Origin of the sequence: Maridesulfovibrio sp. (assembly GCF_963676065.1) — a bacterium.
Classification (GTDB): Bacteria; Desulfobacterota; Desulfovibrionia; order Desulfovibrionales; family Desulfovibrionaceae; genus Maridesulfovibrio.
In genome coordinates, this window is sequence record NZ_OY780933.1 from 1,347,672 (window position 1) to 1,463,014 (window position 115,343).

Consider the following 115,343-nt stretch of genomic DNA (forward strand, 5'->3'; position numbering starts at 1 on the left):
CGAGTACCTTCTGGCCCCGTTCATAAGGGTTGTTCGCCTCGTACCAACTGCGGGTCGCGCCACGGGCCGCGCCGATCACAAACGAGGACATGCGCTGAACCATCTTCTTTTGTAGCCCAATATCAGCGGTAACGGTCCGCCAATTGACGATGAGGTTGGCGATTTCGGCCTGAATGATCCGGGCGGAAATAGGTTCAGCCTGATCAGCACGTTTCACGGCAACAGAATGACCGAGTTTATCCACTTCAACCACGTAGGGAACGACCTTATTCTGGGTAGCCTGAATGGTATTTATCGTTAGCGAAAGAAGGCAGGTAGCAAGCAGGCCAAGGGCAAAATTACGCCACTGGTTACGACTGGTTATGTAACTGCCGTAGCGCTCAAACCATTCTTCTTTGGCGTTGAGGTATGGGGATTCAGTTGTTTTAGACATTGATTATTACTCCATTGGTTAAGGATGCCACCAGTCGTTTGATGGTCCAGAATCTGCTTGTTCCATTTTGAAAGCTTCGTGCTGAGCTTTCACGCTGCTGCGAACTCCGGCCGATCTGCCTTGCGAAAGGTTATCGCGTAAGGCTCTCATTCCTGTGCCGGCTACATGGCCAATTTTGCCCATGCCACTTTTCCCGGCTGAGTCCGCGAAGGAACAAGCTTCCTTAAGAGAATCCATGCTTCGTTTAGCTCCAACAGCACCACCCAACCCGCCACTAAAACCACGCCCAGCAGCCAGAGTGGCCGTACTGACAGCTGTAACTGCGGAAGCCATGGCATTTCCTGTTGAAACATGAGAACCGTTGACTATTCCTGAAACAATGTCTGGGATGGACATGGTGAGAGCGAGTATGATTACTGATGCGCCTAGAACTACAAAGATTTCCTGAACATTTTTTGCGTTAAGTGCTACGAATTCGTTGATGAAAGTAATACTTAAAGAAACAAGGAGTTGCATGACAAAGAGCTTTAAAGCGACTGAAAGTGCATAGCGCAGGAAATTGATGGCATATTCTCTGGTTATCTGCGCACCACCCAAGCCGAGAAGTATGGCCCCGGCATTGAGGACAATGAAGGATTCGCATTTTACCAGCATCATCTGGGCTGCAATAAGAGAAAATGTAATGATTAATGCTATTGCGCATAGAGCATATACGGTACCGGTAATAGGACTCCACACTGATGCTTCAGCCCAAATTTTTCCTAGTATTTTCATGCCAGCTTTGAAAATAGCTGTTGGTGTGGCTTCTGGAGCCCCGGCGTCCTGAGCTATATGGCTAAAAAGAGCCATGATTGAATTGGACCATTCTTTATAGTGGAAAATAGTCACCAACATTATGGTGGAGAACAATACGAACAGAAGCAGTTCTGATATGATTTCTTCTACTGGTGCTCTTTTAATGCCGAGCCTTATTCCTTTCCATACAATATCTATAATGAGCAGATATTTAAAAAGGGCGAGGGAATATCCTTGTATAAGAGGCTCCCATTTATCTGACTCTGTTTGAAATCGATTCAGAAGTATAGAGAGAAGGTGTGTGTCTTGAGTTGGTTCGATTGTTTCTTGAGCGAAGGCACTGGTCGCAAGTAGTAATAAAATTGTACTCAACCCAACAATATAGAAGAACTTTTTGTTGCTTATAAATAAGTGTAAGGGTATATTTTTACAAATTTTAAAGGAGATATTCATTATGCGAACCTTTCTGCTTTTTGTTATGTTTTTTGCCTTTTTTTCTGGTTGTACTCAGAACGAACAGCAGGCTGAAGTTAAGGGAATTAAACCTCACACTCTTGCAGAGGATGCAGCTAAGAGCGGTATCAAATGGGATGAAGAATCGACTAAGGCTTTTATGAATCGGTTTGTTGAGTTAGATTCCTCTGCAAATTCCACTCAACCAAAGGCCAAGGCCAAGAATTAAAAGTGATTGCTGACCGGTTCCGGATCTTCCCTGTCGAGTTGTTTCTTGTAGATGTTTTTGAAGAATGTTTCTTCATGCAGCCTACGGGTTTGATCTTCCTTTTCTTGTTTTTGTTGGAGCATTATTTGATTCTGGATATGTATTGCCATGAGTGCACGTAACTTTCTTGCCTCTGTTATCTGGACTAAAGAGAGACGGTTGGCCGCATCCAGAGCCTGCATACGGCCTTCTGGCGAACTTAAAAGTTGGTCGATGTAGGCATCAAATTCTTCTGATTCGCTGATTTCTTTCAGCATTTGTCCAGAGGCTTTGAATGTTGCCTTTGCTGCTTCATCCACTCTTTCAGACCAATCGGCATAGTGTTTGTAAAATTGGGGATTGACTTCTCCAGAAGGGAGACCGACGAGCTGTTTTGCTGAATTGAAGTTCGGGTAATGAGCGTCATAAACACCATCCAGCACTTCTATGTTTGCAACGGTTTCTTTTAGTCCCATTGTCAGAGAAGCAAGTTGTTTGAAATCACGGATAACGCTGTTCTTGATGGCAAACGGCAGACGGATGGTATTTTTGACCATGTTCACGTACTGCTCGATGTTTTGCTTCACCATCATGATCTGCTGCTGGGTCTGCATCATTTCTTCTGCATAGGTCTTCCACAGGGATTCAAGCTGTTCTATGTTGGTGGCCCGTTCCAGTGCTTGCAGGAATTTGTCACTGCAGTTGGTGCAGGTGACAACCATGGCTGAAGCTGGAGTCGAAACAGTTAAAAAAGCTCCAATGAAAATGGAGGTAATTATTAATTTCATTTTAGTGATTTTCATTTGAAATCTCCTTGTCTTTCTTCAAGCCACTTTTGTGGCCAGTTCTGTCCATGGAGCTTGTCCAACTCTTTGATCCGCGCAATGCTTCCTTTGTCGGAGGAACCAACAAAGGAAAGAGCTATCGGACCTAGGGCCAAGTCAATAAGCCTGCGTCCTTCAGGGGAAACAACGTAGTAATCGCGTTTGGGGGCGGATGATGCGATGATTTCTATCTGCCGGGAATTGAGTCCCAGATTTTGGTAAAGCTGGTACTGAGCTTCCTGAATCGCGGTTGCGTTCGGAAGGAAAATTTTTGTAGGGCAGGACTCCACAAGGACATCAAGGATTCCAGATCGAGCGGAATCAGACAAAGATTGGGTTGCAAGGATTACGGCGCATCCAGCCTTACGCAGAACCTTGAGCCATTCGCGAATCTTTTCCTTGAACACTTTATGACCAAGCATGATCCAAGCCTCATCCAGAATCAAAATGGCCGGCTGTCCGGTCAGTGCTTTTTCAATTCGGTGAAAAAGATAGAGCAGAACGGGAATTAGGTTTTTATCACCAAGGTTCATAAGCTCTTCAATTTCAAAGACCATGAAATCGGAAATTCCAAGATCGTCAACGGGGGCATCCAGTAATGTCCCCATGGCTCCTTGCCCGGTATAGTGTTTGATTGCTTCACGCAGCTCGGTGTCCTGAATACTGTGATAAAAATCTGTAAGGGATCGCAGGTTCGGCGGGTTGTTCCTGATCATATTCATGGCGGAGTGTATTGCATTCCTATGCGCCGGCAAAACGGTCAGTCCCTGCAAGGTGGCACAAGTTTCAATCCATCCCTCAGCCCAACTCTGTTCTGAATCTGATTCTACATGTTGAAGAGGAGCAAATGACAGGCTGGAATCATCGCCGGCTATTTCATAATGAGATCCACCGACAGCCTTACAAAGGGGAAACATAGACATACCCTTGTCAAAGGCGAAAATAGTTGCTTTAGGATAGCGTCTGAATTGAGCTGCAATAATTCCCAAGAGAGTAGACTTACCTGCGCCGGTGGGACCGAATATCAGTGTGTGTCCGATATCGCTTACATGAAGGTTTAATCTGTATGGCGTGGAACCATCTGTAGCGCAATGCATTAGTGGTGGAGAATTGGGAGGAAACATGGGTGAAGGATTGTATTCACGTCCGGACCAGATCGTCGCCAGCGGCAGCAGGTCCGCAAGGTTCATTGTATTAATAATCGGCCTGCGGATGTTAGCGAATGAGTTCCCTGGATGTGTACCAAGCCATGCTTCTAAAGCATTGATAGTTTCTACCATGCAGTGAAAACCCCTTACCTGGATCTGTCTACGCAGTTCCCTAATCGCGTAGTCCAGTTCTTCGGGATCTGAACTCATTAAAACAATGCTTGATGTATAGAAGCCTGCTCCGACAAGTCCGGATTGAATTTCCTGAATGGCATCTTCGGCATCTTCGGTCATGCTCTTTGCATCATTATCTGTTCTGGCATTGGCACTGTTAAATACGCCATCAATTAATTTGACCATTTTCTGGCGCCATGATTTTCTGTATTTTTCAAGCTCCTTGAGGGCTTCAAGCTGGTCCATAAATATGAATCTGTTGGAAAAACGGTATTCGACCGGTAATCCTTCAAAGCAACATAGGATGGAGGGATAGCTTTCAGGTGGAAGCCCGGAAAGAGAAAGCATACTGATATATTTATCGCCGATCTTTGGTTGAATTCCGCCATAAAGATCCTCGTTGCCGATAATTGCATCAAGGTACATGGGGGTATGCGGAAGAACTATGGGGTGGTTGTCGCCTGTGATGCACCTAGTGAGCAGAGTCAGTAAAGGTGAGTATGTTTGAATATGATCAAATTCGTCTTTGACTGCTTCGTCCCTGAGACGAGCCATCTGCATGGCTGAAGATAAAGCGTCTTCAAGCTCATCAAGGGCTGATTTAAATTTGGAAAGATTTTTTTCAAGAGTGTTTGTCTGGACGGCATTTTCATAGGCCATGCTACCCAGCTTTTCGGAAAAGAATTGCGGCTTATAGCTTACTACCAGAAAAGTTTCAGTGGAGTAGAACATTCCCGCAGCCTGAAACATGCGGCGGCGTTCTTCTTCTATTAATTTAGTTACGCGATCAGGGAAAAAACTGGCACCGGCATGTGGATATGCCGTTGATGGTGAGCGAATAGCTTCAACATGGCACATCCAGCCGCTATCCAGAATCTTGAGAGCGTTGTTCACGGTATTGCTGACCGTGCTTAATTCGGCAGCAGTGCTCGAAGCCGTGTCTTTTGCCCTGAATTGCCAGCCGGCCATGAGTGAGCCGTCTTTGCAAAGGATTATTCCATTTTCAACCATGGCAGCATATGGCAGGAGGTCCGGAAGACCTTTGGCTTGGTCACGGTAGTCGTTTAATTTGATCATGAAATATCTCTTTATTTACTAAATGGAGTTGATCGCGCAGGGTAATAAGCCTGCTGTTTTCTGTGTCGGAGCCAGACCTGAAACATTTGAGGATCTTTTTTTGCCATATTTTGGAAAATGAAAAGCGAAGCGACCCAGAACACAACTCCGGTAATCCCTGAAATAATCGTTGTTCCCCCAACTCCCAGAACAATGGCGATGAGAGCGGACACCATAACCAGTTCTCTATCTCCGCCCATGACGAGAATTTTTCTGTTTAGGGATTCATGAATTACGACTGTTCTCACAGAACTGCTCCAGTAAATGTCCAGGTGTTTTCAACTAGAGTAGAACCGAAAACTACGATGCAGATGGCAAGCACCACACCAAGCAGCAATTTTATCGGGCCGGTCATATCATCGTGGCGAAAGATCAAAGTCAGGCCGACACCTACGATTCCTCCTATCGACATGTATTTACCGACGGGGCCGGTAAAGATGCCTACAAAGGTTTCAAACGGTGTGTTGAAGTCCGTGATGGATGTTGAAGCCTGCGCATAGTCAGGAATGAGCATCATGCCGGCTAAAGCCAACATCAGAAGTTTGTTAGTTCTTTTCATTGTAGATGTACTCCAGAATATATGTTTGGTTCAGAGCGTCGTATCCGCAAACAGAGGCTACTTCCGAAACGGTTCGCCCTGTCTTGGTGCGGCGAATAAAAATTACAAAGTCCACAGCCGATCCGATTAGATGTGGCATAGGTGACGTGGAAGCTTCCGAGATAAGCTGTTCAATGCGCAGGAGTCCTTCTGCCGCAGAGTTGGCGTGAACGGTAGCCACGCCCCCCGGGTGTCCTGTGTTCCAGCTTTTTAGTAGATCAAGTGCTTCTCCTCCTCGAACCTCACCGACTAGTATCCGGTCCGGGCGAAGCCTCATTGTCGCCCGGACCAATGTCTGGATGGTGGTGCTGTGAGTGGATCGCAAGAGAAGAGTGTTGCGTGATTGGCTTTGGAGTTCAGCCGTATCTTCGATGATGATCAGCCTATCTACCGGGGCAAGTTCTGAAATGGATTTGATAATTCCGTTGACCAGTGTGGTCTTGCCTGAGCCGGTGCCGCCGACCACCACAATGTTTTTTTTCTGAGCTATGGCAGCCTTTATTGCGAACATTACCTCAGGAGTCATGATATTTGCTTCAATATATTGTTCCAAGGTAAAGATATGGCTAGCTTTCTTCCTGATAGTGAAAGAGGCCGCTTGCACAACAGGAGGGAACAGCCCTTCAAAACGGCCTCCATTAAGCGGAGCCGCTTTGGGAAGTTCTCCTTCGACAATAGGTGATTCCTTGTTGACGATTATATCGAGGGCACTTGCGACTAGTGAGACGATCATAGCCGTCTGAACGGAGGGGATCTGCCCCATTTCCTTCATCTCTTCGCCAATCTTTTCAATCCAGAGTTTCCCGTCGGGGTTAACCATGATTTCCACAACCCGCTCATCTTCCAGAGCTGAAACAATATTACTCCCCATGTTATGGAGCATATTGTTTACAAGACGGTCTTCCATCGTAAGTTCTTCCATTATGCCCCCCACACAATTACTGAGATTGAAACTGCTATGGAAAGGCCAAATAAGACGCCGGCAAGGACAGCCAATCCTCTCATCGAGCCAAGGAAGTTATTCATCTGTCCCTGATGTTCATTGATGACGCTCAGGCAGTTTTCAATGTTTGCTTTGACGGCCTTACTCAAGAGGCTGTTGGTTGATTTGCGCACCTCCAGAGCAAAAGAGGAACCATGCTCTTCCATGTCTTTAGAGAGCTGCTGCTTGTGATTTTGCAGCAGCCGGTCATACTCATCCAAGGCGGCGCGATGCATGGTCACTGCAACGAGGATAGGGTCATCCTCATCGAGCAGCAGATTGTGCTCTTTTGCAATGAGATCGCGCACGCCCTGAATGGTGAGGGGGGCATTATTGGGAACTTGCTCAGACATAGCTGGTCCTTACATTCCGCAGGTCACGAGTTCTGTTTTCATTTCATTCCAGAACATTTTCAGACGCTGCCTGGTCATTATCGGCAGATCGCTATCCTGGGCTTCCTGAAAGGTTATTTTTGAGGTGAGCAGGTTTTCGAGATCCTTGCCGAACGTCTCTTTCTTTTTCTGGGGAATGCGGACCAGTGCTGCCAGACGGTCGACATTGTTTTGGTAGACTTTGAATTCTTCAAAACTTTTACCTTTCATGACGATTTGTCCGAAAAAACGGTTCAACCAGACGTAAATGGGTACTTCAAATGTATTGATAATGGAGCGTAGCCCGTTCAAGGTGTCGGGAAGGGCTTGTCCCCCTGTAATTACGGAATGAATATTGACTTGGTGGCCGCTTTCATAAAGAAGCCCCAGAACATCATTGTCAGCCAGATAGCTTGCCAGCGGAACGAAAGTGGCGGCTCCGTTGTCGATTACCATTTCAGAGTCATCGGGCAGGGCCATCATAAGTTCAACGAGCTGATCAAAGCGTCTGGAGTCAATGTCGTTGTCATTCATAATATCCAGAGCGGTGACGTTGAATTTTTTGTAGCCGGCAAAAGTCGCATTTACGGGGTCTGTGTCTACGCAGCAGACGTCCTTTCCGGATTCCAGAAAATGCTGGGTAAGAATGCTGGCGACCAAGCTTTTACCTACGCCGCCTTTTCCTTGAAGAATCATGTTGATTGTAGCCATAGTTTCACTCCTTGTATTTGTTCTCAGACCAGATCTGTTTCAAGATCTTCCTGAGTCACTTTTTTCTTGAAAGAAAATTTTGAATCATTATCAGACTGCCCTGCATGAGGACCGTCTCCACGGAGGGGTACAGGGAGTGCGGAGACGGTCCTTACAGCAGGAGTGCCTGTTATGGCCGGGGATGAGTTGCGAGATCTTAAGCTTTGCCCTGTATATGGATCGAAACGGCAGAAGTGGATGTATGTCATGGAAACTTTGCCTTCTCCATGAAGCTGCTCGTAAATGGCTTTTTTCGTGTAGCCTTGCTTAGTGAGTTCGCGAATTGTTTTTAGATTTGCTAAGAACTCTACGCGTGCGAAACCTTTATTCTTCTGGCTCATTTGGCTGCTCTTCTTTATCAAAAATATCGGGGCGTAATTCGTGCAAAGGGATGCCCAGTACCTTATTGTATTTGTATGCGGCTTCAGCGGATATTTTCCTGTCGCCACTGCAGTGACGAGAGACCATATCGCGGCCATAACCGATCTTCCTTCCTACTTCAGCGTACGACATTTGTTTTTCATGAATGGTTTGCTTAAGCTTGTTCATGGGACTTTGTTGTCATGTGCCAACAAAATAGTCAACATAAAATAGGGGTGTGACAACAAAAAAATATATAGCTTATATTTTATGAATAAAAAGTATGACCCCGAAGCTGCTAGAATATGGGGTGTTATCTTAAAGAGTATTAGAGAGTTGAGAAGCACTGGTGCTACCCTTGACGAAATAGGCAAGACGCTAGGAGTTGGTAGGGATACTGTGTCTCGCTGGCTGCGTGAGGAGCGTGGTGGAGAAAGGACTCCTGTTGCTGATGTTCTTAGGTATATGGGTGCATTGTCTATCCATCCGAAAGAGATTTTCGGTGAAGCTGCATATCCTCCTCCGTCTGCAATGGATTTGCATGTTGCCAAGATATTGAAAGGTACCGCTGAAGCTCAAGCCTGGTCTTACTCTGAGCTGGCTGAATCTTCCGATTTGGACTCGGATGAGTTGGTGAATGCACTTGAGGGAAATAGCTCCTTTTCTGCTGAATTGCTTTACAAACTTTGTAAAACTCTTTCTCAGGATTTGTCTGCTATCATTGAGCGTGCCGCTAAGTTGTCTGAGAACTCAACCGAAGTTGTGGCGCGTAAAAGAATCGCTAGTTAGGCGAGGCCTTTTCAGGGTAAAAGATAATATTCTTTGGGTAAGTTTTTAAAATTTTGCTCAAAATGTTGACATATGACAACACGAAGTAGTATTGGTAGGCCTAGACAAATTACATCTATATTAATCTAGGTATTCACTATGGCAACAATTAATTGGGAACGACCATTAACGGAACATGAGACCGCATTTAAAGATATGCTGATTGCTGGGCTTCCCCCTGTGATCGCACGGCATGATGTGGATAAATATACCGGAGGCTGGCTGTCTCCAAAGACCTTGCGAAATGATGATAGCAGGATGGTTGGCCCACGAAGCCATTTCAAGAGCGGTAAGAAAATTCTCTATCGAAGCACAGATCTTGTGGAATACGGGATTCGGCGGTTTGGAGTTATTGAGAAGGAAATTTTGTTATAGCACTCCTCAGTAACCTGGTTGCGGTTAAAAGTTGTTGCTTATTGTCTGGCTCGGCTCAAAACCCATTTTCTCGGATTCGTCGTGCTTGTTTTTTATTTTTCCAGCCTCAATAAGGTTAATCGTTTTTTCAAGCCATTGCTTGTGTCTTAGAAGATAATCTTGTGCTCTCACAAGTTCTGCCTTTTTGTTATGTAGCATCCGTGTGGCATCTTTATAAAAAAATCCTCCTGAAAAACGTTTATTCCAGGCTTTGACGACAATGTTGTAACAATCAGTAGTGATGATTTGGTCAATTGTGGTGGTTATTTTTACTCCCTGTGGGGGGTACTGAAAATAAGCTATGCGTCCAATTTTAAATATTTTTTTTAAATTAGATCCTGAATTAATTGGTTTGGCTAATTTTAGCTCATTAAAATATTCTCTAACTCTTTTTTCTTTGGTGTCATTAACAGTGGTTTTGAATCTAAGATAGTGAATGGATTTATCGCCATTGTTTGAAAGAGTAATATGAACATTAATAGATCTTGCGTAATTACCTACTTTGTCCTTTATGGGGGTTTCTGAGGTTTTTAACTTGATTTTTTTTGCATAGTTCTTTGAAACAGTAATAATTGCCTGTGCATCTTCGATTTTATTTTCTTGTTTTTTTATGTCGCTGATGCTGGATTTTGTTTTAACGAGTTTTTGCTGGAGCTGGGTGATTTTTTTGCTTCGCCATTCAGTTTCTTCTTTTGCCTTATTGGTTTGGTATGTTTTTTTTAATACTGTTGCACGTTTTCGCAAGTCATCAAAAGTGTAACCATCTAATGAGTTAAGGTTGTTTAAATATGTTTTGTTACCCCATTGAGCGTTCTGTTCACAAAGTGTGTAAACATCTTGCAATGAACAACCTAATCTCATTGAAGATTGGGCAGTTAGAGTGATGTCTGTTTCGCTTTTTCCGTTGGTTAGAATTAAGCTGAAGTACTTAGCCAACTCCTTTCTGTTGTCAGGATTAAGGCTGTCGAGCATTTTAATTATTGAGTCTCGGAAGTTTTTGTCCGAATCAGTTTCAATCTTTGGAGAACCGAAAAAGGCACAGCATAGGAATACAATAAATATAATGGGGAGAAATCTTTTCATGTCAGCTCCTTGGATGGTGAGATTGAAGCTGTCTAGTTATATTTTTTATATTCGTTGATCAAGTACGCATGAGGCGAGAACAGAATGAAATGCTTTATACATATAAAATCAAAGCTGCCACTTTGGTATCTTCTGGGAAATATTGCTTGGTGGCTAATCCTTTTTCCTGTCTGTATATACTATGCTATTGATTTTAATGGGTTTGACTCTTGGTTGGTCGCTGTACTTCTGGCCGCGTTGATTCCTATCGTTTCGTTGATAGGTTTTGTCAATTGGATTGATGAAGGTTTAGATAGAGGGTTTGGGACTGGCGACACCATATATGAATATAAAATTCAAAATTTAAAATTTCATTTGCGTTGGCGTAGACGCAAATAAGACTCCAAATTATAAAAATGGAACCTGTTTTTAGCATAATCTTACGCCAGCACAGATTCACGGCTCTAAAAATATCTGTGTTTTCAGCTTTTCTTTTTGATGAGCTGGCCAGTGATGATCTTTACCGAGTTCTAGTCGGGCGGTCATGGGTCGGCGGTAAAAGACAGCAAGCTTCCTTTTATACTTACCCAGAAGTGATGGCTATGGTTGAAAGGTTGAGTGCTGAAGCTTTGGATCTTCCTTTAATTCAAGAAGTTTCTCCCGCAACTTTTCCCCAAAGAACAAGAGTAAGAGTTCATTTTGAAGATGACTTGAAGTCCTCTGAATTGTCTTTTACCTGCTCAACTCCTTTTCAGGATGAGAACAAGAATTGGTGTTCGTATGTAAGAGGTGTCCGGGAACCTGTGAAGCTTTGTAATTTGGAGCTGGTAGGTAATGAGGCAGATCCGGGGCCAAAGAGGAAAGATAGATGTCAGGAGGTATAAATATGATCAAAGTGTTTTGTGGACAGATGCGCAATCCCCTTCAACATGCACAGGGCCGGATGGTTCAGGCTTTTGAGGCACTGGATAAAATCGAGACTGAAGGCACTTCCTTTGAAGAGCGCATGCAGCTGATAGAACAGCTTAAGAACGATTTGGAGACAATCCAGATGGACATGGAGCGGGCTAAACTGCTGTTTTAAGGAGACACGCCGTGTCGAGTAACGAGGAGCTGCCCCGGTAACACGGTCCTTTGTGAGTCTCTTCGGCTATTAAGTAAACCTTCGGTTCTAAGGGGCTGAAATCTATGTGGACCTTAAAGACAAAACATTATCAACCCTACTACCCCCGCTGAACCGGGGGGAATTATACGAATTGAGCACGTTTAAACCGCAACTGGTGCTGTTCGTGCCATAAACTAAATTTCCATAAAGGAGGCGAAGAGTGGTGAAGATTATGAATGACGAGTTGCGAAGTCTATGTGACAATCTTACCTGTGCTTATTGGGGTAATTTACCATAGAATATGATTTGTATTAGTTCCTTGAACCAAATTTTTGCGTATTTCAAAGCCTTGCCAAAGTGAATGTGTTTTTACCATTTTCCTTTGACTTGTACATAGAAATATCCGCTAAATGGATGAGTTCTTCTAAATTTCGCGACATGTCGGGAAATACGGCAATGCCTATGCTGGCGCCTATATTCACGCTCCCACCTTCAATTTCGATAGGAAGGGCGAGGCTGTCTGTAATCTTTTTCGCAACAAAAATGGCATCTGCAGCAGACTCTATTTCAGTTAAAACAATTGCGAACTCATCACCTCCGAGCCTAGCTACCGTATCTGTCTTTCTAACCAAAGATTTTAGTAATTTGCTGAATTTAATCAACAAAGAATCTCCTGAAACGTGCCCCAAATCGTCATTAATTTTTTTAAACCCATCAAGATCAATATACAGAAGGCCCAAACGACGGCCGTATCTTTCCGCTAAATCAAGTCCCGTTTCCAAGCGGTCATAAAATAACTTTCTATTTGCCAGCCCTGTCAAACCGTCATGCAAGGCCAGAGAGATAAGTCTACTTTGATAAATTTTTCGCTTCGTGATAGCTAACGCCAAAAACCAAGCAACTGTAGTAGTAAATAAAAAAAGACCAGTTCCAAGAAATAAAAGCTTCATTCGCAAGACAGAGGATATGCCCGATATTACCGAATGGGGGATAAAGGTCAATAACACCCAATAGTTGTTAACTTCGGCAGAATTCGGGCTTAAAGATCTCTTAAAAGGGTAAGTTTTAACGAATGTAAACATTCCATTATCTGTGTGCAGCTGCCCAATTTCTCTATTTACCATCTGCTGCCACTCGAGTGGATATTTATTGGGAAAAGTATGATTTTCGCGCCCTGGAACAACAAAACCCCAATCTTTCTCACTATCCCCGCTTACCAACCAATAACCGTCATTATTAACAAGCATTGGAATCGCCATATCTGACCTAAAAGCATTGACTATCTCAGTAATCATTTCTCGAGCATCATAATTTATTATGATATACCCTTGCTTCAAATTGTTCGAGTCAAAAATTGGCGTCGAAAATCGAATCATCGGTTTAAAAGGGCGTTCAATTTTTCCATTCTCAATGTTTAAGTCCATAGGAGAAACATATACTTCATGAATTTTTAATCTTTCCGATGCCTTTAAGTAATATCGGCTTGATTTATCCTGTAAGTTCATACTAGGACTTATAAAATGTTTCCCTTGATTATTATCAATTCGTATCTTTTCTACACCATTAACATCAATAAATCTGATTTGGGCATAATTATCTTTATGAGAGGCCATTTCTAAATATTCACTTGCAACCTTTCTAAGAAAATGAGGTTTCTTAACATTAAAGTACTCTTTAATTTCGTTTTGATTAGCTAAAAAGAGCAAATCACTGGTAACATCATCAAATTCATGCGCTATTACCTTCTCTTTAGTTGTGACAGAGGCCGCTTGATCATCTTTAATTACAGATATTTCTGTAGTTAGTTGAGACTGATAATAGATTGCGACTAGACCTCCAGCAGTACAACCAAAAAATAAAAATAAAAATAAAAAAAGTATGATTGATTTCTTTACTGCTTCTTTTTCATCTATCGTAATTATTATTGAGTTCATTATCATTACATTTCTTAACAGGCTAAAGCACAGACAATTGATCCCATAAAAAATTAGAATCTTAAAAACAACTATTTTCAACAAAACTTAAAAATTTATATATATTATAATCTTTTAATTTAGAAAATTCAAGCTCCTATAGACAGGAGCATACTTACATACTTTAGACCACTCTTTGCAATTTTTAAGACGACGTTCCTGTTTCCAGCTTTTCTCTGTAATAACTGTCTCAGCTATTTTAAAAAGTTGGATCATTTTCCGTACGTACACCGCGACAGACTTAGACGGAGCAACGACTAAATTCGCGCAGGTCACTGAATATTGAACTCATCGTATCTGTTAGCTTCTTCTTAGCAAAATACTGTCTGCGTCTATCCCAAGAGGAAGTTACCCGGGAATCCCCCATTTGTAGATGACTTGAAAAAGTGATTACGGTGTAACTAATGGCGTTTCAATTTTCATCGCTTTATTTTGCATCATTTAATTCGCTTTTTCTGTATAAATACAGCCTTTATTGTGCACGTTCAGTCTCACCTATTTGAATTATTGACTCCAAACTCATCATACTTTATAATAAATAAAAAAACTAGAGCTCAAAATGATAATCACTCTTTTTAAAAAAATAGACAAAACATTTTTCATCTTTTTGCTTCTAAAGCTTATCGTAATGCCTGCTCATGCTCAGTTTGAACAAGGATTATGTAATAATGGTACTGTGTACGTCCCTGCATATTCTCATGTTTATTATGGTAATAGACAATCTGAATTCATGCTTACAGTCACTTTGAGTGTAAGAAATACTGACCTTCAAAATAAAATATCTATCACCTCTGTAGACTACTATGACAACAACGGAAAACTCATTAAAAAATACTTGAAATCTTCTCGTTCGCTGGATCCATTAGAATCCTTCCATATTACCATTCCAGAGAAAGATGTGACAGGAGGATTTGGAGCAAATTTTCTTGTGAAATGGGAGTCTAGACAACAGATAAATAGTCCTTTGATGGAGTCAGTTATGATAGGGACAGCTTCAAGTCAGGGTGTTTCTTTTGTGTCCAGAGGGCGAGAAATAAATCCATAGATCATACCTTGTATGAAATATTCATATGTAGTGGTTCGTACTTAACGTGCCAGTCCGGCCTTTTTACTGGGAGATCGGACACTAAACGATTTTGCCCTCGCCCATAAACCACCCTCAGAAGGCCAGATTTCTCTATATTTGACCGGTACAGAATAATGGAAGACCTCAACTGTTTCAAACAGTAAATTTTAGATCAAGTCGGAAATCTTACAATTCATGAGGCTAATTGATATAAATTCTAAATTAACTTCACTAAACAATATATATCAACTGTCAAAACCTTTTTTCTTTTTTATCCCAATGTTTTTTTATATCTAAAATTGAATTTTTGATAGAGAGAAAAAGTTTAACAAAGTTTGGATCAAAATGTCCTCTGCTATCAGCAATATATTCAAAAGCTCTCTCAGGACGCCATGCTTTTTTGTAAGGCCGAGCCATAGTCAGAGCATCAAAAACATCAGCCAGTGCCACTATTCTCGCTGAAGCAGGAATCTCTTCTTCACTAAGTCTTTTGGGATATCCATTCCCATCCCACCGCTCATGATGAAATAAAGCTATCTCAGATGCTAAAACAAAAACAGGCGCATTGCTTAAAGAAAGAATTTTATGCCCAATAGTTGTATGTTTGCGCATAATTAACCATTCTTTATCCGTTAATTTACCAGGTTTCTTCAAAATCTCATCTGGAACACCTATCTTTCCTGTATCGTGCATTGGGGCTGCTAGTAATAAATCGTCTTGTTCATCAACACTCCAATTCAATGTTTGGGCAATAGCTTTCGCATATGAAGCCATACGCCAAATATGAACCCCTGTATCATCATCATTATAGTGGCCAGCATGCCCTAACATATAAATTGCATCTTTTTGACCTTTACTAATTAATGCTACTTGCTGTTCTACTTTTTTTTCACATGCAAATTGTTGGTCTGCTAGCTCAAGGTGAGTGCTTAGTCGAGCTAAAACAATCGAGGGTGACACAGGTTTTGTAATATAATCAACTCCACCGACTTCAAACCCTTTAGTCTCATCCTCAACTCCAATCATTGCAGTTACGAAAATCACAGGTATCTTGCTTGTAGAGGGATCAGCTTTTAAAATACGACAAACTTTATAGCCATCCATACCTGGCATCATTATATCCAAAAGAATGATGTCCGGAACTGGAGCAGTCTTTGCTACAGCTATAGCTTTTTCTCCGTTTGTAGCAGCCTTTATTGTGTATTCATTACCAAGTATTCCGTGCAGTACACCAATATTTTCAGGTTTGTCATCAACAACGAGAACTACTTTCTTTGGCTTCATTTATGATCCCTCGCATCAAGATACTCAACATAACTAATACACCGTTAAATTTGATGAATATCCACTTCATCTTCATTAATCAAAAGTATCGAACAAGTTAATATATTAACACATCAGGATCAATGTATTTGATTTCATGATTTTAAATAATTCTACTCATTTTTGTCCAAAAATACCACGTAAATCTAATTATCCTGAATATCCATCAATAAATTAACTGTTAATAATCATTTTCCACAATGAAAACGCCAAAGTGGGACAATCTCTCACATCTACCCAAATAATATTTTCATTTTTATCATCTCCCAAAAATTCTTGCAAAAGATTAATACAATAGGTCAGGCCAAATTTTTTTACAAATTTCTTTAACCATATAAGTTATCTCTTTTATTACCAGATACTTATTTTTAAAAACACTAAAATTACGATAGATTAATTTAGGCCAATTTTTTATTTATCCTGCCATCCACATTACTGGCTCTAGGTAACTCACTATAGCTCTTAATTGATTTATAAAATCATTTTAAATAATCTAAACTTATAGTGTTAGAGAGATGTCCATCATATCAGCAATAAGACTTTCGCCTTAAAAAATATTCAAATTTAACCATCTTTAATATATTTTGTTTTCCTAAAATCACTAATTTTTTCTATGTCGCCTGTGTGTATCCAATTAATGATCTCTTTAACTGTCGCTTTGATTTTGTCTCGAATAGCCCTTGTTTTTTCAATTTTTTCTTTCTCAGTCCCTTCTAACTTTGCAGGGTCATCAAAGGGGATATGCAAACGACGCGACATTCCGGGAAATACCGGACACATATCGTCCATAGATTCATCACAAACTGTAATTATATAGGTAAAAGTTCTTCCTTTCTTAAATAAGTCAAAAGATGATTGGGTAACTTTATTCGATAAATCAACCCCTTCTTCCCTCATGACTTTAACGACTAAAGGATTGATAACAGTAGGTTTAAACCCCGCACTTTCAACTTGAAATTCACCTTTCCCGAATTGCTTAAGGTAAGCTTCAGCAATTTGACTGCGTGCACTATTATTAGCACACATAAAAAGAATTTTTTCCATTCTAGGGCTCCTTTTAAATAAAAAATAAAAACACCAGGTCGCTTGCGACATAAAAATTACCTTATAAATAAAGGAATCATTAGAATTTTCTTTACAATTGAATTACGGTTATGTGTTTATGTGAAATGAAGAAAAGATTTTGGGCGCTATCCCTATAGCTTACTGAGAGTTTGCCTGCTCTCAACTATAGGGATAGCTATGTGGGAGTGATATCTATATTAGTTAAACTTAACACTTAACATGACATACACCGGCAACAGTTTTAATGGCTTTCGGGAAGTATTTGCGTTTTAAATACAGTGCCACGTGTACTAAAGCGATGAGTACAGGAACTTCAACGAGTGGGCCAATTACTGCTGCAAAAGCTTCTCCAGAATTAATACCAAATACGGCGATTGCGACAGCTATAGCGAGTTCAAAATTGTTAGACGCGGCTGTGAAACTGAGTGTTGTGGCCTGTTCATACGTCGCATCAGCTTTATAAGACAAGTAAAAGGACACAAGGAACATTAGTAAGAAATAAATACTTAAAGGAATCGCAATACGTATGACATCGAACGGGAGTTGGATTACCTTCTCCCCCTTTAGAGAAAACATGACCAGAATTGTGAAAAGTAGAAATACGAGTGTTAAAGGACTAATACGTGGAATGAATTTTTTTTCATACCACTCTTGGCCTTTGAGCTTAAGGCCTATATAGCGTGTTAGCAACCCTGCAATGAATGGAATCCCCAAGTAGATAAAAACACTCTCAGAGATTTGCCCGATTGCTATCTCCACAGTGACCCCCTGAAGTCCGAACCACCCTGGAAGAACTGTAATAAATATATAAGCGTACGCAGAGAAAAATATAACTTGGAAAATTGAATTGAATGCAACCAATCCGGCACAATATTCTGTATCTCCCTTGGCCAAGTCATTCCAGACAATAACCATGGCGATACAGCGAGCGAGCCCAATAAGTATCAGCCCTACCATGTACTCATGTTGTCCAGACAGAAAGGTTATGGCGAGCCCGAACATAAGGATAGGACCAATGATCCAGTTCTGTATCAAAGATAACGCCAGAACCTTAAAATTTCTGAAGACCTGCCCTAGTTGCTCGTACTTAACTTTGGCTAGCGGTGGGTACATCATCAGGATTAAGCCGATTGCAATAGGAACATTAGTAGTGCCTACTTGGAAGGAATTAATAACATTTTTTATATTAGGATAATAATACCCACTGCCAACACCCGCGAACATCGCCAAAAAAATCCAAAGTGTTAGATACCGATCTAGAAACGATAATTTTTTTACAAGAGATTCAGACATAATTACTCCTCAGTGATAGTTAATCGCACTCCTCAGTGTGTTTAGTCTTGAGAAAATTCAGAAGATTCTGATAATCCTTTATTGGTTGCTTAATTTGAGACAAATCATTTCGCAGCATGGTCAAAATACGAGCCTGAATCGGATTAATAGGTTTTCCCAGCTGATAATATATCCATTTACCTTTCCGTTTACTTACTACCCATCCTGTTTTTTTTAAGATCGACATGTGCCTCGAAACTTTTGACTGCGGCAAATGTAATGCTTCCATGAGATCGCATACACAGAGTTCCCCATGTCCAAGAAGGCTAATTAATCGTAGTCTAGTTGAATCGGAAAGGGCTTTCAAACGTTCTGCTAAATAATCCATGATCTAGCTATGTATCTGCTTATGCGGATATGTCAATGTGAGATTCATATAAAATTCATCTAAGCATAATGTCCATGTTTTTGGCACATAGAGGTCTTTCCCTATGTGTAACTAAACAAAAACATAGAAATTTGAATTTCTGAGGGGCTCTACAGGTAAGTAGCAAAATTATTTAACGACTGAGAGCACAGACGAATGTCATTGCACTCCTTGCGTCATGTTTCAATTTTTTTTGAGCATCTAATACATACAAGCGTATATTAAATGGGGTCCCTATTCTTTGGGGTCCTGAAGAATAGCGGCTATGCAGACATTCTCAATTTCTGTACCGGAATAATGCCGCCAATGCTGATATTGGGACATTTATTGTTATATGGCCAGAACAGTTTGGCCGCGTACCTGCACTCATTTTGCCATCCAAACCTGCAGTACAAATGCATCGCCAAACGTTGAAAACTACGCTGTTTATAATCTCTTCTCACAATCAAGATACATGTTTTGTATGGAAAAAATGACACACACCTGTTTTCTTGCTCTCGGTCGTGATGCTTCGCGCCATCCCGTACGTCAGCTCAGGCAGCGTGATCTCCGAGTCTTTGCTAGGTGATAGTTTTATGTAAGCTTATGGTCGCTATATCTTTGAGCTGTCATTTCGGCAGCCCCTGCTTTTTCCTCAGTTTCTCGAAAAAAATTTGAGCAATTCCCCTGGAGAAACTTTTTCTAAATTGTCTGAGACACAATCAGGACTCGGACAATAGCCGCTACTTTTCAGGCCCCCTAAGAATGGGGGGACTACCATTGCAGAGAAGCGACAATCCTTTGAACAATAAACAGATTTATTGCTGTACTTAACCCTATGTGCCTGATGCTCAGAACCTTTAAAGACAGATATGTTTGTTGCTATGATTTAAAGGTTTTGTTTTACATCCAATGCATTTAGGATAGAGTTTGTTGTAGCCATAGCTGTGTCGAAGTCATATACTCTAAGGGCGTTTATTGTGTCATGTAGTTGGGATGCAAATATTGAACTAGGATTCGCTGCTTGTATTTTTTCTGCTAAATCGACAGATTCTGCATTGTTGCCTTCGATTAGAGCAGAAAGTTCTATTAATTTTTCATAGATTGATTTCGCGTTAAGATTGATACTATCTGACGCTTTACCGTGCGAGTTCTCATTTAAAAAATCTCTGATGGTATCAAAAGTGGAGTCTAGAGTAGCTTTACTTTTCTTTATGAAAAAATCGATTTCTTTGTCTGAATTTTTTATCAAAGCTTTTTCGAGCTCGACAAGAATTGAATAGAGAGCTGTAGCCCCTATATTGCCAGATACACCCTTAAGAGAGTGTACAGCATGAAGTGCCACATCATTACTTTTACTAGCAATAGCTTCGTCTACGTTACTCAATGTGTCACTATAATTGTCTCGAAATTGTTTAAGCAATCTTAGGTAAGTGTCTCTTTTGCCAGCAACTCTTTTCAGTCCTTGTCGCGTATTTAGTAGCTTGATCTTGTTAGTTTCAACTTCTACTGATCCTAAGGCGTGAGCTGTGTCTTGCACGAGATGGTGGGCACTAGGGATAATCCATCGTATCAAAGTTCCATAGAGGACATCAGGGTCAATAGGTTTCGTTATGTGGTCGGTCATACCACTTTCAATACTTTTTTCTTTATCTCCAATCATAGCATGAGCTGTCATTGCAATGATTGGTAGATTTCTAAATCGCTTGTCCTTTCGAATAATTTTTGTAGCTTCCAACCCACCCATTATTGGCATTTGCAAGTCCATAAGTATTGCGTCATATTCAAACTCTTCTAGTAAGTCTAAAGCTTCTGCCCCATTGCTTGCTAGATAAACAGAGATCTGAACTGCTTCGAGTAACTCTTTCGCTACTTCTTGATTTAAAACGTTGTCTTCAACAACAAGTATTTTAGCACCTGCAAGTAATTCTTTTTCTATAATTTGATCTTTTTCTAAGGTGGAGACTGATGCATGGTAAAGATTGGGCTTACCTAGTTTTTGCAGCGTTGCATCATATAAGGACGATTGTGATATCGGCTTAGTGAGATCAAAGCTAGTACTTTCATCAAGCATGTATTTACTTGGGAAAGCAGTGATTGTAATAACCGTTAAATTTTGAGTTCTATGGTCTGAGGAGACTATGTGTAATGTCTCTGGTCCGTCATTGTCTGGTAAGTCCAGGCTAAGCAAAAGTATATCGAAATGTTTGCCACTGGTTGAATCGAAAAGCATTTCCATTCCTTCATTCCGAGATGAGGAGAATTCTGGCGAGAAGCCACACTGAAGAAATGTTTGTTCGTATATAGGCCAGTACAATTCATTGTTGTCGATTATTAATATCTTACTACCATCTAGTCCTTCTAATCTTTTAACCGGTTCATAAGAGAAAAAATCGTCGCTTGCTAGCTCTAATTCTATAGAGAAGAAAAATTGACTTCCTTCTCCAGGGGTGCTTTTCAATTGAAGTTTACCACCCATCAGCTGAATCAAATTTTTGCAAATAGCTAATCCTAGTCCAGTCCCTCCATATTTGCGCGTAGTGGAAGCATCAACCTGGCTAAAGGGTTTAAATAGCTCTTGCTGAGCTTCATATGGAATTCCAATGCCTGTATCAGCAATTGAGAATGTATATTTTTTATTTTTTTTATCTACGGGAACAGTTTCAATTTTAATGAGAATATGGCCTTCTTTTGTGAACTTGATTGCATTGGAGATTAGGTTGGTAAAAACTTGCGATAATCGGAGGGGGTCACCAATAACACACCGAGGTATGTTAAGATCAATATCAAATATGATCTCAAGTCCTTTCTCTTCAGCTTTATCCCGAAGTACTGCAATGGTGTTGGTCAGTAACGTATCAAGATCAAAGGCTTTCATCTCTATTTGAATTTTCTCTGCCTCAATTTTTGAAAAGTCTAATATGTCGTTAATAATTTCAAGAAGGGATGTTGCCGCAGATTGTATTTTGAGGACTTGCGATTTTTGTTTGGAAGTGAGTTCAGAATTGACTAAAATATGGCTCATCCCTATGACAGCATTCATTGGTGTTCGGATTTCATGGCTCATGTTAGCCAAAAAACGACTCTTAGCCACAGTGGCTGCTTCTGCGATGTCTTTTGCTTCTTTCAACTCAAATGTGATTCTTTTTTGTTCTGCTATGTCTCTTACCACAGCTACAAAACGAGGAGGCAGGTTGTTCTCATGAACGTACTGCAGCAAGATATGTACAGGCTTAAATAGTCCAGTTTTGGTCTCGTGCATTGTTTCAAAAGATAAATTATTTTCATCTCCTGTAACAAGTGGGTCGACCATGTTTTTAAAGCGATCTATAGAAAGTTCAGGATTAATGTCAGTAATTCTTAGTGAAAGCATTTCTTCTCTTGTATACTCAAGTTGTGCTGTTGCTCCTTGGTTAACATAGGTGAATAGAAGTGAACTAGGGTCGAAAATGAATACAGCATCATTAATTTGATCTAATGTCGTTTTGAATTCGATAAGAGCTTGGCTTACTCTCTTCCGTTCAGTAATATCACTCTCGACAGCTATAAACTTGTTTACAATGCCGTCTTGATCCTTAATCGGTTGTATGTCCATGTCAACCCAATAGGGACGGCATGTTTTACTGTAGTTAAGAATCTCAACAGTTATGCCTTCTCCTTTACGTAGAGCTTCATTGACAATGTCTACAGTCTGTGAGTCAGTATTATCCCCTTGAAGTAAATCTCCCGGTTTTTTACCTACCAGTTCTTCGATTGAATACCCTGAGATGTCACTAAATGCTTGGTTTATCCATTCAACATATCCTTCTCTGTCCGTGATTACGATCCCATTTGTTGTTTTCTGAGCAACTTTAGCTAGTAGGTCAGCTTCAGATTCCAGTTGTTTAAAGGACGTGACATCACGTCCTTCTGCTATGAGGTAAATAATATTGTCTTGTTCATCGTAGCTTGGAGTGATGGAAAAATCGATAGTATGCTTAGCGTTTTTTGTGTCATTATAAGTGATCTCCATTCGGACAAATTCTCCAGATGAGGCTTTTTCCACAGCTTTGCGGATATCTACAGTTTTATTTGGCTCCTGCCACCAGTCCCCGTCCCAAAAAAAATCACCAATAAGTTGATTGGACACTAATTGTATGAGCTTGAGGGATGCTTTATTTGCTTCTAATATGCGACCATCTGGTGAAAGAACCCACATTAACTGAAAGCTTTGATCAAATAGGCTTCGAAATTTTTGCTCACTATTTTTTAAGGTATCCTCTATGCGTTTTCGTTCCATGACATGCCCAAGATGGTGACCGACATATTTAGCCATATCCAAAAGAGAATGATCTGGTTTTAGTATATTTTCAGAATAGAATTCAAGGACAGCCATAACAGCATTATCCTTGAAAAGAGGGAAAGCAAAAGCAGCTCGAACATTTACCTCCTCAAGAGCTTTGGAACGAGAGAAGTCTTTGTCTCGAGTTACGTTTTCAATCCAAAGAGGCTGGCGTCTCTTGTATACTCTACCTGGAAGACCTTGTCCTGAAACAAAAGAGCTTTGTCGAGTTAATGATATAAATCGTTCAAAACGATTTGGGTTGGAGATACTCCATATATTGGTTGGAAGTAATCTGTCTTCAAGAGTGCTGTAAGTAAACACATGGCCTACAGGCCAGCCTGTAAATTGACAAACAAGTCTCAATGTCTCTTCAAATGCGTCATCAACCGACTGAGAAGTATTGGCAATGCTAGCGATATCTACCAGAAGGTTGGAAAGCTTTTCCCGTCTGTCAAGGTTGATCAGAGAGGTTTCTAACTCCTCTGTTCTGGTTTTAACTCGTTGCTCTAAATCTTCATTTAGAGCGATAATATCTTGTTGTGCAGATTTCCAGTCAGTAATGTCCCGAACCACTCCAACGGCCCACCAGTGTGAATCAATTTGAACGGCATTAATGTGTAATTCTGCAGGGAAGTTACTGCCGTCTTTGCGTTTTGCTACAACTTCTCTTTTTACCCCGATGATTGGACCTTTGCCCGTTTTCGCGAATTGAGCCAGTCCATGCCCCGATGCTATTAAATCTTCTTCTCCGGCAATGAAGTTATGAATATTTTTCCCAAGTACTTCATGGGCGTAAAACCCAAAAATTCTTTCGGCAGCCTTGTTCCAAAAAAGAGCTCGCCCAGACGAGTCTGTCATGATGATAGCATCAAGGACGGTTTCAGTAATTGCTGTTAATTGTCTTTCCTTTCTTTCCACTTCATTTCTAAATTTAAGGCGTTTGATTCTATAGTCTGCCAAAATAAAAGATAAGACCGTACTGAGTAATAAAATGAGCAGCAATAAAAGCGGAAAGACTCCCCACCAACCTGCATGCAATTCTTTTTCTGGTACGATAGAAATGATGATCCAATTTTCATCATTAAATACTTTGTCATGTGGAAAACGGTGATTTTTCTGAATATCAGTTATAGCTACTGTCGCATATGAGAATAAGCCGTAGTCTGTATGAATTTGTCCATCATTATTCTCAGTTATTCTATTCCAAACTAATGGAAAATCTAAGGGCATAGAGGTCGTAATGGAAGTTTCCAACATGAATAGCCATTCATTCTTCGGGTTTGGGTTTTTTAGCCACTGCCCATCTTCGTTTATTAAATAAATATCACCATTCGAATTGAAGTTGATTTTCTCTAGTTGTTCAAGAAGTTGTCCCCCCTTAACATTCATGACAACTACACCGATAGTAGTGCCATCCGATTTTTTTATTGGGCTTGATAATCGTATGACAGGGTTATATGGTTGCTCGATTTCTCCATTTTCGATGTTTAAATCAAAACGTGATATATAAATCCCTTTTGCGGTTTCTAAAGCCCTATGGAAATAGGGACGTTTGCTTTTGTTTTGCAGCTCTTCTTTAGATACTGTGACGACTCTGCCATCGCGGGTTCTATTTATCCTCACTCGTTCCATCCCTGAAGCGTCCAAGAAGCGTATTTGATCATATAATGGATTATTCTTAGCTATCAAAAGGAAAACGGTTTCAATACTGGCTACAAAACTATCAAAACTTACAGCATTTTGAATTCTTATGTCCAATACGTCAGAAGTAGTTGCTATGTCCGTTAAGTATGTTGCCAAAGTTGCTTCGAAAAGGCGTTTTTCACTCATTACGATATTTTTTTCTTCTAATTTGACTGCTTTGGTATATGCAATATCTTGCTGTACTCCAAGTATTGCAGCGATTCCCACAAGAAAAAAAGAAGTAGGAACCAGAAAGAAAAGGAACGTCTTGTTTCTAGAGATTTCTTTAATTTGAATCATTTTGTACTCGTTGGTTTTAAGCAGACAAAGGTAATATGGTGAAGATCTATGCTGAAAAATCTGTTTAGCTTAGATACCCAAAAGTGTGTAGACTCTTTTTTACCTGATAAAAGTAGTTATCAAATAATAAAATGTTCTACAAGGTAGGAGGAGATATATGGAAGGTCTTACTTGGCACAATATTGGTTTTTAATTGTCTAAGGGAGAACTGATAGGAATGGAGAAAACATGAAAGGTACTACGTTTAATCTAATATTTTTTTATGCTTTAGGTTTAGGCGCCTACAAATGATGTAAGCCGGAGTTAAGGTTGTTAGCTTGGAATGTGTGTGCCAATTTTGTCCAGCTGGGAGTTAATATTACAAAACGGAACATGATAAATATGGTCAATTCTGCATGGATGTTGATAGTATGCGCACTCTTGAGGTTTGCTCGGTTCAAAATATTAGAAGGTTTTTGTTACATAAATAAATTTCACTATGCGTAAAGAAACTTAATTTTTTGCTTAACATTAATATTTGGTAGTTGCAAAATTAACCCATTTCATTTTCTAAGATTATTAAGTATGCATTTTCGTTCCCTTGTTCCATAATATTTTCTTGTACGGCCGGAATGGGATCTTCAAGAATTTGTTCTCCTGCTAGGGCTTCACTTTGATTTTCAATATGATTGTTGATGAGAGTGTCTACGCTGGTTCCATTAGGAACTCCACTAAGGGTCTGTTCTAGCTCCTGAGCATCAGGCTGTGCATTTTCTTCTGGCTTAAATGTACTTTGCAAACCAAGTTGATCAGCATAATATTGAGCCTGGTGACTAATGTTGTTTGGGTTTTTATTGCCGTCGTCATTAATTTCTATCTCGTCCATATATGCGTGAGAGCCTGTACTCATGGGGATAAATGGTTCCGGTGAGGCCTCTACGGAAACAGATATGGAATGGAATGTTTCAAAGGTGTTACCTTCATCTTTCACAGTTGTAGTCACGTTTAAGCTGAAGTCCCCGGAGAAGTCTTCTGGGGTGTTAAGCTGTAATCCTTCTATCTCTTCCGGTTCAAGACTCCATGATCCGTCTTCGTTTTTAAGCCCAGCTGAAAGAACAGAGCCTTCTGGCAGATCCAAAATAGTCAGGCTTAATGTTTTGTTCTCAGCTACGGCTTCGGCCTGCATATTCAAATATATAGGTTCACCTTGGGTTCCGGAAACGTCTTCGGTACTGAGTAAAGGACCATCTGGATCACCTTCGACAGAAATGGTAACAGCAATATCCTGAGTAGTTACCAGAGTGTCGCCATCGGCTTCAACGTTGACGAACCCCAGACTTAAATTAACTTCACCAGAGAAGTTCTCCGGTGGGGTAAACGTCATCACTTCTAAGTCGCTGGGATCAACGGTCCACGTTCCGTCCAAATTTTGAGTGCCGACAGAAAGAGTTCCACCTTCGGGCACACCGGATACAGTTATTACCGTAACATTTTCCGAGCCGTCCATGTCTTGATATGAGAAGTTCGCATCAATGGCGATGGCGGCGTCTTCGTTGCCGATAGAGTCGGTCGCGTTGACGATTACCTCATCAGCCTCACCAGCAACGCTAATAGCAATATCCTGAGTAGTTATCAGAGTGTCGCCATCGGCTTCCGCATTGACGAACCCCAGACTTAAATTAACTTCACCAGAGAAGTTCTCCGGTGGGGTAAATGCCATCACTTCTAAGTCGCTGGAATCAACGGTCCACGTTCCGTCTAAATTTTGAGTGCCGACAGAAAGAGTTCCGCCTTCGGGCACACCGGATACGGTTATTACCGTGACAATTTCCGAGCCGTCCATGTCTTGATATGAGAAGTCCGCATCAATGGCGATGGCTGTGTCTTCGCTGCCGATAGAGTCGGTCGCGTTGACGATTACCTCATCAGCCTCACCAGCAACGCTAACAGTAATATCCTGAGTAGTTACCAGAGTGTCGCCATCGGCTTCCTCGTTAACGAACCCGAGGCTTAAATTAACTTCACCAGAGAAGTTTTCCGATGGGGTAAATGTCATCCCTTCTAGGTCACTAGGATCAACTGTCCACGTTCCGTCCATATTCTGGGTGCCCACGGAAAGGGTTGCGCCTTCGGGCACACCGGATACAATTATTGCTGTGACAATTTCCGAGCCGTCCATGTCTTGATATGAGAAGTCCACATCAATGGCGATGGCTGTGTCTTCGCTGCCGATAGAGTCGGTCGCGTTGACGATTACCTCATCAGCCTCACCAGCAACGTTAACAGTAATATCCTGGGTAGTTACCAGAGTGTCGCCATCGGCTTCCTCGTTAACGAATCCGAGGCTCAAATTAACTTCACCAGAGAAGTTTTCCGATGGGGTAAATGTCATCCCTTCTAGGTCACTAGGATCAACTGTCCACGTTCCGTCCATATTCTGGGTGCCCACGGAAAGGGTTGCGCCTTCGGGGACACCGGAGACAGTTATTGCTGTGACAGTTTCCGAGCCGTCTACGTCCTGATATGAGAAGTCTGCATTAATGGTTATGGCAGTGTCTTCCTTGCCAGCTGCATCTGTTGCATTGACGGTTACTGCGTCAGCTACCCCAACAATGTCTAGAGTCATAGTTGACGATGATGTGGCAGTTTCCCCGGTTTCAGGCTCGGTGCTGGTAGCTGTTACCGTGAGGATAAATTCTCCGCTCTGGTTTTGTGCCGGGGTCATCGTCAATCCATCTAGATCATCCGCAGCTAACGTCCATGATCCGTCTGCATTCTGCGTTCCGGCGTCCAGAGTTGCACCAACTGGAACCCCTGTCACTGTGACTTCCAAAATTTCACTGCCGTCAGTTAGTGAGACTCCAAGATCGAGAGGAATATCAGTGTCTTCTATACCTACTGCCTCTTGCGGTTCTACAACTGCCGCATCCGCTATGGGAGCTACGCTAACAGTCAAATCTGTAGCAGAAGAAGCTGAGTCGCTACCGTCTGTGGTGATGATTTTTGCATGAAAATTGATGTCTCCAGAGAAGTGTTCGGGTGGAGTTACTGTCAGGTTCGTGAGTTCAGCACCAGTAACTTCCCATGAACCGTCTTCTTGCAGGGATCCGTGGGAAAAGGTTGTACCTTCGGGCATTCCGGTCAGTACTGCGACCACAGACTCACTGCCGTCAATATCGAATTCAGTGTACTCGATAGTGACGGGAATGGCAGTGTCTTCGTCGCCGTGGGAATTTTGGGAATCCACGATAACCGCGTCTGCAGTGCCTTCAACATCAACGCTGAAATTAGAGGAAGTGGTAGTGACTTCTCCTGTGGAGGTTTCCATAGTGTAGGCGTTTAGAGTCATATCGAAAGTTCCGCTGGCATCCGGCGGGGGAGTGAAAGTAAGATTCTCAAGTTGGGCTGCGGTAAAAGTCCATGATCCGTCACCGTTGTTGCTTCCTGTTGAGAACATGGCATCATCAGGTACACCGGAGATGGTCACACTCATGACTTCTGATCCATCCTCATCCATGAAGTCGGCATCGATATTAAGAGGAACGGCAGTGTCTTCTGTTCCAGTTGTATCATTTACGGTTAGATCGGCGGAATCCGTTTCTGCTGTGATCTTCACACCTAAAGTGTTGGAGAAGCTTGTTTGTGAGCCGTTAGATTCTTCTATGACGGTTTCGACTGTGAGTTTATAGTTGCCGTGCTCGTTTTCAGGAGGAACAAAGCTGAGCTGATCCAATGCAGTGGGATCAACGCTGAAACGACCATCTCCGAGATCAATAGCTCCGTTGATGCTTGCGCCCTCAGGTACATCACTGATGATGACTAAGACTAAGGATTCCGAACCATCGGAATCTCCGGTAGTCACCCTCAGGTCGAGATTTAGCGGAGTATCTTCTGTTCCACTGGAGTTGCCTAGTCGCACGCCGGGATGATCAACAACTGGATCAATGTCGGCGGTGACGTTTTCAACATCTTGTTGAGTTTCTCCGTCATTTCCGGTCTTTACCGCGGTCATGGTGAATTCGAACGAGCCTGCGAAGTCTGCTGGCGGGTTGATTGCGAGGTTGGCAATATTGGGATCGTCTCCGGGAATGATCCAATTACCATCAATAGGATTGTAAAATCCCATATTGGGAGTGGCTCCATCTGGAAGGTCTCTGATTACTATGGATTCCTGACTACCTCTTTCACCGAAATCAGGTATGGCTGTTATTGCAAAAGCCTGATCCTCAGTCCCTTCCGGTGGAGTAACGCTAAGTTCCGGTGCTTCGCTGGGATCGGCATTGTCATCGTCATTACTTCCTATTCCTAACTGATCTCTGATCCAGTCCACTAAATTATCCCACCAACTGCCGCCTCCACCATCTTCATTTATAGCCAGATCAAAAGAAATAGTGCTGGTTGCGGTATCGCCTTCTGATTCAGTGGCAATGGCATGTACGGTAACCGGTACAATCATGCTAGTGTCATCTCCTTTATGAACAAAGGAGAGATTGGCAAGTTGTTCATCAGAAACAAGGAATGACCCGCCACCGATGTTTAGCCCGTCAGTGGGGACTATCTGGGTTCCTTCCAGACCTGAAATGATGAAATTAAGTGATTCCGAACCATCGACATCGGTGAGTGCGCTACTGATCTCTGCGCTGATTTCGTCCCCGGAATCGCCGGAGATTGAATCAGCAGAGAGAGTAGGTGTGTCCGCATCTGCGATAACCCGAACGTTCAGCAGCCCTTCGCTGGTAGCGTTGACTCCCTCTCCATCGGTGATCATAGCCTTGATCGAAAGTTGGAAGTCATCACCGGAATCATCCGGCGGGGTGACGGTTACGTTGTTCAGGTCATCTGGCATAATTCGGAATACACTCGGTTCCTGTTCATCTGCTGCGGTCAGGGCAATTCCGTTTACCGAGAGTATAGCACCATCCGGTATGTCAGAGACTTCAACCCATTCCACTGATTCAGAATCGTCAGAATCTCTTAAGCCCGGATCAAGATTTAATGAAATTGCGGTGTCCTCTGTTCCGGTTGCAGAGCCGTATGAGCGAGGTGCATCAAGGCCCCCGCGAGCGGGTTGATCCACAACTGCGTCAACGTTTACGGTGGTGGTGTAATCATGAGATGCCTGCCGCCCGTCATTTTCCTGCACCACAACCTTGATATTGAGATTAAATTCTCCGGCAAAGTCTTTGGGTGGATTGACGGTCAGGTTTTGCATATCTTCCTGACTTACCGACCAGCGGCCGTTGCCGATGAATACCCCGGTGCTTAACGATGCCCCCTGCGGGAGATCGGATATAACGTAGCTGATGGTTTCCGAACTATCATCATCTGTGGAAGTAGCGTTAAAGTTAAGAGAAATGGGAGTGTCTTCGTTACCCTGCGCAACACCTATTTCCATTTCCGGTACATCGGGTACACCGCGAACCGTTACGTCCAGATTCTGCGGCTCAGAGTATGTCCGACTGCCGTCTTCTTCCACTGCCAGGGAACGTACGGTGAGGGTGAAACTCTCATTGGAATCCATGGGCGGAGTTATCTCAAGAGTGTCCAGCGCACTGGATGGAACCACCCAGTTTCCGTTAGCAAGCGGGGTACCGGCACTGAAACTGGAACCATTCGGAACATCTGAGAATTCTACATATAAAGATTCCGAACCGTCGGTGTCGGCAAGTCCTGCGCGGATGGTCAGTCCTATGCCGGAATCTTCATTACCTAGAGCATCAACTACGGTCAGAGAAGGAACATCGGCTACCCCTATCACGTCGACAGAGAAGTCAACGGAAGAAATAGCGGTGTCGTTGTTGGAACTTTCAGTGCTTGTTGCCAGCATGGACAGGTTGATGGGCCCGGAGAAGTTCTCCGGGGGAGTAAGTTCCAGACTATCAAAGTCTCCGGGATCGACAGTCCAAATGCCATCACCATTATTGGTTCCAGAGGACAGAGTTGCTCCGTCCGGTACACCTGAAATAGTTATGCCTAATGATTCTGAACCGTCGATGTCAGTGAGTTGGGCTCCCAGTGCCAGCTGCACAGGTGTATCTTCGTTGGTGGCTACATCCTGTGCTGTTACGGCTGGTGCGTCTGCATCTGCATTGAAAGTGGCTCTGAATCCATTGGTGCGAGTTGCGGTGTCGCCGTTCTCCGGTTCAACAGTGGTGACCTTGAATCCCAGCCGGACTGTTCCGCTGTAATCTTCAGGTGCGCTAAGCGAAATTGATCCGAGATCATCAGCTGGAACTGACCATTCGCCGTTACCAAGGTCTGCACCGCCGTTAACGGTAAAGCCTTCCGGTACTCCGGTTATGACGGTGGATTGGATTTCTTCAGAAGAATCCACCACCCGTGTATTCAGATTGAGATTGAGAGGCTCGTCTTCCATACCGCTCACACTTCTAACCCTTACCCATGCCCGGTCTGCATCTGCTTCAACGGAAACGGTGATGGGGGAGGATGTGCGTGCGGTATCACCGTCATTTTCTGTGGCAACACTGGTAACGTTAATATCAAATTTGCCACTGAAGTTTCTGGGTGCCTTGATAGCAAGACTGTCAATGTCATCCGCTTCAACTTTCCAAGTGCCGTCAGACTGTCTTATCCCATGGTTGAGGGTTGCGCCATTAGGAAGATCGGATATTTGAAAATGTATGGATTCGGAACCGTCGAGATCAGTAACTCCGCCTTCGATATCAAGTGAAATGAATCTATCTTCTGTTCCGTTGGCATCTTCTGTGGATATGGTTGGGGTATCTGCCACCCCGCTGCTTGATACAGGCAGGGTAGTCGTGTTGCTAGCCGTTGACCCATTTGGTTCAACAGCTGTAGTCGTCACGGTGAGAGTGAAGTCTTCGTTGGAATCAGCAGGAGGGTTAAGGGTCAATCCTTGGAGTTGTCCCGGTTCCAATGTCCATGAACCATCCCCGTTCAGTGTACCTGCGGAAAGGCTCGCGTCTTCGGGAACACCGCTGATCACTAACTGCGTAATGGATTCTGTCCCTGTGATATCTGTAGTTGCAGAGCTGATATCTAGGGCAACTGCAGTATCTTCAGCTGTGCTGGCTGCTGTTACCTGTAAATCAGGGGTATCGGCTACAGCATCTACAGTAACCGGGATTACTGATTTAACGGAAGCTGTTTGTCCGTCAGATTCAGTAGACGTTGCGGTAACAGTAATATTGAATTCGCCCTTGTAATCCTGAGGCGTGTTCATGGTCAGGCCGTTAATATCATCCGGTTCCAAGTTCCATGTGCCGTCTGCATTCTTTGTTCCGGAGGAAAGGTTGAAGCCGTCGGGAACGCCTTCGATTTTAAGGGATAGAGTTTCTGAACCGTCAGTGTCGACCAATAAAGCATCGACGTCGATTGCAATAGAGGTGTCCTCGTTACCACGTGATGTTTCGGTTCCCAGAGTTGGGGAATCAATCACCGGGGCCACAGCCACACTGAATGGTGCGGTGGTTACATCTGTGACGCCTCCAGTATCTGTGGCTGTAGATTCAAGGGCTAGATTCATGGTTCCTGAGAAATGTTCAGGTGGAGTTACGGTCAAGTTGCCGAGATCAGCAGGCTCAACGAACCAACGTCCGTTTCCTAAGTCGTTTCCGCTGGACAGGCTTGCTCCAGCAGGAACTCCGGTAATGACTGTGGAGAGGGTTTCGGAGCCGTCTACATCAACAACTGCTGCTGTGAGGTTTAGCGTAATGGGATTGTCTTCATTGCCGGATACATTGTCGGCAGCGGCTATAGGGGCATCGGCAACTGCGGCGAATATACCATCAACATTCACGGTGGTGTTTGAAGTGTCGCCATTTTCATCGGTTGAGGTTGCTGTAACGGTTAGACTGACATTGCCGGAAAAGTCCTGAGGCGGAATTAGTTCAAGATTATTGAGCTGATCCGGACTGAGCGACCATGATCCGTCGTTGTTGAGGATGCCGTCTGACAGGCTGAATCCGTCGGGAACATCTGAGATGGTATAGGATATATTTTCTGATCCGTCGGCATCGGTGAGGGTCCCTGCAACGTTGATAGCCATGCCGTTATCTTCTTCGGCACCACTGAGGGATGCAGTCAGCTCCGGTGCATCGGCAACAGCGTCAACTGTTACAGTGAATGGAGCACTGCTTACGGCACTTGACCCGTCCGGTTCCGTGGATGTGGCGGTTATTTCAAGGCTCATCTCACCGGAGAAGTCTCGGGGTGGGGTTATGGTCAGGTCCGCAAGGTCGGCAACGGGCACGGCCCATTCTCCGTTACCCAGCGCGTTACCGCTGGAAAGAGTTGATCCTTCGGGAAGTCCGCTGATGACCACACCGAGAGTTTCGGAGCCGTCAGTATCCACAAGTGATGAGCCTAAGGTTAGCGCAATAGGGCTATCTTCACTCCCGGAAACATCGGCCGCACCAACGGTGGGGGCATCAGCAACAGCTGAGAAGGTGGCACTGAAATTGGTGGAAGTTGTAGCAGTGTCTCCCCCGGTATCTTCTGCGGTGGCGGTCAGGCCCAGCGATACTGTCCCGGAATAGTGTTCTGGTGCGGTAAGCGAAACATCTGCGAGTTGATTAACAGGAATGGACCATTCTCCGTTACCGAGATCAATACCGGCAGATATAGTAAATTCTTCAGGAACTCCGGTAATCACAGTAGAGGTTATGGTTTCTGATCCGTCAATGTCCATTGTGACGGCGGAAAGGTCGAGTGCTATGGAGCTGTCTTCGGTTCCTGACACATCAACTGCTTTTACTTCAGGAGAATCAGCTATTCCGGTAATGGAAACAGGCAGGGTGGTACTGGTGGTGTGCGTGTCGCCGTCAGCTTCAGTGGAAGTGGCGGAAACGGAAAGATTGAATTCTCCACTATAATCTTTGGGGGCGGTGATTGTCAGCCCTGCAAGGTTAGAGGGCGCAAGTGTCCAACTTCCGTCGCCATTGTTAGTTCCGGCATTTAGGGTAAAACCTTCGGGCATGTTGGAAACAGTTATAGATAGGGTTTCCGAAGAGTCTAAATCTGTGAGGGCCGAACTGATATCAAGCGGGATCGAAGTGTTATCTTCTGCGCCAGTGGCATTTTGTACATCCAGTTCAGGAGCATCTGCCACACCACTTACAGATACGGTGAAAGTGTCGGAGGTCGAAGCGGTGCTGCCGTCCGATTCTGTGGCGGTACTGGTGATCTCAAAATCAAAGCTGCCGGAGAAATCAGCCGGAGGAGTTACGGTCAGGTTGCCGAGGTCCGCCGGGTCAACAGACCAGACTCCGTTACCGAGATCTATTCCATGACTCAATGATGCTCCGTTAGGAACGTTACTGATCTGCACGGACAGGCTTTCCGATGAATCGGTTAACTCACTGGACACCTCAATAGAGGTGGGAGTGTCTTCCTGTCCAGAAATATTGTTTGCAGATTGATCCGGAGTATCTGCTACTGGAGTGACATTGGCTTCTAGGACTGTTTCGGTACGGGCGGCGCTGCCGTCATTATCAGTGGCAATGGCTGCTACGTCAAAAGTAATTTCCCCGGAGTAGTTAGAAGGGGGATTGAATTGCAAACCGTCGAGGTCCTCCGGGAGCAGCGTCCATGTACCGTCTGCGTTTCTAGCCCCTGCGGTAAGGCTGGAACCTTCGGGAAGATTAGAAATTTCATAGGTCAGCGCTTCTGAACCATCTGTGTCGATGAGAGCTCCAGTAATGGTAAGATCTGCCGATCTATCCTCATGAGTATCACCAAGGGTCGCTTTCAGTTCCGGGGCATCGGCAACAGCTGTAGCGGAAACAGGCATACTTGAAGTCGTTGTGGCTGTGTTTCCGTTTGCCTCGGTGGCTGTGGCGGTGATGGTCAGATTGAAATTACCGCTGTAATTTTCGGGAGTTGAGAGGGTTAAGCCGTTTAAATCGGCCAGATAAAGTTGCCAATTACCATTGCCGAGGTCCGTACCTGCTGAAAGTGTGACTCCTTCAGGTACGCCGGAAATGGTGATTGAAAGTGATTCTTTTCCGCCATCTGAATCAAGGGATGCAACATTGATATTTAATGCAATGTCTGTGTCTTCGTCGCCTGTTGCTGCTGTGGCGATAATGCTTGGAGTTTGTGCGACCGGGGGAGGCGGAGTTTCATCTTCTGCTGTATCTTCACCAGCTAAGACAGCATCTGTTTCGTCCGGCAGCACTGCTTCTGCGCTGGTGACTTGAGCGGTCGAAGTCTGTACAGGAATTTCGGGATTTTGAGGATTTTCAAGGGCATCAGCAGTCAAGTCTGCGGCACGCACGTCGCCACGTTCGGGACTTGTGTCAGTTGAATCTGCTGCCATTCCGTCCAGTCCGCTCTCGGGTGTAGATGCCACTCCTTGCAATGGTTCATTTTCGACTGTCTGCGACTGGGGATCGCTTTCAATCTCCGATGCCGCCACAGCGTTTTCAACATCACCAGTTAACTGCCCGAGGTTGAGCTCGGCGTTTTCTTCTGCCTGATCTGCAGCAGCTCCAGTACGCCCGGCAACAAGCGCATTGTCATCTTTGCGCCCTCCAAAAGGCTGTTCTGCTTGTCCTTCTTGTGGAGCAGACTGGGAATATTCCTGCGCGTCAAGCTGTCTGGCGTCTCTGGCTGTCTGTTCCGCCTGCTCAGCTGCATTGGTTTCGTGATACTGCTTTAAATAATCAAGCTCTTCCTGTCCGGTTTCGTTTGCTTCGGGATTGTCAGCCATGATATGTCTCCTGCAATCAACGCTCGGTGAAGCTGTCGTGAGCCAATGTGAACACTGGTTTTAGCAAATACTCGAATACGGTTTTTTCCCCGGTGATAATATCTACTTCAGCGGTCATGCCGGGGATCAGAACGTTCTTTGTCGGGTCGCTGCCGAGATATTTTTTCTGCGGAGCCACCTCACCATGATAGTATAATTCGCCTTTTGGTCCGGTGAAAGTCGTCGGACTGATCTTTTCCATAACTCCGTCAATGGTTCCATAACGGGCGTAATCAAATGTATCGATACGGATAGTTACGGGCTGTTCCTGATGAATAAATCCGATCTCACGGGGCGAAATCTGAACTTCAACCATCAGGTCAACATCCACCGGAACAATTTCAGCTAGAATTTCACTGGGATTGACCACTGCTCCTAATGTGGTGAAGGGCAGTGATTTAATAATCCCTGCAGCCGGGGAGTTGATTAGCAGTCTATCCAGACTGGTTTGTCTTTCCGCAAGACGTTGTTTGACTTCTGCCAGTTCGGAAAGGACCTTGGAGCGTGCTTCCTGAGCATCTGCAAACATGTTTCGGCGAACCTTTTTTTGTTTTTCTTCAATTTCCAAAATTTCTTTTTCAGTGACCCGGTGCATACCGTCCAGTTCTTCAAGTTCTTTTTTGAATTCAGATTCGCGTTGCCGGGCATTTTGGTGTTCCAACCATGATGCAACTTTTTTTCTTTGCAGGTTTTTATAAATATTGGATATTTCCTTTGCAGATTTAAGCTGGTCCACTAGAACCGAGCGTGTTTTCTTCACAGCCTCCAAATATTGTTGTTTTTGTTGTAGCTGTTCATTCAAAGCCTGAACTTCTGCATCAAGCTCAGCGCGTTGAGCTAATAATAGCTGTTCTTGCTGTTCCGTGAAAAGTCCATCTTTTTTTTCATATTTATTGAATTGAGGAGCCTTGCCGGAAACAAAAGCTTTCAGTCGTTCTGCTTCCAATTCTAAGAAAATTCTTCTGGAAGCCAACTGCTTAACATCTGTTTCCGTTTTTAGGGGTTCAAAGCGGATAAGTGGTTGCCCCTTAGCAACCATTTGTCCTTCCTTGACTAAAAAATCTACGATCTGTCCCCCCTCAAGGCTTTGTACCAGTATCATGTCACCACGAGGTGCCACCTGGCCTCTTGTACGGGAAACTTCTGGTATTTTGGCTACAAAGGACCAGCCGACAAGGGCAAAAATAAATATTGCCGCTAGCCATGAAACTAGCCGTACTGGTTGTGATTCACGTGTTGGAGTAATGTTTCTTTCCCTGAATAAATCAATTGTAATTTTAGCTTTTTTAGTCATGTTCATCTCCGTCAGTGATTATTGGCCAGAAGTGCTGTTTGTTTTTTCGGGCTTTGGGATAGATCCAAAACTTACAGCCAACCCATGATCAAGCAGAAGTACACGGTCGCATTGTTCCAGTAGAGCTTTATTGTGTGAAGCTATGAGCACTGTGCGTTTTCCGCGATAGTCGTTAAGTGTGTGAATGAAGTTGGATTCTTGTTTTTCTGAATGGAAAATGGGGTCGTCGAAAATAAGGATAGAGGAATCCTTGAGCAGAATTTTTGCGATTGTGATAGCTTGTTGCGTATCATGACCTACCCGTAAGCCCCGTTTAGTGAATATGGGGGTATTCAGCCCTTCAGGAAGTTCGTTTATTAGGTTGGGGACCCCTGCCTTTTTCAAGGCAATTTGCATATCCAAATCCGTTGCGTCAGGCTTGCCTGCAAGTAGATTACTGCGTAGAGTTCCACGAAATGGGCGTTCATCAGAGGACATATAACCAAGCCAAGAGCGCAGGTCTTCCGGCTGAAATTGGCGAATATCACGACCTCCGATCATTATGCTTCCGCCCTGTGGTTGGAGCAGTCCGGTTATAGTTAGTAAGAGTGTTGATTTACCTGATCCGTTTGGTCCAGTTATGCCTATAATCTGGCCTTCCTCCGCATTGAAAGACAACCCAGCTAATGCCGGCTCCCGGTTAGGGCTATGACGGTAAACAACTCTGTTTACGGAAATGGTTTTAGGTAGACCCTTTAGCGGCGAAACAAGTGAGTGTTCAAGATTTTCACCGGAAAGGTCCATAAGTCGGTCAATCTGATTTGCAGAGTGGCGAAGTTGATAATAACGACTAAAAGTGGTGGCAAAGGTCTGGGCTGGGGCGGTTATCCGCCAGATGATCATCATTGCTGCTATTAGAGCACCAGCTGTTATACTGTTGTCGAAAACAAGCTTCACGCCGAAGGCTAATGTTGCCAGCGCAGTTATAGCAGAAATGGATCTGGAGATAATGCGCAGCAATGTAGAAACTATGGTGTATTCCCGGTTGGCTCGTGCTGATTTAGTCATTAATTGTGAGTAGCGTTGTAACCACTGATACTCCATTCCTACACCGATGATGTCTCGGATGTTGGTGACTACATCATGCTGCATGGCAGTGCGGTCAGCATTGAGTTTGGCGGAAATACGCATGGCTCTGTCCTCGGCCATGCTGAGGACGGGAATGAGGAGACCGTAGAAAATGAGTGCACATAACGGTACCACAACGAGGTTACCGCCCAAATAACCGATGGCGATCAAAAATATTACAATGAAGGGTGCGTCAAGTAATGTGGAGGCAAAACTGCCGGTTACGAATTCCCGCAGTCGTTCAAGGTCTCTGAAGCGAAGAATATGCGAATCCGCGCTGGACCGTTGTAGAACCGACAAGGGCAGGCTTAACAGTTTGCTTATGGACTCTGTGCCGGCCAAATAGGCTATACGGCTTCCCGCGTAGGTAAGCATTCGTGAACGGACGTTACGGAAGATGGTATTGAAAAAGACGACCAGCAGAACTCCGCTCCCAAGATAGATAAGCGCGTTTTCTGAATGAGCAGGAATTGCTCGGTCATATACATAACGGATATAGAAAGGCAGGGCCAATGCACACAGATTAGTAAAGAGACTGGAGATTACAGCTGTCAGAATCTGCGGCCAAAGTCCAGAAATAGTCCAATGCAGCCACGATGTTTGCGGTGGGCGTTCGGCTGTATTTGATTCCAGCTCATAGAACATAATTTGTCCGTGTCTGGGGATTTGGTCCTCTGGATTAATTATTGTGGCTTCGCCGTTATTTGCGATATGCAGTGCCGAAGCAGTCAGGACTTTGACGCATCCGGCCGGAAAAACTTCTGTAGTGTAGCCCAGCCGGGATAATACGTTGCGCATTCCTGGTAGGTCTAACTCTCCTTCTCCCTTTGACGGTAAAGACGAAACTAGATCTTTGATTGTGCCTTTCCAGCGTAGATCTGTCAGTACTCCGATTAAAGCAAATAAATATTGGTTTTGTTCAATTTTTGAATTCTGGAGTGCAAAAAATAATTCTCCGGTGATTCCCTCGTCTCCAAGAGCACAGGTTATTTGGCCTCTGGAGGCCATATTCTGGCTTTTTTCCATCGCTGTCATTATTTGCCTCCTGTGTTGCTTGAAATTGTGCATACACTTTCAAGCTCCAAAGTGTCCTTGAATGTATCATGCATTGATACGTCCAAGGGCATCATGATGATAGTCGGTCCATCCATTTCTTTCAGTAACTGGACAATACGCTTTTTGCCTGCAAGGTCGATTCCTTCGTCTGCTTCGTTGAAGATCAGGATTTTCGGTTCATTGACCAACGCCCTGACAATTGCAATACGCTGAATCATTCCCTGTTCAAGAGGGCCACCTATCATGTCTCCTATCTGAGTTCGAAATCCGTTCGGCAGAGCATGGATAAAGGTTGCTAACCCGATGCGTTCAGCGAGTTCGATGGCCAATGCTTCTTTTTTGGTCTGGAAAAGTGAGATGTTTTCAAGGATTGATCCCCGGAAGAGTTGGCTGTGCCTTGATATGAAAGCAACCTTGCTGCGGTATGCGGGACGGGAATAATTATTCAGTAGATGTCCTCCTACTAATAGATTTCCTCTTTCAGGTGCTGTCGTTCCTATCAGCAACCCCCAAAACAAAGGTAAGATATCGTCTCCGGCTTTGCGCAGCATTACTTTCTTGCCACTCTCCATATACATGGTAAATGAGTATTTTTTGTCGCCTCGTGAAACAATGACTTTATCCATAATTATAGAGCCATCTTCAAGAGGGGCTTCGCTGTCGGGAGTAAATATATTGTCGTCTTTAAGATCCCAAATATCTTTGATGCGTTTCTGGATAACTATGATTTTTTGGACCTGTGTCCAATGAACCATAAGTGATATTATGGGGCCGAGGCTGCGTCCAGCAAGGATAGTACATGCAGCCAATCCTCCGGTCGTAAGATAGCCTTTGATTACAAAGACTGCGCCGACGGCAACAGTGGCGATAGTAGTTGTTTTTCCTGTAAGAGCAATGAAATCAGCTAACGCATTACTGGTTCGGTCTAGTTTCAGCCTATGTTTTAATACCTCTTGAGTCTTACCCCTGAATGTCCTGAGTACCATCCGTTCGTCACCGATAGATTTTGCGGAGACGAGCGAATTGAATATATTGGTGGCAAAGTTAATACGGTCATCTTCAAGGTCGTTTGCCTTGAGGGAAGCTGAGCGCAGCATTCGCCCGGAAAGCAGTATGGTAAGGGCAGCAATTAAGAAAAGTGTAAGAGGAACAAAAACTAGGCCCCTGCCGATATACCAAATTGCACCCAAAAAAAGCATAGAGAACGGAAGATCACATATGACTAGAAAAGTTTGACCTGAATAGTGATCGCGTAAGCTGGTTATGTCATTCAGACGCTGCTTAATGATCCCAGTTCCAAGGCTCATAACCGATGACAAGTCACTTTTAAATATTTTAATCAAAGCCTGCATGGAAAAATCATATTCGTATTTTTCTGCGAAAACTGACAGGGTGAAAATTCGTAAATGACGTAGAGCAGCTTCAATAAATATGGCCAGCAGGGCTCCACCGAAAAGGACCATTGCCGTACTTGAGGATTTGTTGGGTAGTATCCGGTCATAGATCTGTAAAAGAACTATAGGAATTGCAAGATTGAGGATATTGATAACTGAGCTGAGCAGTAGAATATCCAGCCGTCTACCTGCTTTCAACGGAGTAACTGAGTGTGTTTTCTGCCTGGCGGTTGTGGCCATAGCTCTCTCCAAAGGTTAAAATAAATGCGATATCTTTAAACATGCATACTGCCCATTTCGTAGAATATAGTAAGTGATATTTTTTTTCCAGCGATTATATTTGGCTACAGAGTAATTGTTTTGGGTGCTGTGGCAAACCTTATTCATTGTGGGGAGAAAATAGGTAAAGATATTTCGGGGAGTTGTTCACAGCAAATCTGAGCAATTATGAGGCCAGGGTTTGAAATATAATCGAATAAAGTTTAATCATGGTTGGGAATCTGGTGTGTGGATACCATATGGAAATTTTGCTTTGGCCGTCTTTTTTTGAGGTGAGAGTATCTTTTTTCTTTACAGTAACAATTAATGAAAATATAAAATTTTTAAGCTGCTATGATTTGAGGATATCTGACATATAAAAATGAGCAGTATCCTGTTGTGAATTATTGCGATAACTGCTTTGAATATCTTGGGGAAGTGGAGTATTTCGGTATTGTGAATGAAGTTCCTTATGAAGATTTCTATGGAGCAGGATGTCGCTTGTGCGGGAAACCGGCCAAAGATGAGCGGTTTTAGCAGAAAGGCTAACAGGTAGTTCATGAGAGAGGCTCTGTAGTGAGTAACTCCACTGCTCCCTGGGAAAGGTCCGGACTAAGATGGGCATACCGCATAGTCATGTTGATAGTCTTATGTCGCATAAGCGTTTTGATCCGGTAAATATCGACGCCGGCAATTGCCAGCCAGGATGCAAAGGTATGTCTTAAGCTATGAAAGACAATTCGTTGGCTTTTGGCTGTGGCATATTTATTCAGTTCTAATTCGTCCACCACAGCCTTGAACTGATGTGAAAGGTTCTCGCGCTTTTTGCCTCCGGCAAGAGGGGGAAAGATCAAGGCTCCGTCAGACTGTTCTTTGCGGTGCATTAGCATATCAAGGGCTGCAGAATTAAGAGGAATACTTCCGCCCGGCTTCTGGGTGCTGCTGAGCATACGCACAGTAAGCAGCTTTCCATAAAAATTAATATCATGCCACTCTACACGCTGGATTTCGCCAAGCCTCATGCCAGTGTTTAATGATAGCTGAATTGCATCGTGTAGATCTTGCCAGCATTTCCTGTGATGTGCAGCTTTGGCTTGCTCTGCTTTTTCAATCGTTGCTGTTAGTAGTAATTTAGCTTCTTCTTTGCTAAGGAATCGCTCTCTTTGGTTCTGGTTGCCGATCTGGGGTAAATCTACGTGCTCAATAGGGGATTGGTCAGGGAATACGACCACATCTTCAACCACAGTCGTGGCTGCCCGGTTGAAAACAGATCTGATAATAGCCATATGATGGAGTACAGTCGCATCGGCCAGCTTGTCATCGTAAAGGGTGTCCATGAATTCCTGAAGGAGATCTGGAGTAATAGCCGAAAGAGGGAATTCTCCAAGAAATGGGTGAATACGCTTGTTTGCCCGCTTAACATCATCCGTCCAGGTTTTGCGTTTTTTGCGGTCGCGTTTCCATGGGATGTAGTACAATTCGAAAAAATCTCTGAAAGTGATTTCTTTGATTTGTTCTTTGGTTTCGTTTGCCTGAGCCTCGGCTTTCTTTTTGGCGTGTTGCTCTTTGAGTTCAGCAAATGTTGTTGGGCCAGATCCTTTTTTGTAGTTCTGTTGCAATGTGTGGCGAAGGGTAACTATTTCTGATACTTTCCACCCTTCAGAGGACCAGCCGATTCCTTCTTCAATCTTTTTCCCATTACGTGACCATCGGCAACTATAGTAGCGGTCAAGTTTGCCTTTATGTTTTCGGTCTGGGAATTCGTAGTAGCGGAGACCTATGGCTCCTTTAACCTTTGACCATTTTGCTTTGCTTGATTTCATTATCCCACTTTACTCCCACTTTTCGCAACTTTCAAGGGACGCTCTGGGACATTTTTATAAAAGAAAGTCTTTAAATACAGCATATAGGGACGCTCAGGGACACATGCTGTAGCCTTGGTATTGGACTCAAAATCCGCCGGGTTCACGCCCTTGAGAGTTCGAGTCTCTCTCCCGGTACCAGATAATACAAGGACTTACAGCTTTATGGTTGTAAGTCCTTTTTTTGTGTCTGGTGTTTTGTACAATTTTTTTGAGGGTGATGGGCTATAAACATTATTATTTAGCTTATGGGAAATAGAGACAGCCTGACTTGACAAGCTGGTTTGATTGGGCGTTACATATTTATGTGCTGAATAAATGTGCCGCTCAATGAGCTGGTGAAGGAATTTCATATGGTCCGTGATGAATCTTAACGGTTTATGTAAACGCTTATTCATAACTCCGTTTCTGCTGATTGAAGTGCCAGTCGCGCTGGTTGGCGAGTTTCTGCGAATGCGGCGAGGATGATTCCAATAAATAGAAAAGGGATGTGCTATGCAGTACTGGGGAAAAACATTTGAAGACGGCCAGTGGCATCATTTGCGGCGGCATTGTATTGAAGTTGCGGCTGTGATGAAGGTTCTGCTGCAGTCTGATGCCGCCCTGCGCAGCAGAATTTCTGCGTTGTCCCCCCTTGATGCGGATGCAACTGAAAACCTGCTTATCTACCTCGCATGTATTCATGATCTTGGTAAATTCTCCCTTTGTTTTCAACATCAGAAGGCTGATCTGGCAATTTTGAACGGAATTCCTGATCCTAAAGGCTCAGAACACCATACTATGCTGGGTGTGAAGTTATGGAGTGCGTACAGGCTCCACAAGAAGATAGGATGCACGGATTCAAGACTTTTCAGTCCCCTGGCAGTTGCAGCCCTTGCGCATCATGGGAATCCGGTCTCTTATGAAAAGATAAAGCCGGATAGACTGAAAAGATTTTTTGGCCTCTGCGTCGATGATGCATTGCAATTTAATGATGAAGCGGTCTCTTTTTTTATAAATCATGAATTCCAGGACGGTTTGCACGATGAATCCTTGCAGGGGCTTTCATGGGCTGCTGCCGGTCTGTTTATCCTGTCGGACTGGATAGGTTCAAATGAAATCTGGTTTGGCCCGGATTCAAGCCCTATTTCCATCTCAGCTGGATGGAAGGAAGCCTCGGAAAAGGCTAAGTTGGCTGTTTCGCAAGCGAAAATACTACCCGCCGCTTCGGCTGAGTCCACTAGCTTTGCCCACCTTTTCAAATATCTCCCCGATGATGCGGTCCCCAGTGTCCTGCAACAAGCTGTTCTCGACCTGCCGGAGCAGCGAGAGCCGGAATTGCTGATCCTCGAAGATCTGACCGGTGGCGGGAAGACGGAAGCAGCTGTGCTGGCCGCGCATAGGGCTATGCGTAGCGGTGCATCTCAGGGGCTTTTCATAGGTCTGCCGACTATGGCTACTGCCAATGCTATGTACAGCCGTCTTGCCGGTACGTACCGCAGACTTTTTAAGGATGAGGACGCTTCATTGATTCTCGCCCACGGGGGCCGGGCTCTGCATGATGGATATCTGGGGAGCATAGTACCTATGGAAAACGGAGCTGACGGGGTAGAAGATGATGGCAGGGCAGTCTGTTATTCATGGTTTGCCGATAACCGTAAGAAAGCTCTGCTCGCTCCTTGTGGTGTGGGGACAATTGATCAGGCCCTGCTTGGTATACTCAGCTCTAAACATCAGGCCCTGCGGCTTTTAGGACTCAGCCGTTCATTTCTTATTGTAGATGAAGTGCATGCCTATGATGCTTATACAGGGCGGCTTCTGGCAAATCTGCTTACTTTTCATGCCGCGCAGGGCGGCAGCGCAATCCTGCTTTCCGCCACATTGCCGGATCATATTCGCAGGGAACTCATGGAGGCATGGGCAAAAGGGCGAGATTTTTGCGGGGCTGATCCCTTGACCATATCGCCGAAAGAGGATGGTTTTCCTTTGCTGACCCGGATGCAGGATCGGTCTGTGCAGGAGATAGCCCTTGAAAGTAACAGAAAAATCGATATGTCCGTTGAATGTGTTTATGATGAAGGCGTGATGTTTCGCAGTCTTGTCGAGGTCCGTAAATCGGGCGGCTGCGGCTGCTGGATAAGAAATACTGTTGCTGATGCTGTCGCCGCGCGGGATTGCTTGATTGAAGAGTTTCAGCTGCCGGAAAAGGATGTGATCCTTTTTCATGCCCGGTTTACCGGTTTGGATCGCATGAAAATAGAACAGCAGGTGTTGGATCTTTTCGGTAAAGAAAGCGAACCGGAGCAGCGGTCCGGTAAGATCCTTATTGCCACACAGGTGGTCGAGCAGTCACTGGATTTGGACTTCGATCAATTGTTGTCTGATCTCGCTCCGATGGAACTGATGATTCAGCGGGCCGGGAGATGCCATCGGCATTTTAGGGATTTTCGGCCACAGGGATACGAATCTCCTTTGATGAAAGTGCTTATGCCTGATCCAGTAGATGACCCGAATGAGGATTGGTATGCGAATTTATTTGAAATAGGGCAATATGTTTACACGCATCCTGCTCTGCTCTGGCGTACAGCTCGATTGCTGAAGGAAAAAGGAGCTATCCGGTTGCCTGAAGAGGCCCGGGAATTAGTGGAAGGAGCGTATGGAGCCGGTTTGGAGGCTCCGGCCGTTTTTGAAGGACAGGAGTTGAAAGCCGAAGGAGATGAATCAGCCGGAAAATCGCTCGCCGGTTTTCTTTCGTTAAATTTCAGTGCCGGGTATAATTCCAATGAGGGACAGTGGGATAATGACACAATGACCCCGACAAGGCTGGGGGAAGAATCTCGTCAACTGCGGCTTTTAAAGGTTGAAGGCGGCCGGCTGTCGCTTTGGGCTGCGTCTGACGATAAATTTATTACCATTAAGGACTGCATGCGTTCCGAAGTTCGGGTAAGTGCCAAGAAGGTGCGCCAAGCGGTTAATAAAGGTTATGAAGCCGAAGTAGAAGCGCTGATGTCGTGCATGCCTGATAAAGGGCGCTGGTGCGAGTGTCTTGTTCTGAACAAGTCGGAAGGTGATGTCTGGGCCGGGCAGGCGCTCAATGTTCAAGGTGAGGATGTTGAAGTTCTGTACAGTTCACAAAGTGGTCTCGAAGTTGTTTGTTAAGGGTGAGTGGTTGATTTTTTAATGGATACTTGAGTATTGTTTTATAGAAAATTTATTTTGCAATAAGTAGACCTGAATTGGCATAAAAAGTTGGCAATTTTTATATTGCTGAAAAAGGTTAAAAAATACTGAAGTTTGCAGGAAGAGTGTTCCCCGCACACGCGGGGATGATCCGTGATCTATCGAAAGTATGTTCGAAAGATTCATGTGTTCCCCGCACACGCGGGGATGATCCGGCGATATCGGGCAGGTTCACATGAACCCCACCGTGTTCCCCGCACACGCGGGGATGATCCGCAATGATTCGTTAATCATGTCGGCAGTGCGGCGGTGTTCCCCGCACACGCGGGGATGATCCGGTACTCTCCTACTGCGCCTGCGCCGACTTTAAGTGTTCCCCGCACACGCGGGGATGATCCGGCGCGTTTCTTCTTCTGGGTTGCCTACCATATGTGTTCCCCGCACACGCGGGGATGATCCGTGCGGGCAAAGGTTCGTGAGAGCGGTGTAGATGTGTTCCCCGCACACGCGGGGATGATCCGAGTGCATGTATTTTGATAGAATGATGTTTTATGTGTTCCCCGCACACGCGGGGATGATCCGCTCTCTACCATCACATACAATTCATCCAATAGGTGTTCCCCGCACACGCGGGGATGATCCGCAGTAGATCAGTGGTTCGAATCCACTCGGACGGTGTTCCCCGCACACGCGGGGATGATCCGATTAGCAATCTTTTGGGGAGGACTTGGATTAAGTGTTCCCCGCACACGCGGGGATGATCCGCTATTGAGTATAACCGCCGGTCTGAGAACATTGTGTTCCCCGCACCCGCGGGGATGATCCGAGTGTTGTCCAAAGCCCATATTCGGTATTTTAGTGTTCCCCGCACCCGCGGGGATGATCCGGTCTATGATGGTTTTCCACGCTGATCCGTCACGTGTTCCCCGCACCCGCGGGGATGATCCGCCTTGGCACGGGTCTAAAATGTCTAGAGGTGCGTGTTCCCCGCACCCGCGGGGATGATCCGACTTGGTTTCAGAGTTCCGTGAATACGTGCGCGTGTTCCCCGCACCCGCGGGGATGATCCGTCTCATTCCCTGTTCAAACAGATCGACCCCTTGTGTTCCCCGCACACGCGGGGATGATCTAAGCGGGGGGGAATAGCTGAATTTTCTCCCCTCGCTTTTTGTCTTAAGTTATTTTTACTATCTCATGCATGGGTTGATATTTCCCATATTGATGGAGGCAACGGTATGAGATATTTTTTTGCGTTTGTATTTCTAGTCCTTACATATCCGTTCTGGGTGCCTTTCCCTTACTTATTATACAAGATATTTACTGCCCCTTCATGGGGGAATTTTTTCTGTTTGGTTTTTTCTTTTGCTATCTTCAAATGTCTTATGGAAGAATTGGTGAATTTTTTGCCGGATAAATCTAAATGAAATTATAGATCCATATCTTTTATCAAAAATTCTGTATCTGCTTTCTTTTTATTAATAAAACAATTATGTTGCCCCTGTATCTGTATTTTATAAAATGTGGAGGTGATTAATGCATTACAACCTTTTGCAGGAAAAATGGCTACCGGTCATCCGAGCGGATGGCAGCCATGACCGCATTGCTCCTTATGAGATCGTTGGTGGAGATTCTCCTCCGGTTGATCTTATTCCGCCGAGGCCCGATTTTCGGGCTGCCCTTATGGAATTTTTGATCGGGCTTGTTCAGACTGTTTATCCTCCTGATCAGGAAAAAGATTGGAAAGGCGGTTTTGCAAATTCACCGTCTCAGGATGAGTTGCGGTCCGCAATGATGGTTCATGAATCATATTTTAATCTGTTCGGGGCACGCCCGCGTTTCATGCAGGATTTTACTATGTCCGAGGAGGATAAGCCTGCTCGGAATCATGTTTCTGCTCTTCTTATTGACGCTCCGGGCGGCAATACCCTTAAGCATAATACCGACTTTTTTAACAAGCGTGGGGCGGTTGAATGCATGTGTCCGGCTTGTGCTGCCATGAGCCTCTTCACCTTACAGGCATTTGCCCCTGCTGGTGGTAGTGGGCACCGGACTTCTCTACGCGGGGGCGGTCCTTTGTCCACTTTGGTCAAGGGCGGTGAGCTTGATGATTTGAAAGTCGGGGCCTCTCTTTGGGAGAAGGTCTGGCTAAATGTGCTTCCGCTATCTAATAAAGAAGCACATAAGCTTCCTCCGGCTCCTGAAATTCCCGGAAATGTATTTCCGTGGGCTGCTCCCACCCGGACCAGCGAAAAATCTGAAATTACCACGCCCGAAGATGTCCATCCTCTGCATATTTATTGGTCCATGCCGCGCAGGATAGTGCTGGAGGAGGCGCCCAAGCATTGCCTTTGTTCCATCTGCGGTGCTGAGTCTGATGTCTCTGTTCCTTCATACCTTACCCGGCCTTCCGGTTACAACTACTCCGATACATGGGCCCATCCTCTTACTCCATACCGAATACAGACCGGAAAGCCGTTGTTATCAGTGAAAGGGCAGGCCAATATTTCTGCTTACAGCAATTGGCTGGGACTTATCTACGGGCAGCTTGATGCCGGAGGTAAAAAGAGCCGTATGGTTCCGTCCGCTTGTGTGCGCCATGCCGGCAGTGAACTCTATGATGCTGAAATAAACGTTGCCGGCTTCGATATGGATAATATGAAGGCCGTGCAATGGTGCGAGCATGAATTTCCTTTTCTCCGTACTGTGAATAATGATCTATTTCGGGAACATACTGAGCGGATGATTGTTGCTGCGGATAAGGTGCGCAGCAATCTTGTCGGCGCGGTGAAAGATGCATTGATCAATGATGCCGGAAAGAATCAGGCCAAGGTGGATAAAAGTTACTTTGCCAATGTGGGCACATCCTTCTGGGCTGCTACTTCCACCCGGTTTTATGAGCTTGCCGCGGATCTGGCCCGTACCGAGGAGGATGACCGGATAGAGAATCTGTTGGATTTGTGGGGGCGATACATTCATTCCCGAACCGGAAAGTTGTTTCAAGAGTACGTCATGTCTACCCATATTCCGCCGGAACGGTATGGCCGCTATGTGGAAGCAGGGCAGAAAATGGGTGCTTTCAACTATAGCTATCTGACCAAAAACGGGCTGATTAAAAAAGGAGAGACAAAGTGAAGTTGTCGGAAGTTTTGCAGCATAGCGAAGAATCAGAACGGTTACGCAAGGTCCTGATTAACTGGCACAAAGATTTGCAGGAAAACCGAGGAGAGCGGGCCAGATTGCGCAGGGAAAAGAGTCCTCTTGATGTTTATATTTCGGAAGATTTTCGGCGCGGGATAGTCAACATACTTTATCAGGAAAATTTTGAGTTCAATGAATCCGATCTGGGGCGTCTTGCTCTTCCTTTGGGTCTGATTTCGCATATTAAAATTTTGGATGACAGTGCTCATTTTGCCATGCTCTTCGCCAAATCAGATAAAGGCAGTGCGTATATGAAGGATGTACGCTTCCGTAAAATGCTTTCCATAGCTGAGGGCGATCAGGAAGCACTGTATGTCATGATGCTCAGAATGATTAAGCTGATGGGTTGCAAGGCCGGACTTAAAGGTTTGCTGGAGGGCGGCTGTTATTGGAATGATTATTCCCGCCGTCGTTGGGCCGAACAGTATTACTCAGTTAAAAAATAAATTTTATAAGGAGATATAAAAATGTCACGTTTCATTCAGCTTCATATTTTGACCAGTTATCCCGCATCCAACCTTAACCGTGACGACCTTGGCCGCCCCAAGACCGTGATTATGGGCGATGCTCAGCGGCTGCGCGTTTCGTCCCAGAGTCTTAAACGGGCATGGCGCACTTCCGAGGCTTTTCAGCAGGCTCTTGCCGGGAATATGGGCATCCGCACCAAGGAAATAGGCAAATATGTTTATCTGGCTTTGTTGAACGGGGTCGCTCTTGGTGATGTGATTAAGGATTTTGAGGCCGGAGGTTCGCTTAAAAAATTGAAAGAAAAAGATGCCATCGCAATCGGGCGCGCAATCGGTGGTGTTTTTGGTAAGCTCAAGCCTGAACCCAAGAAGAAGGATGATGATTCTGCTAAAATGGAGTCTCTTGAAACCGAGCAGCTCGCTCATTTGAGCCCTGAAGAGCTGAGTAATATTGCCGCAGTGGTGGAGGAGTGCCGCGAGAGCTTAAAGGAGCCTTCCAAGGAACAGTTGGAACTGCTTTGCCGTGATTGTTCCGCTGCCGATGTAGCCCTCTTCGGGCGCATGCTGGCTTCCAGCAACAGGCACAATATCGAAGCGGCAGCGCAGGTAGCTCACGCTATGACCGTGCATAAGGCGACAGTTGAAGATGATTTTTTTACCGCTGTGGATGATCTTAACCGCGATGATTCCGGGGCCGGGCACCTTGGTGTCACTGAATTCGGTGCGGGGCTTTTCTATCTTTACCTTTGCGTGGATCGCGAACTGCTCAAGGAGAATCTCGGCGGTGATGCGGATCTTGCCAACCGTGCGGTCGCATCGCTTGCCAACGCGGCCTGTACTGTAAGCCCCGGCGGCAAGCAGAACAGCTTCGGTTCGCGGGCATGGGCCTCCTACTGCCTTGCCGAAAAGGGCGATATCCAGCCCTGCAACCTTTCTGTCGCTTATCTCAAGCCGCTTGGAGCAAGCGAACCTTATGGTGAAAAAGACGGCAATATAACTGTGGAAGGTGCAGTGGAAAGATTGGAAGCGCAGCGTGAATCGTTCGGTAGAATTTATGGAGTTGAGACTGAAAGCATTTCATTTGGTCCCGCCGGTGGAACTTTGGCTGATGTGCTTGATTTTATTAAGGAGTAGCCATGCGGTATTATTTGGTTTTTACCATTTACGGTCTTATGCAGGGCTGGGGAAGTGTTGCGGTGGGGGAAGTCCGTCCTGCTGCTCCGCGCCCGACCCGTTCCGGTCTGCTGGGGCTTCTGGCTGCGGCCCTCGGTGTTCGGCGGGGTGATCCGCTTTTGACGGAATTGAGTGATGCTGCACGGGTGGCAGTGCGGGAGGATCGCCCGGGGTCGGTTATGCTTGATTATCATACCACGCAGGTGCCCTCGGAAAAAAAGAATAGAATTTACCGCACCCGCAGGCAGGAGCTTGGGACTATGCTGGATAAGGATGACAAATTGAATACCATCCTCTCAAGGCGCGAGTATCTCATGAATGCAGCATTCTCCGCCTGTATCTGGTTTGAGGAAGAACCGCCATTTGCAATGGAAGATATGGTGGAGGCTTTGAAGCAGCCCCGGTTAAATGTCTATTTCGGTCGTAAATCCTGCCCTCCGGGATTTCCATTTATGCCGGAGATTGTTGCGGCGGAGGATGAATTGCAGGCCCTTGTCGGCTATACACCGGAGTTGCGCAATCTTTACGGCGCACGTTCGCTGGATAAATGCCCGGTCTGGACTGAGGCTGATCATGGAAAATTCAGCAGATATTCTGTGCGGGACCGGGTGACCGATCATAACAGACGCCAATACGGACTCAGGTTTGAATATCACGTACCGTCATTAAAAACAGGGGAGGAATAAGTTATGTACATGACTAAAATTGTTCTCGACCCGGTTATGATGAAACGAGCCGGGGTGTATGAAGAGCATAGAGCTTTGTGGAAGATTTTTTCCGACAGCTCGGACCGGGAGCGCGATTTTATCTATCGCAGAATGGACCCGAGCAGCTTTCTCGCTGTTTCAAGCCGGGAACCTGCGGAAACGCGCTTTCTGCGGACACTTCAGGTCAAAGAGTATAATCCGCAGCTTGAGGTCGGGGAACGGCTGCACTTTTCCTTACGGTTTAATCCCATAGTAAAACGCAGAGATGAAAACGGACGGCAGCAGCGCATCGATATTGTGCAGGATAGGCGTAAAGAAATGGAGCGACAGGGGCTGCCTCGCACTGAATGGGATAAACGGCTGGAAATTGCCGAGGAAGCCGGCGCGCAATGGATTATGAAGCGCAGTGAAACCCTCGGTTTTGAGCTGGAGCATGGTGAGAATGGCCCCGGGCTGATTGTAGAATCATATTCGCAGGAGCGTTTTCAGAAAGGTAAAGGGCGTATGGTGAATCTATCCTGCATGGATGTACGTGGTTTCGCAAAAGTAACTGATCCTGAAAATATTAAGCGGGCTCTATTTAACGGTGTTGGCTGCGCAAAAGGTTTCGGCTTCGGCCTGCTGCTGGTGAGGCGGGCATGATCCTGCCGAAACTCAAACCGATTCCCCTTAAGGAACGTTCAAGTATGGTTTTTCTGGAGAAAGGTCGGCTTGATGTTCTGGATGGTGCTTTTGTGCTGGTTGATGCCGAGGGAGTGCGAACCCATATTCCCGTAGGCGGGGTTTGCTGTATCCTGCTTGAACCGGGAACAAGGGTTTCCCATGCGGCGGTATCGCTTGCTGCACGGGCCGGGACTTTGCTGGTCTGGGTCGGCGAGGCCGGGGTTCGGCTTTATGCCGCCGGGCAGCCCGGAGGGGCAAGGAGCGACAAGCTGCTATGGCAGGCCGCATTGGCCCTTGATCCGAAGGCGCGGCTCAATGTTGTACGCAAGATGTTTGAAATCCGTTTTGACGGCGATGCACCCGCAGGCAGAAGCGTGGAGCAGTTGCGCGGTATGGAAGGAGCAAGGGTAAAGGCCCTGTATAAACATCTGGCTCGAATGCATCGTGTGAGCTGGTCCGGCCGGAAGTACAATCCGAAGCAGTTTGATGATTCGGATGTGCCGAACAAATGTTTGAGTGCGGCCACATCGTGCCTCTACGGAGTCTGCGAGGCGGCCATACTTGCCGCGGGCTATGCTCCGGCGATCGGCTTTTTGCATACCGGGAAGCCTCGTTCTTTTGTTTATGATGTTGCTGATCTGATAAAATTTGAGACCGTTGTTCCTGCCGCTTTCTCTGTAGCGGCCAAAAATCCCATGAATCCTGAACGGGAAACAAGGCTGGCCTGCCGGGACATGTTCAGGACCAAAAAGGTGCTTAAAAAGATTATCCCGCTGATCGAAGAAGTCTTGAAAGCAGGTGGAGTCCCTGTCCCGGATGATCCTGTATATGCGGTAGAGCCTGCTTTTGAAGACGATAGGGGGTACGAAGATGACGGTCATCGTACTTGAAAATGTACCTGCGAGATTACGTGGCAGGCTTGCTGTCTGGATGCTTGAAATTCGCGCAGGGGTTTATGTCGGTACTTTGTCGGCAAAGGTGCGTGAAACAGTGTGGAGTAATATTGAAGGCAATACAGGCGAGGGAAACGCTGTTATGGCTTGGAAAGCAAATAATGAACAGGGCTTTTTGTTCAGGACAATTGGTGAGAACCGCAGAATTCCAGTAGATTTTGACGGGATGAGTTTGGTTTCGTTTTTACCGCTTGAGGGTGATGATTTGGCCTAGCAAAAGTTGTTCCTGAACTGGGTGAAAAAGTCGGCATTTTTTAAATTGATAAAAAAGGTCAAAAAGTATTATAGGTTACAGGAAGAGTGTTCCCCGCACCCGCGGGGATGATCCGAAAGCCCCGGTTAACCTTGCCTCTCTCCAGCTGTGTTCCCCGCACCCGCGGGGATGATCCGCCCGTCTACATTTGGGTTTATGAGTTGGTTGCGTGTTCCCCGCACCCGCGGGGATGATCCGACTTATGTTTTTCACCCAGCCTTTCCGGGCAAGTGTTCCCCGCACCCGCGGGGATGATCCGAATTATTGTGCGCCATTCTGTGTTGGGTTCGTGTGTTCCCCGCACCCGCGGGGATGATCCGGCCCTTGAAGGATTGTCAGCGTGAACCGCACAGTGTTCCCCGCACCCGCGGGGATGATCCGATCCCGTCTTCGGGCGGGTCTGGTGGGACAAGGTGTTCCCCGCACCCGCGGGGATGATCCGAACTCGACGTTGTATTCAAGAACAAAACCACCGTGTTCCCCGCACCCGCGGGGATGATCCGCACCCCAGTGTGCTTGAATACTGGAAAAATCAGTGTTCCCCGCACCCGCGGGGATGATCCGGTCAGTACGAAGATTGGAAGTTCGACGAAATACGTGTTCCCCGCACCCGCGGGGATGATCCGCATCATATCTATTGTTAACTCTGTCATTTACAGTGTTCCCCGCACCCGCGGGGATGATCCGCGAGGAACACACAAGGAATTCCAACGGTAAAAGTGTTCCCCGCACCCGCGGGGATGATCCGCTTCAATCAGCACCTTGCCGGCAACAAGATAAGTGTTCCCCGCACCCGCGGGGATGATCCGTCTGGAAAACTTGAGACAAGGGGTGGTTTAAGGTGTTCCCCGCACCCGCGGGGATGATCCAAGTAAGGCATTACGGTCCACTCATAGTCAGTCGTGTTCCCCGCACCCGCGGGGATGATCCGATGGACTTGAAGGACAGGTTCAACAAAACTTGGTGTTCCCCGCACCCGCGGGGATGATCCGCCGCCGCAGCCGCCGAACCCGCACAGGTTGAGGTGTTCCCCGCACCCGCGGGGATGATCCGTTTTTTATGGCGTTCTCGTTCATTCCTCTGGAGCGTTCCCCGCACCCGCGGGGATGATCCGGTCAGTTTCAAGCTGGTTCTTGTCTTGTTAGCGCGTTCCCCGCACCCGCGGGGATGATCCGGTTTTGCAGAAACTGTTCTTTAGACTGAGACTGCGTTCCCCGCACCCGCGGGGATGATCCGAGGGCTAAGCCCCTCTTTTTTTGTCTAAAATCGCGTTCCCCGCACCCGCGGGGATGATCCGGAATTCCGATGCCTTCTAAAAGAGAGGAAGAGGCGTTCCCCGCACCCGCGGGGATGATCCGAAACCGTAAACGTTGGTATGGACTTCAACGTTGTGTTCCCCGCACCCGCGGGGATGATCCAACACGCTTTCCGCCTACGGCCTTGTACTGAGCGTGTTCCCCGCACCCGCGGGGATGATCCGGGTGGTCAGCCACGCTAATGTCAAACAACGTGGTGTTCCCCGCACCCGCGGGGATGATCCGGAGAAATGGTTGTCCCTGAAAAAATTGCTGGACGCGTTCCCCGCACCCGCGGGGATGATCCGATTGGCGAGGGTGGCGCGGGCCATTTCCGTGTGTGTTCCCCGCACCCGCGGGGATGATCCGCAAACCCTTTCACGCCTAAAAAAGCTTGCAAGGTGTTCCCCGCACCCGCGGGGATGATCCGCCATTAAAGCCGGGCTGCAGTCACCGCAGGAAGTGTTCCCCGCACCCGCGGGGATGATCCGCCTATCTACTTTCATCCGGTGAAATAGTAGATGTGTTCCCCCCACCCGCGGGGATGATCCAGTGTTGGCATTTGCGGCCGAAACAAATCTACTCGAATGTGACGGATACTGTTGTTCCTGCGTCCGCGGAAGTCTGCATGGCGATGGTGCCGCCCAGGGTTTCGGCAATCAGTTTTGCTGAATATGTCCCTAGTCCGGTTCCGCCTGATTTACCGGATGTTGTGAACTTGTCAAAGAAGACATCACGAATGGCTTCCGGGACGACCCCCTGATTATGTACGCTTATTTTAAGCGGAGAATTGTGAAAGCTGATGAGTACTGTTCCGTTTTGCGGTGAGGCTTCCATGGCGTTCTTGATGCAGTTTGCAAGCATGGAATAGCAGAGCAATTCTTCCCCCTGCACTATAAACGCAGTCGGCTGGTTTCCGGAATCATCGCACAGGTGAAAATTCAATTTTTTCAGGCTTGCCAGATTCCTGTTGTCGCTGAGGACCCTGTTTACCTGCTTGACGAGATCAACCGGGCTGGGAAAATATTCATATTTACCCTGTTCCATTTTATAGAGATCAAGGGAAAGATTAATCATGTTCAGCATTCTGTAGCCGGCTTCTTCAATTTTCTGGAGCATCTTTCGGTCTCCGTCGTTGAGGTTGCTGTACTGCAGCATAAATTCCGGTATGCTGATAATGCCGTTCAGGGGTGATTTCAGGTCGTGACGGGTGATGTGGTCAATGTCGTCACGCATCTTTTCCGCTTTCTTTGCTTCGGTGAGATCTACGATGAATGCGACATAACCGAGATCCTTGCCATCATCACCGGTAAGCATGTTGGCATGAATTTGAACAGGGGTTTCGCTCCCGTCGACATTGCGCAGTTGGCCTTCAAAGCAGGTCAGCTCCCCTTTGACTACCCGGTCCCAGTTTTTACGCACAAAAGCGGCAAAAGAATCATTCATAAATTCGAATGGCTTTTTGCCGACCACATCTTCGCGCGGGGCTCCAACCATACGGAGAATCGCGTCGTTTACATCCACTATTCCGGTACTTTTGCTTCCCAGAATAAATCCTTCTTCAGTTGTCTCGAGTATCCGGCGATATTTTTCTTCGCTGCGGGCAAGCCGGAAAGTGGCGGTTATAAGTTCTCCGTTAAGATGGTTCAGTTTTTCAACGCTTTTGTTTAATTTCTTTTCACTTTTATTCGCATCCTGAACAAAATAATTAACCATTAACATCAATGATATGAATGTGCTCAGCGTGGAGCCGATAAATAACATGTGGTACTGGTATTCTTTGAGGACATAAACACTTGAATCGCGGCAATATAAATAGAGCATGCAAAAGGCGATCGGGGCCACTGCTCCGACAAGAAAGCGGGATGTTTTTTTCCAGTATGTATTGAAAAAAGGAAGGGTTGCCATATAAAGAAGTACGTATTGAAATCCGCTTTTCCAACCCAGCATATGCACGGTGAGATATTGATGCGAGAGCAGTTCACAACAGGCCAGCAGGAAGGCGGCATTGTGGAATCCTTTTTTGTTGATGAAAAAAGCCAGAAGAAATACGGGAACACTGAACAAAAAGTTAAACCATACAAGCGGTAAAACTCCAAGACACAGGAAAATAATTCCCAATGCAATATGACCGGCAAAAGCATATCCATAAGCAACCTGAACCACTCTGCAGAACCTGTCTGTACGTGGTGTTCTAGTGAGTGCCTTTGTGCCTTGTAAAAACATATATATTATCCTTAATAAATTACTAAAAAAGAATGCGCCGTGATTCGGCTTAGAATGTTCTTCGTCGTTCGTATTAGTGATTTTAAAAAAAATCCTCATACATATTATTGAATATTTTGAGGACAAAACAAAGAGACAAATTTCAGATTTACAAATCTAGTCAAATAGCAAATACTGCCCCCGGATATCCGGGGGAACTGATTATAATAACCAATCTAAAAACACGAGTTTGAAAGCTATGGAAAATTTGCCTAATTGCCCGCAGTGTAAATCGGAATATGTATATTCGGATGGCAGTGTTCTCATCTGTCCTGAGTGCGGCCTTGAATTTCAGCCTGAAGACGCTGCGGAAAAAGTATATAAAGATGCTAACGGAACCGTCCTCGCCGACGGCGACACCGTCATAGTCACACAAAACTTAAAAGTCAAAGGTGCTTCCGATATTAAAAAAGGCACTAAGGTCAAAAATATAAGACTGGTGGAACCTGAAGACGGAATTCATGATATCTCATGTAAAATTCCCGGGTTCGGCTCAATGATGCTTAAAACATCGGTAGTGAAAAAAGCCTGATTCAGCCATGAAAAGATACCGGTCATCCTGATCGGTATCTTTTTTTTAAAATTTCACCTCCCCATCCCAGCCGGGAATTATATGATTTTCACGGTTGCGGACCTTTGCTCGCTACGCTATTGTGTCCTCCGGTCGGCAGTTCACCAAGGCGTCGTCTGCCCCTCGCGGGGTATGCTAAACCTGCCGTTTTTATTTTCCGCCCGACACTTATCCCGTGCCGAGTCGGAAGGACGACCACCGGCAATCCCTTTCCCATGCGGTAGGCACGAAAGCGAGGATAAGCCATGTCTCGAACTCAACTGCCACTCATCATTAACGATGTTTCGGCCCTATCACGTTCACTGCGTAAGCAGCTTCAATGCACTGAGAATGTTCCCAGCCATGTGGAAATGCTGAATCTGCTGGCCAAATCGGCCGGCTACAAGAATTTTCAGCACCTCAAGGCAGAACTGGCCCCAGCCCATGAACCGGAACCGGAAATTAACCGCAAGCGGTTGAACAAGGCGGCAGGGTACTTTGATCTTAACGGCAGACTTAGTCGCTGGCCCAAAAAATACAGTATGCGTGTCCTTTGCCTTTGGGGTCTCTGGTCCCGGCTTCCGGCGCGCATAGCAATGACCGAACTGGAGCTGGACGAAAAATTGATTCTAAACCACAGCTTTTGTGACCATACCATGCTCCGGCGTTGGCTGGTCGATGAGAAGCTGGTTTCGCGAACACCCGACGGACGCGAATATAGGCGTATTGAATCCCGCCCTCCGTTTGAGGCTTTGGAACTAATCAAGCGTGTGAATAAATAGGAAAGAGGGTGCCTGCTTTAAAGTGGGCACCCTCTTGTTTTTGATAGATGTTACACTACTTAAAACATAAGTAGTGGCTGTTAAAACCGTCTTTCGGGATATCGGCCACTTCTACTCTGCTGAATCCGGCAGCCCTGCATATCTCGACGGCCTTTTCCCGGCCCCACATCATACCTAAGCCTGCTCCTTCATTCATCAGCCCGACAGGCATGCAATGCATCAGGCTGACAGTGTAAAGGAAGCTACCCATGGGATGCTTCATATTTCCGGATATGGACGATTCTGCTTTAATGTCAACCATGGAAAAAATGCCTCCGGTCTTCAGTAGCTTGCGGATATTTTGCAAGGCCTCAAAAGGGCGTGTCTGGTCGTGGATGGAATCAAAGGCGGTGATATAATCAAACTGCTGCGGAACAAAATCTTTTCCGGCGGCATCGCGAACAAGGAATGTAATATTTTTCAGGCCTAGTTCCTTGATCCGTTCCCGTGCATTAATTATCGATTCTTCTGATATATCAAATCCGGTGAAGTGCGATTCCGGAAAGGCGCGCGCCATAACTTCAAGTGCCACACCTTCGGCGCAACCTATATCGCAAACGGAGATTCCCGCCTCAAGACGCCGGACCATTTCGCCGTCCATGACTGAAGGCAGAAATGTTTGCACCAGTATGTCGCGGTGCTTGGCATCAGCCAGTTCCTGCATAAATGAATAGAACTTAGGATATTGCGAGTAGGGGATACCTATTCCGCTTTTCATGCCTTGCAGCACTCCCTGCCGAGCACAATCAGTGAGCAGGGGTATTTCCTGCGTATATACCCCGAGATTGGAACTTCCTCCGGAAAGACAAAGGAACGGAATGTATTCTTCGGGCAACTCAAAGAGTTCGTCTCCATCTCCGTTCGTGCTGACCTCGATTATCCCGCCACAGACCATAATTCCCAGCCATTCACGTAGATAGCGCTCATTTAGATCCGTCCCGGAAGTTATTTCAGCGCAGCCGGCAGGCCCCTCCAAATGTGCCATAATTTCAAATATGCCGGTTTCATAACCTATGCCCATAGCTAGATTAAGAGCGCCGTAATTGAGAACATCACACATTTTTTTACTGAATCTCGCAGCCTTGTCGTTCATTTCGTTTTCTCCGCTTATAGTGAGCGCAAAAAAATTATATTTTTGTTTTTTTATGACACATAGTTGCAATTCCACTTAATAAAATATGAACTTGAACGATTTTCATAATATTAAAAATCAGCTATTAGTTGGTTAGAACTGAAAGTTATATAGAACAACAGCCTTAAGAGGTTCTGATGCCATTGCCGACAGATTTCGCTCCTGCTGAACGAGATGAACAATCCACCATAGAACAAATAGCGCAAGCTATAAGCAATGATCCTCTGGCTGCGGCTCTTGAAGCCATTCCTGTGCCGCTTATAATAATCAACACGTACAGGCAGGTGGTTTTCTGCAATCCGGTTTTCAAGCCAATATCGAAGTACAGCAAAAGGCAGAATACGATAGGACTGCGCCCCGGAGAAGCTCTGGGATGCATCCATGCGGACGTTAACGAAGGCGGGTGCGGTACCAGCCTCTTTTGCAGGGATTGCGGTGCTGCAGCTGCCATCCTCCGGTCTCTTCAGGGGGCCGCACATACTGAAGAGTGCCGTCTGGTACGGCATACCCCGGATCACGATGAATCACTTGTTCTGCAGGTTTTTACTTCTCCATTCGAATACCATGGTAATAATCTCGTCATATTCACCGTAATCGATATCTCCCATGAGAAAAGAAAGAAGAATCTTGAGCACATGTTTTTTCATGATATCCTGAACCTAGCCACCGGTGTGAAATATGCTTCTCAAATGCTCTGTAAAGTAAATACTTCAGAGCGCATGGACAATCAATGCCGGAAAATAGACCGGGCTTTAACCCAGATGACCGAAGAGATTCAGGCTCAGAAAGATCTTTGCAAAGCAGAAGATGGAACACTGAAAATAAATATGCGGATGACGCAGTCCGGCGATATCCTGACCCGCATATGGGATATTTATACAGGGAACCCCCTGTGCGCAGAAAGGCAGATTTCCATTGCGGAAGACAGCGAAGATTTTATTTTTTACACTGACCAGACCATTTTTGCACGCATTATGGGCAATATGGTAAAAAATGCTCTTGAGGCTTCCAATCCGGGAGAGACGATAACCATCGGATGCCGGAAAAAAGATAAAGAGGTTATTTTTTGGGGCCACAACAACGCTGTGATGCCGGATAAAATTCAGCGGCAGATGTTTAAAAGAGCTTTCTCCACAAAAGGCGAGGGGCGGGGTATGGGAACTTATAGCATGAAGTTGCTGGTGGAAAAATATCTCGGGGGAAAGATTTCATTTGAGTCAACTCAGGAGATAGGAACGGTATTTTCAATTGCTTTGCCCATGACCGAAGATCAGGATAAGTCGTAATTCTCTCAGGTACGAAAAGAAATTTTCATTTTTCTGAATAAAATTGTTGACAACTTAGGCGACTGTCTTTAGAAATAATTCCTCCTGAGGGCGGATAGCTCAGTTGGGAGAGCATCGGCCTTACAAGCCGAGGGTCACAGGTTCGAGCCCTGTTCCGCCTACCACCTCAGATACTAAACGTTGCTTAACACGTTTAATATACGCGGAGCCGTAGTTAAGCTGGTTATAACGCCGGCCTGTCACGCCGGAGGCCGAGGGTTCGAGTCCCTTCGGCTCCGCCACTTTTCTAGAAAAGCCATCAATCGCAAGATTGGTGGCTTTTTCTTGTTTTGGATTCATGCATATTTTCCAACCCCCCAAGTAGAGCTCAGCCCTTTTTAAAGTATTGTCTTTTGCGTCTGATTTGGTAAAAAGAAGAATATTTGTCGATTAAGTTGTTATCTTTTTTTTTTGCTCGGCATCTTTTTTTTGCTCGGCATCATTTTATTTTGTTCGCGAAATCTCGGGATACCAGTTTCATACAGCATGTTCTTCAGGAGAACTCACTATGTGGGAAACAATGACCAACCAGAATTATCAGGAAATCATGCAGCAGGTCTATGCATGGGTACAGACTCATGTTCTGACCGCAAACGCGCTGGCTCAGATTGTAATTATCGCCGGCCTTACCCTTGTGGCTATACTCATAGGTAAAGTTTTTAAGGGTAATTTTGATAAACGTTTTGAATCGACTATAAACAGCAATTCCTATTGGTCTGAACTGGCGCGTCAGTCATCCCGTGTTATCTGGATGGCATGCGCTTATCCTTTATTCCACATCGCCATAGTGGTTTTCCAGAGTATGGATAAACCCTCTAATGTCCTTAGAATAGCGACCTCCCTGACCATGGCCATTATGGTTGTGCGGGTCAGTACCGGTCTATTTAAAAATAAGACCATGGCCAAGCTCATCAGCTATGTGGCTTATGCCTTGGCTATATTGAATATCTTTAATCTTTACGGCCCAACCATGAAGTTTTTAGCCGGGGTGGGCGTGAAATATGGTGAAGTTGACCTCAATGTACTCATGGTGGTGAAAGGACTGGTCCTTTTGGTTCTGGCCCTGCAATTGGCTGGATTCATGTCCCGATTTGTGCATCGCCGGATTGAGTCTATGGAAGAGGTTTCCCCCTCTTTGCAGGTGCTCATGTCCAAGGCTGCGACCATGGTCTTCTTTGCCATCGCTATTTTTATCTCCATTGATGCCGTCGGTCTCGATCTTTCCGGTCTGGCATTCCTCAGCGGAGCCATGGGTGTTGGTATCGGTTTCGGTTTACGCAATATTTTTTCCAATCTGGTTTCAGGTGTGATCCTGCTTCTGGATAAATCCATCAAGCCCGGAGATACTATTGAGGTCTCGGGTGTCTACGGCCTTATCCGGTCCATTAATGCCCGTTTTGTTTCTGTTATCAGCAGGGACGGAAAAGAATATCTGGTGCCAAATGAGAATCTTATCAAGAGTCTGGTAGTCAACTGGACTTATTCCAGCCCGGAAGTGCGGATAAGGATTCCTGTGGGCGTGTCATACGATTGCGATTTAAAGCAAGCGGTCAAGCTGGTCGAGCAGGCTGGCAGCGGCGTGGACCGCGTCCTTGCTTCTCCTGCACCGGCTGTGCGGCTTAAAGGGTTTGGTTCGGATTCCATAAATATGGAGCTTCGGGTCTGGATTCGTGATCCTGAAAAAGGACTCGGCGGAGTGCGACACAAGATAGTAATGAATATCTGGGAAATCTTAAAGGAAAATAACATTGAGATGCCTTACCCGCAGCGGGATCTGCATTTAAAATCAGTGTCTGACGATATTTCGGATAAGCTTCTGGATAAGCTTAAATAATCAGCTCCATGCCTTGAGTTGAGCGCATTGGTTCTTTTAAAAAGATAAAGAGGAATAGCTCTTTGCCTGAATACGGTTAGATTTCTTTTTCTTTGAACATTATTTTATAAATGCATAGTGGTTAACAAAGTATAGCTATTAGCCTATGGTACAATGTGAGGCGGAAATAGATTCGGCCAGTTCCGTGGTTCTGGCTGATAATGTACCAATATCATATCTAGTTATGAGTAGGCAGGTGTGTAGTCTGATGTCCCTTCGTTTAAATCGGTTGTTTTGCTTCGCGATGCCTCTGCTTTTCGTTTCCTTTTTTACTGTAACTATCGGTTTTTCTTTCGCGGGTTTTGCCGTCGCGTCTTCTGATCAGCAGTGGTGGCCTATCCCGGTGAAGAGTTATTATGGTAAGTATGATGTTGCAAAAAAGTCTCCCGGAAAGGCCTGCACAAGTCTTAAGGGGCCCAAGTTGGAAGAGTGGAATGCTCCGCTTAAAGCTAATTTTCCATATCTGATAGGTGTATTGGTTCCACATGTTAAAGATTCCTACTGGGTTGCCGTCAATTACGGTATAATTCAGGAAGCCCGTAGACTGGGGTTGGGGGTAAAGCTGCTCGAAGCCGGCGGGTATGATAATCAGGACAGGCAGATTGAGCAGATTAGAAAACTCAGCCGCGCCGGCGTGGATGGCTTTATCCTTGGTTCCGTCAGCTACAACGGTTTGGATGATATTATTTCCACTGTTTCGACTACTGGTGTTCCGGTGGTGGAAATGATTAATGATGTCCATGCCCCGCAGGTTTCGGCAAAGGCATTGGTCTCTTTTTATGATATGGGCTATTACGCCGGTGAATTCCTTGCAGAGCATGCTGAAAGAACAGGGCATGACAGTATTAGGATTGCTTTTTTCCCGGGACCGAAGTCCTCCGGATGGGCTTCCGATACATTGAACGGTTTTCGGGACGCTTTGCAGTATTTTCCGGGAGGCATTGATATTGTTTCCGTTAAATGGGGAGATACCAGTCCAGTTCGGCAGAGTCGTCTTGTGCGTGAACTCGTGGCGGAACAGAGTAAATTCGATTATCTAGTCGGCAATGCCGTGGCGGCGGAAGTTGCGCCAGCTATACTGGAACAGGCCGGCATAAAAGGAAAAGTCGGTATTGTTTCTACATATATTGTCCCTGCACTATATGACATGATAGCCAAGGGAGAGGTTCTCGCTTCTCCTGCGGATCTTACAATTTTTCAAGCTCGAATGGCTGTAGATATAATCGTGCGCATCCTGAACGGGGAAAAGCCGGGTCGCGATTTGCCTTTTCGTGCCGGCCCTTTCATTCCTACAGTGACTACCGATAATATTGCCAGCTATCCTTACGAGGGGCTGTTCGGTCCCCGTGACTATAAGCCCGTATTTGAGCTGTCTCCGGAGAAATAAATGTTTCAAAGTTTGCGCAGTATGCGAATCAGAAACAAGCTGTTTATAACGTATTCGCTGGCCTTTCTGCTTGCTTTCGGTGTCGGCGGCGGCTTGATCTATCTGCAGGCTAGAAAAATATTACAGAAAACCATTGAAGAAGACCTTGATGCTTCAACAAAGACCATTCTTAATATGGTCTACAGTTCTGCGGATGCTTCAATCAAAAATTATATGCGTGCTGTGGCGGAAAAAAATTATGATATAGTTCGTCACCTTTACCGTCAGGTGCGTCGTGGGACGATTACTGAAGAAGAAGCGAAGAGTCGTGCTGCACAGGTTTTTCGCAGCCAGCATATAGGAAAGACCGGAAGGGTTTATTGCCTTAACAGTAAAGGTATAATGGTTGTTAATCCCAAGCGTAGTCTGCTCGGTGTAGATCTGAGCGGGCTTAGTTTTGTACGAGACCAAATAAAGCAGAAAAACGGTTATCTTGAGTACAACTGGAAGGAACCGCTTGATAAGAAAGCCCGCCCTAAGGCGGTAGCCATGACCTATTTTCAGCCCTGGGACTGGATTATAACCGCATCTTGCTATCGGGATGAATTCAATCAGATAGTCAATCTCGAAAATCTGCGCGAAAATTTTTTGGCTTTGGGAGTTGGTAAGTCCGGGTACCCTTCAATCATAGATTACGATGGTAATCTTTTGATTCACCCTGAATTGGAAGGACTCAACGTATATGATTTAAAAGATCCGGCTCAAAAAGCACTTCTTTTAAAATCTCTCAAGATGAAAAACGGCAGGCTTGAATACGAGTGGAAGAGCCGTGGAGAAGAATTTTCCAAAAAGAAGATTGTAAGCTTTAATGATATACCGGAGTTGGGCTGGATTGTAGCTTCATCAGGATATACGGAGGACATTTTTAAACCTCTTGATGATATCGGATTGGTCATCATGTTCGCGATGGGTGGTGCTCTTCTGCTGGTGATGATCACTTCTGTTTTTATAGGCAAGGCCTTGGTCCGCCCCATTCATGAGTTGCAGAAAAAATTCGTGCAGGCCGAGAAGGGGGACTTCTCTATCCGCATGAAAAGTAAATCGAGTGATGAGCTGGGACTGCTGGCCGATCATTTCAATAATTTCATGGAGAAGCTGAATAAGTACAGTTATTCACTGCGTGAAGAAATTGTTATCCGTAGAAAGGCGGAAGAAGAGATAAAAAGCTATCATACCACCCTAGAACAGAAAGTTGACGAACGAACTCGTGAGTTACAGGAGAGTCAGCGGGTACTGAGTACATTGATGAGTAACCTTCCGGGTATGGCCTACCGCCGGTCAGCTTCCGAAAACATGCATTTTGAATTCGCCAGTGAAGGGACTTTTAAGCTTACCGGATACCGTCCTGACGAGCTTATATCCACCCCCGGTATCAATTATAGAAAGTTGATACATCCGGAGGACCGGGAAAAAGTTCTGGATGAAATAAGGGCATCGGTTTCTTTTTACAAACCTTTTGAGCTGTTTTACCGCATTTTTACCAAGAACGGAGAAGAGCGCTGGGTCTGGGAGAAAGGACAAGGCGTTTACTCTACCGAAGACATTCCAGAAGCGCTGGAAGGGTTCATCGTTGATATAACCGATCACAAAAAATCCGAGGAAGAGCTAGAACGTTATGCCGAGGATCTGCGCTACGCGCGCGATGTACAGAAGGAGAATGCCCTGCGTCTTTCTGAAACCGTGGTAGAGCTCGAACTGGCAAAACGTGAAGCTGATGAGGCCAACCGTTCCAAGAGTGAATTTTTGGCTAATATGAGTCACGAGATCAGGACCCCTATGAATGGTGTTCTGGGAATGACCGACCTTGCCCTGAATACGGATCTTACTCCCAAGCAGCGCGATTATATGCAGAACATCAAGCAATCGGCTCATTCCTTGCTGTCCATCATAAACGATATCCTTGATTTTTCCAAAGTCGAAGCAGGAAAGCTGGAGCTTGAAACATCTGAATTTAAGATGGCCGATGTAATGCAGGTCATATCGGATCTTTTTGCCGGTAAGGCTGCGGATAAGGGGATTGAGCTGGTTGTTTCCGTTGCTCCGGATCTCCCCCTGCTTCTACTTGGCGATCAGTTGAGACTGGGGCAGGTGCTGATCAATCTGACCAACAATGCCATAAAATTTACTGATGTCGGGGAAGTTGTACTGCGTGTGAGTGCCGGTGCTGTCACTAAAGACCGGGCCATGCTGCTCTTTTCTGTCTGCGATTCAGGTATAGGCATTGAACAAGAAAAACTGCCCAAAATTTTTGAGGCTTTTACTCAGGCGGATGGGTCTACCACCCGCAAATTCGGGGGGACCGGACTGGGACTGGCCATTGCCCGGCGTCTGGTGGGAGCAATGGGTGGAAATCTCTGGGTTGAAAGTTCTTTCGGTGAAGGGACTTCTTTTTATTTTTCCATTGAGCTTGGTGTCAGCTCCGATTTATCCGTTGCGGCTGCCCGTCGGGAGATGATCTCTCCGGACCTTCGTGAATTTAAGATTCTTATTGTGGATGATAATGATTCTGCCCGTGAAGTCATGCGTGAGATTCTTGAATCACTGGGCTTCAGGGTCACCGCTTTGGGTAGCGGTGAAGACACCCTCAATGAATTGGCTGAAACCGGTGGTGATCCTTATCAGATGCTTATTATTGATTGGAATATGCCCGTAATGGACGGGATTGAGTTGACTTCACGTATTCGCAAGAATTCGGAAACAGCTGATATTCCTATAATATTAACGGCTGATTTCGGTCAGGATGTGACCCCGCTTAAAGCGGAAGCAGCCGGAGTGAACGCTTTTTTTCTAAAGCCCGTCAACCCTGCCATAATTTCTGAAACTATAATGGATATTTTTGACTGTAAATGTGCAAATGATCCTGAACAGCTGGTTAATTCCTGCGACTGCGGTGAAATAAGGGGCAGACTTGCCGGGGCGAGCGTACTGCTGGTGGAGGACAATGCCATTAACAGCAACGTCGCCCGTGAGCTTCTTGAGTGCGCGGGCATGATAGTCAAGACTGTGGTCAACGGTCTTGAAGCGGTAGGGGAAACCAGGAAAAATCATTTCGATGCTGTTTTGATGGATGTACAGATGCCCATAATGGATGGACTGGAAGCAACCACTGAAATTCGCAAGATTGAGAGCCTGGAGGACTTACCTATTATCGCCATGACCGCCCACGCCATGAGCGGGGACCGGGAAAAATGTATTGACGCGGGCATGAATGACTACGTTTCCAAACCGATTGATAGGAAACAGCTTTTCGATACCCTGACCCGCTGGATTACTCCGAATGGCAATAGAGAGTTGCAGGAGGTCCTCCCGGTGCAGAATAATCATGAGGATAAAGGTACTATTCCTGATTCCCTGCCGGGGATCGATATAAAATCAGCTTTGCAGCGCATGTTGGTAAGGCCGAAATTGCTGTGGGAAATGTTGAATGATTTTAAGGATGATTACTCTGACTCCGGAGAAATTCTACGAAAAATGATTGCTGACGGCGAGGATGAGGACGCCAAAAGGCTGGCCCATACAATTAAAGGCGTAAGCGGTAATTTATCAATATTTTCTCTGCACAGGATATGTTCGGAACTGGAACAGGCCATAATAGATGAAGATTTTAATGCTGTGCAGTCCCTGCTGGATTCGTATGAAAAAGAGTTACGGACCGTTCTCGATTCCATCATTCTGTTACCGGAACTGGAATCCTCGCCTGAGCGAGCTGGGCCCTCGCCGGAAAATGAGGTCGCCGTTGAAGATTTATTAAAAGAACTCAGAGTCCTGCTGAGCAGGAATGATTTTGAATCTGAGAGCTTGTTTGAGAAAGTTGCTTTACGGCTTTCAGAAGCAAGGTTCAAGCCCGGTTTGGAAGCTCTAAAAAAGGCGATCGGAGGGTTTGATTTTGAAAGCGCCATAGTTGTGTTGGATGATTTTGAAAAATTGTTCAATAATTCTAAAGGATAAAGATATGAGTATTGAGCATTTAAAAGATAAAATTCTGATCGTGGACGATGCCCCGACAAATATAAAATTACTGGGCTCGGCGTTGAAAGATGATTACCGAGTGGCCGTTGCTTTGGACGGTCCCGGAGCTTTGGGGATAGTTGCATCCGACGATCCACCGGACCTGATCCTTCTTGATATAGTTATGCCCGGAATGGACGGTTTTGAAGTCTGCCGGATACTGCATGAGAAAGAGGAGACCAGAGATATACCGGTTATATTTATAAGCTCCAGAAGTGAAGTAAAGGATGAAGCCGAGGGCCTGGAAATAGGGGCAGTTGATTACATTACGAAGCCGTTCAGCCTGCCTATCGTCAAGATGCGGGTTAAAACTCAGCTGGAACTCAAAAAGCAACGCGATCTGCTCATGGAGTTATCCCTGATTGACCCTTTGACCGGATTACCCAACCGCAGACAGCTTGAAAACCGTCTTGATGTAGAATGGCAGCGGGCTCGGAGGCATGGTAGTGCCCTGACTGCGATATTCATCGATATCGACAATTTTAAAGCCTACAATGACACAAATGGGCATGCCATGGGTGATAATTGTTTGCGACTGGTCGCACGGGAACTTGCCGGCAGCCTGAAGCGCGGCACTGATCTCGTAGTACGTTTCGGAGGTGAGGAATTTCTCGTATTGCTTCCGGATACTGATATTGACGGTGGACTTTGTATTGCCGAGGAGTTGCGCTCCAATATTGAAAAATTGGGAATTTCGCACACCGCTACCCAGTCACCGGTCGTAACGGTAAGCATCGGGGTGGCAAGCATGGTTCCGGAGAACGCCAACGGAGCCGACATGCTGATTGAGGCGGCGGATAAAGCACTGTATCTGGCCAAGGAAAATGGCCGTAACGGCATTGAATGTTGTACTGATTCTGTCTGTACGCTGAAAGAGAGTTGAATAACTATACGCTGGAACATACTTCCTAAACCATCCTACGCATGTGGACGATTTATTCAGCATAGAAGCCCGGTCCCGGTAATTCGGGGCCGGGCTTTAATAATGCACGCCATAGCCGTAATCCTGAACGAGATTGTTCAGGTAAGAATCCATTAACTCTGTAATAACTTTCAGCTTAAGTCATCGTATGCCGCCAGAGTTGAACGGCCTCCTCCCGGCGAAACGGTCATTTTCAGACATGTTTCGCCCGGAAATTTCAATTTTATGTTTATTTCTTTTAGTCTTGATACCTACCTCCGTTCGCCTTTTCCGTGCATTGATAATGCCCCTTTCAGCGGTGTTTCAGATCGTATGCGGTAGAATCTTCCAGAGTGTTTTCACCGAAGTACTGCACTTCGGTGAAATGTTAGATGCTTTCCAGGTCCCTTCCGGGTGGTGGTATTCACCCGGAAGGAGGTCCTGAGTGAGGTCCTTGTATTGCTTTTACTGAGTTACTTTTTAGTCTCAGTGGCAGCGGAGGGATCTATTTGTTCGGATTTCTTATCCTGCTTCTCAAAGTATTTTTTTGTTTCAGAAACAATAACCGGAGTAAGCAGCAGCAGACCGATAAGGTTAGGGATAGCCATCAATCCGTTAAGGGTATCGGATATGTTCCAGACCAGACTCAGCTTGGCTACGGCTCCAATACCGACGAATAAGATGAAAGCAAGGCGGTAAGGCAGCACTGCCTTGACCCCGAGCAGGTATTCGATGGATTTTTCTCCGTAGTAGCTCCAGCCGAGGATGGTGGAGTAGGCGAAAAGAATCAGGCCGATGGTAACAACATGTTCACCGCCGGAAAAACCAGCTCCAAAGCCCATTGTGGTCAATTCCGCACCGGTAGCTCCACTGGACCATACTCCGGTAAGGATAAGTACCAGACCTGTCATGGTACAGACAATCAGGGTATCGATGAAGGTCTGAGTCATGGAAACCAGAGCCTGTGTTACAGGCTGCTTTGTCTGGGCTGCGGCAGCAGCGATAGGGGCGCTTCCGAGACCGGATTCATTGGAGAAGATACCGCGGGCAACACCCATGCGAATGGCCAGCATGATGGTTGCACCTGCGAATCCGCCGACGGCTGCGGTGGGATTGAATGCCTGCTCGATGATGAGGCCGAGAGCAGCGGGAACTTCAGTGATATTAAGTATAATGATGTAAGAGGCGCCGATCATGTAGAATATGATCATGATGGGTACAAAGAATCCGGTAACCTGACCGATCTTTTTAATACCGCCAAGGATAACCGCTGCGGTACAGACCATGAGAATTGCGCCGGTGATGAATGGGGAGATGTTGTAAGTTGCATGCACTGCGTCGGCTACGGAGTTTGACTGTACCATGTTACCGATACCGAAGGCGGCGATGGAGGCACAGACGGCGAAGATGCTGCCCAGCCAAGGCATTTTAAGGCCGCGGGAGATGTAATACATGGGCCCGCCGCTCATTTCTCCGTTCTCGTCAACGATGCGGTATTTTACTGCCAGAACGGCTTCCGCATATTTGGTGGCCATACCTACGAGTCCTGTGACCCACATCCAGAAAAGTGCGCCTGGACCACCTACTGCGATGGCTGTGGCCACACCGGCAATGTTACCGGTTCCGACTGTTGCGGAAAGGGCGGTCATCAGGGCCTGAAAGTGTGTGATGTCGCCGGGTTCGTCTGTGTCTTCCTTGCGCTTGATCAGGGCAAGGTATAAGGCGTACCACAGTTTTCTGAACTGCAATCCGCGTAGAGAGAAAGTTAACCATATTCCGGTTCCGACGAGCAGAACCAACATTGGGGGGCCCCAAGCAAAGGCACCGATTTTTCCAACAATTCCGTCCAGTAAAGTCAAAAATTCCATATTATCCCCTTGTCAGTTTAACAGGTTACTCCCAGACTGCCGAAAAAAACTCCAGCTGTGGTGCGTAAGTTACCGGTGAGCAGACCGATAGCCCTTACCTGTGGGGTTCTAGGAAAACCCTTAAGTTTGCGCAGATTGAGCTGCGCAAACTTAAAGGCTCTTATGTTTGTTTTTATTTCATTCTTTGGCAGTCTTCCTGATTTAGCAAATAGTCTTATTCGTCACCATCTTATGCAGAATTCTTAATTACAGAATGTCGTCTACGGGAGTGAACTCAAGGTCGAACGCTTCTGCAACGCCTTTGTAGGTTACCTTGCCGCCAACCATATTCAGGCCGGTTTTGATGGCGTGGCTTTCCTGAGCTGCTTTTTTCCAGCCTTTGTTGGCTATCTGGAGAGCGTAGGGAAGGGTAGCATTGGTGAGAGCCATGGTGGAAGTCATGGGTACAGCACCGGGCATGTTGGCTACGCAGTAGTGGATTACGCCGTCGATTTCAAAGACGGGATCGCCGTGTGTGGTTGCTTTTGAAGTTTCAAAACAACCGCCCTGGTCGATGGCAACGTCGACGATTACGGAACCGTCTTTCATGGACTTGAGCATTTCGCGGGTAACCAGCTTGGGAGCTTTGGCACCGGCAACAAGAACCGCACCGATAACAACGTCTGCTTCAAGAATCAGTTCACGCAGAAGCGCGGGAGAGCTCATCATGGGGAAACAATTCTTAGGCATGATTTCTGAGAGGTAGCGGAGTCTTTCGAGGTTCATATCGAGCAGATAAACCTTTGCGCCCAGACCGCATGCCATCTGCGCTGCGTTGGTTCCGACCACACCGCCGCCGATTACGACAACGTTTGCGGGAGCAACACCGGTAACTCCGCCCATAAGCATACCGCGTCCACCGTAGTAGCGTTCGAGATATTTTGCACCTTCCTGAATGGACATGCGTCCGGCAACTTCACTCATGGGAGTAAGCAGGGGCAGATCGCCGCGGCAGCCTTCAACAGTTTCGTACGCGATAGCGACGGATTTGTTTTTGATGAATGCGCGGGTCAGGGGCTCATCAGGAGCGAAGTGAAAATAAGTGAAAACGATCTGTCCTTCACGGACCATATCGTACTCAGAAGCCTGAGGTTCTTTAACATGCATGACCATTTCACATTCAGCGTAGATTTCTGCCGGGGTGTCGATGATCTTTGCACCGGCTGCAACGTAGTCTTCATCACTGAAGCCGCTGCCGATACCGGCTGATTTCTCAACCCATAGCTCATGACCGTTAGCGATCATGACTTCAACACCGGAAGGTGTCATGGAAACTCTGTTTTCCTCAGATTTAATTTCTTTCAAGATACCAACTTTCATTTCCAACTCTCCTGATTTATTTGTTTATGTCCCGCAATCACGACGGGACGCTGTTGAAAAAGAGTCTGAACTCTTGGTTGGTTTCTCTTATCGCAATCAATATGCCAAAATAATGCGTAGCGAGTAGTTTTGGTGGATTTTAAGTTTTTAAAGTCATAAAATCAGATATTTAAGAGCGCAAATAAAAGTTTGTGCCATTATTCACGAAAAGATTCGTCAAATGACTCCAATTCTCAATGTTTTGATTGGAAGTATAAGTTGCCAATAAAAGACATGTGCTTGCATTAACTCATTGAAATAATACTTAATATTGTAATGGTATTAAAAGTTACCATAAAATAGCTAGTGCTTGGTCTTTTTAAGTTTATCCAGCAACAAAGGGGAAAATAGTGGTAACTTTATATACCATCTGTAGTTGAGGTGGCGTTTATTTAACGTTGGTAGCCATCGTCCACGGACGACCTTTATCTGAACTGCGCAGTTGATGTTTTTCAATCTTTTTGAGCAGGGCAGTATGCGAAAGGTTCAGTTTCTTGGCTGCCTTGCGAATACTGGAGGTGGAGTTCAACGCTTCAAGCAGGAGTTTAATTTCATATCGTCCGATCAGCTCTTTTAGTGAGTTGCCGTTGTGTACTGCAGTGGGAAGTGCTTTGCATGGCTGACCGCAGCTGGATTGCTGGGAGTTAAGGTGGATGGAGGACGCGGATATTTCATTGGAGTTGCTGAAAATAGATGCCCGTTCAATCACGTTCTGCAGTTCACGGACATTACCGGGCCAGTTGTAGCTAAGCAGTTTTTCCTGCCCTTCCGCGCTGATGGTCTGCTCTTTTTTCTCCAGCTTGCGGTTAAAGCGATTCAGAAAAGTTCCAGCCATAAGGGTTATGTCGGATCCCCTTTCGCGCAGGGGCGGGATCTGAATGTTGAGCACGTTTATGCGGTAAAAAAGGTCTTCGCGAAAATCACCGGAGGCGACCATGTCATTCAGGTTTTTATTGGTAGCGGTTATAACTCTGGCATTGACCGGAATTTCTTCAACTCCGCCGATACGGCGCACACATCCTTCCTGAAGTACGCGCAGGATTTTGGCTTGCGGGCCGGGCGGCATATCACCTATTTCGTCAAGAAAAATGGTGCCGTTTTGGGCTGCTTCAAAGAGTCCGGGTTTTCCTTTTTTCTTTGCCCCGGTGAAAGCTCCGTCAACGTATCCGAAAAGTTCACTCTCGATGAGTTGTTCCGGTAGGGCAGCACAGTTGATGGGAATGAACGGGCCGGTCCTGCCGCTTTCAAAATGGATGGCACGTGCGAAAAGTTCTTTACCCGTTCCGCTTTCCCCGGTGATGGAGACAATGGTATCAAGTTCGGCGATGCGCTTGGCAAATGTTATCAGGTTTTGTATCGCCGGGCTTTCACCGATGAAATCATCGAACTTAAAATCGATAGGAGTCATGACCGCATCGACCATGGCCTTTACTTCCTGAAGGTCTTTCATGAGCAGGACAGCACCGACAAAACCACCCTGTGAATTGTGGATTGGTTTTGCTGAACCGTAAAAATCCACCCGGCCTGTGCTCGTTACCGCTGATTTACGCCTGTTGACAGGGATCCTTTTCTGCATGCATTCCATGAGCAGATTGTCTTTCGGGGTGATTTCACCGACATAAGTATTAACAAGACTTTCGTAGGGGGTGTTCAGGATGTGGCAGGCAACACTGTTGGCGGTGTTTATGATGCCTTTGGAATTGACTGAAACTATGCCTTCACTCATACCGTCGAAGAGAATTCTGAACCACTTTTCTCTCTTCTCTTGCGGTAAGCGCTTGAGTTCTTTTTGCTTTTCAATGCCGGGCAGGGTTGAGAAAAGTTCCAGAATTTCTTCGGTATCCAGTGAATGTCCACCTTCTATTTCCAGAGAAATCTGGGCGAAACCGTCTTTTTGCTCCACCTCCATGCTGATGATATTCAGCTCGTGCTCCAGCATTAGTCTGGTGATGTCGAAGACAATTCCGATACGGTCTTTAAAAAGAAGTTTGTACTTTTTGTTTTCAGCCATATGTCACCCTTTTTGTTTGTGGCGAACGTATACACTTACCGCTGTAAAATAAAGTTATTTGTGGAAACTTTTTGAACCACGGAGTAACAAAGCTCAAACGATTCATCAGCTTGTCCATTACCTGTGTAGATGGTATTCTTAGCCACCTCTTGCAACCTGTATGATTATATGAGAAATCAGTGCCTTCATTTTCAGCAATTGACCAGACGCATAACTCCAGATTCTTCCGTGGGCTGTGCCTTGTGGTTTTTATATTTCTTTTAGTTTGTCTGACCGGTCCTGTTCGCAATTCCATCGCTTCCGATTCTTCTGAAACCGGGCAGGAAAAAATCAAGTCCGTTCTTAATTTTACGCCGGAAGAAATGGCCTTTATCCGTAGCGGCGTTGTCCTCAAGATGAGCGAGGTTAATTGGGAGCCGCTATCAATAGTTGATAAAACCGGCCGGTTTCAAGGGATAATTGCCAACTATATAAGGATGATCAGTGAACTTTCCGGTCTGAAATTCGAGTTCGAGTACAGCAGATCGTGGCACGAGGTTCTGAAAAAATATAATGAGCATAAGCTGGATATTATTCCGGCCTTGAGCAGCGAAGATATGGTCGGCAGAAAGGTTCTTTTTTCTTCTGTCTATGCTTCATTTCCACTTGTTATTGTTACCCGTGACGACTTCATGACCGTGCATGACCTGAGCCGGCTTGCTAATAAAAAGGTAGCCGCCGGACAATCCTATACAAGCTATAATTACATTCAGAAAAAATTTCCGGATATTGATCTCGTGGGAACCCTTGATGTGGAAGAGGGCCTGCTGCTCCTGACCAAAGGAAAGGTTGATGCCTTTGTGGGGCATCTTGCGGTTGTTGTCGACAATATGAATCGGCTGGGACTTAAAAATCTTAAAATTGCGGGAACGACCAAGTTCGAATTCAAGCATCGTATAGGAGTTTCACCTGAATATCCGCTGGTCCTTTCAATTATCAATAAATCTCTGGCCGCAATTGACGACAACTCTCGTCGCGAAATTCGTAATAAGTGGTTTAATGTCCGCTATGAACAGCCGCTTGACTACAGCAAAATTGTTTTTTTGTTTTCCGGTCTGGTTATTGCGCTGGGTATGATAATTTTTTGGAACCGTAAGCTGTTCCGGCTCAACGAATCACTGAATAAAGAGATCGCCCAGCGTCGGAGGATGGAGCAGGCGCACAATATCCTGTATGAGATCGCCCTGTCCGTATCCCGTGTTTCCGGCATGGATGAGTTTTATTCAATAGTGCAGGGGCAGGTCAATAAGTTGATGCATGCCCGCAACTTTTATATCGCCGCATATGATAGCGAAAATGACCGCCTTACTTTTCCTTATTTTTCTGATGAACAAGAGGCCGTCCCGGTGCCGCGCAATCTGGGTTTGGGGCTTACGGATTATGTGATCAAGACTGGAGAGCCTCTTTTCGGGGATGGGCCAACCCGCAAGAAACTTCTTGATAAAGGCGAATATGAGTTAATGGGGACGGTTTCTGAAATCTGGCTTGGAGTGCCCTTAAAGCTTCATGGTGATGTTGTCGGTGTTATGGCTGTTCAGTCCTATCTTCCCGAACAGCAACTTGATGAAAGAGATTTTGAAGTTCTGCTTTTTCTTTCCACTTATGTGGGGCTTGCCCTGGAAAGACTTTCTTTGATGGAGAAGGGAAGGGAGCAGACTGTGGCCCTTATGGAGAGAGAGATTAAGTATAGGGCTATTTTCGATAATGCCAGTGATGCCATTTTATTGATGGATTTTGACCGTAATTTTGTCAGCGCCAATCCTAAAGCTGTGGAAATGTTTTCCTGCAAATCTGAAAATGAGCTGCTTGCATTACACCCTAGAGATCTGGTCGTTTCGAATCAGCCTGAGGACTTTATAGCCGAGGGTTTTCTGAGTGAGTGGTTTAAGGTTACAAAGGAGACTGGGGAGCTGGATTTTGACGTTGTTTGTAAGCGCCAGAACGGGGAAGAGTTTTTTGCCAGTGTACGCGCCCGTAAAGTGGACATTAGCGGCAGGCCTCTGCTGCAGGCTACTTTGAGTGATGTCACCGAGCAGCGCAAGACCAAGAAAGAACTGCATGATTCCTATCACCGCTTGAACAATATCATTGAATTTCTGCCTGACCCAACCATTGTTATCGACAGTAAGGGTGTTGTGCTCGCTTGGAACAAGGCGGTAGAGAAGGCCACCGGAGTGAGTAAGGAAGACATGATCGGCAGGAGCGATTACGAATACGCCATACCTTTTTATGGAAAGCGCCGGCCGATACTTATTGATTTCGCCTTAAGGGACGACCTCGACCCCCTTACCGACAGGTATGAGTCGTTGGAACGCAGAGGGGAAATGCTGTACGGGGAAGTTTACACTCCGAGAGCTTTCGATGGCGAGGGTGCTTATTTCTGGGGCGTGGCCGGACCGTTGCGCAACAGGGCCGGGAAAATAGTTGGTGCGGTCGAGTGTATGCGTAACGTTACGGAACGCAGGCAGGTTGAAAAGGAGCTGAACCGGGCAAGGCTGGCCGCAGAGGCCGCAACCCGGGCCAAATCAGAATTTCTTGCCAATATGAGTCATGAAATACGCACTCCCATGAACAGCATACTCGGCTTCGGCCATTTGATGCAGAATGCCGAGCTTGATTACGCTCAGCGGGAATATCTGGATAAAATGATGTCTTCCGCAGATTCGCTGCTGTCCATTATTGGTGATATCCTTGATTTTTCAAAGATTGAGGCCGGGAAATTTGTACTCGAAGATATGGATTTCAAGCTGGATGCCGTACTTGAAAAAATTTGTAATATGGTTGCGGTAAAAGCTGAGCTGAAGGGTATTGATTTTGTTCTTTCGATTGATCCGGATGTTCCTTTCCTATTGAGAGGGGACCCTTTACGGCTCGAACAGGTATTAACCAATCTTGTGAATAATGCGGTTAAATTTACCGATACAGGGGAAGTAAACCTGATAGTTACTTGCGAGCAGGGCTGCGGAAATGATTCATGGGTCAGGTTTACGGTTAAGGATAGCGGTATCGGCCTCAGTAACGATGAAATTGCGCAGCTGTTCAATTCTTTCACTCAGGCGGATGCTTCCACCACTCGTAAGTACGGAGGCACTGGATTGGGGCTGGCTATTGCCCGTTCTCTTGTGGAATTGATGGGCGGCAATGTCAATGTAGAGAGTCAGCCGGGAATCGGAAGCTCGTTTTATTTCACAGTGCCTATGGCCAAAGCTGTCAAAGATTCCTGCATGTGCATACCCTCAGTTAAAAAGGGTACGAAGGCTCTAGTCGTCGAAAGTAACAGACTGGCCCGTAAATTTGTGCGTTCAATTCTGGAAAAGGCCGGTTTTCTGGTCGCTGTGGACGGTTCCGCAACCGGAGCGCTGGAAAGGCTGAGAAAACATAATTCAAATGAAGATCTAGGTCTTATTCTCGTTTCCGGTAAGCTTGGTGATCTGTCTGTGGTCGAAGTTGTAACCGAGATCAGAAGTCTAGCCGGGCTGCAGGATGTACCGGTTATTGTCATGGCTCCTGTTTCTGTGGATGAGTCTTTTCGCAATGAAGTTGCGCTGGTTGGGGTTGATGGTTTTGTCTCCCGGCCGGTTACCCGTTTTTCCCTTTACGAAGCTTTGCATAATGAATTTGATGATGCGGCAAGCTCCAGCAGGAACGCCGAGAAAACCGAATATGATCTTAATTTTGGAGGCAAAGCACCAAAAGTGCTTGTTGTAGAGGATAACGAGCTTAATCAGCAGGTCGCCAGCAGAATTCTTGAGGGGATGGGCGTAGAAGCGGATGTCGCTGAAAACGGCCGTAAGGCCTTGAAAGCTTTGGCGGCAGAGGTTTACGGCCTAGTTCTTATGGACATTCAGATGCCGGAAATGGACGGCCTTACAGCCGCAAGGATGATTCGTTCCGACCGGCGCTACGATAACTTGCCGATTATTGCCATGACAGCCCATGCCATGCCCGGTGACCGTGAAAAAAGTATTGCCGCCGGTATGGATGAGCATCTGATTAAACCCATTGATCCTGATGAGTTGAAAAAGGCATTGAAGAAATATCTGAAAGTTGAAGGGGCTGCTTATGTTTCGGATTTAAATGCTTTCGCCGGTGAGGAAACTCGCACCTTGTCCCTGCCCGGAATCGACTTTGCGCGGGGAATGCGTAATGTCGGAGGTAACAGGGAAGGATACTTGAAGGTTTTGCTCGGATTTAAAAATTATTACGCTGATTTTTCCGAGGAGTTGAAAAAGCAACTCTCGGATTCCGCTACGGATCAGGCTCTGCTTAAAATTCATTCCCTCAAAGGGGTTGCCGGTAACATCGGGGCGGTCAGGCTGCATGAACTTTGCCGTGTGCTGGAGGATAGTCTCCAAAATGAAACGGATGGCGGATATGAAGAAATCCTAAGTTCCCTTGTTTCCGAATTGGATAAAATTATCAATGGTTTGAAAGGTTCTGCTTTCGTTGATCCTCCGCAAATACGCGAATATATCTTTGATAAAGAAAAAAGTTTTAATCTTATCGGTAAATTGTATAAGATGCTCGGCGAAGGTGACGCTGAATGCGGAGATGTGCTGGCCGAATTGCGTAGTCACTTCCATCTGGAAGATTACGAGGAACTGCTTGGTGAATTGACCAGACATATAGAAAATTTTGACTTTGATGACGGGCGCTCCGTGCTGGAGCTGATCGCGGCTAAACTGGGCATTAAGCTTTAGAACAGGTATGAAAAATGGAAGATCGAGCTAAAATTCTGATAGTTGATGATGAACGGCTGAATCTAAATGTCCTTTCGGATTTGCTCCGGCAGGAATACAAGGTGGTGCTGGCCAAAAACGGTAATCAGGCTTTAGACCGGATCAATTCCGATAATCCGCCGGATATTGTTCTGCTTGATGTGCTGATGCCGGAAATGGATGGCTACGAAGTGCTGCGCAAGATCAAATCCATTGAGGAAACCAAATCCATTCCGGTTATTTTTATTACCGCGCTGGATTCAGAGCATGATGAAGCCCGTGGACTGGAAATGGGAGCGGTGGATTATATCCGCAAGCCTTTTCATCCTCCCATAGTGAAAGCCAGAATCAGGAATCATCTGATAATCTCACGCCAGCGTAAACTCCTTGAAGGGCTTGCCAATCTTGACGGGTTGACCGAAATGCCCAACCGCAGGAACTTTGAGCTGGCTCTGCAACGGGAATGGCGCCGTTGCAGCCGTTCCGGAGAAAAAATGTCCCTTGCCATGCTCGATGTTGATTGTTTCAAGCAGTATAATGACAACTACGGGCATACTTCCGGGGACGAGATTCTGAAAAAAGTCGCCGGTGTTTTGCAGTCCGAGATTCAGCGCCCGGCTGATTTGGCTGCCCGATACGGCGGGGAGGAATTTGTTCTTCTCCTGCCGGACACCGATTCCGACGGAGGCAGATATATTGCCGAAAAGATCAGGGTGCTTATCTCCGAATTGGAAATCAGACACGAATATTCATCGGTAAGCAATGTGCTTACGGTTAGTCTCGGCGGTGTGACCGTGATTCCATCCACATTTTCAAAAGCAAAGGATATGACCGTTGGCGCAGACTCCATGCTTTATGAGGCCAAACGCAGGGGCAGAAACATGGTTGTCTGGACCGATCTGACCTGATCCTATCTCTTTTCAGGAAACCAGATTTCGTATGTTGTTCCTTCTCCGGGGGAGCTTTTGCATTCAATTGTGCCGCCCAGAGCCCGGGTCACCAGATTGTAAACCAGATGCATTCCCAGGCCTGTATTCCCGGAGCTTCTGGCTGTGGTGTAGAATGGATCAAATACTTTTAATTCCTGCTCGGAATCCATGCCTATGCCGTTGTCGCTGAAGGTCATTTTTACTCCATTATTGCTTTGGATGGCGGAAATGGATATTCTTCCTGCCTCTGTGTCTGGAAAGGCGTGAATCAGGGAATTAGTAACAATATTGGTGATGACCTGCATAAGCGAACCCGGCGAGATTCTAATTTCCAAACCTTTTGGACAGTTGACGATAAGTTCATGCTTGTAGTGTTTGAATCTGGGCTTCAGTGAAAGCATGATCCCTTGAATGTATTCATGCAGGTTAATCTGCCGGACGTCATCTGATTCCTGATCCACAGCAAGCTGTTTGAAGTTACTGATAAGTTTTGCCGATCGTTCCAGATTTTTCATGATGTTATCAAGAGCTTCCCGGCTGGTGCTCAGGAATTTTTCAAGGTCGGACCTTTTCATTGAACCGGATTTGAAGTTTCCATGCAGGTTGTCCGTAAGTTCCTTTATGAAAGAGGCGCTTGTTACGCTGATTCCCAGTGGTGTGTTGATCTCATGTGCAACTCCGGCCACGAGTTCCCCCAGAGATGCCATCTTTTCAGTCTCAACCAGTTTGTCCTGAGTCTGGCGCAATTCATCCATGGATTTCAGCAGGGCTGTGTTGGCATTTTCAAGCTCTGTTGTCCGCATGGCGACCCGCTCTACCAATTCCCGGTTCAGGGATTTCATCTCCTGTTCGACTTCTTTTATACGTGAAATATCAGAGGAAATAGTCAGGATTGCCGGATTGTTGTTCTCCGCGGAAATGTACGGGACCCGTGTTGTTTCGATCCAGTAGCTATTACGTTCCTTATCCCGGAAGTTTTCTTCGGTAAGCAGCTTTTCGTTACGTTTTATGACCCGGCGGTCATCTGCTAAAATCCGGGAGACCTCGACCGGATCGGCGATTATATCTGAAAGGTATTTCCCGGTGATATTTTTCGCCGTTACACCTAACTTTTTCGCTTTGATTTTGTTCACCAGCAGGAGTTTACCTTCAAGGTCGTTGGCGAAAATTTCTTGCGGCAGCAGATCTATTATCTGGCGCAGCCTTGCTTCGCTTTCACTGGCTTTTTGGGCAGCAAGTCTGTTTTCCGTAATATCCAGCCCCTGCAAAAGAATAAAATCAGGATTGCTGTCTTGAATCATGCGCACCGGGGAGAAAGTCCATGCGAAATATTTAATCTCGCCATCTTCAGCGTGGAATGGCAATTCCACCATGGGGGTAAAATCTTCGTGAACGGCCTGATGCAGTGCCTGTGAAATTGTGGAGTGGTGATCCTGCGGGAAAAATGAATCCAGCGTTTCACTCCAGACATGTCTGTCATCAACACCTGCAATCTTGGCTGCAGCCGGGTTCATATCAAGAATACTTCCGGTAGTGTCACAGCTGATTATTGGTGCTTTAGCGGAGGAAAATAGTTTGGAAATATAGGCGCTGTTTTCCGCCAGCATTGAAACCATATCTTCCATCATCCAGCCCAATTTGTTGAATTCCTTGACCTGACCTGGCGTAAACTTAGAGTTTTTGTTGTCTGAAGATACGTTATGGGCGTAATCGGTGAGCAGCATCAGGGATTTTAGAATTTTTTTCTGCATTCCCCATGCGGTGAAAATCGCCAACAGGGTAGCGACGATAAGCAGTACTCCCAAATTCTGCATATAATATTTTTTTAAGGACATGAAGGAAGGATTCAGCTTTGAATAGCCGAACAGCAGCGGACTGTCCGCCTGTTGAGGGAGTATCTGGATCGTGGAGTATATATTCTCATCGTTTATTTTGAACTCTCCAGGCTTGATGTTCATGGTCCAGTCGATGAGTCTTTTCATCTTCGTCTTGCTCGGATTGGATGTGCTTATGATCAACCTGTGCCTGCTGATCAGCGCACCATTGACAGCCGAGGAAGCTTTTTTCAGCTTGTTGATGAAGGATATGTTGGAATTAAGATCGATGCCACCGTACAGGACTCCGATTACTTCCCCTGTCTGTTCATTGAAGATGGGTACTGCGCAGACCAGCATTGTTCTGATTTTGTTCAGTGATCTGAAAGAAAGATAGCCCCATGTAGGGGAGGTACTCATGCTGTTCTTGAATTTATTGCGCAGCTGCACGATAGGCAGGTCAATTATTCCGGCTTCTATCAAGCTTTGCCCGTCTCGGTATATGGTCATTACATCCAGCAGGTAGCCCCGCTTTGAGTTCATAAATTCGTAAAGGGTACGATCCAGCGCATTACTCTTTCCATGGATTATAGCTTCCCGGAATCCGGAATCAAGGGTCATTTCGATGAAATCGTCTTTAATGTCCTCAAGGGTGTTGTTCAAATCCAGGGAAACAATACTTTCAGTCTTGTCGATGTCGATGGCAAGTTCGTTTTCAAGGGTGCTTTTGGAGAGGTAGAACGACCATCCAAATATGAAAATTCCCATAACCACAACTAATGCCAGCATGGGGGCAAGTAATTGTGTGGTTAATCCAGATGGTTCTTTGAAAAACCTCTTCATCAGTTATCCTTTTGTTTTCCGGAGTAGCGAAAACTTGTATTTTGCAGTTGCTGCAATCTTTCTTGAGAAACTCCTTTTTCGAGTATTTCAAACCTGCCGGAAAAGACAAGGGGGATTTGTGACTTTTTTCCAAGTAGATCAAGAATGACTGCATCGGCCATTGCCACACCGCTGTCGTCATTAATACGCATGAGTGTGACGTCCAGTTCCCCTTTCTGGATGGCTTCTATTTCCGGAGAACCTCCGCCCCAGCCGTTGATCATTATTTTGCCCAGCATCCCGGCTTCACGTAATCCGGCTACGGCGCCAAGGGCTATGTCTGTGGAACAGGCATAAATAAATTTAATATCGGGATATTTCCTTGCTATGTCTCTTGCCGCCCGCCGGGCTTTTTCCTTGTTGATTCCGGTTTGGAAAAGCGAGACCAGTTTGAGGGAAGTGTGGGTGTCCATATAAGAGATGAATGAGCGGCCTCGTTCCTCATTGAGATACTCTGTCCCCGGTAGGAGAACAGCATATTTACCCTTCCCCCCGGTTTTGCGGTTATAGTACTCAGCAAGCATTTTGCTCCCCCCCGCATGGTCAAATCCAACGTACATGAATGGCTGTTTATCTTCCCAGTCTTTGAGCGGTGTGGTTATATTCTGGAGTATTATTTTCGGATGTCCGGACATAATGACCGACTCAACCAAGCGTTGATGCCGCATGACGTTAAGGGTGAAAATCAGATAGTCCGGGGAAGTCTGTATCGCTTCACGGAAAGCTGAGGTTTGCTTTCCCATTGGGTCGGAAGGCTTGATGGCGAATTTTAAAATTGTGGGTGCGACGCCGTAGTGCTGTAATCTGTTCCTGAAGGAAAGAATACTTCTGCGCCAGTAGTCGGAAACCTGTCCTCCCGGATATACAATGGCTATTTTGGGGGTGAAAGCTTTATCAAACTGCCGGGGAGTATTTCCCTCTACGATTCTTTTAAAAAGGTTGTCGCGTATCTTTTCTTCAGGATATGCTTTGATGTATTCTTCATACGCATAGTATCTTTCTGCTTTAGTCGTATGGGCGAAAAGCAGAAGAGAAAAGATGGCGATAAGCGGCAGGAGCGCGGCGACTTTCATACTTTCTCCATATTTCATTTATTAAGGGAAATATGGCTTGAGTATATCAGATTTAATGCTGAATGTAACGGTCAGCCCGAATCGGTAATAAATAAATTTGTGCGGTGAAAAGTGAATTTTCCGGTCTGGAAAATCAACGATTAAGATGCGGATAATAAAGGCTGAAACTTACATGTGACAACATACGTTTAGTTTCAGCCTTTATTGTATCTCTTGAATACGGTATTTTACAGTCTACCGTTTTTTGCGGGAGATCAGGATGCTGCAGTTACAGCGGTCCGCTGGCGGAGTATGGTTACCCCGGCGTATACCAGCGGGGTGTCCAGAAAGGCGATGGCTATCTTGGCAACCCACTGTCCGATGATAATATCTGCGACAGGCATGGTTCCGTAGAAGGCTACAGTCACAAAGATTGTGGAATCGATGAGCTGTGATACGATGGTGGACAGATTGTTGCGCAGCCAGAGGTGTTTGCCTCCGGTCAGTCTGCGTAGCAGGTGGAAGAGCCGCACATCGTTTGTCTGGCTGACCAGATAAGCCAGCAGTGAGGCAAGGACAATACGAGGGGTGCTTGCAAGAACGCTGGCAAAGCCTTCCTGGCCGTGCCAGAAGGGTGCCGGGGTCCAGTACAGGGCGGCCCATGAAAGGGCAATGGCTGTAAGAAGGGCGATGAATCCGCAGTGGATGACCTCATCGGCCCGTTCCTTTCCCCAAATTTCACTGATGATATCGGAGACAATGAAGGTTATGGAGTAGGCAAGGACCCCAGCAGGTGCGTAAAATCCGAAGATGTTGATAATCTTGGTTGATACAACTGCGGCCATGACCAATGAGCCGATAAAAAGGCTCGTCAGAAGGGTGAACGCTTTGCGTTCAAAGGTTGAAGAGAGCATTGGATTCCCTTGTGTTGGATGTTTGTTCTTTGAAGCGGAGCTTACCCGGCACGAGCAAAAGGGAGAAAGTCCCGTGCCTCGGCAGTTCCGCTTCGGGGCAAAAGTTCAGGGGCTGGGTTGCCAGTATTCGGAGTAAAAGTCAAAAAGAAATGGGCAAAGGCCGGACTTGCTTTTGCCGGATAAGCTGCTAAGTGCTGTGGACCGTTTGAGGAACTTTTCAGATTAGACTGTTTATCTATGGAGAAGATTAAAGTGAAAACTACCAAAAGTCAGGATAAGACCGAGTCGCTTGTCTCTCTCGGTCAGGCCGGAGCGACAGAGTATAATTATGATACCCCCGGTCCCGAAATACTTGAGACATTTCCTAATAATTTCCCGGGCAGGCCCTACATAATCAGCATTGAATTTCCGGAATATACCTCGCTTTGCCCGGTGACCGGACAGCCTGATTTCGCCACTATAATTGTGGAGTACATTCCCGATGAACTTTGTGTGGAATCCAAGAGTTTTAAGATTTATATGGGAGCCTACCGTAATCATCAGTCCTTCATGGAAACCATAACCAATAATATTCTCGATCACTTCACCGGACGTCTTTCCCCTTTGTGGATGCGTGTTAAGGGGATTTTTTCGCCTAGAGGCGGAACGGCCCTGCATGTTTTCGCCGAACAGTACAAGAAAGAAAGTGATCATTACGAAGAGGTTCGTGAAGTTGTAAGGGAATGGAAGATGGAATCCGGTAGACATTCTTCCTGATTTTATTGCCTGTTACTCTTTCCGTATAGAGCTTGCGTTGTTTCGCGCGAGTAATAAATTGTATAGTTCTATCTTGACAGGCATGGCTAAAGTTTTATATTTTGCCAAATAGACAAATTAGGAGGCAGCAAAAAAAATGACCGCAACTATCGAGACAAAGTCAAAGGTCTTCAAAGCTCTGGGGCATCCCAGCAGGCTTGCCATTGTAGAGGCGCTCTGCGAAGGGGAACTCTGTGTCTGTGATATTGTTCCGATAGTTGGCCGGGATATATCCACCGTGTCTAAGCATCTATCCCTGCTCAAGGAAGCCGGAGTGCTAAAAGACAATAAACGGGGCACGAATGTTTATTATAGTCTGGCCATGGAGTGTGTCCCCGGTTTTCTCAGCTGTCTGGAGAATTTTTTTGCTCTCAAGTTTGAGCAGCAGGCTGCGGCCTACTCAGCAAGCTTTATTAAAAAGTTGTAAGTAAGGGACAGCTGCGGGTTAATCGTAGCTGTTCTTTTTTGAGTTTAAGTTTTCGTGTTTGGCAAAATAAGAACAGTGGAGAATAAAAATGGAAGAGTTGAATTTAAAACAATGTTCCTGTTCCTCGGGATCAAAGCCCATAAAACCAATCGGACTGGAACCTTTGGGGGAAACCTCAGAGCCGGAATCAGTTGAAGAGACCAAAGGGTCTTCATTACCCCTCGGTGGCAAGGCTTTATGGGGGGCTATGGTCGTTGGGCTACTGGCATGGTATGCTCTTTATTCGCAATTACTGCCTTTTTCAAAGTATGCAGCCTTTGATCTGTTCGGTCTTGTGCCGGGTAGTCATCTGGGTGAGGCTGTACAGTTTTTCGTTTATGATACTCCAAAGGTGTTGATGCTGCTTGTACTGGTCGTTTTCGGCATCGGTATTATCCGCTCTTATGTAACTGTGGAATGGACCCGCAAGGTACTGGCCGGGAAACGCGAATCCTTCGGTAACGTGCTTGCCGCCCTGCTCGGTGTGGTTACTCCGTTTTGTTCCTGCTCCGCTGTCCCGCTTTTTATAGGTTTCGTAGCCGGAGGAGTTCCGCTGGGTGTTACCTTTTCATTCCTGATTTCCGCGCCGATGGTTAACGAGGTTGCCCTAGTACTGCTTTATGGACTTATGGGCTGGAAAATAGCTACCTTATACTTTGTCACCGGTATTCTCATCGCTATTGTGGCCGGCTGGGTCATAGGCCGTCTGGGTATGGAAAAGTATGTGGAAAGCTGGGTTAAGCTGGCCAATTCTCAGAATAACGGGCCGCAATCGGGTATGGATATCGAGGAACGGTTGGTATTCGGCCTTGAATCAGTAAAGGATATAGTTGGTAAAGTCTGGATGTATGTGGTGCTCGGTATTGCTGCCGGCGCTGCGATTCATGGCTATGTTCCTGAAGACATGATGGTTTCCATTATGGGTAAGGGTGTCTGGTGGGCAGTGCCCGCATCAGTCTTACTAGGCATTCCCATGTATACAAATGCCGCCGGGGTTATTCCAATTGTCGACGCTCTGCTGGGCAAGGGTGCGGCACTTGGAACCGTGTTGGCTTTCATGATGAGCGTAATCGCGCTTTCCTTTCCGGAAATGGTTATCCTGCGTAAAGTGCTCAAGCCCAGACTTATCGCCGTATTCGCCGGAGTGGTCGGGTGTGGTATCCTCATAGTCGGATACCTATTTAATATGATTGTTTAAGTTTTTGTAATTTGGTTTGCAGCAGCCGTATCTCTAATGTGAGGTTCGGCTGCTTTTGATTTTTATATCCGTTTTAAATAATGGGGCGAAAGTTGTTTAAAATAATATATTAAAAAAAGGAAATTTTTGTATTATAAGTACTAAGACAATAGTTGTCCGGCCCGGTTTTTTAGTTCCGGTTATTCTGTCCTTTTCAGTTTGAGGTACACGTGAATAAAGTTCTTGTTTTGGACTCCAGCAAAGTTACAACACTGCTTATCCAGAAAGCCCTTCAGCAGGGAGGGTTTGTATGCGATCTTGCCCAAACATACGAGGAAGCAGAAAAATTAATTGCGGAAAATAACTATTTCGTCGGGCTTAGCAGTGTAGTTCTTAAGGGCGTGAAGGCCGGCGAGGGGATAGATCTGTTTATCAAAAACAATATCCCCGCTATCGCGGTGACCTCAACCCTTAGCGAGGATGTCCTGAAGGATCTGTCAAAGAAGGATATCGTGGACTATGTGCTCAAAAAGAGTGAACATATTGATTATATTGTCCGCACTGTGCGCCGGGTCTCCAAAAATAGGGGTCTGAAAGTCATGGTTGTGGATGATTCAAAATCTGTTCGTGCATGGCTTTCCAATATTCTTGGAAGGCAGGGACTCACAGTCCTTCAAGCAGAGGACGGAGCTGATGCAGCGGAAATTTTTGATCGCAATCCAGATATCAAGCTCGTTCTTACCGACTACACTATGCCTAGAATGGACGGTGTCCAGCTGACCGCGCATCTGCGTACCCTGCGTCCTTCCGATGAACTCAGCGTAATAGTTCTTTCTTCCGATTCAAAGTCTGGAACTGCTCCGCTTTTTTTGAAGATCGGGGCCAATGACTTTATTCATAAGAGCGCGCGGATTGAAGAAATTCTTTGCCGGGTTAACTCCAACCTTGAAATTCTCGAACTTATCGCTGAATCCCGCGACCGTGCCAATAAGGATTTTCTCACCGGATTGTGGAACAGGAGATATTTTTTCGAAAATTGCGAACCTGTGTATAAAAAATGTCAGGAAATCGGGCATGGAATAGCTCTGGCCCTGCTGGATATTGACTATTTCAAAAAGGTTAATGACACATACGGCCATGAAGCTGGGGATATGGTTCTTAAGAAATTCTCAACATTGCTTAGGGAATATGTAGGTGACAAGGGCTTGCCGGCCCGTGTTGGCGGTGAAGAATTTTATGTGATGTTGAATTCGGTTGCTCCCGACGAAATCGTTCCTTTTCTGGATGGATTCAGAAAGCAGGTAGAGGAACTTACAGTCTCTTTCAACGGACAGAAGATAAAATTTACTGTTTCCATAGGAGTTACCTCGGATGCCGGGGGCTCCCTTTCAAATATGATCAGTCGCGCCGATGATCTGCTCTACGAGGCCAAGACATCCGGTCGTAACAGGGTGCTTTCTTCCTGACAGAGATTTATCTGGATTGATGATTAAGGCCTCGGTTCTTATGGGAACCGAGGCTTTTCTGTTTAGAATAGTCTTTAAATAAGAAGCATAGTGGGGTATACTACTAACATTGCTCGAAACGCCATGAAGGTGGCAAAGAAAGGGGGAGACTATGCTGTCCAAGGAAAAATTTTTTAGCACCGGTGAAATTGTTAATCTTGCTGAACAGGCTGTCTATGAAGAGTTGAAGGCACTGATTAAAAGGGCTGACATTGAATTCTGCCAGTGCGACAAGTGTCTTTTCGATATTGTCTGTGTTGTTTTGAATAAAATGCCAAGCCTCTATTCATCCAGCATCGCGGATCGGGCGTACCCCAGCTCCGGCTTCAAGGCTGATTATGAAAAACTTAAGGCTTTGGCCGCCACTGAATTGCCCATAGCTATCAATCAGATCAAAAATAGACTGCATCATTAGTTTCGTATCCTGTTCTCTGCAATAATTTACTTTTTTTTAACATGAGAATCGGTTAGTGTCTCAATGCTTTTATATAGGGATACAGGCATGATTGTTGCCTTCAGAGCAGCCGTCGGTTTTTTAAATATTATTCAGGGGGAAGTTCGTGAATTTCTTTTTTCGTGAGGTTACCGGGCGGAAGAATTGTGCCGCATTGCTTTTTATCATGTTATTAGTCTCCTTTTTATTGGCAGGGTGTTTTGATGAAGGTAAAAAGGAACAAGATGCGGCAAAACCTACTCCTGTTAAAGTTATAAAAATAGATGAGCAGTCCTTTCCGGTTATGGGCGAGTATGTGGCCCAGATTCAGGCTCTTAAAACCGTTGAAATAAAGGCCCGCGTACAGGGACATCTTAAACAGAGGCTTTTCACCGAAGGTGACCCGGTCAAAGAAGGTCAGCTCCTTTTTGTCATTGACCCGCGTCCTTATGAGGAAGCTTTAAAAAGATCCCAGGCGGAACTGGCCAGCGCAAAAGCCTCTCTCGCAAAGGCCAGCAAAGACTATAAACGGTTTAAGGCCCTTTTCGATCAGGGGGCGGTCAGCCGTGAGGAGTTCGATTCTAAAATCACCGACAAACAGGTTCTGGAAGCCAATGTGAGCAATGCCAAGGCTGAGGTTGGAGAGGCAAAGTTGAATTTAGGCTTTACCCGCATAACATCTCCAATGGACGGTATGATCGGACGTACTCATGTCGACCCCGGTACTCTGGTTGCAGCGGAGTCAACTGTACTGGCAACTGTTTCAGCGGTTGATCCGGTTTATGTAAATTTCAGTATTCCCGAAAAAGAATATCTTGTGGCTATCCGTGATATTGAAGCCAGAAAAAAGGCAGGCAAGCCGGATAGACCCAGTGCTTTGCGTATGATTTTGGCCGACGGAGGCTACTACGATTATAACGGCACCTTTAATATGGCCGACAGGGCTGTTGATTCCTCTACCGGTACGCTGGGTATCAGGGCGAAGTTCCCCAATCCAGAGAGAATCCTGCGTGACGGTCAGTATGCCAAGGTAGTGGCAAAGCTTAAGGATTATCCTCATGCACTTGTGGTCCCCACAAGATCCATGCTGGATGTGCAGGGACGTAAATCCTTATTAGCCGTCGTCAACGGTACTGTTGTCGAAAAACCGGTAACAATTGACTATTCGGATGATCAAAATGCTGTGATAAAAACAGGAATACAATCTGGAACCATGATTATCGTCGACGGTGTAAACAGAATTCGTCCCGGAACTTCGGTTGTCCCAGAGATTCTTAAAAATCCATCCGAAGTAACCAAAGAGTAATCCCTTTTTAAAAGTAAATCTCCCCGCATATGCGGGGAGATAATTTTTGCAGGAAGCAGTCATGGTCAATTTTTTTATCGACAGACCCATTTTTTCGTCCGTTATTTCCATCATTATCACAATGGTGGGCTTACTGAGTATTTTTACTCTGCCTATTGCGCAATACCCTGAAATCGCACCCCCTACAGTACAGATTTCCGCCCAGTATACCGGTGCCAGCGCGGGGGTTGTGGAAGAAACCGTTGCGGCCCCTATCGAGGAGCAGGTCAACGGCGCGCAGGACATGCTTTATATGAGTTCCATCAGCTCGAATGACGGACGTATGGTCCTCAATGTTACCTTTGATCTCGGGCGAGATCTGGAACTTGCCACTGTTGATGTTCAGAACAGGGTCAGTCTGGCTACTCCCCAGCTCCCTTCAGACGTGACCAAGTCCGGTGTCAGTGTTAAAAAGCAGTCCTCCAGTATGATCTGCGTGATCAGTCTTCTTTCGCCTGACGGAACATTCGATTCCCTTTTCTTGAACAACTACGCCAAGATCAATCTTTTCGATGCTGTTTCCCGTATCCCCGGTGTGGGGAGTGTCTCCCTTTTCGGTGATCAGGATTACGGCATGCGCATCTGGCTTGACCCGGATAAAATGGCCCGGATGGCAATCACTGCCGATGATGTTATTTCAGCGGTACAGAAGCAGAATCTGCAGGCCCCGGCAGGGCAGGTGGGGCAGCCTCCGGCTTCAGCCGGACAGCAGTTTCAGTTGACTGTGCGGGTTAAGGGACGGCTTAGCGAACCGGAAGAGTTCGGTAATATTATTATCAAATCCAAGCCGGACGGGAGTAATGTCCGCATCCGCGATGTGGCCCGTGTTAAAATGGGTTCAAAATCCTACTCCGCCTTTGGCCGTCAGGGTGAAATCGACTCCGCAATGCTGCTGATTTATCAGCTCCCCGGAGCTAACGCCCTTGATATTGTGGAGAATGTCCGCTCTACCATGAAACAGCTTTCCGCTGAGTTTCCCACCGGGATGAAGTATGACATTCCCTATGATACCACCCTGTTCGTCACAGCTTCAATTGATGAAGTTTTGGATACCCTTTATGAGGCCATGGCGCTGGTCTTCATCGTTGTTTTTATCTTTTTGCAGAATCTGCGGGCGACCATTGTTCCCATGGTCGCAGTACCGGTATCACTGATTGGTACTTTCGCATTCTTTCAGGTTCTCGGTTTTTCCATCAATACCCTGACCTTGTTCGGTATGGTTTTGGCCATCGGTATTGTTGTTGACGATGCCATCGTTGTTGTTGAGGCGGTGCAGGCCAAGATTGATGAGAAAGGCTTGGATTCCAAGACGGCCACTAAGGAGGCCATGAAAGAAGTTTCCGGGCCTATTATGGCGACTACCGCAGTACTTATCGCCGTATTCGTACCCGTTGCCTTCATGGGGGGGATTACCGGACAGCTTTATAAACAGTTTGCGTTGACCCTTGCGGTTTCGGTAGCCATCTCGTCCATCAACGCTTTGACATTTTCTCCGGCCATGTCGGCTCTGGTGCTGCGTCCGCAAAAGAAGATGCGCGGTCCGCTGGGATGGTTTTTTGAAAAGTTCAATAAATATTTCAGCAAAGTTACTTCCGGCTATACTCTCGGGGTCCGGCTGATTATCCGTAAGTCAATAATTGCGCTGGGTATTTTCGGGATATTGCTGTTCGGGGCATACACACTGTTCAAAACAGTTCCCACCGGCTTCGTTCCCAACGAAGATCAGGGGTATTTCATGATAAATGTGCAGCTGCCTGAAGGAGCTTCACTTGAACGCTCCGATGCCGCCGTTCATAAGGTCGAGGAAATCCTCAAGAATGAACCGGGGGTTGAAACATATTTTGCTCTGGGTGGATTTAACCTGATAACCGGGGCATATTCTTCATACACGTCGACTCTGTTCGCTTCACTTACACCGTGGGATGAGCGTACTGATCCGCAACTGCATGTAAATGCTATTCTGCGTAAAGTGCAGCAGAAAGTTATGGAGATTCAGGAAGCCAGAATTATCTGCTTCAATCCCCCGCCGATTAACGGTATCGGTTCTACCGGAGGATTGCAGTTTGAGTTGCAGGACCGCTCCGGAGGAACGGTTGAGGAACTGTCTCAAGTGGCGCAGGATTACATGGCCGAACTTCGTAAGCGTCCAGAATTAACAGGTATATTCTCCACCTTCAGCGCGAATGTCCCCCAGCTGTTTGTTAATGTGGATCGTGATAAGGTCAGCAAGCTTGGTATTCCGCTTAACGAGGTCTTTACCGCTATGCAGACTTTTCTCGGCGGTTATTACATTAACGATTTCAATAAATATGGCAGGACCTACCGGGTCTTGGCTCAGGCTGACTCTCAATTCAGAACCAGCCCGGGCGATGTCTCTAAATTCTATGTGCGTGGTGATACGGGAAAGATGATTCCCCTATCCACATTGGTTAGCCAGAAAAAAATATTCGGCCCGGAATATATACAGCGTTACAACTTGTTCCGGACCATTGAGATTACCGCCGCAAATGCTCCCGGATACAGTACCGGGCAGGCTATGGCGATAATGGAAAAGGTGGCTCGTGACACTCTGCCCAGAGGTTACGGATTTGACTGGACCAACATAGCGTTTCAGGAAAAGAAATCCGGTGGGGAAATTATCGTTATTTTTGCCCTTGCAGTTATGATGGTTTTTCTTGTGCTGGCTGCTCAGTATGAAAGCTGGATTATCCCGCTGGCGATTGTGTTCGCAGTTCCACTGGGTGTGTTCGGTGCAATTACCGGTCAGTTCCTGCGAGGGCTGGATAACAATGTCTATGCCCAGATCGGATTGATCATGCTGGTTGGACTTGCGGCTAAGAATGCAATTTTGATTGTGGAATTCGCTAAAGAAAAATATGAGCATGGCGCTACCCTTGTGGATGCTGCCGTGCAGGCGGCACATCAGCGTTTCCGTCCTATCCTGATGACTTCCTTCGCGTTTATCCTGGGGGTTGTTCCTCTGGTTATCGCTCAGGGAGCCGGATCGGCCAGTCGCCATGCTCTGGGTACTTCCGTTTTTTCGGGAATGATTGCGGCCACTCTTTTGGGAGTCGTCTTTGTGCCGCTCTTTTATGTGGTTCTGGCACGGTTACAAGTTGGCCGTAAGCATGAGGATAAGCCTGATTCCAGTGATGAGTAATCCGCTCTAAGTTGTATAATTGAAATCGCCCTGCTGAAAATTCGGCAGGGCGATTTTTTTATACGGAGGAATCAGAGAATTTGTTCTTAATGAGAGGATCTTTCCGGTACAGAATAAATGAAATAGTACGCCCAGAAGGAGCAGGTTACTCCGATGAAACATCCGAAGATAACGTCTGCGGGATAATGTTTACCAGCAATAACCCGGCTTATACCGACCAGTACAGCCAGCAAAAGCGGGATATATTTTTTACGGGGTAAAAGCAGTGCCAGGGAAGCGGTCAGCGAAAAAATGCGCAAGGTATGTCCTGACGGAAATGAATTCTGCAGATATTTATCGGAAAACCAGGTGAACCCGTAAGATCCGTCTTCAAAGAACATTGGCGGACGGCAGCGGCCGAAGAACCATTTAAGTTCATCACCGATGAGCATGGCGGATAAGGTCGAAAGCGCAACAAGCAGCAGTGCTTTGCTCCTTTTACCAAATCCATTGCACAGTCCGTCCACGGCTCCGCCTATAAGAGCGAAAAATGAAATTGTTTGAATTACATGCTTTGAAGCGAGGTCACTGATTAACTTACTAAGAGTGACCGCGAAAGTTCCTTTCAGGGTGTGAGCCGCTTTGGCTATGGGCAGGTCCAACGACTGGTAAAAAAGAATAACCAGCAGCAGAGTGGCAACTCCTCCCGCAAGTGTGTAAAAGCTGAGTTGTTTCGTAGTCATGTTCATGCAGAAATATTGGTTTAGTTGTTAACACGGGGGCATATGTTTTGTGTCAACATATTATCGGATGGAGTAAGCGGGAGTTCCACGTAAAAATTGGTCCCATCCTCTAATGATGAATCAAACCAGACCCGTCCGCGAAGGTAATTCTCGGTAAACATTTTTACGCTGTATGTACCTAGTCCCCGACCGGAGCCTTTAGTGGAAAACGAGCGCTTAAATATCTGGTGGGCCACAGTCATGGGGAGTGAACCTTGGTTTGATATAGTGAAAAGGGCCCTGCCGTTTTTCTCACATGCTTCCACTTTTATAGATCCATTGGGGTGGGATGCCTCGACAGCATTTTTTACCAGATTTTCAATAATACGGTAGAGAATTCGCTTATCAGTAGTTAGCGAAAACTTGCTGACTTTTGAATTGATAGAAACATTTTTACCTTTCCCCAACTGGCTGGTGTTGTAGAAAGTACATATTGATTCAATGAATTTAACCACGTCCACAGGCTCATTGTACAGCTCAAGCTTTTTAGTCTCTGCGGAAAGAAATAACCGGTGGGCATTGATCTCATTTGCCATGTAATGAGAACGTTCCACTATCATTTCAGCCAGCTCTTGCTGTTCTGGTCTTACTGCTTCGCTTCTTAGCAATGTACCTGCATTGGCGATTCCGTTTATCGCGTTCAGCAGGTCGTGCAGAAAGACTCTTTCCATCATTTCTTTATGTTTTTTGTCTGAAATATCAGCCAGGTGAATTATGTAGTACTGTTCCTCTCCTATATCTATTGGTGAGGCATTGACTCTGAATGTATATGCTTTGACTTTGTTATCCACATTAGCCAGCAGCATGCATTCCTCTTCACTTTTTTGTCCGGTCATTGCCGTTTGTATGGCTTGCAGGGCTCCGCATTGGAGGCAGGAGGGTGAGTCTCCGCAATAGTTTTTTTGGGAGTTGCAGCAGCGGAGCAGATCTCCGGGGCGACGTCCCAGAATCATGTTAACGTCTTTTTCCCCTACCGCTTCGGTCAGGGCCGTGTTGTAAGATACTATTCGCCTGTCCCGGTTGAGAATAAAGCAGGGGGATGGAACGCTATCAATAAACTCTGAAGCCAGTTCTGAATTAATCCGTGAATGCTGGGCCATAATTTCCGGGGTGCACGGATTGTGATTATTGCCCGGAATGTTTTGAGTGTTCGAAACTTCTTTCATGTGGAGGTTCTGCCGTTCGGACTAGTGTCCTTTATAAAAAAGTAAAGAATTACTGGGTCCTTCCATGTAAAGCATGTTGTTTCTGTTTTCCATAGTTTTGACTGCCTCGAGAGCCTGCATAAATTTGAATTCCTGTATATTCAGGTTTTGGGAACATGCTTTGCGAGTCATGGCCAACTGTCCGGTGCTGAATACGCCGTTTGTATATGAGTATTCTCCGCGAAAGCTGTTGCAGCCTCCAGAACCGTAAATTTTGCCGTTCTTGTCCAGTCTCATCCAGATGTGGGCGAATCCCTGTACAGGTTTGCCGTCAATATCTTCGGCAAGCCATTTGGTTTCCCTTGGGTGTTCGTACGCTGGGTAATTGGTCTGTTTGGGCGCACATCCAGAGACGAAAAGAATTATACATGCTATTGCGGCCAGTAATGAATAACGTTCCACTGTGTTGATTCTCATAAATCATTCCTCCGTTAAAGCACTATACGTATATCTGATCGTTTAAGATAGATAAAATTTACAGAAATAATGGAGACATTCAGGATCCGCAAAGCATAAAGCCTAGAATGAGACCGCATTTATCTGTGCAGGACGGGTAGAATTGTTTATGCATTCGTGTTTTGGATCGGTTTTCACGGCCATAGAAAAATTCAGCGATGGCGAGTGGGGTGTAGCCGTTCTTCGCGGCGAAATTGAGCAGCTTGGGCGCGCAGCAATCGCCGGTTCCGGTGGGGATGCCTTTTTTTCCGTATATTATTTCCGGCAACGGTTTTATTTTTCCACGGAAGTTGTGAACAGAGTATATGGCGTGGATTTTACGCATAAGCTCGCGGGAAAGGTTTTTCCGCTGTGCGGCAAGCTGTGCGTGAAGGGTGGAGTCGGGAGCGGTCTTAGCCATTTCCCTGCCGATTCTCTTTATTTCCTTTTCTGTGCACATGGTCAGGGTCTCGAATTCCTGCGGATCAATCAGAGGGCTGACCCAGCCGGGAATTTCCCAGTGCCCGTTGTATTGCCCGGAAAAAGCTTTGGCTGTTTTTTTATTTCCGTCATGGTCCAGATAAACCATTATTCCGAACATCTGCCCCCGCGCGTTACCGAAGAGGTAATCGGTGGAAAAGTCAGAAACGGCCTGATCCTGCGGAACATCGAAGTCCGCACGTTTTTCCGTGTCCAGCTTCTGCATCAGCGCGCGACAGTGCTCTACCGCGTCTTCCGGACTGAGCGAATGGGTGGTTTTGCAGCGGGAACAGTAGCCTGAGCAGGATATGTTTGCGGGGATGCTTGCCGTGCCTTGCATGGTGAACGCTCACTAAATTATAAAAAAGGGGATGTGCCTTGGCACATCCCCGCTTAAGTATCTTTATCCAGAACCTGCGGCCCTGCTTACTGGCTGACGGAAACCTTAATTTTACTGGGAAATAGGTCCATTAAAAGATACAGAAACGATGCCGTATTCAATTTTTCCTTTAGGAGCGTTGACGACGACTTCGTCCCCTTCTTCTTTTCCAAGCAGGGCTTTTCCGACAGGGGATTCAACGGAGATAATTCCTTTTTTGAAATCGCTCTCGTCAGGTCCCATGATGGTGTACTTCTTCTCATCACCTGTTTCTATATCTTCCAGTTCTACAGTGGCGCCGAAGGTGATTTTTGAACCACCAAGGGTCTGTAGGTCCACCACGTTGTAATGGGGGATACGGGATTCGATGTAGTTGATTTTTGCTTCAAGCATTCCCTGTCTTTCGCGTGCGGCATGATAACCGCCGTTTTCTTTCAGGTCGCCTTCTTCACGGGCTTCCGCGATGGCCTTGATCACTTCAGGGCGCTCTTTTTTGAGAGCTGCCAACTCTGCTTTGATTTTTGCAAATCCTTCTTTTGAAATGGGTATGTTGCTCATTTCATAAACCTCGAATAATTCCGTCGTTGTCAATAAAAATGCAGCCACTGTCCGAAAAGTTATTATCGGAAGTGAAGCTGCTTAGGGGACAGGTTGCAGTGCAACCGTTCAATTGCTGAAAGTTCTGGGTAGAACATCCTTTGAGGTAGGTCAAGTCGCTTGAGGCGTAAGATTAATAGTTTAGTTATTTTTTTTATATAAATAGATATCCGCCGTAATGGCTGAAATTTATAATTGTAAGGCGAATAATGTGGTTTTATCGATAGTTTTTTTGTGCTAGAAGATTTTCCTTTAGTTTTTTAGCTTGAAAAGAGGGTGTTGCAGAGTCTTTTTGGGATAGGACCCGTTTGTGAGGGAGGGCGGAGTGACTGAAGAGTTTAAGGTTATAAGGAAGAAAGACATCAGGCCGGGAATGTATGTCCGCAAATACGGAACCGGAACATTTCATGATCCTCACGTAGAGGTCGGAAGGTATATCGAGTCGCTTGAGGACATCACCAAATATCTTCCTGATGAGACGGAACAAGTGGAGATACTGACCGGAAGCGCTTTGCCGGACCTGCCTCCTTCAGGGACGGTAAAAGCCAAAAATGCCGAGGAAGCAGCACGGAATATAGCAGATGCTCTGCCTGAAGCCCGCCGGGTACACAAAGAAGCCCTGCGCTATTCCCGTAAATTTATCGATGATGTACGCAAGGGCCGGACTGTGGCGGTGGAAGAAGCCGTACCAATTGTCGGTGAGGTGATAGATAGCCTGACCACGAACGAACCTGCCGCATTGACTCTGGCTTTCCTAAAAAAATATGATGAATATACCTATACGCACTGCATAAACGTGAATCTCTACGCACTGCTGCTGGGCAAGGCCCTCGGCTTGAAGCGAGATGAACTGGAAATGCTCGGTATCGCCGCATTGTTTCATGATGTGGGAAAGGGGCGTGTTCCCAATACGGTGTTAAATAAACCCGGAAAACTGACCGATGCCGAATATGAAATTATGAAAAGTCATTCCTTGAAAGGTCTTGCTGTCCTTCAGGATGTTGACGGACTTGACGAGGCTGTACTTCGCGGAGTGGTAGAGCACCATGAACGCTATGACGGTAGTGGGTATCCCAGCGGAGTGATGGGGGAAAATATCCATCCCTTCGGACGGATTATTGCAATCAGCGATGTCTATGACGCCCTGACCAGTGTGCGCGTTTATAAAAAAGCCGTCACTCCGGCCAAGACATTAAGCCAGATGTATAAATGGAAGGGGACTGATTTCGATCCCGCCTACCTGAATTGTTTTATACGGGTCATGGGTATCTATCCGCCGGGAACCATGGTGCAATTGAATGATCTGCGATTTGCAATTGTTCTTGAGACTAATGAAAACAGACCGCAGCACCCAAAGGTGAAGGTCCTGTTTAACGATAAGATGCAGCCGGTAATGACAGAGTGTCTTGATCTGGCATTTTGTGAAAAAGAGGGGAGCGAGTTAAAGGTAATGCGCCAGCCGGACCCAAGCCTACTGGGGGTTGATATGCGCCAGCTTTCACGCTTTCTTGCTTAATTTTAACAAGTTGTTTTTTTATAATCCGGAATCATGATTTTGATTCCGGATTTTTTGTTTGCAGTATGCTTGAATGTCTTTTTCGGGGTTTTTGTTCGGATTTTTACAAGGGCTAAATAACAAATTCCATTTCGGAGAACAGTTTTTCTGCATCGTAAAGTCCGGGGTATTTGGATGAAATTTCGGCCATGATTGCGAAATAAGCATCCCAGCCTAAAACCTGTGCTTCTTTTTTCTTATTAATGAAAATCTTGAAAGTGGTTCCCTTGGGGCACTTGGTCATGTTCAGCTCCAGTACTCCGGCAGGGGTGTTTTCCAGCCATACCGCAGACCACGCCGTTCTATCGCCTTCTGTTTTTTTGTATTTTTGGAAGTAGGCCTCAAAAATATTTTCGATTTTTGCACGATCCATTCGGTTCTCCATAATCTAAAGATTGCGTTTTGAGCATAGCATTTTTGCGCCGAGATGGACAATAGTCCTGCTTTGTCATGGTCGTTTCAATGGTCTCGTCATAAGTTTTAGATAAGGCGGTTTCTATACTACACATTTGTAGATGACTACGGTCTTGTTAGTGTAGTTTTGTCAAAAATGTAAATTTAGTGTCTTTGGGGTAGGGGCTAAAATTGCTTCGCGTCACAGCTGTTTAGATCTCCTGTCTACATAATGGGTTTGAGGCTGTATAATCAGTGGTTGAGTGAGATGTTGAGGGTTGTTTTGAGCGCTGATTATCATTTTTTGCTAAAGAACTGCTTGGTGAATCTTGTTGATTGCCATGTTGGTGTAAAGAAGGGAGTCAGGGGCTGTTTTTAGTGTAAAAACTGTTGTATATTAGTATCTTATGCTTATTCCTGATATGGTGTCGAATCGAGTCTGAAGCCAGAATGTGAGGGGGGTGGCTGAGATTGGTCGTAAATTTAAGACCTTTTTGTATTAAAAAACTTCATTTTCGTATTTTTGTTTGCCAAAATTGTTTTTTTCTGCCATTGTCAAATTCCTGAATCGCTCTGATCTTCAAAAAACAACCTTTTTTATCCTGATTTCGATTCATTTTCAGAATCCTGAAAAATAGTTGTGCCAATTTTGAGAGGTGGAAAAACTCAGAATGTCCAAAATTTACCTGCACAAATTACTTAATTCGAAATAATTGCAGATTAGAGCTGTATCGGCTGATACATTTATTTTTAAAAAAACATGTCAGCTGGCCTGGCGGAGATAATCCCGGAGTAAAGGTCTGTCCAACTCCCTGCCTGCCGGATCGCTGCATCTGTTGAACCCTATAATCATGGAGTGAGCTGACAATATGTGCCGTTTATTTGCGCTTACAAGTCGCGATCCTATTTCACCCATGCTGGCCATCAATGCCCTTAATACAATGAAAGAAGGTCATGACGGCTCCGGTGTGGGGCTTTGTCTCAGGGGATTGGGAGGTCGCTTTGAAGAAGAGCTGAAAGACTGCCCCATCCTTTCCGGAATTTTTACTGAAGCCGGTCTGCGCAGGTTGGAACAGTATGCCATGGACCATGGTTTCAAGTCTCAGTACAGTATCCTTTATACGCCGGAAACCGAACCGCCGGTAGGCACCCCCGTTCGCGGAACATACGCAGCAATCGCATATAAAGTTCCCAGAGGATGGAAAGATCTTACTCCTGCCGAGCAGGGACGCAAACTCGTTGAGATGCGTCTTGAGCTGCGCAGGATGGGTGAGGAAGAGGGAGACATCATGGTCTTTTCCTTCTGGCCCGATACCATCGTAGTGAAAGAAGTCGGTGATCCTCTTGAAATCGGTGAGTGGCTTCAGCTTGATGCCAACAAAAACATCTATGCCAGACGCATTCTGGCGCAGGGCAGGCAGAACACAAACTACGCCATCAACCTTTATGCATGTCACCCTTTCTTTATAGAAGGCGTAGCTTCCATGACCAACGGTGAGAACACAGCGTTTATTCCCGTTAAGGAATACCTGCAGTCCAGAAATGTTCCCGGTTATTCCGGATACCAGTCCGATTCCGAGGTCTTTACCCATATCGCGCACTACACTACCAAGCGTCTGGGTCTGGACATCCGTGCTTACAAGCACATAATCACCCCGCTTATGGATCATGAAATGGCCGACCATCCGGACCGCGAGTTTCTGGCACCTCTGAAAAGATCCTGCCGCAAGATGATTATCGACGGCCCCAACTGTGTTATCGGAACCCTTGATGACGGTTCCATGTTCATGGTTCAGGACCGCAAGAAGCTTCGTCCCGGTATTGTGGGCGGTAAAGACGGCATCTATGCCTTTTCATCCGAAGTTTGCGGAATCGACGCTGTCATTCCTGACCGTGACAGATCCAAAGACTTTCAGCCCATGCACCTCGATACAGTAATCGTCGGACCCGACTGCAAGGAGATACAAACATGCTCACAGAAAGACCAATTACCCCGTCAACTTTAGGCGTTAAAGACCTGAACTGGCAGATCGAGTGGGACAAGGATCTCTGTACCCAGTGCGGTCGCTGCACCTCAGTCTGCCCGGTGAACGCTATTGAACTCGGTGTATTCCGCAAGCGCGAGATCAAGACTCCCGCCAGCTTGCTGAAAAAAGCCGAGAATGAATATAAAGTTTTTTACGGCATCCGCCAGAAAACCGATCCTGCCTACGCCTGCATCGGTTGCTCCATGTGCAATCTGGTTTGCCCCAACAACGCCATCGCCCCCAAACGCCAGGAAGATTCTACTTCACAGAAATTCCACAATGACCGTGGCGGTAATCCCCGCACTCGCGGTGGACGCCGCAATTCAGGCGAATCTCTGCTGGATCAGATCAAGTTCATTCGTATCTCCATGCTCACTGACCCGGCGCTCGATGCCGGACGTCACGAGTTCCGTTTGAATACTTTGCTCGGTCGTGTGCAGTCTCCGGAAGATAGCCTGAAAACATATAAGGAACACGGCTGGAAACCTCCGGTACGGGAGATATATCCGCTGGTTATCGGCGGAATGTCCTTCGGCGCGCTTTCTCCCAATATGTGGGAAGGCTTGCAGATGGGTGTCGCTTATCTGAACGAAGAACTTAATATGCCGGTACGCATCAGCACAGGTGAGGGCGGCTGTCCCCCGCGTCTGCTGCGTTCCCGTTTCCTTAAATACGTTATCCTCCAGATTGCGTCCGGTTATTTCGGCTGGGATGAAATCATCCACGCCATTCCCGAGATGAAGGTCGACCCCTGCGCCATTGAAATCAAATACGGTCAGGGCGCTAAGCCCGGTGATGGCGGACTGCTCATGTGGTACAAGGTTAACAAGCTCATCGCCGCAATTCGCGGTGTTCCTGAGCGGGTCAGCCTGCCTAGTCCCCCGACCCATCAGACTCAGTATTCCATTGAGGAATCAGTTGCGAAGATGATCCAGTCCATGAGTATGGCCTGGGGATTCAGGGTCCCGGTCTATCCGAAGATTTCCGCTTCCTCCACATCTCTGGCGGTTCTCAATAACTTGACCCGTAACCCTTATGCCGCCGGTCTGGCCATTGATGGTGAAGATGGCGGTACCGGTGCGGCGTACAATGTTTCCATGAACCATATGGGACATCCCATCGCCAGTAACCTGCGTGATTGTTACAACGCTCTGGTTGTTACCGGTAAGCAGAACGAGCTGCCCCTTATCGCGGGTGGCGGTATCGGTAAATCCGGCAACCTCGCGGCAAATGCTGCGGCCCTGATTATGCTCGGCGCGAGTGCTGTACAGGTCGGTAAATACGTAATGCAGGCCGGCGCCGGCTGTCTCGGTTCTGAAAAGGATCGCTGCAACGTCTGTAACATCGGCGTATGTCCCAAGGGCATCACCTCTCAGGATCCCAGACTTTACCGTCGCCTTGACCCTGAAAAAGTCGCCGAAAGGGTTGTTGACTTCTATCTGAGCTTTGACACTGAAATCAAAAAGATCATTGCCCCCCTGGGCCGCTCCACATCTCTGCCTATCGGCATGTCGGACGCGCTTGGTATCAGTGACCGTGATGCTGCTGAAAGACTCGGCATCAAGTACGTGGTTTAACAACAGCTCACGATTTACGGAGATTTAAAATGGCAACAGAAAAAATATGCATCAGCGGTCTTGAAGAAGGCTTCCGTGTTGAATCCCGCATCCTTGAGGAGCGGATTCAGAAAGCGGTTGCCGACGGAGCCCGCAAGCTTGAAATAGACGCCATGGGCCAGCACGGTATTGGCGGTAGGCTGTGGATTTCCAAACAGGAACCCATTGAAATTGACGTTATCGGTACTTCCGGTCAGCGTCTGGGTTCCAAGGGGTTTCCCGGTACGGTAATAAACGTCCACGGTTCGGTTTCAGATGACGTGGGCTGGCTCAACGCCGGTGCCGAGATCATCGTCCATGGCAATGCTTCCAACGGCGCATGTAATGCCATGGCGCAGGGTAAAGTTATCATTAATGGTGATATCGGTGCCCGCGGCATGACCATGACCAAAACCAACCCCCGCTTTGATGAACCCGAACTCTGGGTGCTCGGCGGCGTAGGTGACTATTTTGCTGAATTCATGGCCGGCGGTACCGCAGTTGTCTGTGGTTATGAAGCCCAGAATGCTGAGAATGTGCTCGCTTTCCGGCCTTGTGTCGGTATGGTTGGCGGACGTATCTTCGTACGCGGCCCCCACGGAGAGTTCTCCAATGCAGACGCTATCCTTGAACCCATCACTGATGCGGACTGGGAATGGCTGACAACTAATCTTAAAGAGAACCTTGCCAAAATAGGCCGCGAAGATCTTTACGATTCCTTGACCGAACGCAAGGAATGGCAGCTGATCCGCGCAAAATCTCCCTTTGAGAAAACCGGACGTAAGCGTCGTTCCATGTCTGAATTCCGTACACAGGTCTGGGATGATGAGCTTGGACAGGGCGGTCTTATCGGTGATCTGACCGATCTTGATCGTTCTCCGATTCCGCTGATCACCCACGGTGAGATGCGTCGCTTTGTTCCTGTCTGGGAAAACCGCAAATATCAAGCGCCCTGCCAATCTGCCTGTCCTACCGGAATGCCGGTCCAGAAACGCTGGCAGCTGGTTCGTGACGGTCTTGTTGACGAGGCTGTTGATCTTGCTCTCGCATATACTCCTTTCCCCGCAACTGTCTGCGGTTACCTCTGCCCCAACCTCTGTATGGATGGCTGCACCCGTGGTAAAAAAGATATGCTTTCCGTAGATATCACCAAGCTCGGACGTGACGGCGTTAACAGCCCCGCGCCTGAACTGCCGCCTCTTTCCGGCAAGAAAGTTGCTGTCATCGGCGGCGGTGCTGCGGGTATTTCTGCTGCATGGCAGATTCGCCGCAAAGGTCATGAGGCCGTTGTCTACGATATGGCTGAAAAGCTCGGTGGTAAAATCAGCTCCGCAATTCCTTCCAGCCGTATTCCCAAGGAAGTGCTGGATACGGAACTTGAGCGTGTCGCTAAGGTCATCCCGCATGTTCACATGCAGAAGAAATTGACTGCTGATGATTTTGCCGAACTGCGTCAGAACAATGATGCAGTAGTTCTCGCCATCGGTGCCCAGAAGCCGCGCATCATCCCAATCCCCGGCCATGAACGCATTACCCCTGCTCTTGAGTTCCTCAAGGATGCCATGAAGGGTAAAGCAAAGGTCGGCGAAAAAGTGGTTATCATCGGTGCCGGTAACGTTGGCTGTGACGTCGCAACAGAATGTTCACGTCTCGGTGCCAAGGAAATTCTGCTGATCGATATTCAGAAGCCCGCCGCTTTCGGTAAGGAACGCGATGAGGCTGAAGAGGCCGGAGCTAAATTCCGTTATCCCTGTTTCACGCAGGAAGTTACCGATGAAGGCGTTGTGCTGAAATCAGGTGAAGTTCTTCCTGCTGACACAGTGATCATGTCCATCGGTGACACCCCGGATATTGATTTCCTGCCGGACACAATCGCCCTTGATCGCGGTCACATCGTAGTCAATGAAGATTACCAGACAACTGAGCCCGGCGTTTATGCCATCGGTGATGCTGTTCGTCCCGGTCTGCTGACTCACGCTATAGGTCATGGCCGAGCTGCCGCCGAGACTCTTGATGAGATCTTTACCGGTAAGCGTCCTCATGCTGAACCTAAAGATGTAATCGACTACAAACGTATGACTCTCGAATACTTCGATCCGCGCATTACCAGTTTCAAGGATGTTCAGGAATGTGCGCAGGAGTGTTCCTCCTGCGGCTCCTGCCGTGATTGCGGCCTTTGCGAAGCGGTCTGTCCTCAGACGGCGATTTCCCGTAAGGGGGACGAAGGAAGTAAAGACTTTGAAATGGTTTGTAACCCAGATAAATGTATCGGTTGTGGTTTCTGCGCCAGCGTCTGCCCTTGCGGAATCTGGAATGTCGTAGAAAACAGCCCGATTGGATAAATAAAATGTCTTAAAGAATAAGAGCGCCGGGTGGTCCGGTGATTCTGTGTGGATTCTAAAGACGAAAGCCCTGCTGAAGAGATTCAGCAGGGCTTTTAATGTTGATAAAGTACCATCTGCGTCCTTGCGGCAAAAAGTCCGAAATTCGCGTATGTTTAAACGAATTGCCTAAAATAATGGATCAATATTGAATTCCATTTTTTCTTTGGTTTTGGGATGTTCGAAACATAGATAACCGGCGTGCAGCTTGAGCTGGCCGGGGGCGTTGCCGGAGCCGTAAAGCCTGTCCCCGACTATGGGACATCCCAGTCCCTGTGGATGCGCCGAATGAACCCTTAGCTGATGGGTACGGCCGGTAAGTGGCGTAAATTCCACGCGGGTCATGCCGTTCTCAATATTCAGCTTACGCCAATGGGTGATGCCCAGTTTTCCGTGAATGGGGTCGTAGACCTGATGGGGCCTGTTGTAAGGATCAAGCCGAAAAGCCATCTCAATAACTCCGCTGTCTTCCTTTACTATGCCATCCAGCAGGGCGATGTAACGTTTTTTTACCTGCCTTTTTTGAAACTGCTCCACCAATTCGCGCACAGCCCGCGCGGTCAGCCCCAAAACCAACAGTCCGGAAGTATCCATATCAAGCCGATGTACTGTTGGGAACTTGCGGCATTCAGGAAACATCTTCTGGATTCTTGTAACAACACAATCCTGATTTTCAGGACCGCGTCCGGGCACGGAAAGGAGTCCGCTGGGTTTGTTTACCACCACAATTTTACGGTCTGCATAGACGATATCGAGAAGTTCTGAGTTGCTCATGGCCTTTAATCCGTTTTTTATCGTAAAAAATCAACTATCAATTTTTCTGATAAGTAAGCACGAGTTGGCTGGATTTGATGTATCATTTTTGATGTAGAGGGTATTATGAGTTTTACGTCTGTGGATTTCATTTTATATAAACCTCATTGTTATTTTTAAGATATGGAATGAAAATGCCAATAAATTAGCTGTTTATAGGATATAGGTTAAAAATTCGGCATATTGTATACTAGTTTAGTATGAAAACTGTGTTTATTGAATCCGGATTCAGTGCAATTTGAATAGTAATTCTAGGTAGCACGATATTAGCATTCTTATACAGTAGTCAAAAATACGGTTGTGAAAAAAATATCTATAAGCAATATGAGGGGTTAAAGGGGAATTTGTACAATATTTCACAAGACCAGCGTTTTTTTGATTGCATAATCAAACAGAGGTGTCTATTACTTGATCAACGGATCAACAACAGGTCCTCCTAGAAAAAATGGCTGAACAGAAGTTCGGACGTTTTCATATAAGTTAAAATAAAGTTTTATCAATAAGGTTTCAAATCTTTAACTTCCACCCGAGGGTGGGACGGGTGATAAGAGATGAAAAAAATGAGCGTACTTTTTCTTTTACTTCTGGTGATCGTGGCCGCTGCAGCAACTTCCGAAACTCTTGAGTTCAAATCCAAGGATGTCACCACCGTTGCTGAAGCTCGCGTGTCCGGTGCCGATACCAAGGCCATTGTAAAAGGACACATAGTAAGAAAAATAAATAGCAATAAATATGTATTTCAGGACAAGACCGGTGAAATCATTATCGACCTCAGCCCTAAAGCGGGATCCCTCCCCGTTGACTCAAACGCTGAGATTGAAATTGAAGGCAGGGTCGAGCAGGACCTCGTCTTCGCCGGAATCGAAGCCCAGAAAATATCCGTTATTAACTAAACGGACCTCACAGGAATAATCATTCCAACCAGAAAGGTCGCTGATCAGACTCTTTTGAATCTGAATTGTCAGCAGCTTCAAAGCCGTGTCTGAAGATGCGGCCTTTCTTGTTTTTGAACCCCGGGACTAAGCTTGGCAGCTTTGTCTCGGGGTTAGTTTTTTGTCAGCAGTAAATGATTGCGGCTGTTCAGATGCGTTCAGTACAAAGGGATAACGCGAGCTTAGTTGGTGCAGAGCCAGTTGTATCAGGGCTTTATGCTAATTAAGTGAAAAAGGGATTGCACAGCTCATTGATGGTACTGATTATTTTGTCTTTGGAGATGGGTTTGGTCAGGAATGAATCACAGCCGGCTTCAATAATCTTATCCCGTGCCTCGGTCAGTGCGTGGGCGGTCAGGGCTATTATAATGCTGGGTTTTGTGCTGGTCTGTTTTTCCCATGCTCTTATTTTGCGGGTGCTTTCATACCCGTCCATAACAGGCATTTCAATATCCATAAAAATAATATCGAAATGAGCTTCGCGAGCCAGTTCCAGCCCTTCTGCCCCGTTATTAGCCACTTTCAGTTTGTGGGGCAGATCTTTTAAGAAAAGTTGAATCAGCATGCAGTTGGCCTTGTTGTCTTCCACAAGGAGTATATCAAGGGAGCGCATTCTTCGGCTGGGCTGAGCTGGAGAGGGGTGTAACTCAGGATTCTTGCTCAGGGCTTTTTTGGATGCATTCTCAAGAGAGTGCATATCAACTGGAGCCAGCAGAACACTTCCTGCGAAATTTTCGATATAATCCTGACCCACTGTAGTAATAAGAATGATTTTCTCTTCAATGATATTCAGTGAACGCAGTTCCGTGAGGGTCTTGGACGTTTTCCAGTCGTGAATGCTGCCGCGAACAAGGATCATGTCAAATGGTGAGTTGGACTTTACGCTGTTATCGATAAATTGACGTCCTTCCTCCATGCTTTGGGCTTTGCTGATGCGTTTAGTCCTTGTGCCTATGCGTATGGCCAGAGCCTGACGGGAGTAGTCCTGATCGTTTATTATCAGTATGGATTTTCCGCGCAGTGGTGAACTCATTACAGAACTGCGCGGGTCTTTTTCAAATGGCAGCTCCAGATGGACGCTGGTTCCAAAGCCTTTGCGGCTTTCGATCCATATCTTACCGCCCAAGGCTTTGCTCAGGGATTTGCAGATAGAAAGTCCTAGGCCGGTTCCGCCGTATTTGCGGGTTGTGGAGGAGTCCGCCTGTGTAAAACGGTCAAAGATTGACTCCAGTTTATCTTCCTCAATGCCAATACCACTGTCTTTAACCGTAAAATGTATATTCAGGAGTTTGTCGTTGCTGCTCGGGCTCATTCCCGGATTTAGGGATACCTCCACGACAACGAAACCCCGCTCTGTAAATTTGATGGCATTACCGATGAGGTTTACTAAAATCTGTTGCAGTCTAGTAGGATCGCCCATCAGGGCTTCAGGTACATCCCGGTTAATGTTGTAGGCCAGTTCCAAACCTTTTCCATGTCCGGCATGAGCTGTGACCTTAAAGGCTTTGCCGATAAGCCTGTCGAGGTTAAGATCTTTTTTCTCAAATGGAACTTCTCCTGCCTCGATTTTACTCAGGTCGAGGATTTCGTTGATTAAGTGCAGAAGGGATTCGCCGGATTCGTGCAGTATTTCTACAAATTTTTTCTGTTCGTCATCAAGGTTGGATTCAGCCAGAATTTCAGCCATCCCCAGAATGGCATTCATGGGGGTTCTTATCTCATGGCTCATGGCGGCCAGAAATTGTGATTTTGCCAGAGTGCCCTTCGCTGCTTCCACAGCCATGGCCTCGGATTTGGCAATCGCTTTGACCAGTTTCTTGTTGGCGGTTTCCAGCTCGTGAGTCCGCTCCTGTACTTTTACCTCGAGGTTTTTATACAGACCTTCAAGGTTTCGGCTCATGTCGTTGAAGCTCAGTGCCAGAGAGCCTATTTCGTCCATGCGCGAGTCTAAATCTACCGTGACGAATCTTCGGCGGGCTATTTCTCTGGTGTTGTTGGCCAGCAGGCGTAGCGGCGAGATGAGAATGCGTTGGAAAAAGGCATCAAGGGCGATAATGGTGCAGAGCATGCAAGCGCTGAAGAGGATTATCAGACTGTAGGTATTGCCTTGAATTTCTTTGCGAACTTTGTCCAGTCGCATTCCTATTTCAACCCTGCCGATATTTTCATTGCCGCTTATGATGGGCTTTGAAACAATGAGAATGTCGGATCCATAATGAGGTTTATTTTTCGAATTGTGGGAGTTGGATATAATGTTTCCTGATTGCAGGATAGGGCTTCCTTCCCTGTCGTATACCTCACAGAAGGCGACCTGCGGCGACTGCTCAACAGAAAGAGCCAGATCCTCAATGAGGAAAAAACTGAATCTCGGCAGGTATTCAGCACAGGACCGGGCGGCCAGGGCGGCTATGCGGTTACCGTGTTCAGCCAGGCTGTCCTCCAGCATTCTTTTCTGGGAATCAACGATATAATACCCCAGAGTGAAAAAGAATAGCAGCAGAATTAACCCGGTGCCGATGGAAATTTTAAACCGTAGGCTGTCTTTCATTATAGCGTGTTGACTATTTTCATTGGATAATTTTTTAGTCTAAGCGTTTGTCAAAAAGATTATTTTTGGAAGTTCATTTTTATTTCGCCATTAATAATTTTTTGCCTTATCTCCTCAACCTTTTCCAGTACCCCAGCCGGTATTTTATCACGGGTATATTTCATATCGCTAAGGGCCACACCGTTTTCTTTAAGCCCATAACCGGTCGCTCCGGGCTTGAAATTGCCCTGCATGACCGCTTTTAATTCATTGTAAGCAGCGACATCCATTTTTTTAATCATACTTGTCAGCACAAAACCTTTAGCCAATGAATCCTGATCCGAATCAACCCCGATGGCTAATTTACCACTGCGCCGCGCGGCTTCGATGATTCCGTTGCCGGTCAACCCGGCGACAGTAAATATTATATCCGCTCCGCTTTTGTACTGTCCCATAGCCATGTTATAACCTTTGGCTGGAGCTTCAAAGCCGGAAAAGTCACCGAGAGGGCTAATGTATTCTACGACCACTTTAATGTCTGGAGCAGCGTATTTGGCTCCTTTAACGTAACCCTGTTCAAACCTTAGGACCGGGGGAATCGGAGTGCCCCCGATGAAGCCTATTTTACCGGTTCTGCTGGTCATAGCCGCCAAAGCTCCGGCCAGAAAAGATCCCTCCTCCTGTGCAAAGAAAACGGAAGAAACATTCTTCATGCCAGTTATCGGAACTTCACAGAGAATGAATTTTTTGTCCGGGTATTGCGGGGCTTCCTTTTTTATTATTTGCAAATATTGAGCCCCTACAAGTATCAGTATATCAGATTGTTGAATAAGATTGGTAAAGTTTTTTTCTGTGATGTTCCCGCTTTTATCCGGTTCAAGGATGATGAGTTTGAAATTGAATTCCTGCTGCGCTTTGCGAATTCCTCCATAACACATATCGTTGAATGAAAGGTCTCCAAGTCCTGACGCTCCGGTTACAAAACCTACAACCGGCTGTTCTGCGCAGGCTGTGCCCAGTGTAAATAAAATAAACATAATAGCGGCGAGTAGTCTCTTCATGGGCACCCCTGATGTATGAAAACGCATAGATTAAACCGGAAACGTTAGCAAAATATCCTAATTTGGATAATTCAGGTTAACTTAATATAAAAGTGTAATTTATTAAAGCCTGTTCGGGCAAGCTCCATATGTGCTGGTTTTAGCGAAAAAAAATCCCGGTAAGTGATCTTTACCGGGATTTTTCGTATGATGGCGCTATTGACGGGCGTATGAATATTTATTCACCGACCATTAATTTTTGTGGTTTGCAGCACATAAAGTAGATTTTATAATCGGAAATGACTTCCAGTCCAGTTTTTCACCGTACTGGGCCAGCCCAACGCCGGCAAAAATTACAGCGGAAGCCAGCAATTGAATGAAGTTCAATGTTTCTCCAAGCAGGAACCATCCGAAAAAAGCGGCGACGGCCGGGACCAGATTGATGAAGGCAGATGCTTTACCCGCAGGTAGTCTGCTTATGCCTGAATTGTATAGAACAAAGGCGCCGAGAGTGACGAAAACCCCAAGATATCCGGCCGTCATCAAAACTTCAAACGGTGCCGTTCCCAATCCGTCCCGGATGAGTAAATAGAGTCCAGGTATAAAAAAGATGCACCCGGCCGCATTCTGTATGGCTGTAAGCGTCCACGGGCCGTAGCTGGCGGAGAGCCTCTTTACCAGCAGCATGTATCCTGATGCACAGGCCATGGCGATCAATTCCAGCATGTTTCCGAGAGCGGGGTCGGAAGCATTTGTTGAAGGACTTCCGCTCAGGGTCAAGGCCGCTACACCCAGCATGGAAAGGAGGAGTCCCGTCCAGCCGGAAGAAGTCGTTTTTTCTTTAAAAAAGAATCCGGCCCCTACTGAAACCATCAATGGTAGTGAAGCTGAAATAAGGCCGGCCTGAGTGGCTGTGGTGTAAGTCAGGGCGTATGACTCAAAAAGAAAATAGAGACAGGGCATAAACAGGGCCATGACTGCCAGCGCCAACCGATCACCTTTTTTTACCGGGCGTGTCAGGCGTGGCATGAAGGGGGTCAAGATCAGGGTTGCGAAACCGACCCTCATCCACATGATCGCCCATGGATTCATGCTTGCGAGCAGATGTTTCATGGCCGCAAAGGAACTTCCCCAGAGTAGAATGGCCCCTAGGATTGCTAATACGGGAATAATCGGATGTGAATTGTCACGGGTCATATTTTTCTCCTGAACTTTACAGATGGTGGTGTTTTTTTGAAAAAAAGGCAGATTGATCACTGTATCGGCAGCGATCGACAAAACGTGGATTATTTAAAAGGCGTTTATATATCGGTGTATTGAGAAGGAGTAGCGCCTGTGTAGCGCCTGAATGTGTTGCTGAAGTGGCTTTGGTCGGAAAAACCGCATTGCAGGGCTGTCTCCGCAAAGGGCAGGCCGGAACGCAACAGTCGCTTAGCGTATTCCAGACGCAGTTGCATATGGTAGCTGTGCGGAGGGAGTCCTGTTGTTTTTCTGAAAACTCTAAGCAGGTGATAGCGTGAAAGCCCCGTGGCATTTGCCAACTCTTCCAGCGTCACTTTTTCTGAAAGGTTTGCATGCAGATATTCGCGAGCTCTTCTTACTGCCGCTGGCTCCATCGTTTTAGGTACCTTTGATTGGGTTTCGCAGTGGCGGGTCAGAAGAGCTGCCGCAGCCCGTGCAAGTGCGGTATCTATGGCCAGCCTGTTTTTTACCGTGGATGCCGCGTAATTGAGTTCGGTCAGGGTGCCGCTGGTCAGCTTGTCTTCAGTTACTACGGATCTGAATTCCGGCATTACTTCTGCCTCATTCAAATCCCGCAATGCCTTTTCAAATAACCGGTTGTCGAAGCTGAATACCCGGTAGGAGATTCTGGTATCGGAATCTGTGATTACTCCTGAATGGACCAGACCGGGATTGAAAAGTGCTATTTCTCCTCCGCGGACAAATGAACTTCCGCAGCCGGGCTGCCGGCAATAGCAACCGCCTTTCTCCATCAGACCCACGGAATGAAATCCATGGGTATGGTTGGGGAATGAATGGTTGGAGTTTATCACTTCCTGTATCTCAAGGCCCTCTATTGCAGCGGGGCGCAGATATCTGATTATCCCTGTGTTCATTTGTTTCACCACGTGATTGAAAGCTTGGCATTAATCTTTATGTAAGACAAGATAGACTTCAGCTGTCCGGCGGTCTTGTAAAAAATTGCTTTCGGTGATTATCTGCGATTTTTCTTTTTCACTTTGTTTACTTTTAACGCATGAACAATATCTTTAAATCGATCCAGCTCGTTACCCATTATCTTGATTGCCCTGCCATTACAGGGCTGTATGAGGATGCCCCATTCTTCCCGATGGCGGAGCATTAATCCTGCTGCCACAGCCTGCAGACCGGATCCGAAAATGAGTAGCAGCGTAGATAATCTGCCGCTTAATCTGGTTCGGTAATTTTTATAATATTCGATTTCTTCCCATTTGATGAGCCTGTTTCTACCCAGCTTTGTTACATGGAGTCCCCGGTCGGTTATCCGGTAGGACAGGTCACTGTACTTTAGGGCAGTCAGAAGCAGAACAGCGGAAATCGCGGCCATGAACCACATTGCCCCGGTTAACCATATCCAGCCTCCGGAGATGCTCAGGATACTGGCCTGAGAATCCATTCCCCGGACAATAGGAAAGGGTAGCAGGAAAAAAAAGGGAGTCATGATCAACCCCAGCATGTCCGGTCCGGTGACTGCCGCTCCTCGTGGATAATGCAGCTCCTCTTTTGCGTATTGGCGGCGGGGTATGACGAAGTAAATGGCGAACCCGGCTAGAATGCATATTATTCCGTAATAAAAATACGGGTATTTGTATTGCTCCGGTATGCCGTAGATATCTCCGGCATAGTCAGCATATATCCGTAGATATTTTTGGCCGTTGTTAATGGAGATATAAACCGCCTGTTCAGGGTAATGGCTGATCTCATCGAACGGAGGATAGTTCGGCTTAAAAATGAATTTTTTTATACGCATGCCGAACTCTCTCTGTTTCAGTTCCGGATGCTCCCCCGGATTTTCTATTTCCGAGACAAGTTCGGACCACAGCGGATTGGTTACGCTTATTTGCCGGCCCTGTATTTCCTTACTTGTATGCAAAGATACGACGAGCAGACGCCCTCCGGCCCAGAGCATCAGGTAACCGCCGAGGCAGATCAGAATAAGTGCTGCAGCTCTTCTGAATATTTCGATCATGGAAATTCACCACTTGCTGATTGGTTTTAATAAAAAAAAATAACATGGATAACTTGCATTGAGTATATATTTTGTTTTTAAATTCTGTACAAATAAATCTTAACGATAATGATCTCGATCAATAATCTGAAAGGGAGATTTTTCATGAACGATATTTCCGTACCTCAATTGAAGATGAATGACGGTAACGTAATTCCCGCGCTTGGATTTGGAACCTATAAACTAAATGGTTCCGCCGGAGTGGAGACGATGGTCAACGCCCTCAAGGCCGGATACCGGTTGCTGGATTCTGCTTTCAAGTACGAAAATGAAGGCGCTGTAGGTGAGGCCATCCGCCGTAGCGAGGTCCCACGTGAAAAGATTCTGGTGACATCAAAAGTTCCCGGCCTGCGCCACAGCTACAGGGAAGCCTACTATTCCGTTGAGGAGTCCCTTTATCGCGCTGGGCTTGATTACTACGATTTTTACCTGATCCACTGGCCTAATCCCAGTCAGGACTTATATGTAGAGGCATGGCAGGCCCTGATTGAAGCCCGCAGGAAAGGACTGGTCCGTTCCATAGGATGCAGCAATTTTCTGCCGGAACACATGCAGCGTTTGATTGATGAGACCGGGGTGGTTCCGGCGGTCAACCAGATTGAACTGCATCCGTATTTCATCCAGCGGGAGCAGCGGGAATGGCACGATCAGCATGGTATAATCACCCAATCGTGGAGTCCGCTGGGCCGTGATAATTCAGCAATGCAGGAACCGTCCATAAAGGCCATTGCCGAGAATCACGCTAAAAGTGTGGCGCAGGTTATCCTTCGCTGGCATGTCCAACTGGGAGCATTGCCTATTCCGAAAGCCACGTCCCCATCACGGCAGAAGGAAAATATTAGTATATTTGATTTTGAATTGAGCGCCGGGGAAATGGACACCATTAATAGCTTGGACAGACCGGACGGAAGACGCAAGGATCAGCATCCCGCTTATTACGAAGAGTATTAAGAAAATCCCCGGAACATAGTTGTTCCGGGGCTATAGTTTTCTAAAGTTTGCGGGGTTGCTCTGTCCTGTTCATTATAGGGAAGAGTACTACGGTACCGGCCAGCACCAGAACCGCGCCTATGGCGGGCAGGGTCGCATATCCCAATCCTTCGGCCAGAAATCCGGCAGCGAAAGCACTGAGGACGGCGGAGATGGCGGTCGTCGCGTTGAAGATTCCCACAGCTGGTCCTTCCTCCATTTCGGATAATTGCGCGGCGTATGCTGTTCCCGCTACAATCAGCGGCGACCATGCCACAGGCTGAAGAATGAACATGACCGGTGCCAGCCATGAATTTATGCCTGTATGAACGTAGGCGAGTACAGCCAGTCCGGCCTGCGATATGAGAGTCATAATTGTGCCGATCATGACGACCTTTCCGTCGCCGATCTTTTTGCCGATCGCCCCGGAGGGAGCGTAAGCGAATATACCGATAAATGCGGCAAGGGCATAATATACAGAGGAAAGACCCGCATCGATCGAGTATACGGATTTCATGAAAAGCGGGTAGAGATTGTAAATTATCCATGTGCCGAAC

Annotated in this window: 80 protein-coding genes, 2 tRNA genes and 2 CRISPR repeat arrays (2 of these 84 cut by a window edge); of the genes, 38 read left to right on the forward strand and 44 right to left on the reverse strand. The window is 46.2% G+C overall.

Features of this window, described 5'->3' with window-relative positions; all coding sequences use genetic code 11:
* Positions 1–433, reverse strand: partial view of a type IV secretion system protein gene (locus ACKU35_RS06010; RefSeq protein WP_319764090.1) — the 5' portion only. It extends 227 nt beyond the left edge of the window; 433 of the gene's 660 nt are visible here — the first part of the coding sequence; it begins with the start codon at positions 431–433; its stop codon lies off the left edge, out of view.
* A gap of 18 nt (positions 434–451) precedes the next feature.
* Entirely contained in the window at positions 452–1,681 is a 1,230-nt protein-coding gene (trbL, locus tag ACKU35_RS06015; RefSeq protein WP_319764091.1) for a P-type conjugative transfer protein TrbL, read from the reverse strand.
* Between the two features lies 1 nt (position 1,682).
* Between trbL and ACKU35_RS06020 the strand changes: the two genes are divergently transcribed.
* Complete coding sequence (locus ACKU35_RS06020; protein ID WP_319764092.1) at positions 1,683–1,910, forward strand: hypothetical protein; 228 nt, start codon at positions 1,683–1,685, stop codon at positions 1,908–1,910.
* Here the strand turns inward: ACKU35_RS06020 and trbJ are convergent.
* The 9 genes from trbJ to ACKU35_RS06065 are packed head-to-tail and all read right to left on the reverse strand — an operon-like array spanning position 1,907 to position 8,404.
* Positions 1,907–2,731 carry a P-type conjugative transfer protein TrbJ gene (gene trbJ, locus ACKU35_RS06025; RefSeq protein WP_319764094.1) on the reverse strand — a complete coding sequence of 275 codons (825 nt, stop codon included), beginning with the start codon at positions 2,729–2,731 and terminating at the stop codon, positions 1,907–1,909. The two genes, ACKU35_RS06020 and trbJ, sit on opposite strands and share 4 nt — an antisense overlap.
* Positions 2,728–5,151 carry a conjugal transfer protein TrbE gene (locus tag ACKU35_RS06030; protein ID WP_319764096.1) on the reverse strand — a complete coding sequence of 808 codons (2,424 nt, stop codon included), beginning with the start codon at positions 5,149–5,151 and terminating at the stop codon, positions 2,728–2,730. Before ACKU35_RS06030 ends, trbJ begins: the two co-directional genes overlap by 4 nt.
* Before the next feature lie 11 nt (positions 5,152–5,162).
* Positions 5,163–5,438 carry a conjugal transfer protein TrbD gene (gene trbD, locus ACKU35_RS06035; protein WP_319764098.1) on the reverse strand — a complete coding sequence of 92 codons (276 nt, stop codon included), beginning with the start codon at positions 5,436–5,438 and terminating at the stop codon, positions 5,163–5,165.
* On the reverse strand, positions 5,435–5,749 hold the full coding sequence (locus ACKU35_RS06040) for a TrbC/VirB2 family protein (protein WP_319764100.1): 315 nt from the start codon (positions 5,747–5,749) through the stop codon (positions 5,435–5,437). Before ACKU35_RS06040 ends, trbD begins: the two co-directional genes overlap by 4 nt.
* A complete protein-coding gene (gene trbB, locus ACKU35_RS06045) occupies positions 5,736–6,710 on the reverse strand; it encodes a P-type conjugative transfer ATPase TrbB (RefSeq protein WP_319764102.1) in 975 nt (324 codons plus the stop codon). Before trbB ends, ACKU35_RS06040 begins: the two co-directional genes overlap by 14 nt.
* Complete coding sequence (locus ACKU35_RS06050; RefSeq protein WP_319764104.1) at positions 6,710–7,123, reverse strand: hypothetical protein; 414 nt, start codon at positions 7,121–7,123, stop codon at positions 6,710–6,712. The genes trbB and ACKU35_RS06050 overlap by 1 nt, the downstream gene beginning before the upstream one ends.
* 9 nt (positions 7,124–7,132) lie before the next feature.
* Positions 7,133–7,852: a conjugal transfer protein TraL gene (locus tag ACKU35_RS06055; protein ID WP_319764107.1), complete on the reverse strand. Its 720-nt coding sequence runs from the start codon at positions 7,850–7,852 to the stop codon at positions 7,133–7,135.
* Positions 7,853–7,875: 23 nt separating this feature from the next.
* Positions 7,876–8,232 carry a TraK family protein gene (locus tag ACKU35_RS06060; RefSeq protein ID WP_319764109.1) on the reverse strand — a complete coding sequence of 119 codons (357 nt, stop codon included), beginning with the start codon at positions 8,230–8,232 and terminating at the stop codon, positions 7,876–7,878.
* Positions 8,216–8,404: a helix-turn-helix transcriptional regulator gene (locus tag ACKU35_RS06065; protein WP_319764111.1), complete on the reverse strand. Its 189-nt coding sequence runs from the start codon at positions 8,402–8,404 to the stop codon at positions 8,216–8,218. The genes ACKU35_RS06060 and ACKU35_RS06065 overlap by 17 nt, the downstream gene beginning before the upstream one ends.
* Positions 8,405–8,587: 183 nt before the next feature.
* On the opposite strand from ACKU35_RS06065, the gene ACKU35_RS06070 reads away from it, so the two are divergent.
* The gene (locus tag ACKU35_RS06070) at positions 8,588–9,040 is read left to right on the forward strand and encodes a hypothetical protein (protein ID WP_319764113.1); all 453 of its coding nucleotides are present in this window, start codon (positions 8,588–8,590) and stop codon (positions 9,038–9,040) included.
* Positions 9,041–9,178: 138 nt separating this feature from the next.
* Positions 9,179–9,454: a hypothetical protein gene (locus ACKU35_RS06075; RefSeq protein WP_319764114.1), complete on the forward strand. Its 276-nt coding sequence runs from the start codon at positions 9,179–9,181 to the stop codon at positions 9,452–9,454.
* A 24-nt stretch (positions 9,455–9,478) separates the two neighbouring features.
* On the opposite strand, the gene ACKU35_RS06080 is transcribed toward ACKU35_RS06075, so the two are convergent.
* Complete coding sequence (locus ACKU35_RS06080) at positions 9,479–10,576, reverse strand: hypothetical protein (RefSeq protein ID WP_319764116.1); 1,098 nt, start codon at positions 10,574–10,576, stop codon at positions 9,479–9,481.
* A 455-nt stretch (positions 10,577–11,031) separates the two neighbouring features.
* Between ACKU35_RS06080 and ACKU35_RS06085 the strand changes: the two genes are divergently transcribed.
* Both ACKU35_RS06085 and ACKU35_RS06090 read left to right on the forward strand, forming a co-directional pair.
* Positions 11,032–11,439 carry a hypothetical protein gene (locus ACKU35_RS06085; protein ID WP_319764118.1) on the forward strand — a complete coding sequence of 136 codons (408 nt, stop codon included), beginning with the start codon at positions 11,032–11,034 and terminating at the stop codon, positions 11,437–11,439.
* A gap of 2 nt (positions 11,440–11,441) precedes the next feature.
* A complete protein-coding gene (locus tag ACKU35_RS06090; RefSeq protein WP_319764120.1) occupies positions 11,442–11,639 on the forward strand; it encodes a hypothetical protein in 198 nt (65 codons plus the stop codon).
* A gap of 362 nt (positions 11,640–12,001) precedes the next feature.
* Here the strand turns inward: ACKU35_RS06090 and ACKU35_RS06095 are convergent, their stop codons facing one another.
* On the reverse strand, positions 12,002–13,594 hold the full coding sequence (locus ACKU35_RS06095) for a diguanylate cyclase domain-containing protein (RefSeq protein ID WP_319764122.1): 1,593 nt from the start codon (positions 13,592–13,594) through the stop codon (positions 12,002–12,004).
* A gap of 598 nt (positions 13,595–14,192) precedes the next feature.
* Here ACKU35_RS06095 and ACKU35_RS06100 point away from each other — a divergent pair.
* Positions 14,193–14,678, forward strand: a complete 486-nt coding sequence (locus ACKU35_RS06100; RefSeq protein WP_319764124.1) for a DUF3124 domain-containing protein — start codon at positions 14,193–14,195, stop codon at positions 14,676–14,678.
* 273 nt (positions 14,679–14,951) lie between these two features.
* On the opposite strand, the gene ACKU35_RS06105 is transcribed toward ACKU35_RS06100, so the two are convergent.
* From ACKU35_RS06105 to ACKU35_RS06150, 10 genes are all read right to left on the reverse strand, one after another.
* Positions 14,952–15,983 (reverse strand): HD domain-containing phosphohydrolase, encoded by a 1,032-nt coding sequence (locus ACKU35_RS06105; RefSeq protein ID WP_319764126.1) that lies wholly within the window; start codon positions 15,981–15,983, stop codon positions 14,952–14,954.
* Between the two features lie 603 nt (positions 15,984–16,586).
* A complete protein-coding gene (locus ACKU35_RS06110; RefSeq protein ID WP_319764128.1) occupies positions 16,587–17,066 on the reverse strand; it encodes an arsenate reductase ArsC in 480 nt (159 codons plus the stop codon).
* Between the two features lie 228 nt (positions 17,067–17,294).
* Positions 17,295–18,380: an ACR3 family arsenite efflux transporter gene (gene arsB / locus ACKU35_RS06115; RefSeq protein ID WP_319764130.1), complete on the reverse strand. Its 1,086-nt coding sequence runs from the start codon at positions 18,378–18,380 to the stop codon at positions 17,295–17,297.
* A 19-nt stretch (positions 18,381–18,399) separates the two neighbouring features.
* On the reverse strand, positions 18,400–18,747 hold the full coding sequence (locus ACKU35_RS06120; protein ID WP_319764132.1) for a metalloregulator ArsR/SmtB family transcription factor: 348 nt from the start codon (positions 18,745–18,747) through the stop codon (positions 18,400–18,402).
* 907 nt (positions 18,748–19,654) lie between these two features.
* Positions 19,655–25,072 (reverse strand): PAS domain S-box protein, encoded by a 5,418-nt coding sequence (locus ACKU35_RS06125; RefSeq protein ID WP_319764135.1) that lies wholly within the window; start codon positions 25,070–25,072, stop codon positions 19,655–19,657.
* A gap of 532 nt (positions 25,073–25,604) precedes the next feature.
* A complete protein-coding gene (locus ACKU35_RS06130) occupies positions 25,605–35,744 on the reverse strand; it encodes an Ig-like domain-containing protein (RefSeq protein WP_319764137.1) in 10,140 nt (3,379 codons plus the stop codon).
* Positions 35,745–35,760: 16 nt separating this feature from the next.
* The gene (locus tag ACKU35_RS06135; RefSeq protein ID WP_319764139.1) at positions 35,761–37,077 is read right to left on the reverse strand and encodes an HlyD family type I secretion periplasmic adaptor subunit; all 1,317 of its coding nucleotides are present in this window, start codon (positions 37,075–37,077) and stop codon (positions 35,761–35,763) included.
* 18 nt (positions 37,078–37,095) lie between these two features.
* On the reverse strand, positions 37,096–39,219 hold the full coding sequence (locus tag ACKU35_RS06140; protein WP_319764140.1) for an ABC transporter transmembrane domain-containing protein: 2,124 nt from the start codon (positions 39,217–39,219) through the stop codon (positions 37,096–37,098).
* Positions 39,219–40,874 (reverse strand): ABC transporter transmembrane domain-containing protein, encoded by a 1,656-nt coding sequence (locus ACKU35_RS06145; RefSeq protein ID WP_319764142.1) that lies wholly within the window; start codon positions 40,872–40,874, stop codon positions 39,219–39,221. The genes ACKU35_RS06140 and ACKU35_RS06145 overlap by 1 nt, the downstream gene beginning before the upstream one ends.
* Before the next feature lie 575 nt (positions 40,875–41,449).
* The gene (locus ACKU35_RS06150) at positions 41,450–42,715 is read right to left on the reverse strand and encodes a tyrosine-type recombinase/integrase (RefSeq protein WP_319764144.1); all 1,266 of its coding nucleotides are present in this window, start codon (positions 42,713–42,715) and stop codon (positions 41,450–41,452) included.
* A 534-nt stretch (positions 42,716–43,249) separates the two neighbouring features.
* On the opposite strand from ACKU35_RS06150, the gene cas3 reads away from it, so the two are divergent.
* The 8 genes from cas3 (at position 43,250) to cas2e (ending at position 53,288) form a co-directional block, all read left to right on the forward strand.
* A complete protein-coding gene (gene cas3 / locus ACKU35_RS06155; protein ID WP_319764145.1) occupies positions 43,250–45,892 on the forward strand; it encodes a CRISPR-associated helicase Cas3' in 2,643 nt (880 codons plus the stop codon).
* A gap of 146 nt (positions 45,893–46,038) precedes the next feature.
* Positions 46,039–47,044: direct repeats of the CRISPR family, unit length 29 nt; unit sequence GTGTTCCCCGCACCCGCGGGGATGATCCG.
* A gap of 402 nt (positions 47,045–47,446) precedes the next feature.
* Complete coding sequence (gene casA, locus ACKU35_RS06160) at positions 47,447–49,045, forward strand: type I-E CRISPR-associated protein Cse1/CasA (RefSeq protein ID WP_319764147.1); 1,599 nt, start codon at positions 47,447–47,449, stop codon at positions 49,043–49,045.
* Positions 49,042–49,557 carry a type I-E CRISPR-associated protein Cse2/CasB gene (gene casB, locus ACKU35_RS06165; protein ID WP_319764149.1) on the forward strand — a complete coding sequence of 172 codons (516 nt, stop codon included), beginning with the start codon at positions 49,042–49,044 and terminating at the stop codon, positions 49,555–49,557. Before casA ends, casB begins: the two co-directional genes overlap by 4 nt.
* Positions 49,558–49,578: 21 nt before the next feature.
* On the forward strand, positions 49,579–50,712 hold the full coding sequence (gene cas7e / locus ACKU35_RS06170; RefSeq protein WP_319764151.1) for a type I-E CRISPR-associated protein Cas7/Cse4/CasC: 1,134 nt from the start codon (positions 49,579–49,581) through the stop codon (positions 50,710–50,712).
* Positions 50,713–50,714: 2 nt separating this feature from the next.
* Positions 50,715–51,437, forward strand: a complete 723-nt coding sequence (gene cas5e, locus ACKU35_RS06175; protein WP_319764153.1) for a type I-E CRISPR-associated protein Cas5/CasD — start codon at positions 50,715–50,717, stop codon at positions 51,435–51,437.
* A 3-nt stretch (positions 51,438–51,440) separates the two neighbouring features.
* Entirely contained in the window at positions 51,441–52,100 is a 660-nt protein-coding gene (gene cas6e, locus ACKU35_RS06180; RefSeq protein ID WP_319764155.1) for a type I-E CRISPR-associated protein Cas6/Cse3/CasE, read from the forward strand.
* Positions 52,097–53,011 carry a type I-E CRISPR-associated endonuclease Cas1e gene (gene cas1e / locus ACKU35_RS06185; protein WP_319764156.1) on the forward strand — a complete coding sequence of 305 codons (915 nt, stop codon included), beginning with the start codon at positions 52,097–52,099 and terminating at the stop codon, positions 53,009–53,011. The genes cas6e and cas1e overlap by 4 nt, the downstream gene beginning before the upstream one ends.
* A complete protein-coding gene (gene cas2e / locus ACKU35_RS06190) occupies positions 52,992–53,288 on the forward strand; it encodes a type I-E CRISPR-associated endoribonuclease Cas2e (protein ID WP_319764158.1) in 297 nt (98 codons plus the stop codon). The genes cas1e and cas2e overlap by 20 nt, the downstream gene beginning before the upstream one ends.
* An 86-nt stretch (positions 53,289–53,374) precedes the next feature.
* Positions 53,375–55,174: a CRISPR direct-repeat array (repeat unit 29 nt; unit sequence GTGTTCCCCGCACCCGCGGGGATGATCCG).
* Between the two features lie 27 nt (positions 55,175–55,201).
* Here cas2e and ACKU35_RS06195 read toward each other — a convergent pair.
* Entirely contained in the window at positions 55,202–56,848 is a 1,647-nt protein-coding gene (locus ACKU35_RS06195; RefSeq protein ID WP_319764159.1) for a PAS domain-containing sensor histidine kinase, read from the reverse strand.
* A gap of 238 nt (positions 56,849–57,086) precedes the next feature.
* Here ACKU35_RS06195 and ACKU35_RS06200 point away from each other — a divergent pair, with 238 nt between their 5' ends.
* The gene (locus tag ACKU35_RS06200) at positions 57,087–57,419 is read left to right on the forward strand and encodes a zinc ribbon domain-containing protein YjdM (RefSeq protein ID WP_319764161.1); all 333 of its coding nucleotides are present in this window, start codon (positions 57,087–57,089) and stop codon (positions 57,417–57,419) included.
* Positions 57,420–57,703: 284 nt separating this feature from the next.
* Complete coding sequence (locus ACKU35_RS06205; protein WP_319764163.1) at positions 57,704–58,219, forward strand: DUF2087 domain-containing protein; 516 nt, start codon at positions 57,704–57,706, stop codon at positions 58,217–58,219.
* A 55-nt stretch (positions 58,220–58,274) separates the two neighbouring features.
* On the opposite strand, the gene ACKU35_RS06210 is transcribed toward ACKU35_RS06205, so the two are convergent.
* Positions 58,275–59,351: a class I SAM-dependent methyltransferase gene (locus ACKU35_RS06210; protein WP_319764165.1), complete on the reverse strand. Its 1,077-nt coding sequence runs from the start codon at positions 59,349–59,351 to the stop codon at positions 58,275–58,277.
* Between the two features lie 176 nt (positions 59,352–59,527).
* Here ACKU35_RS06210 and ACKU35_RS06215 point away from each other — a divergent pair, with 176 nt between their 5' ends.
* From ACKU35_RS06215 to ACKU35_RS06245, 7 genes are all read left to right on the forward strand, one after another.
* A complete protein-coding gene (locus ACKU35_RS06215; RefSeq protein ID WP_319764167.1) occupies positions 59,528–60,676 on the forward strand; it encodes a HAMP domain-containing sensor histidine kinase in 1,149 nt (382 codons plus the stop codon).
* Between the two features lie 88 nt (positions 60,677–60,764).
* Positions 60,765–60,840, forward strand: a tRNA-Val gene (locus ACKU35_RS06220).
* A 40-nt stretch (positions 60,841–60,880) separates the two neighbouring features.
* Positions 60,881–60,957, forward strand: a tRNA-Asp gene (locus ACKU35_RS06225).
* 266 nt (positions 60,958–61,223) lie between these two features.
* Positions 61,224–62,549 (forward strand): mechanosensitive ion channel domain-containing protein, encoded by a 1,326-nt coding sequence (locus ACKU35_RS06230; RefSeq protein ID WP_319764169.1) that lies wholly within the window; start codon positions 61,224–61,226, stop codon positions 62,547–62,549.
* Between the two features lie 247 nt (positions 62,550–62,796).
* On the forward strand, positions 62,797–63,975 hold the full coding sequence (gene torT / locus ACKU35_RS06235) for a TMAO reductase system periplasmic protein TorT (RefSeq protein WP_319764171.1): 1,179 nt from the start codon (positions 62,797–62,799) through the stop codon (positions 63,973–63,975).
* A complete protein-coding gene (locus tag ACKU35_RS06240; protein WP_319764173.1) occupies positions 63,976–67,962 on the forward strand; it encodes a response regulator in 3,987 nt (1,328 codons plus the stop codon).
* A gap of 4 nt (positions 67,963–67,966) precedes the next feature.
* A complete protein-coding gene (locus ACKU35_RS06245; protein WP_319764174.1) occupies positions 67,967–68,905 on the forward strand; it encodes a PleD family two-component system response regulator in 939 nt (312 codons plus the stop codon).
* A 491-nt stretch (positions 68,906–69,396) separates the two neighbouring features.
* Here ACKU35_RS06245 and ACKU35_RS06250 read toward each other — a convergent pair whose 3' ends face one another.
* From ACKU35_RS06250 to ACKU35_RS06260, 3 genes are all read right to left on the reverse strand, one after another.
* Positions 69,397–70,791: a sodium:alanine symporter family protein gene (locus ACKU35_RS06250; protein WP_319764176.1), complete on the reverse strand. Its 1,395-nt coding sequence runs from the start codon at positions 70,789–70,791 to the stop codon at positions 69,397–69,399.
* Between the two features lie 246 nt (positions 70,792–71,037).
* Positions 71,038–72,150 (reverse strand): alanine dehydrogenase, encoded by a 1,113-nt coding sequence (gene ald / locus ACKU35_RS06255; protein ID WP_319764177.1) that lies wholly within the window; start codon positions 72,148–72,150, stop codon positions 71,038–71,040.
* Positions 72,151–72,577: 427 nt separating this feature from the next.
* Complete coding sequence (locus ACKU35_RS06260; protein WP_319764178.1) at positions 72,578–74,200, reverse strand: sigma 54-interacting transcriptional regulator; 1,623 nt, start codon at positions 74,198–74,200, stop codon at positions 72,578–72,580.
* Positions 74,201–74,379: 179 nt separating this feature from the next.
* On the opposite strand from ACKU35_RS06260, the gene ACKU35_RS06265 reads away from it, so the two are divergent.
* Positions 74,380–78,939 carry a response regulator gene (locus ACKU35_RS06265; RefSeq protein WP_319764179.1) on the forward strand — a complete coding sequence of 1,520 codons (4,560 nt, stop codon included), beginning with the start codon at positions 74,380–74,382 and terminating at the stop codon, positions 78,937–78,939.
* Positions 78,940–78,953: 14 nt separating this feature from the next.
* Complete coding sequence (locus ACKU35_RS06270) at positions 78,954–79,865, forward strand: diguanylate cyclase (RefSeq protein ID WP_319764180.1); 912 nt, start codon at positions 78,954–78,956, stop codon at positions 79,863–79,865.
* Positions 79,866–79,867: 2 nt separating this feature from the next.
* Here the strand turns inward: ACKU35_RS06270 and ACKU35_RS06275 are convergent, their stop codons facing one another.
* The 3 genes from ACKU35_RS06275 to ACKU35_RS06285 all read right to left on the reverse strand — a co-directional run bounded on the left by ACKU35_RS06275 (position 79,868) and on the right by ACKU35_RS06285 (position 84,548).
* On the reverse strand, positions 79,868–82,543 hold the full coding sequence (locus ACKU35_RS06275) for an ATP-binding protein (RefSeq protein ID WP_319764181.1): 2,676 nt from the start codon (positions 82,541–82,543) through the stop codon (positions 79,868–79,870).
* A complete protein-coding gene (locus ACKU35_RS06280; protein WP_319764183.1) occupies positions 82,543–83,655 on the reverse strand; it encodes a substrate-binding domain-containing protein in 1,113 nt (370 codons plus the stop codon). Before ACKU35_RS06280 ends, ACKU35_RS06275 begins: the two co-directional genes overlap by 1 nt.
* A 254-nt stretch (positions 83,656–83,909) precedes the next feature.
* Entirely contained in the window at positions 83,910–84,548 is a 639-nt protein-coding gene (locus ACKU35_RS06285; protein ID WP_319764185.1) for a queuosine precursor transporter, read from the reverse strand.
* 237 nt (positions 84,549–84,785) lie between these two features.
* Between ACKU35_RS06285 and queF the strand changes: the two genes are divergently transcribed.
* The 7 genes from queF (at position 84,786) to ACKU35_RS06320 (ending at position 93,429) form a co-directional block, all read left to right on the forward strand.
* A complete protein-coding gene (queF, locus tag ACKU35_RS06290; RefSeq protein ID WP_319764187.1) occupies positions 84,786–85,304 on the forward strand; it encodes a preQ(1) synthase in 519 nt (172 codons plus the stop codon).
* 136 nt (positions 85,305–85,440) lie between these two features.
* A complete protein-coding gene (locus ACKU35_RS06295; RefSeq protein WP_319764189.1) occupies positions 85,441–85,770 on the forward strand; it encodes a metalloregulator ArsR/SmtB family transcription factor in 330 nt (109 codons plus the stop codon).
* Positions 85,771–85,858: 88 nt separating this feature from the next.
* The gene (locus ACKU35_RS06300) at positions 85,859–87,007 is read left to right on the forward strand and encodes a permease (RefSeq protein ID WP_319764190.1); all 1,149 of its coding nucleotides are present in this window, start codon (positions 85,859–85,861) and stop codon (positions 87,005–87,007) included.
* Between the two features lie 209 nt (positions 87,008–87,216).
* Entirely contained in the window at positions 87,217–88,452 is a 1,236-nt protein-coding gene (locus ACKU35_RS06305; RefSeq protein ID WP_319764192.1) for a diguanylate cyclase, read from the forward strand.
* 151 nt (positions 88,453–88,603) lie between these two features.
* Complete coding sequence (locus ACKU35_RS06310) at positions 88,604–88,906, forward strand: late competence development ComFB family protein (protein ID WP_319764194.1); 303 nt, start codon at positions 88,604–88,606, stop codon at positions 88,904–88,906.
* Positions 88,907–89,051: 145 nt separating this feature from the next.
* Positions 89,052–90,230 (forward strand): efflux RND transporter periplasmic adaptor subunit, encoded by a 1,179-nt coding sequence (locus ACKU35_RS06315; RefSeq protein ID WP_319764196.1) that lies wholly within the window; start codon positions 89,052–89,054, stop codon positions 90,228–90,230.
* A gap of 61 nt (positions 90,231–90,291) precedes the next feature.
* On the forward strand, positions 90,292–93,429 hold the full coding sequence (locus ACKU35_RS06320; RefSeq protein WP_319764198.1) for a multidrug efflux RND transporter permease subunit: 3,138 nt from the start codon (positions 90,292–90,294) through the stop codon (positions 93,427–93,429).
* 86 nt (positions 93,430–93,515) lie between these two features.
* Here the strand turns inward: ACKU35_RS06320 and ACKU35_RS06325 are convergent, their stop codons facing one another.
* The 5 genes from ACKU35_RS06325 to greA form a co-directional block, all read right to left on the reverse strand.
* The gene (locus tag ACKU35_RS06325; protein ID WP_319764200.1) at positions 93,516–94,151 is read right to left on the reverse strand and encodes a phosphatase PAP2 family protein; all 636 of its coding nucleotides are present in this window, start codon (positions 94,149–94,151) and stop codon (positions 93,516–93,518) included.
* Positions 94,152–94,171: 20 nt separating this feature from the next.
* Positions 94,172–95,356: an ATP-binding protein gene (locus tag ACKU35_RS06330; protein WP_319764202.1), complete on the reverse strand. Its 1,185-nt coding sequence runs from the start codon at positions 95,354–95,356 to the stop codon at positions 94,172–94,174.
* A gap of 21 nt (positions 95,357–95,377) precedes the next feature.
* Positions 95,378–95,812 (reverse strand): META domain-containing protein, encoded by a 435-nt coding sequence (locus ACKU35_RS06335; protein WP_319764204.1) that lies wholly within the window; start codon positions 95,810–95,812, stop codon positions 95,378–95,380.
* A 79-nt stretch (positions 95,813–95,891) separates the two neighbouring features.
* Positions 95,892–96,650, reverse strand: a complete 759-nt coding sequence (locus ACKU35_RS06340; protein WP_319764205.1) for a hypothetical protein — start codon at positions 96,648–96,650, stop codon at positions 95,892–95,894.
* A 111-nt stretch (positions 96,651–96,761) separates the two neighbouring features.
* Complete coding sequence (gene greA, locus ACKU35_RS06345; RefSeq protein ID WP_319764207.1) at positions 96,762–97,247, reverse strand: transcription elongation factor GreA; 486 nt, start codon at positions 97,245–97,247, stop codon at positions 96,762–96,764.
* 364 nt (positions 97,248–97,611) lie between these two features.
* Between greA and ACKU35_RS06350 the strand changes: the two genes are divergently transcribed.
* Positions 97,612–98,802 carry an HD-GYP domain-containing protein gene (locus ACKU35_RS06350; protein ID WP_319764209.1) on the forward strand — a complete coding sequence of 397 codons (1,191 nt, stop codon included), beginning with the start codon at positions 97,612–97,614 and terminating at the stop codon, positions 98,800–98,802.
* Positions 98,803–98,914: 112 nt separating this feature from the next.
* On the opposite strand, the gene ACKU35_RS06355 is transcribed toward ACKU35_RS06350, so the two are convergent.
* The gene (locus ACKU35_RS06355; RefSeq protein WP_319764211.1) at positions 98,915–99,214 is read right to left on the reverse strand and encodes a hypothetical protein; all 300 of its coding nucleotides are present in this window, start codon (positions 99,212–99,214) and stop codon (positions 98,915–98,917) included.
* An 889-nt stretch (positions 99,215–100,103) separates the two neighbouring features.
* Between ACKU35_RS06355 and ACKU35_RS06360 the strand changes: the two genes are divergently transcribed.
* From ACKU35_RS06360 to ACKU35_RS06370, 3 genes are read left to right on the forward strand one after another with little or no spacing between them, the layout of a single operon-like run.
* On the forward strand, positions 100,104–101,240 hold the full coding sequence (locus tag ACKU35_RS06360) for a glutamate synthase (RefSeq protein WP_319764212.1): 1,137 nt from the start codon (positions 100,104–100,106) through the stop codon (positions 101,238–101,240).
* Positions 101,204–102,838, forward strand: coding sequence for a glutamate synthase-related protein (locus ACKU35_RS06365; protein WP_319764214.1), 1,635 nt, complete (start codon positions 101,204–101,206; stop codon positions 102,836–102,838). Before ACKU35_RS06360 ends, ACKU35_RS06365 begins: the two co-directional genes overlap by 37 nt.
* Positions 102,839–102,867: 29 nt before the next feature.
* Positions 102,868–105,198 (forward strand): FAD-dependent oxidoreductase, encoded by a 2,331-nt coding sequence (locus ACKU35_RS06370; RefSeq protein WP_319764216.1) that lies wholly within the window; start codon positions 102,868–102,870, stop codon positions 105,196–105,198.
* Positions 105,199–105,366: 168 nt separating this feature from the next.
* On the opposite strand, the gene ACKU35_RS06375 is transcribed toward ACKU35_RS06370, so the two are convergent.
* Positions 105,367–106,011 carry an RluA family pseudouridine synthase gene (locus ACKU35_RS06375; protein WP_319764218.1) on the reverse strand — a complete coding sequence of 215 codons (645 nt, stop codon included), beginning with the start codon at positions 106,009–106,011 and terminating at the stop codon, positions 105,367–105,369.
* A 599-nt stretch (positions 106,012–106,610) separates the two neighbouring features.
* Here ACKU35_RS06375 and ACKU35_RS06380 point away from each other — a divergent pair.
* Positions 106,611–106,943: a NirD/YgiW/YdeI family stress tolerance protein gene (locus ACKU35_RS06380; protein WP_319764219.1), complete on the forward strand. Its 333-nt coding sequence runs from the start codon at positions 106,611–106,613 to the stop codon at positions 106,941–106,943.
* 262 nt (positions 106,944–107,205) lie between these two features.
* Here the strand turns inward: ACKU35_RS06380 and ACKU35_RS06385 are convergent, their stop codons facing one another.
* The 5 genes from ACKU35_RS06385 to ACKU35_RS06405 form a co-directional block, all read right to left on the reverse strand.
* Positions 107,206–109,530 (reverse strand): ATP-binding protein, encoded by a 2,325-nt coding sequence (locus ACKU35_RS06385; protein ID WP_319764221.1) that lies wholly within the window; start codon positions 109,528–109,530, stop codon positions 107,206–107,208.
* Between the two features lie 59 nt (positions 109,531–109,589).
* The gene (locus tag ACKU35_RS06390) at positions 109,590–110,570 is read right to left on the reverse strand and encodes a BMP family ABC transporter substrate-binding protein (RefSeq protein ID WP_319764223.1); all 981 of its coding nucleotides are present in this window, start codon (positions 110,568–110,570) and stop codon (positions 109,590–109,592) included.
* Positions 110,571–110,801: 231 nt separating this feature from the next.
* Complete coding sequence (locus ACKU35_RS06395; RefSeq protein ID WP_319764225.1) at positions 110,802–111,746, reverse strand: DMT family transporter; 945 nt, start codon at positions 111,744–111,746, stop codon at positions 110,802–110,804.
* Between the two features lie 104 nt (positions 111,747–111,850).
* Entirely contained in the window at positions 111,851–112,666 is an 816-nt protein-coding gene (locus ACKU35_RS06400) for an AraC family transcriptional regulator (RefSeq protein WP_319764227.1), read from the reverse strand.
* A gap of 98 nt (positions 112,667–112,764) precedes the next feature.
* The gene (locus ACKU35_RS06405) at positions 112,765–113,778 is read right to left on the reverse strand and encodes a hypothetical protein (protein WP_319764229.1); all 1,014 of its coding nucleotides are present in this window, start codon (positions 113,776–113,778) and stop codon (positions 112,765–112,767) included.
* Between the two features lie 144 nt (positions 113,779–113,922).
* Between ACKU35_RS06405 and ACKU35_RS06410 the strand changes: the two genes are divergently transcribed.
* A complete protein-coding gene (locus ACKU35_RS06410) occupies positions 113,923–114,768 on the forward strand; it encodes an aldo/keto reductase (RefSeq protein WP_319764231.1) in 846 nt (281 codons plus the stop codon).
* Positions 114,769–114,808: 40 nt separating this feature from the next.
* Here ACKU35_RS06410 and ACKU35_RS06415 read toward each other — a convergent pair whose 3' ends face one another.
* Positions 114,809–115,343 carry the 3' end of an MFS transporter gene (locus tag ACKU35_RS06415; RefSeq protein ID WP_319764233.1) on the reverse strand. The gene runs 722 nt beyond the window's last position, so the window shows 535 of its 1,257 coding nt (coding positions 723–1,257); its start codon lies off the right edge, out of view; its stop codon occupies positions 114,809–114,811.

What these genes read in the sequence shown, in the direction of transcription:
- trbL (WP_319764091.1), bottom strand. Translation starts at nt 1,681, where the DNA reads ATGAATATCTCCTTTAAAATTTGTAAAAATATACCCTTACACTTATTT.
- ACKU35_RS06020 (WP_319764092.1), top strand. Translation starts at nt 1,683, where the DNA reads ATGCGAACCTTTCTGCTTTTTGTTATGTTTTTTGCCTTTTTTTCTGGT.
- trbJ (WP_319764094.1), bottom strand. Translation starts at nt 2,731, where the DNA reads ATGAAAATCACTAAAATGAAATTAATAATTACCTCCATTTTCATTGGA.
- ACKU35_RS06030 (WP_319764096.1), bottom strand. Translation starts at nt 5,151, where the DNA reads ATGATCAAATTAAACGACTACCGTGACCAAGCCAAAGGTCTTCCGGAC.
- ACKU35_RS06040 (WP_319764100.1), bottom strand. Translation starts at nt 5,749, where the DNA reads ATGAAAAGAACTAACAAACTTCTGATGTTGGCTTTAGCCGGCATGATG.
- trbB (WP_319764102.1), bottom strand. Translation starts at nt 6,710, where the DNA reads ATGGAAGAACTTACGATGGAAGACCGTCTTGTAAACAATATGCTCCAT.
- ACKU35_RS06050 (WP_319764104.1), bottom strand. Translation starts at nt 7,123, where the DNA reads ATGTCTGAGCAAGTTCCCAATAATGCCCCCCTCACCATTCAGGGCGTG.
- ACKU35_RS06055 (WP_319764107.1), bottom strand. Translation starts at nt 7,852, where the DNA reads ATGGCTACAATCAACATGATTCTTCAAGGAAAAGGCGGCGTAGGTAAA.
- ACKU35_RS06060 (WP_319764109.1), bottom strand. Translation starts at nt 8,232, where the DNA reads ATGAGCCAGAAGAATAAAGGTTTCGCACGCGTAGAGTTCTTAGCAAAT.
- ACKU35_RS06065 (WP_319764111.1), bottom strand. Translation starts at nt 8,404, where the DNA reads ATGTCGTACGCTGAAGTAGGAAGGAAGATCGGTTATGGCCGCGATATG.
- ACKU35_RS06075 (WP_319764114.1), top strand. Translation starts at nt 9,179, where the DNA reads ATGGCAACAATTAATTGGGAACGACCATTAACGGAACATGAGACCGCA.
- ACKU35_RS06080 (WP_319764116.1), bottom strand. Translation starts at nt 10,576, where the DNA reads ATGAAAAGATTTCTCCCCATTATATTTATTGTATTCCTATGCTGTGCC.
- ACKU35_RS06090 (WP_319764120.1), top strand. Translation starts at nt 11,442, where the DNA reads ATGATCAAAGTGTTTTGTGGACAGATGCGCAATCCCCTTCAACATGCA.
- ACKU35_RS06095 (WP_319764122.1), bottom strand. Translation starts at nt 13,594, where the DNA reads ATGAACTCAATAATAATTACGATAGATGAAAAAGAAGCAGTAAAGAAA.
- ACKU35_RS06100 (WP_319764124.1), top strand. Translation starts at nt 14,193, where the DNA reads ATGATAATCACTCTTTTTAAAAAAATAGACAAAACATTTTTCATCTTT.
- ACKU35_RS06105 (WP_319764126.1), bottom strand. Translation starts at nt 15,983, where the DNA reads ATGAAGCCAAAGAAAGTAGTTCTCGTTGTTGATGACAAACCTGAAAAT.
- ACKU35_RS06110 (WP_319764128.1), bottom strand. Translation starts at nt 17,066, where the DNA reads ATGGAAAAAATTCTTTTTATGTGTGCTAATAATAGTGCACGCAGTCAA.
- arsB (WP_319764130.1), bottom strand. Translation starts at nt 18,380, where the DNA reads ATGTCTGAATCTCTTGTAAAAAAATTATCGTTTCTAGATCGGTATCTA.
- ACKU35_RS06120 (WP_319764132.1), bottom strand. Translation starts at nt 18,747, where the DNA reads ATGGATTATTTAGCAGAACGTTTGAAAGCCCTTTCCGATTCAACTAGA.
- ACKU35_RS06125 (WP_319764135.1), bottom strand. Translation starts at nt 25,072, where the DNA reads ATGATTCAAATTAAAGAAATCTCTAGAAACAAGACGTTCCTTTTCTTT.
- ACKU35_RS06130 (WP_319764137.1), bottom strand. Translation starts at nt 35,744, where the DNA reads ATGGCTGACAATCCCGAAGCAAACGAAACCGGACAGGAAGAGCTTGAT.
- ACKU35_RS06135 (WP_319764139.1), bottom strand. Translation starts at nt 37,077, where the DNA reads ATGACTAAAAAAGCTAAAATTACAATTGATTTATTCAGGGAAAGAAAC.
- ACKU35_RS06140 (WP_319764140.1), bottom strand. Translation starts at nt 39,219, where the DNA reads ATGACAGCGATGGAAAAAAGCCAGAATATGGCCTCCAGAGGCCAAATA.
- ACKU35_RS06145 (WP_319764142.1), bottom strand. Translation starts at nt 40,874, where the DNA reads ATGGCCACAACCGCCAGGCAGAAAACACACTCAGTTACTCCGTTGAAA.
- ACKU35_RS06150 (WP_319764144.1), bottom strand. Translation starts at nt 42,715, where the DNA reads ATGAAATCAAGCAAAGCAAAATGGTCAAAGGTTAAAGGAGCCATAGGT.
- cas3 (WP_319764145.1), top strand. Translation starts at nt 43,250, where the DNA reads ATGCAGTACTGGGGAAAAACATTTGAAGACGGCCAGTGGCATCATTTG.
- casA (WP_319764147.1), top strand. Translation starts at nt 47,447, where the DNA reads ATGCATTACAACCTTTTGCAGGAAAAATGGCTACCGGTCATCCGAGCG.
- cas7e (WP_319764151.1), top strand. Translation starts at nt 49,579, where the DNA reads ATGTCACGTTTCATTCAGCTTCATATTTTGACCAGTTATCCCGCATCC.
- cas5e (WP_319764153.1), top strand. Translation starts at nt 50,715, where the DNA reads ATGCGGTATTATTTGGTTTTTACCATTTACGGTCTTATGCAGGGCTGG.
- cas6e (WP_319764155.1), top strand. Translation starts at nt 51,441, where the DNA reads ATGTACATGACTAAAATTGTTCTCGACCCGGTTATGATGAAACGAGCC.
- cas1e (WP_319764156.1), top strand. Translation starts at nt 52,097, where the DNA reads ATGATCCTGCCGAAACTCAAACCGATTCCCCTTAAGGAACGTTCAAGT.
- cas2e (WP_319764158.1), top strand. Translation starts at nt 52,992, where the DNA reads ATGACGGTCATCGTACTTGAAAATGTACCTGCGAGATTACGTGGCAGG.
- ACKU35_RS06195 (WP_319764159.1), bottom strand. Translation starts at nt 56,848, where the DNA reads ATGTTTTTACAAGGCACAAAGGCACTCACTAGAACACCACGTACAGAC.
- ACKU35_RS06200 (WP_319764161.1), top strand. Translation starts at nt 57,087, where the DNA reads ATGGAAAATTTGCCTAATTGCCCGCAGTGTAAATCGGAATATGTATAT.
- ACKU35_RS06205 (WP_319764163.1), top strand. Translation starts at nt 57,704, where the DNA reads ATGTCTCGAACTCAACTGCCACTCATCATTAACGATGTTTCGGCCCTA.
- ACKU35_RS06210 (WP_319764165.1), bottom strand. Translation starts at nt 59,351, where the DNA reads ATGAACGACAAGGCTGCGAGATTCAGTAAAAAAATGTGTGATGTTCTC.
- ACKU35_RS06215 (WP_319764167.1), top strand. Translation starts at nt 59,528, where the DNA reads ATGCCATTGCCGACAGATTTCGCTCCTGCTGAACGAGATGAACAATCC.
- ACKU35_RS06230 (WP_319764169.1), top strand. Translation starts at nt 61,224, where the DNA reads ATGTGGGAAACAATGACCAACCAGAATTATCAGGAAATCATGCAGCAG.
- torT (WP_319764171.1), top strand. Translation starts at nt 62,797, where the DNA reads ATGTCCCTTCGTTTAAATCGGTTGTTTTGCTTCGCGATGCCTCTGCTT.
- ACKU35_RS06240 (WP_319764173.1), top strand. Translation starts at nt 63,976, where the DNA reads ATGTTTCAAAGTTTGCGCAGTATGCGAATCAGAAACAAGCTGTTTATA.
- ACKU35_RS06245 (WP_319764174.1), top strand. Translation starts at nt 67,967, where the DNA reads ATGAGTATTGAGCATTTAAAAGATAAAATTCTGATCGTGGACGATGCC.
- ACKU35_RS06250 (WP_319764176.1), bottom strand. Translation starts at nt 70,791, where the DNA reads ATGGAATTTTTGACTTTACTGGACGGAATTGTTGGAAAAATCGGTGCC.
- ald (WP_319764177.1), bottom strand. Translation starts at nt 72,150, where the DNA reads ATGAAAGTTGGTATCTTGAAAGAAATTAAATCTGAGGAAAACAGAGTT.
- ACKU35_RS06260 (WP_319764178.1), bottom strand. Translation starts at nt 74,200, where the DNA reads ATGGCTGAAAACAAAAAGTACAAACTTCTTTTTAAAGACCGTATCGGA.
- ACKU35_RS06270 (WP_319764180.1), top strand. Translation starts at nt 78,954, where the DNA reads ATGGAAGATCGAGCTAAAATTCTGATAGTTGATGATGAACGGCTGAAT.
- ACKU35_RS06275 (WP_319764181.1), bottom strand. Translation starts at nt 82,543, where the DNA reads ATGAAGAGGTTTTTCAAAGAACCATCTGGATTAACCACACAATTACTT.
- ACKU35_RS06280 (WP_319764183.1), bottom strand. Translation starts at nt 83,655, where the DNA reads ATGAAAGTCGCCGCGCTCCTGCCGCTTATCGCCATCTTTTCTCTTCTG.
- ACKU35_RS06285 (WP_319764185.1), bottom strand. Translation starts at nt 84,548, where the DNA reads ATGCTCTCTTCAACCTTTGAACGCAAAGCGTTCACCCTTCTGACGAGC.
- queF (WP_319764187.1), top strand. Translation starts at nt 84,786, where the DNA reads ATGGAGAAGATTAAAGTGAAAACTACCAAAAGTCAGGATAAGACCGAG.
- ACKU35_RS06295 (WP_319764189.1), top strand. Translation starts at nt 85,441, where the DNA reads ATGACCGCAACTATCGAGACAAAGTCAAAGGTCTTCAAAGCTCTGGGG.
- ACKU35_RS06300 (WP_319764190.1), top strand. Translation starts at nt 85,859, where the DNA reads ATGGAAGAGTTGAATTTAAAACAATGTTCCTGTTCCTCGGGATCAAAG.
- ACKU35_RS06310 (WP_319764194.1), top strand. Translation starts at nt 88,604, where the DNA reads ATGCTGTCCAAGGAAAAATTTTTTAGCACCGGTGAAATTGTTAATCTT.
- ACKU35_RS06320 (WP_319764198.1), top strand. Translation starts at nt 90,292, where the DNA reads ATGGTCAATTTTTTTATCGACAGACCCATTTTTTCGTCCGTTATTTCC.
- ACKU35_RS06325 (WP_319764200.1), bottom strand. Translation starts at nt 94,151, where the DNA reads ATGACTACGAAACAACTCAGCTTTTACACACTTGCGGGAGGAGTTGCC.
- ACKU35_RS06330 (WP_319764202.1), bottom strand. Translation starts at nt 95,356, where the DNA reads ATGAAAGAAGTTTCGAACACTCAAAACATTCCGGGCAATAATCACAAT.
- ACKU35_RS06335 (WP_319764204.1), bottom strand. Translation starts at nt 95,812, where the DNA reads ATGAGAATCAACACAGTGGAACGTTATTCATTACTGGCCGCAATAGCA.
- ACKU35_RS06340 (WP_319764205.1), bottom strand. Translation starts at nt 96,650, where the DNA reads ATGCAAGGCACGGCAAGCATCCCCGCAAACATATCCTGCTCAGGCTAC.
- greA (WP_319764207.1), bottom strand. Translation starts at nt 97,247, where the DNA reads ATGAGCAACATACCCATTTCAAAAGAAGGATTTGCAAAAATCAAAGCA.
- ACKU35_RS06355 (WP_319764211.1), bottom strand. Translation starts at nt 99,214, where the DNA reads ATGGATCGTGCAAAAATCGAAAATATTTTTGAGGCCTACTTCCAAAAA.
- ACKU35_RS06360 (WP_319764212.1), top strand. Translation starts at nt 100,104, where the DNA reads ATGTGCCGTTTATTTGCGCTTACAAGTCGCGATCCTATTTCACCCATG.
- ACKU35_RS06365 (WP_319764214.1), top strand. Translation starts at nt 101,204, where the DNA reads ATGCTCACAGAAAGACCAATTACCCCGTCAACTTTAGGCGTTAAAGAC.
- ACKU35_RS06370 (WP_319764216.1), top strand. Translation starts at nt 102,868, where the DNA reads ATGGCAACAGAAAAAATATGCATCAGCGGTCTTGAAGAAGGCTTCCGT.
- ACKU35_RS06375 (WP_319764218.1), bottom strand. Translation starts at nt 106,011, where the DNA reads ATGAGCAACTCAGAACTTCTCGATATCGTCTATGCAGACCGTAAAATT.
- ACKU35_RS06380 (WP_319764219.1), top strand. Translation starts at nt 106,611, where the DNA reads ATGAGCGTACTTTTTCTTTTACTTCTGGTGATCGTGGCCGCTGCAGCA.
- ACKU35_RS06385 (WP_319764221.1), bottom strand. Translation starts at nt 109,530, where the DNA reads ATGAAAGACAGCCTACGGTTTAAAATTTCCATCGGCACCGGGTTAATT.
- ACKU35_RS06390 (WP_319764223.1), bottom strand. Translation starts at nt 110,570, where the DNA reads ATGAAGAGACTACTCGCCGCTATTATGTTTATTTTATTTACACTGGGC.
- ACKU35_RS06395 (WP_319764225.1), bottom strand. Translation starts at nt 111,746, where the DNA reads ATGACCCGTGACAATTCACATCCGATTATTCCCGTATTAGCAATCCTA.
- ACKU35_RS06400 (WP_319764227.1), bottom strand. Translation starts at nt 112,666, where the DNA reads ATGAACACAGGGATAATCAGATATCTGCGCCCCGCTGCAATAGAGGGC.
- ACKU35_RS06405 (WP_319764229.1), bottom strand. Translation starts at nt 113,778, where the DNA reads ATGATCGAAATATTCAGAAGAGCTGCAGCACTTATTCTGATCTGCCTC.
- ACKU35_RS06410 (WP_319764231.1), top strand. Translation starts at nt 113,923, where the DNA reads ATGAACGATATTTCCGTACCTCAATTGAAGATGAATGACGGTAACGTA.